Genomic DNA, 115,343 nt, shown 5'->3' with positions numbered 1-115,343 from the left:
AACAGACGCGGCAGGCTGGCGTTATCCACCAGCTTGCCGGCCTTTTCCAGGGCTTTGCGCAGCGGGCCTTCGAATTTTCGGCAAAAGGTCGACAGTTCCTTGCCGTCGTTGGTGTCGACCACTTCCAGCCAGAGGCTGCCGCAGGTCGTGAATTCAGACATATGCTCGAGGATGACACTGATGCGGTCGCTCTCCGGCAGGTCGAGGAACACGCCCCGGGCCCACTGCCGTGGAAAAATCAGGTCGGTGAAGCGCACACCGTTCATCAAGCGCTCGGCACCGTCGGGCTCGGTGCAGACGAACTCGGCGCAGGCCGCGTTGGGCTTGGCCTTGGCATAGCCGGACACTGCCAGACGCGCGGCATGCTCGCTGATCTCCGAGCAGACTTCGCCTTCGAAACCGGGGCGGCAATGCATAAACAGGGTATTCACCGAATCTTCTCCACAGGACGCTCATCGACACCTCGACGCAAGGCATCGGCACGGCGCACCGGCCAGACTGCCAACGCACCCTATACTCGAGGATTAATCTCAATGACTCGAAAGCGGCGCATGATAGCCGAATCAGGAACCACTGGCTCAGCCAGAGGGTCCAGTACTACTCAACGAGCATTCAAGCCGCCGCAGAGCGCGCAGATTTCGGTCTTACCGTTTGCTGGTCAGTTGGGTTCACCGGTCCGTGCCGTGCGGACACGTCAAGGAGTTAGTTCATGCCCTCCCTCGATAGCCTGAAAAGCCTCAAGACACTCGTCGTCAACGACAAGACATACCACTATTTCAGCCTGCCGGACGCTGCCAGATCGCTGGGCGATCTGGACAAGTTGCCGATGTCGCTCAAAGTGCTGCTGGAAAACCTGCTGCGCTGGGAAGACAACAAGACCGTCACGGGCGAGGATCTCAAGTCCCTCGCCGCCTGGCTCGGCGAGCGCAAGTCCGACCGGGAAATCCAGTACCGGCCTGCTCGCGTATTGATGCAAGACTTCACCGGCGTTCCCGCCGTGGTCGATCTGGCCGCCATGCGTGCGGCAGTGGCCAAGGCCGGCGGCGATCCGCAGCGCATCAATCCCCTGTCGCCTGTCGATCTGGTCATCGACCACTCGGTCATGGTCGACAAGTTCGGCGACGACAAGGCATTCGGCGAGAACGTCGACATCGAAATGCAGCGCAACGGCGAGCGTTACGCGTTTCTGCGCTGGGGCCAGAGCGCCTTCGACAATTTCAGCGTGGTGCCGCCAGGCACTGGCATCTGCCACCAGGTCAACCTTGAATACCTGGGCCGCACCGTGTGGACCAAGGAAGAAGATGGCCGCACTTACGCCTTTCCTGACACGCTGGTGGGTACCGATTCCCACACCACCATGATCAACGGTCTCGGCGTGCTTGGCTGGGGCGTCGGCGGTATCGAAGCGGAAGCGGCCATGCTCGGTCAACCGGTGTCGATGCTGATTCCGGAAGTGATCGGCTTCAAGCTGACCGGCAAGCTCAAGGAAGGCATCACGGCCACCGATCTGGTGCTCACCGTCACGCAGATGCTGCGCAAGAAAGGCGTGGTAGGAAAATTCGTCGAATTCTACGGTGACGGCCTGGCCGATCTGCCGCTGGCCGACCGCGCGACCATCGCCAACATGGCCCCGGAATACGGCGCCACGTGCGGCTTCTTCCCGGTGGATGAGGTGACACTGGAATACCTGCGCCTGTCGGGCCGTCCGGACGACACCGTGCAGTTGGTCGAAGCTTATTGCAAGGCGCAGGGCCTGTGGCGTCTGCCCGGCCAGGAGCCGGTGTTCACTGATGCGCTGGAGCTGGACATGGGCTCGGTGGTGGCAAGCCTCGCCGGCCCGAAACGTCCGCAGGATCGCGTGGCCCTGCCGGATGTTTCGCAGGCGTTCAGCGATTTTCTGGGGCTGGCGCTCAAGCCGAGCAAACACGAAGAAGGCCGTCTGGAAAGCGAGGGCGGCGGTGGCGTTGCGGTCGGCAATGCCGAACAGGTCGGCGAAGCGGAATATGAATACGAAGGCAATCGCTACCGTCTGAAAAACGGCGCTGTGGTGATTGCTGCCATTACCTCGTGCACCAATACCTCGAACCCGAGCGTGATGATGGCGGCGGGCCTGCTGGCGAAAAAAGCCGTTGAAAAAGGCCTGCAACGCAAGCCTTGGGTCAAGAGTTCGCTGGCGCCGGGCTCAAAGGTTGTCACTGACTACTACAAAGCCGCGGGCCTCACCGAGTACCTCGACGCACTGGGCTTCGACCTGGTGGGTTACGGCTGCACCACGTGCATCGGTAACTCCGGGCCGCTGCGCGATCCCATCGAAAAAGCCATCCAGCAATCGGACCTGACCGTGGCGTCGGTGCTGTCCGGCAACCGCAACTTCGAAGGCCGCGTCCACCCGCTGGTGAAAACCAACTGGCTGGCGTCGCCGCCACTGGTGGTCGCCTATGCCCTGGCGGGCACAGTGCGTATCGACTTGAGCAGCGAGCCGTTGGGCGAAGGGTCCGACGGTCAGCCGGTCTACCTGCGTGACATCTGGCCGAGCCAGAAGGAAATCGCCGACGCGGTCATGAATGTCAGTACCGGCATGTTCCACAAGGAATACGCCGAAGTGTTCGCCGGCGACGCGCAATGGCAGGCCATCGAGGTGCCGCAAGCGGCCACTTACGTCTGGCAGGACGACTCCACCTACATTCAGCATCCGCCGTTTTTCGACGACATCGCCGGGCCTTTACCAGTGGTTGCCGACGTGCACAATGCGCGAGTGCTGGCGATCCTCGGCGATTCGGTGACCACCGACCACATTTCTCCCGCCGGCAACATCAAGGCCGACAGCCCCGCAGGCCGCTACCTTCGCAGCAAGGGCGTGGAACCCAAGGACTTCAACTCCTACGGTTCGCGACGCGGCAACCACGAGGTGATGATGCGCGGCACCTTCGCCAACATCCGCATCCGCAACGAAATGCTCGGCAATGAAGAAGGCGGCTACACCCTGCACGTGCCGACCGACGAGAAGCTGCCGATCTATGACGCGGCCATGCGCTATCAGCAGGCAGGCACGCCGCTGGTGGTGGTTGCCGGTCAGGAGTACGGCACAGGCTCCAGCCGTGACTGGGCAGCCAAAGGCACCAATCTGCTGGGGGTGAAAGCGGTCATCGCGGAGAGTTTCGAGCGTATCCACCGCTCGAATCTGGTCGGCATGGGCGTGCTGCCCCTGCAGTTCAAGAACGGCCAGAGCCGCAAGACGCTGGAACTGACCGGTAAGGAAGTCATCACCATCACCGGCCTCACCGGTGCCACGCTGCAGCCAGGCATGAGCCTGACACTGCAGATCGCCCGGGAGAATGGCAAGCAGGAAAATGTCGACGTGCTTTGTCGGATCGACACGCTGAATGAGGTGGAATACTTCAAATCCGGCGGCATCCTGCATTACGTCCTGCGACAGCTGATCGCGTCGTAAACACGGCAACTCGGGCGTTGAGCCCGATGCCGGACCTGACAGGACGCCTGTTCGCGACGGCTGGGTTTCGGCCGGTACATCTTTAGTGGATGGACCGGCCTCTTCGCGAGCAAGCTCGCTCCTACAGAATTCGTGTCTGGGAGGCGAGTCGGGAATGCCCGGAGATCCCTGTGGGAGTGAGCTTGCTCGCGATGAGGCCGATATGTTCGCCGGAGAGATATCGCCTGCTCGACACACACCTGGCAACCCCACAAATCCCTTGTAGGAGCGCGGCTTGTCCCGCGATCTGGCGCGCAGCGGCAGCAGAATCGGACGGGGTATGTCAGGCAGACTGCATGGCCGGTCTTTACGACGACTTCGTCGCCGATCGCGGGACAAGCCACGCTCCTACGGGCAGTGCATCAAGCTTTCGCGAGCAAGCTCGCACACAGGTTTTGTGCTTGACCCAAAACCAGGCGACGCCGCAGAAATGGTGTAGGAGTGAGCCTGCTCGCGAGACGTCTTGTTAGTCGATAATGCAGCAGCCGAGTCAGCGCAGTAGCCAGCAAACCCCATCCTCCCACTGCCATCTCTAACGCCCCCCCTGCGGCAGTCTGCGGCCTACCGGACTTCACCCGCCGTCATCCAGAACTTTCAGCCCATTCCCACAAGCGCGCCTGTTTAATCAACGTTAATATCGCCGCCTTCATTAAACGCTCAAGGACGGCAACATGCCGGCGCAACGCTGGATCTCCCTGACCCTGCTGGCACTCGGCTATTGCATTGCACTGGTCTACGGGCAACTGAGCCTGCCGGTCGTCATCACCCTCGGCCTGCTGGTGATGGCCGGGCTGTGCGTTACCCGCTTCAATCACCGGGCCGTGCATGCTGCGGGCCACGGGCTTTTCATCGCCTTGGCCCTCGGCCTCGCCATTCACTGGTTGCCAGGGTTCTTCAGCGCCCGGGTGATTGCTGGCGTGCGTTTCAGCCCTGAAGCGGCGCCCTTTTCGATGTACCTGAACCTCGACAAACCCTTGATCGGTTTCTGGATTGCGATCGCCTGCCCGTGGGTGTTTGCCGGCGTCCTCTGGCGGCGGTCGCTGAAAACGTCGGCGCTCGTGCTGCCGATCACGACGGCAGCGTGTCTGGCAACGGCCACCGCCCTTGGGGTCACCGGCTGGTCGCCCAAATGGCCAGAGCAGACCGGACTCTGGGCACTGAATAACCTGCTGCTGGTTTCACTCACCGAGGAACTGCTGTTTCGTGGCTACGTTCAGGGCGGGCTGACGCGTCTGCTGCGCAGATTCCCGTGCCACGAGGCACTGGCGATCGTGCTGGCGGCTTCGCTGTTTGGCGCGGCTCACCTCGGCGCGGGCTGGCAGTGGATGCTTCTGGCGGGGATGGCGGGCATTGGCTACGGTATTGCTTACCGTATCGGCGGATTGCCTGCGGCAGTGCTCACCCATTTCGGGCTGAACCTGGCGCATTTCGGGCTGTTCACCTACCCGATGTTCGACCGCTGAACCTTGACCTGCGGCAAACGGACCCATGACGCAGTTCACAAAACGCTTAATTTCCTGACCCATTGGCCGATAACTCGTCAAAGCCTTCCTGGATTGAACAGCTCATGCGAAATAACCAGCCCATCACTCAACGCGAACGGACATTTCCGGCGCAGCAACGGTTGATCTCGACAACCGATGCCCGTGGCGTGATCACCTACTGCAACGACGCGTTCGTTGAAATCAGCGGTTTTTCGCGGGATGAGCTGATCAAGGCCCCACACAACACCGTTCGCCATCCGGACGTGCCGTCTGCCGTTTTCGAGCACATGTGGGGCACCCTCAAACAGGGCCTGCCGTGGATGGGCATCGTCAAGAATCGCTGCAAAAACGGCGACCATTACTGGGTGAACGCGTACGTCACGCCGATCTTCGACCAGAAACAAGTCATCGGCTTCGAATCCGTGCGGATCAAGCCAACCGCCGAGCAGATCCGTCGCGCAGAAGCCCTGTATTCGCGCTTGAACAGCGGCAAGCCGGCTGTGCCGACCCGGGACAAATGGCTGCCGGTGCTTCAGGACTGGCTGCCCTTCATTCTGGTCAGCCAACTGAGCTTTTTGATCGGCGTCTGGCTGAATTCACATTGGGGTTTTGCTTTGGCAGCGGCGCTGTCCGTACCGCTGGGCCTGCTGGGCCTCAGCTGGCAGCAGCGCGGAATCAAACGCCTGCTGCGTCTGGCGGAGCAGACCACTTCCGACCCGCTGATCGCGCAGATGTACACCGACAGTCGCGGTCCGCAAGCCCGCCTCGAGATGTCTATTCTGAGCCAGGAAGCGCGCCTGAAAACCTGCCTGACGCGTCTGCAGGACACTGCCGAACACCTCAATTCCCAGGCGCGTCAGTCCGACAGCCTGGCCCAGTCCAGCTCCAGCGGTCTTGAGCGTCAGCGCGTAGAAACCGAACAGGTCGCCACGGCGGTCAATCAGATGGCAGCCACGACCCAGGAAGTCGCCAGCCACGTACAGCGCACTGCCGACGCCACGCAGCAGGCCAACGAACTGACCCGCCGCGGCCGTGACATCGCCAGCGAAACCCGTGAAGCGATCCAGCGTCTGTCGACATCGGTTGGCGAAACCGGCCTGACCGTCACACAACTGGCCAAGGACAGCGACGAAATCGGTGGCGTGGTGGATGTGATCAAGGGCATTGCCGATCAGACCAACCTGCTCGCGCTGAACGCCGCCATCGAAGCGGCTCGCGCCGGGGAAATGGGCCGAGGATTCGCGGTGGTCGCCGACGAGGTGCGTCAGCTGGCGCAGCGCACGACGGAGTCCACGGGGCAGATTCACGCGCTCATTGCCAAGTTGCAACAGACCGCCAACAACGCCGTGCAGACCATGAACACTGGCCGTCGTCAGGCGGAAGAAGGCGTCGAACAAGTCATGGAGGCTGACAAGGCGCTGGTCGGCATCAGCGACGCCGTGGCCAACATCACCGACATGACCACGCAAATCGCTGCCGCAACCGAGGAGCAAAGCTCGGTGGCCGAGGAAGTCAGCCGCAACATCAGCACCATCGCCCAGCTCGCCGACCAGACCTCCGACGAAGCGCGCCGGTCGGCCACCCTGAGCGCCGAACTGACCAACACCGCGCACACCCAATATTCGCTGGTGGAGCGCTTCAACCGCTGACCTGGACGCGTCACACCTCGAGCCCCGACAGCCTTGCTGCCGGGGCTTTCTGTTTTTCGGGGCTCAAAAAAGTAGGACGTTTCTGAAATTCCACGAATACCCCACCTCACCCGTCGAAATGCCAACCGAAGGCCAAATTCGGGATTGACAGCGATCCCACTCTCCTATTAGTTGAATTTTGTTAGCGATAAATAATTAATACCACAACGGTGTTATTCGCTGATCTGACTATTAATTAACGAGCACTCTTTCGCGCTACGAAAGCGCGTGACTGTGCTTAATGGAGAAGTTTAATGAGTGAAGTGATTGCTAGAACCCCTATCCCCTTGGAGCCTCCTATTGTGGAGATCGCAGACCCTGTGGATGGTCTGCTGCAAATCAGTGATTTGAACAACCCCATTGCCGTGGGCGTTAAGGTGTGGGATGCAGCTCAGCCAGGATTTTATTTTCAGCTCATTTTAGATGGGACTCCAGTCGGTGACGCTAGGATCATCACCCCGGCAGATAACATTGGAGACATCATCACAGTCTATCTGGATGAATATCTGCTTAATGCAGAAAAGACCTACTCTTTGAGTTTCAATACTACGAACCCAAATACAGAATTCTCAAATTCTTCTCCCGCGGTCCAGCTCAAAGTCGATCGCAGTCCCCCAGGCGCAGCCCTGCTCGCCCCACTCATCTTTCCCACCGCCAGTTTCGGCGATCGCCTCATTGGCCTGCTCCCCGGCTACGCCGGCATGGCCCGGGGCGACGTCATTCAGACGCTCTGCAATGACATCCCCGGCCCGGCACACACCGTGGCCGCCGATGAGCTGACCCTGCGCCCGATCGAAATCGGTTTTGACCGCGAACTCCTGCACAGTCTTGCGACCGATACAGTGCTGATCGAGTACATCGTGACCGACCGGGCGGGCAACGGGTCGACCACGTCACTGCCAACGCTGGTTTCCCTGCAAGTGTAACCAATCATTTTTGCCATTCGTCTGGATATTTCAGGCAGCAAACCCCACGTTTTTGAGTGGGGTTTCTGTCAACAAAATCACAGGAGCAAATTATTTTAATTTATTTTGTGCACACTCTTTCCTCAAAACCTACAGCTCCATCAGACATGTCCGAAGAGCTAGCAAATTTGAGTTCTCTGCAACATATAAATATATATTGATTTCCCAGTAAAAACGCGGAAAACCCTCGACCTACACAAAGACGAAATACATTCAAGAGGCAGTTTCTGAGCCGCGATGCTATGTAATCCCTTGCAGGGCTGTAATTTGACAGTCTTCTGCTGCGAACACACCATAGACACCTGTAGCGCAGAGTCCTACATAGACATTCATCGATCCAAATCTTTTAATCCTCGCAACCGCGATATGATCAAGGAGTTCCAATGGAAGACGAGAAGGATATCCAGTCACCAGGCGATCCGGATGGAACGCCATCCGGCATCAATAAGGAACCAGAACAACCGGCGATGAATGCCGATGCACCGAGCAGCGAACCGCCCGCGGACGCCTCAGTGCCGCTGTACGAAGAGTTTCACGCCGTGCCCGCGCCTAAAAAGACTGCGTCGGAAACCGCGCTTTGCTACGCGGAATATCTGCACAACGCGCCGGGCTTTCCCTGGAAGCAGGAGCAGGCGTTGCTTGATCCGACACCCAGCTTCGAAGCTCCGTACATCACAGGTGCCAGCGCCGACCGTCTAACGGACAGCGAGTTGATTTCGGGGATTTTTCTCAATATTCCCAGGTCGCCAAGGCTCTGGGTCGGGGATCAGCTGAAGCTGCGGTGGGGGCACAACACGTTCTATACCACCATCGGAGAATCCAAAGGCCGTAACGGCCCCCGGTTGATTCAGTACCTGAACAACGAATCCCTGGCCGATTACGACAACGGGCTCGTCGAGGTGCGGTATGAAGTGGTGCGACGTTCCCGGCTTGTCGGCATCTCTGAAACCCTGACCATCAATCTGCACCGGGAGGGCGCGCGACGTCGCCGATCCGCAAACCGTACCCGGGCCATACGCCGCCGCAGGGCGCCCCGATAACTCAACCACAGCGAGCACCACCGCAAGCTCGCATGAAAAAAGCCCCGGCTGCATGTCTGCAGCCGGGGCCATTACCGCCAGAGATCAATCGATGCTGCGATCAGAATGCCAGACGCAGGCCCACATTCGCGCCCCACGGCTGCTCGACGTGCTCACCCTTCATGTAGTCGAAATCGGCATGGACTTGCAGCCGCTCCGACAACGAAACCGACACCCCGGCGCCCAGTTCTGCCCGCGAGCCGAACAGGCCGTTATCGAAACGCTGACCGTTGACCTTCACCTCGTTGTTGCGAGAGAACTCATGAGCGAGCGCAGCGCGCACATAGGGCTGCACCACCCCGCCGTCCTCAAGCACAAAGCTGCGGCCGACCGTACTGCCGATCTTGCCAAGCACCGACTGCGTACGACCGGTGTCGGCCTGCAATCCGTTGTCGAGCGTGTAGCTGTCGCCGTCGATCCAGACGCTGGACATCTGCACGAAAGGCTCGACAAAGTATCCGTCGGCAAGCTTGACGTGCTTGCCCACTTCAATCGAGCCACCCAAGGCCGTGTTGCTGTAATCGCCTTTGGCCTTGGTGCCATCGCTCATCGCAACGTTCGATTCGTTGTGGAACTGGTTGAGCTTCAGCACCCCGTCAACGTAATACCCGTCGTCCGACAGCCAGGTGCCGTAAGCACCGACGTAATAGCTGTCGACCTGACCGGACGTCCCTCTGCCGATGTCCAGATCGGACTTGCTGTAACCGCCCATCACACCGACCATCAAATGCCCGTCGCTGACCGGCACAGGCGCGTCGGCACCGAACGACAAGCCCTGCTGCTTCTGTTCATAGCTGACGCCGGAGTCGAGCGATGCGTTGAACCGATTGCCGTAGCTGCGCATCCAGCCGCCGCCCTCCTCGCTGCCTCGCACCTCGCCGAGGCGACTGCGCAGCGTCGTCAACTCACTGTTCCAGACCGTCGGCGCGGCATTGAACAAAGCCAACGCACTCTGCGTGGAAGGACTGATCACCTTGCCGGAACCGACAATGAACCAGTCAGTACCTTGGCGCTGGAGCTCGTAGGAATACACCCCAAGGTCCGCGCGGCCACCCACCAGGCCAAACTCGGCGTTGCCACCTTCGGTATGAACCACCCGCAACGCCTCGAAACTCTCCGGCACCGCTTCGACACCGGTGTTTTGCACGCGCAACCGGTAACGACCCTCCGCTTTCCCGGCAACATCGAGCAGATCGCCTTCGCCGCTGTCCAGGTTGATGCGCATGTCGAACAACCCACGCCCCGACAACGACCCAAGCTTAAGAGAATGGAAACCTTCTCCGGAAAAACCAATGCTTCCGCCGTCCATTGCCAGCGTTTTCACGCTGTTATCCGCGCCCATTTGCCAGTGACCGCTGGAGTCGATGATCAATGAGTTTGCGTTGATAATGTTGCCGTCGAGGCGGCCATGATTACGCAGGATGACATTCAATGTACTGGTGTCATCGGCAACGAAATCGCCGGTGAGGCTGCTGTTGTTGACTTCTACTTCTACTTCACTGTCGTTAAAGATATCGAGCAGTCGACCATTACCAGCGTGCATATCAGAGTGATTTGCTACCCGTATTTTTGCCGTTGTATTCCATGGTTTTCCGGAAATACGATCAATTTTGATAGCTGAGCCGGTAAGAGCCGAGACTGTCGAACCATCGATTTCCAGACGGTTGATTACTGTTTCGTCTCCATGTTGACCTGTAATTATATATATGCCGTTTTCGCTGCCTGACACGTAACTCCCATCGAGAACGTGCGCTTCCCCGCCAGTCATTCTCAAACCACCATTCCCAGGTACTGAAGATAGATATCCATTACCTGAGACCGTCGAATTCGAAAATGTCAGAACACCTGATGGGCCAACCGATGCACCGTAGGCCGCTCCAGACACGCTACTGTTGATGACTGTCACTTGATTCAGTTTATCCAGGTCGGTCATTCGGGTCAGAAGTTGAATACCCAACCAGTTCTGGTTCTGAATGGTCGAATTTGTCACCCTCACCGAACTGGTATTTAGGGCCAGGCCCCCCGTCACAGTGCTGGAGTCAATATTTACCGAAGAGTCAATCGACGAGATTCTTTCCAGAATAGATCCACCACCTACAACAAGATGGCCGCTATTTGACACCTGATAGCTGTTTGATGCGGTGTCACCATCGATTATCAGCGTCTTACCATCCACAACGATTGCTGCATTTGGCATGCCGACGCTCGCGTCACCGTCGGCTTCTGCACTTTTTCCGCAAACAACACCGGTCGTGTCCAGCGATATACATTCGTCCGCAAACGCAGCTGACGCGAATACCCCTACTGCCAATCCCAACGCGCTTCGCCCGAGCCCCTTGAGCGAAATACCCCTATCAACCGACATGTCGCCTCCATCTGCAGATTCGAAAGATACACATTGCCAAAACCGCATACCGATTGAAAAAAAAATAAAAAAAATAAAAGTAGGAAACTTCCGCAGATGGTGAACGCTACAGCCTACATAATTTTTGCTCAGAATGAGCGGGCACGGGACTTATCCTGAAAAACGATGCATGACTTTCTTCCATCACATTCATCATTTTTCCTACAGCGCGTCGATCGGGACTACATTCCGGAGCATGCCGGCGTTTGACAACGTAAAGAAAATTCTATTAGTTAATTTACGTGCTGGTGAAAAGCTCTTCCCCTAATGCCAGCGCCTGGAAACGTAAAACAAAGGACCTTTTATGAACATTAATATTCAAGCACCTATCGTTATCCGCTCACGCACTATCAGAGAACCACTTCCACTCGAGGCGCCAGACATCGCCATTGCGTTCCACGACGAAGACAGCCTTGGGCTAATACCCGTCAACGAAACCTATGCGCCATTGACGGTCGACCTGAAAGTGTGGGAGGCCGCCGAGGAGGACTATACATATCAGTTGTACTGGAATGGGGAACGCCATGGGCCAGAGAAACTTATCGCGGCAACGGATCAACCCGGCGATCCACTGACTCTGGAAGTTCCAGTAGAGTTGCTTCTCGAGGGCCGACACTCGCTAAAATACCGCACATATAGTCCGGATGCGGATTCTGAGAATTTTTCTGATGAGTTCCCCGTTATTATCGACCGGACAGCACCCGGTAAACCACTCTTGGCCGCGTTGCAGTTTCCCGTCGAGGTCCAGAATGGACTGACCGCTGCTGAGCTCGAACGGTTGGGAGGTAAGCTCGAGGTGCAAGTGGCTGGCTACACCGGTATGGCAAAGCACGATGTGATTCATACTTTCTGGGGAGACGTCGCAGGTCCTACCGCCGTCGTCGATGAAGACGACATGGGGCTTAACAAAGTTGTCTTCGATTTTAGCAAGGAATTCCTCGAATCCATCGATACCGGTTCGCATGTCGTTAAATATAGGGTGATCGACAGAGCAGGAAACACCTCTGATGACTCGGTAGAAACCACAATAACTTTGCTACTTGAGGAAGTTCCTGACAACTACCCGGCACCCATTGTCGATGTCTCCGTTGGAGGCCTCATTGACTACGCGGAAGCCAAACTCGGTGTAATGATCGATATCCCTCAGTATCCAGGCGCTTCCGCGTTCGACGAGATTGTGCTTTATTGGGGTGACGATTCGCCAATGCTTCCTGTACAACTTCCTCCTGGCAACGAGGGCGAAGATGTAGTCCTGTCGCTACGTGTACCCTTTGAAACCATTGCTACCAAGCCGGTAGGCGAGGTCTCGATTACCTACACCGTTACTCGCAACAATCAATTAAGCGGCACGTCACTTCCAGCAGTTGTAGATATTTTCCTCACCCTGCCTGTTCCAGTTCCCACGACAGCGCCGATTGTGCAAGGTACCAGCTTGCAGAATCCGAACAAAGATGACAACTTCATCGATGAAGACGACTACGAATTCAACAGCAGGGCCATTGTAGCGTGGACATCAGAATTCAAGATTAACGATGATATTCATCTTTCTTGGGGCGACCAGCAACGCTTGCAGTGGTATCAAATTAAAGAGGAGGACGTTGCCGCGTCCAAAGATCTTATTATCCCAATCGCCAACAGCATTATGAAGGCCCAAGGAACAGGAAGTGAAATTCCTGTCCGCTATACGGTCACCAGAGAAGGCAATCCTAACCCCACGCTGTCGCCGATTCAAAAAGTGACCGTGCGATCCAAAGAGGATCTACCAGGCGGTCCTGGAGGTGTCGACGGACCAGTCTTTAAACTGAACCCTTCCGGCTTCATTTCGCAGAGCGTTGCGCCCAATGGCACCGACGGCTTGATTCTGCCCTATACCAACATCGCTCAGAACCAGAGACTGTCCTTTACATTCAAAGGCTTTGACGATGATGGCAACCCTATTGATGCTGCCACGGTAACGGCGAGTCGCGAGCTTGACGATCAAGACGTGATTAATGGGTACGCATTTCATGTCCCCTATATCACGCTGCGAACCATTTGCCGAGGATACTGCGAGGCTTATGTCCGAATTGATCCTGCGCCTGGCAGCAATCAAAGCGCCGTAACTTCGAAAGTCACTCGCGTGCCCGTTGAAATGCGCGAGTCTAGTGAGCCTTACTGCACAATTTAATTCCTAAACTGGCAGGGCGCTCGCCCTGCCTTCTTTGACAACGAGAGAAATCATGACAACTGTTGAAAGACCATCAGCCACCGCGCCACTTCCACTGGAACTGCCGACGATTCCCGCCGCATTGATGAGCGGCTTGATTCCTATTGATGAGTTAACGGCACCTATTACCGTAAACTTTCCTGTATGGCTTGCGGCGGAACCGAAGTATACCTACCAGCTAGTTTTCGACGGCGTCCGCGTTGGCCCTGAGAAAGAGATTCTGCCCGAGAACAAACCAGGTGACTTGTTAACTGTTGAGATTCCTGTAGATCTTCTGGTTGAAGGCGTTCATAAAGTTTCGTATCGAACCTATAGTCCTTTTGGCGATTCTATGAACTTCTCAGGTGAAGTCACCATCCTGATCGACAAAACCGCCCCAGGCGCCCCACAACTCGCCCCCATCATCTTCCCCGACGCCGTCCAGAATGGTCTGACGTCGTCGGAACTGGAAATGCTGAATAACGTTCTGCCCGGCAAGATCGCCAGTTACAGCGGGATGGCGGTGGGTGATGTGATTCGCACCTATTGGGGTCCGGTCGAGGGGCCGATGGCGTTCGTGGATGCGAACGACATGGGTTTGAACCGCGTGATGGTGGATTTCACCCGTAGCTTCCTGGAGCAGGCGGACGGCCTGAACGCCGCGGTGTTTTATACCGTGACGGATCAGGCAGGCAATGTGTCGATGCCGTCGGATTCGATTTCGATCCAGTTGCAGCTTTCGATGCTCAAACCGCTGCCGGCACCTGTTATCGCCGAGGCGAAAGGCGACACGCTGGATCCGGCGGATACCCTCAATGGCGCGACGCTGATCGTCGCGGCCAGCGCGAACCTGCGTGAAGGTGAGACGGTGATTGCGCGATTCGAAGGCCCAAAAGGCAGCGAACAGAAAGAGAAGCGCATTCTGCCGGACGAGGCCGGAATGGCGGTGTCGCTGGTATTCAGCAGCACGCTGGTGACCGCCAACGACGGGCAGCAGGTCGAGGCGTCTTACAGCGTCACGCGCACCAGCGGCATTGTGCAGGATTCGGAAACGCTGTCTCTGACAGTCATGAGTGCGGCGCTGGAACTGCCCGCGCCGACCATGGACACCGTAGGTCCCGACGGCATTTTGCGCCCTTCGCTGATCACCGGCTGGGATGCGATGGTGCGCGTCAGCTACCGCGACATGCAGGCATACGATGTCGTCAAGGCGCGTTGGGTGGGCAAGACCACGTTCGACACCGGCATGAAGAATGTGGGCGGCATGACTGAACTGGTGTTCGGCATTCCGAAGATGCTGATTCAGCAGAGCGAGGGTGGCAGCGCATCGGTGACGTATTTCGTCATCCGTAACGGCGTTGAAATGGAGTCGCAGACGCTGGCATTGACGGTCCGCGAAGGCACGATGTTCGACACTTCACCGGTGACGCTGGCTGGCAAGATCTACCTGCTGCCCGCCTATCCGGATCTGCTTCCTTCTTTCCCGAGTGGCACGACGATCAAACGTGTCCCGAGCGGCGGCGTTGCGCCGTACACCTTCACCACCAGTGATGCGAAGGTGGCGAAAGTGGACGCTGAAGGTCTGGTGTCGGTGCGCGGCAACGGCGTGGCAACCATCAGCGTGACCGACGCGTCGGGTGACTCGAAAAGTTACGTCGTCACGGTCACTGGCGTGATCGAATGCCACGGCGTGGGGTCTGGCAATTACACGCAGATGTCCAATGGCGCTGCACGCATTGGCGGCCGCATTCCCAGCATTCATCAGTTGATCGAGATCCATAACGCCTACGGCAACCGCTGGCCGATGGGCAATGCCAACTATTGGTCGTCCACCGTCGCCAAAAACGTGCTGGGCGCCAAGTGGTATTACGTGAAGCACCTGATTACCGGCAAGGACTATAAGTTGCTGCACATCAGTATCAGCCTGGGCGTGGCGATCCGCTGATACCGGCGGGTGATCAACCACCGCCCAACACCCTGATTCCATGACCCGGAGACGCGCGCCTGACGCAGCGTCTTCGGGTTGTTCGCGCAGACGAAGAACCCGCCACCATGACTGATCCGGTTCACCACCATGTTGCAAAGCCCCAGGCCAGCGTCGAGCGGGACCACTTCGAAGCGTTGGTCAATGGCAGACCGTTCGTGTGCAGTCGCGTAGACGGCAGGTTTTGCCTGCGCGCCGAACTGGATTCCGCCCGACGTCGACGGATCTGGAAGATCAACGCGACGGGGCGGGTCGGCAACGACGGCACGACGTTCGGCGTGTTCATCGACCACTCACTCGCACCGGGCATCCATGACCTGAAAGGCAATGCGCTGCTGACCGTGATCTATCACCTCACGCCCAAGCGAATGTCGCGCATTTATCACTCCGCGTATTTCCAACAAGGCAGCATGAGGTTGCTGGAATGCGCCGCCGGAGGACGCCTGCGGGGCACGTTTCACTTTGCCATTCCGGCAGTGGGCTTCTGGGTCAGTGAAGGCGTTTTCGACGTTGCCTGCCCGGACGACAGAGGCAACTGACCGTCAACCCAGCAGGCGCGCCGCGATGCGATCCGCCGTGTCCTGCAGACAGTCGGCGTAGCTGACGCTTGCCGATTTCAGGGGTTTGAGGTCATGATTGGCCGTCGGCAGCCAGTGCACTTCGATGCTGGATGACAGCTTATAGCCTTCGACCGCCTCGCGATTGCCCAGCGCATCGCGCTCGCCTTGGACGATCAGGGTCGGCGTGCGTAGATCGGCCAGATGAGCCACCCTCGGCTTTTCCGGTTTACCCGCCGCATAGAACGGATAGCCAAGGCAAATCAGCGCCTGCGCCTGAAGCTCATCGGCGACCAGGCTGGCCATGCGCCCACCCATGGATTTGCCCCCGATCGCCAGTCGTCCGCTGACCACCGGACGCACTGCAGCGTAGACCTGATGCCAGCATTCCAGCAGTTTCGCCTGCGGGTTCGGCGGACGTCTTCCGCCATCCGCACGGCGTTGTGCCATGTAGGGAAATTCGAATCGCAACACGCCAACACCTGAAGCGGCAAGGCGCGCGGCGATGTCATTCATGAACTCGCTGTCCATCGGCGCGCCGGCGCCGTGAGCGAGAATCAAGGTGGCCGATTTTACAGCCTGGCTGTTCGTCGGTGCCGTCCACAGCCATCCATGCTGCCGGGCCAGTTGCGCACATTGATCGGCGTCAGTGCTCGCCGGTTGACCTTTGCTCATGCTTGCCTCTTCGATTACGCCTTGTCGGCGGCAACGGTTGTATGCCGTGCATTATGCCGGGCAAAGAGGCTGCCGCGCGCGGGGAAACGTGCAGGCCGGCCTTTGGCGCCTGAGCCATTGTCAAGCACGTCACGCTGACAGATGCCCGACTGACGCTCATGAAGATTGCCGGCGGAGACAGCCTGGGTTCAGCTCGGCGGTTCTACCCTGCCAGAGCACTTCGGACGAAAGCACCGGAAGGATGAGCGCCCCAACCCGCACGCAACCGGGCGGTTTCATTCTCGGAAACAGGCTTCGCTCCGGCATGGGTCGATCAACCGCGACGATCGCCGATGCCATCTGCCAGCTCGGGCCAAATTTTTTTGGGCGATGAAACGTGCAACCGTCGACGGCATTTTTGTATACAACTTGAGGTGCAGAAACACTCCTGCAGCGCACGGAAAGACTGCAAGAGGAACGTTTCAGCACTGTGTCGAATCATCGAGCGCCGCGTCTGCCGAAGGACGCGGCGGTTCGATGCGATTGCGCGACCAAGTGTCGCACTCATCAATCGCGAGGCTTCCCACGCCAGCGTTTCGCGTCTAAGCTTGCGTCGCAGAGTGGTTCGGCAACAGCCGGCCACAGGCTTGGTAGAAGGATTGTGCACGGTACTCCAACCCGCTTGCAGACAGACAGCGCCGATCTGTTCGTCACCCGCCGGGTTGTATCCAATTCCCCACTCACGCGCGCTGTCCCCATCGACCTGTCCCCCGCACTTTCGGCCCACGTGGGCAGAACCTCATTGACCCAGTGCGTGGGCGTCTGTCTGAAAACCGCATCAGGCGTTTTCCGTTGACCTGACCCGCCGCTTGCGGCGCGGCAAAAGGTCTACGCTTACACGATGTTGCGGCCGTTACCACACTAATAAAATACCCAAACCGTGGAACCCTATAATGAGCACAGCAATCAGTCCGACTGCTTATAACTATAAGGTGGTCCGCCAGTTCGCCATCATGACGGTGGTCTGGGGGATCGTTGGCATGGGGCTCGGCGTCTTCATTGCCTCGCAACTGGTCTGGCCTGACCTCAACTTCGGCCTGCCGTGGACCACATTCGGACGCCTGCGCCCGCTGCACACTAACCTTGTGATCTTCGCCTTCGGTGGCTGCGCCCTGTTCGCCACTTCCTATTACGTCGTGCAACGCACGTGTCAGACGCGGCTGATTTCCGACGGCATGGCGGCGTTTCACTTCTGGGGCTGGCAGGCGGTGATCGTCGGCGCCATCGTCACCTTGCCGATGGGCTACACGACCACCAAGGAGTACGCCGAACTGGAATGGCCGATCGCGATCCTCCTGGCAATCGTCTGGATCACCTACGCGGCGGTGTTCTTCGGCACCATCGTCAAGCGCAAAACCAAGCACATCTACGTCGGCAACTGGTTCTACGGCGCGTTCATTGTGGTGACCGCCATGCTGCACATCGTCAACCACATCTCGCTGCCGGTGAGCCTGTTCAAGTCGTATTCGGCCTACTCAGGCGCGACTGACGCGATGATTCAATGGTGGTACGGGCACAACGCTGTAGGCTTTTTCCTCACGACCGGCTTTCTCGGGATGATGTACTACTTCGTTCCGAAACAGGCCGAACGTCCGATCTATTCGTATCGCCTGTCCATCGTGCACTTCTGGGCGCTGATCACCCTGTATATCTGGGCCGGCCCGCACCATTTGCACTACACCGCCCTGCCCGACTGGGCGCAGTCGCTGGGAATGGTGATGTCGATCATCCTGCTGGCGCCCAGCTGGGGCGGCATGATCAACGGCATGATGACCCTTTCCGGCGCCTGGCATAAATTGCGCACCGACCCGATCCTGCGTTTTCTGGTGGTGTCCTTGGCGTTCTACGGGATGTCGACGTTCGAGGGGCCGATGATGGCCATCAAGACCGTCAACTCGCTTTCTCACTACACCGACTGGACCATTGGCCACGTTCACGCTGGCGCCTTGGGTTGGGTGGCGATGATCTCCATCGGCGCGGTGTACCACATGATTCCGAGAATTTTCGGACGCCCGCAGATGCACAGCATCGGCCTGATCAACACGCATTTCTGGCTCGCCACCATCGGCACCGTGCTGTACATCGCCTCGATGTGGGTCAACGGCATCACCCAGGGCCTGATGTGGCGCGCCATCAACGATGACGGCACGCTGACGTACTCGTTCGTCGAAGCGCTGCAGGCCAGTCATCCGGGTTACATCGTGCGCGCCCTGGGCGGAGCGTTTTTCGCCAGCGGCATGCTGTTCATGGCCTATAACGTGTACCGGACGGTCCGTGCGTCGAACGCCGAAGAAGCCGAAGCGGCTGCCCAAATCGCCGTCGTGGGAGCGCACTGATGATCAGACACGAAACCCTCGAAAAGAACATCGGCCTGCTGTCGATCTTCATGGTCATCGCGGTGGCCGTGGGTGGCCTGACGCAGATCGTGCCGCTATTTTTCCAAGACGTTACCAACAAGCCCGTCGAAGGCATGAAGCCGCGTCCGGCCCTTGAACTGGAAGGCCGCGACGTGTTCATCGCCAATGGCTGCGTAGGCTGTCACTCCCAGATGATCCGGCCGTTCCGGGCCGAAACCGAGCGCTACGGCCACTATTCGGTGGCGGGCGAAAGCGTCTGGGATCACCCGTTCCTGTGGGGCTCAAAACGTACCGGGCCCGACCTGGCTCGCGTCGGCGGACGTTACTCGGATGACTGGCATCGTGCGCACCTGTACAACCCGCGCAACGTGGTGCCCGAGTCGATCATGCCGGCATACCCGTTCCTGGTGGAAAACCGGCTCGACGGCAAGAACACCGGCAAGAAAATGGAGGTGATGCGCAGCCTCGGCGTGCCGTACACCGACGAGGACATCGCCGGTGCCGGCGATGCCGTTCGCGGCAAGACCGAGATGGACGCACTGGTGGCCTACTTGCAAGGCCTGGGCACCCTCATCAAAAGCAAACGGTGATCACGATGGATATCGGAATGATTCGAGGTCTTGGCACGATCGTGGTGATGGTTGCGTTCATCGGCCTTTCGCTGTGGGTGTTCAGCCCCCGCCGCAAGGCTGAGTTCGACGATGCGACCCTGCTGCCCTTTGCCGACGATCCCGAGGCGATCAAACAGCTCGAGCAGGCGAAAACCTCCAGGAGCCGCGCACAATGACTACGTTCTGGAGCCTATACGTCACCGTGCTGACGCTGGGCACGATCTTCTCGCTGAGCTGGTTGCTGCTGGCGACCCGCAAAGGTCAGCGCGCCGACACCACCGACGAAACCGTCGGCCACTCCTTCGACGGCATCGAGGAATACGACAACCCGCTGCCCAAGTGGTGGTTCATGCTGTTCGTCGGCACCATCATTTTTGCCCTCGGCTACCTGGCGCTGTACCCGGGCCTTGGCAACTGGACGGGATTGCTGCCGGGTTACGAATACGCCGACAACGACAAGCAGGTGACGTTCTCCGACGGCAAGGCGGGCTGGACCGGCGTGCACGAGTGGGAGAAAGAGATGGCCCGGTCGGACGCCCGTTTCGGGCCAATTTTCGCCCGATTCGCCGCCATGCCGATCGAAGACGTCGCCAAAGATCCACAAGCGCTGAAAATGGGTGGGCGCCTGTTCGCCTCCAACTGCTCGGTCTGCCACGGGTCGGACGCCAAAGGTGCCTACGGCTTCCCGAACCTGACCGACGCCGACTGGCGCTGGGGCGGTGATCCGCAGACCATCAAGACCACCATCATGGGCGGGCGCCATGCCGTGATGCCCGCGTGGGGCGAAGTGGTCGGCGATCAAGGCGTCCGTGATGTCGCCGCCTTTGTCCTGACCCGTCTTGATGGCCGCAAATTGCCGGACGATGCCAAGGCCGATGCGGCGGCGGGGCAGAAGATATTTGCTGCCAACTGCGTGGCCTGCCACGGCCCCGAAGGCAAAGGCACGCCGGCAATGGGCGCTCCGGATCTGACCCACCCGACGGCCTTTATTTATGGCTCAAGCTTCGCGCAACTCCAGCAGACGATTCGCTACGGTCGTCAGGGCCAGATGCCGGCGCAGGAGTTACTGCAGGGAAACGACAAGGTGCATTTGCTGGCAGCGTATGTGTACAGCCTTTCCCATGGCGAGAAGAGCCAGGCGGATGAGCAGGAGTAGTAGAAACGGCGCCTCGCTGGCGGAAAATGGCGAGGCCCTCCTTTCGTTACATATTGACTGTTGTGGAAGTGCTGCAGCGGGCATAGGATGCGCAACAACCGAGTAGCAACGTAACTACATTCATATGCCAAGGAGTTGCCCATCCCATGATCACGACGATAACCAGCCGGGAATTCAATCAAGACACCAGCGGAGCCAAAAAAGCCACCAAGGAGGGGCCCGTATTCATTACCGACCGAGGACGCCCGGCTCACGTGCTTCTGACTATCGAGGACTATCAAAAGCTGGCCGGCGGATCCGCCAGCATTATTGACATGCTGGCGATGCCTGGCACTGAAGACATTGATTTCGAGCCGCAACGTGCCGTTGTCACTCAACGCGCGGTGGACTTTTCCTGATGTACCTGCTCGACACCAATGTCGTCTCTGAACTGCGAAAGAATCACAGGGCAGCACCCAGCGTGATGAGATGGGCACGGCCAATCCCGGCCTCCAGCCTGTATTTGTCGTCCATCACAGTGCTTGAGCTTGAGACTGGCATCCTGCGGCTCGAACGTCACGATGCTGCGCAATCGAAGCTGCTCAGAACGTGGCTGGAGCACCATGTTTTACCTGCATTTGCGGGCCGAATCCTGCCCATCGACACCGCTGTAGCGAGCAAATGTGCCCGATTGCACGTACCGGATCCTCGCAGCGAGTACGACGCATTGATCGCTGCCACGGCATTGGTACATGGCATGACGGTGGTCACACGCAATACCGCTGATTTTGCAGGCAGCGGGGTAGCACTTATCAACCCGTGGATCAGCCAGCTTAACGAGGATCGCGCGCCATACCGGGTATAGCCCTGAGCGAGTATCCCGTAAGCCACGCAGACCGCCCCATAGACTAAAATCAGAGGGGCGACAGGCGTGGCAAAACCATGAATAACGACCCCGACCGGCACGCACTGGCCGGGGCAGATTCCCCTTCCGTGGGACGTTGCGATGAGCGAACAAATACCGGTACACAACGTCACGCCGCCGACCAGAAAAGACGGCGACACCGTCGATCTCTACGCTTCGCGGGAGAAGATCTACACCCGGGCCTTTTCCGGTCTGTTCCGCAACCTGCGAATCAGCGGCGGCATCGTCCTGTTCCTGCTTTATTTCGGCACCGTCTGGCTCGACTGGGGCGGCCATCAGGCGGTCTGGTGGAACCTGCCGGAACGCAAGTTCTACATCTTCGGCGCCACCTTCTGGCCGCAGGATTTCATCCTGTTGTCCGGCATTCTGATCGTCAGCGCATTCGGGCTGTTTTTCATCACCGTATTCGCGGGGCGCGTCTGGTGCGGCTACACCTGCCCGCAGAGCGTCTGGACATGGATTTTCATGTGGTGCGAGAAGGTCACCGAAGGCGATCGCAATCAGCGGATGAAGCTGGACAAGTCGCCGATGAGCGCCGGCAAATTCACCCGCAAGCTGGCCAAGCACAGCCTGTGGCTGCTGATCGGGCTGCTCACCGGGCTGACCTTCGTCGGCTACTTCTCGCCGATCCGCGAACTGGTCGTCGACTTCATCACTGGTCGGGCCGATGGCTGGTCTTACTTCTGGGTCGGCTTCTTCACCCTTGCCACTTACGGCAACGCCGGCTGGCTGCGCGAGCAGGTGTGCATCTACATGTGCCCTTATGCGCGCTTCCAGAGCGTGATGTTCGACAAGGACACGCTGATCGTTTCTTACGACCCCCGTCGCGGCGAGAAACGAGGCCCGCGAAAAAAAGAGCTGGATTACAAAGCGCAGGGCCTGGGCGATTGCATCGACTGCACCATGTGCGTACAAGTCTGCCCCACCGGCATCGACATCCGTGACGGCCTGCAGATCGAGTGCATCGGCTGCGCAGCCTGCATCGATGCCTGCGACACGATCATGGACAAGATGAACTACCCACGCGGGCTGATCAGTTACACCACCGAACACAACCTGTCCGGCCAGACTACGCACACCCTGCGGCCGCGTCTGATTGGCTACGCGGTGGTGCTGCTGGTGATGATCGGCGTGCTGACGGGCGCGTTCTTCATGCGCTCGCTGGTGGGTTTCGACGTCAGCAAGGACCGCGTTCTGTACCGTGAGAATGCCGAAGGGCGCATTGAAAACGTGTACAGCCTCAAGGTCATGAACAAGGATCAGGTCGATCACGTCTACGTGCTGGACGCCACGGGCCTTGCGGACCTGAAGCTGCAAGGGCGGCGCGAGATCAAGGTGCCGGCGGGTGAAATCGTCACCTTGCCGGTCGAGCTGTCGGTGGCGCCAGAACAACTGCCGTCGAGCACCAACGAGGTGAAATTCATCCTGCGGGACGTCGAAGACAGTGGCAGCGAAACTCAGGCAAAAAGCCGTTTCATTGGCCCACAGGTGCGTTGAGAGAAGTCATCAATGAGCGTCGCAACCGCTGCAAGTCCCTGGTACCGGCATCTGTGGCCATGGATCATCATCGCCATCCTCGCCTGCTCGGTCACGCTGACCCTGTCCATGGTGACGATTGCCGTCAATCACCCGGACAACCTGGTGACCGACAACTATTACGAGGCCGGCAAAGGCATCAACCGTTCGCTGGATCGCGAATGGCTCGCGCAGACGCTGAAGCTGCGCGCCACGATCCAGCTGGACGCGCTGACCGGTGAGGTCGATGTGCGGCTCAACGGCGACAGTCAGCCGGAAACCATGGTGCTCAACCTGATTTCGCCGACGCAGCCGGAGAAGGATCGCAAGGTCGTTCTGGCGCGTAATCCTGCGCAACCCGGACGTTACGTCGGGCAACTGAGCGACCGGGTTGAAGGCCGGCGTTTCGTCGAATTGCTGGGCGTGGACAACGCCCGGACCTGGCGCCTGTTCGAAGAGGAGCTCATTGCCCGCGACAAAGCGCTGGTGCTGGGCGACGAGCCGCTTCAGGGCGCGGAAAAGAAGTGACGACGTGAACACTCCCCGCCCCTGCTATCACTGCGCACTGCCCGTTCCATCGGGCAACCGCTACCTCGCCACGGTGCTCGGCGAGCCTCGGGATTTCTGCTGCCCGGGCTGCCAGGCCATCGCCCAGGCCATCGTCGAAGGCGGCCTGGAAAGCTATTATCAGCACCGCAGCGAGGCCTCGACCAACCCGCAAACCCTGGCGCTGCCACTGCCTGACGAGCAGACGCTGTACGACCGCCCCGATGTGCAGGCGTCATTCGTGCGCCACGACGAGTCCCTCGCCGAAGCCACCCTGATGATCGACGGCATCAGTTGCGCGGCCTGCGGCTGGCTGATCGAGCGCCATCTGCGCACCTTGCCGGCCGTGGCCGAAGCGCGCCTGAACCTGTCCAGCCATCGTCTGCACCTGCGCTGGGACGATGCGCAACTGGCGCTGAGCGAGGTGATGAGTCAGCTGCGCAGCATTGGCTACGCGGCTCATCCTTACCAGACCGATCAGGCGACCGAGCATCTGGCCTCGGAGAATCGCCGCAGCCTGCGGCAACTGGGCGTGGCTGGTCTGCTCTGGTTCCAGGCGATGATGGCGACGATGGCCACATGGCCGGAGTTCAGCCTCGATCTCAGCCCGGACATGCACACGATCCTGCGCTGGGTGGCGATGTTTCTGACAACGCCGATTGTCTTTTACAGCTGTGCGCCCTTCTTCAAGGGTGCAGTGCGCGACCTGAGAACCCGACGTCTGACGATGGATGTTTCGGTGTCGCTGGCCATCGGCGCGGCTTATCTGGCAGGCATCTGGACGGCGATCACCGGTGTGGGTGAGCTGTATTTCGACGCGGTCGGCATGTTCGCCCTGTTCTTGCTGACCGGGCGCTATCTGGAGCGCCGCGCGCGGGAACGCACCGCCGCTGCCACCTCGCAACTGGTGAATCTGCTGCCGGCGTCCTGTCTGCGCGTGAAAGAAGACGGCCAGACCGAGCGCATCCTGCTCAGCGAACTGCGTCTGCACGATCGGGTGCTGGTCCATCCTGGCGCGGTTTTGCCCGCGGACGGCAGGATCGTCGCCGGACAATCCAGCCTCGATGAGTCGCTGCTCAGCGGTGAATACTTGCCCCAGCCGCGGCGCACGGGTGATGCCGTCACGGCGGGCACGGCCAACGTCGAAAGCGCCTTGACCGTCGAAGTGCTCGCGCTGGGCCATGACACCCGCCTGTCCGCCATCGTCCGGCTGCTGGAGCGGGCGCAGACGGAAAAGCCGCCGCTGGCCCGCATTGCCGACCGGGCCGCGCACTGGTTTCTGATGATCTCGCTGGTGCTGGCCGCCGCCATCGGCCTGTTGTGGTGGCAACTGGACCCCGCACGCGCCTTCTGGATCGTGCTGGCGATGCTGGTTGCGACCTGCCCCTGCGCGCTGTCGCTGGCGACGCCTACCGCATTGACCGCCGCCACCGGCACGCTGCACGCCCTGGGCCTGCTGCTCACGCGCGGCCATGTGCTGGAGGGGCTGAATCAGGTCGACACGGTCATCTTCGACAAGACCGGCACGCTCACCGAAGGCCGGCTGACCCTGCGCGCCATTCACAGCCTTGGCGCGTTGAGCAGTGACGAGTGCCTGTGCCTGGCGGCTGCGCTGGAAAATCACTCGGAGCACCCGGTCGCCAGGGCATTCGGCAGCACGCCGCTGACCGCACAGGATGTGATTGCAACGCCAGGGCTTGGTCTTGAGGGTCGCGTGGACGGTCGGGTTCTGCGCATCGGTCAGCCTGCGTTCGTCTGCGCGTTGAGTGACAGCCAGGTTCCGTCGCTGCCCGAGCAGGTGGGTCAATGCCTGCTGCTGGGCGACGCGCACCAGGCGCTGGCCTGGCTGGTGCTGGATGATCGTGTACGTGACGACGCCGCGGACTTGATCGACGCGTGCCGCCAGCGCGGCTGGAAGACGCTGCTGTTGTCCGGCGACAGTTCGCCGATGGTTGCCAGCGTCGCCGCGCAGCTGCGCATCGACGAAGCGCGCGGCAGCCTGCAGGCGCAGGACAAACTGGCAATTCTTGGGCAGTTACGGGCGCAGGGACACACCGTGCTGGTGGTCGGCGACGGAGTCAATGACGTGCCGGTGCTGGGCGCGGCGGACATCAGCGTGGCGATGGGCTCGGCGACCGACCTGGCGAAGACCAGCGCCGACGCGGTCCTGCTGTCCAATCGCCTGGAAGCGCTGGTGCAGGCATTCAGCCTGGCGCGCCGAACTCGCCGGATAATCATCGAAAACCTGCTGTGGGCCGGTCTGTACAATGGCCTCATGCTGCCGTTTGCCGCGCTGGGCCTGATCACGCCGTTGTGGGCGGCGGCCGGCATGTCGATCAGCTCGCTGGTGGTGGTGCTCAACGCCCTGCGACTGACCCGCATGAAGCAACGCCCACCCGCGCCCGCCCTCAGCGCCGACCGCCGTGCGCTGCCAGCATGACCGCACAACTGCTTCAGGAGGCCCGATGCCTGCGCTGTACGTCATGATTCCCGTCGCGCTGCTGATAGTGGCGGTGGCGATCTACATCTTTTTCTGGGCGGTGGACAGCGGTCAGTATGACGATCTGGACAGCCCGGCGCACAGCATCCTGTTCGACGATCAAGACCCCGCGCACAAGGCTGGCGTCGATGAAGCATCAGGAAAAAACGTACCGCCTGCGCGCGAGAAACCCGCGGATGATTGATCCGGATTCCAGCCCCTCGCGGTTGCGAGCAAGCGTGCGCCTACAAGGCGAACAGCTCGTTTCCCACGTCGAACGCTATGCAGGCCGGGCCCATGGCTGACCTCCTCCCCCAACTCGTCAGCGCGCTGATTCTCGGCCTGCTTGGCGGCGGCCACTGCCTGGGCATGTGCGGCGGGCTGATGGGCGCGCTGACCCTGGCGATCCCCAGGGAACAACGCAGTCGGCGCTTGCGCCTGCTTGCGGCCTACAACCTGGGGCGGATTTTCAGCTATGCCTGCGCCGGGTTATTGATCGGGCTGCTGGGTTGGGCGGTGATCAACAGTCCGGGCGCGATGTTGCTGCGGGTCGTTGCCGCGCTGTTGCTGATCAGCATGGGCTTGTACCTGGCCGGCTGGTGGAGCGGCCTGACGCGCATCGAAGGCCTGGGCCGCTGGCTGTGGCGCTTCATCCAACCAATCGCCAGCCGCCTGCTGCCAGTATCGAGCACACCGCGTGCCCTGTTGCTCGGCGCGTTGTGGGGCTGGTTGCCGTGCGGACTGGTTTACAGCACGTTGCTGTGGGCCGCCAGCCAGGGCAACGCCTGGTACAGCGGCCTGCTGATGCTCGCCTTTGGCGTCGGCACCTGGCCCGTGCTGCTCGCCACCGGCCTTGCCGCCGAACGCACCCACGCGCTGCTGCGCCGCCGCAGCGTGCGGGTGGCGGGCGGTCTGCTGGTCATCGTGTTCGGCCTGTGGACGCTGCCCGGCCCGCATCAGCACTGGCTGATGGGGCATTGACGGCACCGCTCGTCCGGCACGCGAAGGTCTCTCGCCGAGGGATCTGCCTGTATTGATCCAGATCAACGTTTCCCTGCTGCTCACTCCCTAAACTGCTTCCACCGCCAGTCTTTTCGGGAATGCCCGCATGCTCGACGACCTTCGTTGGGATTCAGAACTCATCCGCCGCTACGATCTGGCGGGACCCCGTTACACGTCCTACCCCACTGCCGTGCAGTTTCATACGCAGACAGGCGCCTTCGACCTGCTCCACGCCCTGCGCGAAAGCCGCAAGGCGCTCAGGCCGCTGTCGCTTTACGTGCACATCCCGTTCTGCGCCAACATTTGCTACTACTGCGCCTGCAACAAGGTGATCACCAAGGATCGCGGCCGCGCCCAGGCGTACCTGCAACGGCTGGAACACGAGATCGAGATGATCGCCTGTCACGTCGACGCTCGGCAGGTGGTCGAGCAACTGCACCTGGGCGGGGGCACGCCCACCTTCCTCAGTCACGTGGAACTGCGGCAGCTCATGGCGCACCTGCGCCAGCATTTCCATCTGCTGGACGATCATTCCGCCGACTACGGCATCGAAATCGACCCCCGCGAAGCCGACTGGTCGACCATGGGCCTGTTGCGCGAACTGGGCTTCAACCGCGTCAGCCTCGGCGTGCAGGATCTTGATCCGCTGGTGCAGCGCGCAATCAACCGCCTGCAAAGCCTGGAAGAGACCCGCGCCATCGTCGAGGCTGCGCGCACGCTGCAATTTCGGTCGGTGAACGTCGACCTGATCTACGGCTTGCCGTTGCAGACGCCCGACGGCTTCGCCCGCACGGTCGACGAAGTGATCGCGCTGCAGCCCGATCGGCTTTCGGTGTTCAACTACGCGCACCTGCCGGAACGCTTCATGCCGCAGCGGCGCATCGACACCGCGCAACTGCCGGGCCCCGAGCACAAGCTGCAGATGCTGCAGCGCACCATCGAACAATTGACCCGCGCAGGCTATCGCTACATCGGGATGGACCATTTCGCCCTGCCCGACGACGACCTGGCGATCGCGCAGGAAGAAGGCACCCTGCAACGCAATTTTCAGGGCTACACCACCCACGGTCACTGCGATCTGATCGGCCTGGGCGTCTCGGCCATCAGCCAGGTCGGCGATCTGTACGCGCAAAACAGCAATGACCTGACCGAATACCAGAGCCTGCTCGCCAGCGATCAACTGGCCACCAAACGCGGCCTGCTGCGCAACGCCGACGACCGTTTGCGACGCGCAGTCATCGGCCAACTGATCTGTCATTTCCAGCTGGATTTCGTCAGCATCGAGGCCACCTTCGCCATCGACTTTCGCAATTACTTCGCTGATGAGTGGCCGCAGTTACTGGACATGGCCACAGACGGACTCATCGAACTGGATGCCAGAGGGCTGACCGTCACGCCATCGGGACGGCTGCTGGTGCGGTCGATCTGCATGGTGTTCGACGCGTATCTCAGCATGCAAAACCGTCAGAGATTTTCCCGCGTCATATAGGAGTTTTCCTTTGCATGGGCAGGAATGTTTGTCACGCCATGGAAGGCACGTGCTAGTCGGGGCTTTGACCGTGGGTTACCCTTTCGACTTATGTGTGTATTTTCACAAGGAATTACCCGATGTCTGAGCCAGTAAAACTGCGCGCTCATACCCAGGCTCACTGCAAGGATTGCAGCCTGGCCCCGTTGTGCCTCCCGCTTTCGCTGAACCTGGAAGACATGGATGCACTGGACGAAATCGTCAAACGCGGCCGTCCACTGAAAAAAGGTGAATTCCTGTTTCGCCAGGGCGACACTTTCGATTCGGTCTACGCCGTGCGCTCTGGCGCGCTGAAAACCTTCAGCCTCAGCGATGGCGGCGAAGAGCAACTCACCGGCTTCCACCTGCCGAGCGAACTGGTCGGCTTGTCGGGCATGGACGCCGAGGCCTATCCGGTGTCGGCGCAGGCGATGGAGACCACCTCGGTCTGCGAAATTCCCTTCGAGCGGCTCGACGAGCTGTCCGTGCAACTGCCTCAATTGCGTCGGCAGCTGATGCGGGTGATGAGCCGGGAAATCCGCGACGATCAGCAGATGATGTTGCTGCTCTCGAAAAAAACCGCCGACGAGCGTATCGCGACCTTTCTGGTCAACCTGTCGGCGCGTTTTCAGGCCAGGGGGTTCTCGGCCAATCAGTTCCGCCTGAGCATGTCGCGCAATGAAATCGGCAATTATCTGGGGCTTGCGGTGGAAACCGTATCGCGAGTATTCACCCGATTCCAGCAGAACGCGCTGATCGCCGCCGAAGGCAAGGAAATCCACATTCTGGACCCGATCCAGCTGTGCGCACTGGCCGGTGGTTCGCTGGAAACCTGATGCATCGAGGCTTGGGCAGGCTTAGACTAGCGCCTTTGTTTCAGTCTCCTGCCCAGGATCCTTCGATGATTTTCGACGAGTTCAGCTTCAAATCCCTGATCCGCCCGGTGGTGGATTTCCCCAAGCCCGGCGTGATCTTCCGCGACATCACCCCGCTGTTTCAGTCGCCCAAGGCGCTGCGCGTAGTGATCGACAGCTTCATCCAGCGTTACATCGATGCGGAATTCACCCACGTCGGCGCGATGGACGCGAGGGGTTTTCTGATCGGCTCGATCATCGCCTACGAACTCAACAAACCACTGGTGCTGTTCCGCAAACAAGGCAAATTGCCGGCTGACGTCCTGGCCGAGGGCTACCAGACCGAGTACGGCGAAGCGTTCCTGGAAGTTCACGCCGACAGCCTGTGTGATGGCGATTCGGTAGTGATGTTCGATGACCTGATCGCGACCGGTGGCACGCTGATCGCCGCGGCCAACCTGATCCGCCGCATGGGCGCGAAGGTTTACGAAGCAGCGGCGATCATCGACTTGCCGGAACTGGGCGGTTCCCAGCGCCTGGAAGACATGGAAATCCCGACGTTTTGCCTGACGCAGTTCGCGTTGACCGATAAATAACGGCGCAGTAATTTTCCACTGTGAGCGCGCGTTTGCCCGCGATTGCGATGTGTCGGCCAAGACGGTGTATCTGACCCACCCTGATCGCGGGCAAGCGCGCTCCTACAGCGATTGGTGTGATTTCAGAGCTGGATCGGCTTGCGTCCCGCGAACGAGTGCGCCAGCGTTCCGCCATCCACCAGTTCAAGCTCGCCACCCAGCGGCACGCCGTGGGCGATCCGGGAAGTCACCAGACCTTTGTTGTTGAGCAACTGAGCGATGTAATGCGCCGTCGCCTCGCCCTCGACCGTGGGGTTGGTCGCCAGGATCACCTCGGTGAACGTGCCCTGCTCCTCGATGCGCGCCGTCAATTGAGGAATGCCGATCGCTTCAGGACCCAGCCCGTCCAGCGGCGACAGATGGCCTTTGAGCACGAAGTAACGTCCGCGATAACCGGTCTGCTCGACGGCGTAGACATCCATCGGCCCCTCCACGACGCACAACAATGTGTCGTCACGGCGGTTATCGGCGCATTGCGGGCACAGCTCATCCTCGGTCAGCGTGCGGCATTGCTTGCAGTGTCCAACGCCTTCCATGGCCTGACTCAGCGCTTGAGCCAGTCGCGAGCCGCCACTGCGATCACGCTCGAGCAACTGCAACGCCATGCGTTGAGCGGTTTTCTGACCCACGCCCGGCAAAATGCGCAGGGAGTCGATCAACTGGCGAATCAGAGGGCTGAAGCTCATTAAAGAAACGTCCGACAAAAACACGAGACGCGGTTTATACCCGCGCCCCCGATTAGCGTCAAATAACGCTTACGACACCTTCACCACCAGCTTGCCAAAGTTCTTCCCTTCGAGCATGCCAATGAAGGCGTCCGGCGCGTGCTCAAGGCCTTCCACCACGTCCTCGCGGAATTTGACTTTGCCGTCCTTCACCAGCGGCACCATCTCCTGCATGAATTCGTCCAGGCGATGGTAATACTCTTCGTAAACGATAAAGCCCTGAATTTTCGCGCGCTTGGTCAGCAGCGTGCGCATCAGCAGCGGCAGGTAGTTCGGGCCATCGGGCAGCCGCTGAGCGTTGTATTGCGCAATCAGGCCGCACAGCGGAACCCGCGCATGCTGGTTGAGCAGCGGCAGGACGGCCTCGAACACCTCACCGCCGACGAGTTCGAAATAGATGTCGATCCCGCTCGGACAGGCTTCGCTCAGTTGCTCGGCAAAGTGCTCGCTGTGGTGATCGATGCATGCGTCAAAACCCAGTTCGTCCATCACGTAGCGGCATTTGTCGATGCCGCCCGCGATGCCCACCACGCGCAGACCGTGCAGCTTGGCAACCTGGCCGACGACCGAGCCGACGGCACCGGACGCTGCGGCAACCACCAGCGTCTCACCGGCTTTGGGCTGACCGATGTGCATCAGGCCCATGTAGCCAGTGATACCGGGCATGCCCAATACGCCGACGGCCATGGACGGAGTCGGAATATCCTTCGGCACGGGCAGGAGGTTCTTGCCGTCCGAAATGCTGTGGGTCTGCCAGCCGGTCTGCCCCACTACCAGGTCACCTTCCCTGAACGCAGGATTGCGCGACTGCTCGACGACACTGACGGCGCCGCCTTCCATCACCGCGTCAATTTCCACCGGCGGCGCGTAGGATGGCGCGTCGCTCATGCGGCCACGCATGTAGGGATCGAGGGAAAGGTACAGCGTGCGAAGCTGAAGCTGCCCTTCCTGCAGGTCAGGCAAAGCTTCACGTTCCAGACGAAAGTTCTCCGGCGTCGGTGCGCCCTGCGGACGGGAGGCCAGGACGATACGCTGGTTGAGGATCAGATCTTGCGACATCGGGAGCGGCTCCTTGATAGATCAATGAAGGACTATAGAAAGCAGACCGTTCAGCCCGGACGGGGTTCGGTTGAATGCAGCAGGCAATATGAGGGACATCATTTTTCATCGCAACGTCGAACCTCAGTTTGCGCGCCAGCAGCCGGTGCATGCGCTGAACATGCAGCGGTCGCAGAAGCGTCTCAGCGAGCAAGCTCACGCCTACAGGTCACGAGCTCGGCTCCGGCATCGCAGTGAGGCGGAATACTGATCATCGGCCCATAAAAAATGCCAGGCACTCGGCCTGGCATTTTCGGTGCAACGCAACCAACGCTGGATCAGAACGGCAGTTTCATGCCTGGCGGCAGTTGCATGCCGGCGGTCATGCTGGCGGTCTTCTCCTGGCTGGCGGCCTCGATCTTGCGCACGGCGTCGTTGACGGCGGCGGCGATGAGGTCTTCCAGGATTTCCTTGTCTTCCTGCATCAGGCTGTCGTCCAGACTGACGCGCTTGACGTCGTGGCGTCCGGTCATCACCACGCTCACAAGGCCTGCGCCGGACTGGCCGGTCACTTCGGCATTGGCCAGTTCTTCCTGCATCTTGGCCATTTTTTCCTGCATCTGCTGGGCCTGCTTCATCAGGCCAGCCATGCCACCTTTCATCATGGGAGTTCTCCTCGAAAGTCGTTGGGGTCGTAACGCGGCGCCAAGTGAGCTTAGCGCCTCGTGGTGATTAATGGGCCTGTGCCGGGGCGTCCACCGGCACAATCGTGTCTTCGCGAATGAACGCGCCAAACTGCTCCAGCATCTGCTTGATGAACGGATCGCCATGAATGGCGGCTTCGGCCTGACGCTGGCGATCGGCCCTGCGACGTGCCGCGGCCTGCGCTGGCGTCTCCTGCTCTGGCTTGATCAGCTCGATACTCAGATGGATAGTGCGTTCATGGTATTGGTTCAGCGCATCGTTCAAACGGCGCTGTTGCGTCGAGTTGAACAGCGCGCTGTGCGCCGGATCCAGGTGCAGCAGCCAGTTGTCGCCCTCGACCGAAATCAACGTGCAGTTGGCAGCGATGCTGCCGGTCATGCCAGACACCGGCAGTTTCGGGAATATGTCCAGCCAGTCTGCGGCAAGACCGGTGGCCGGCCTGGCGGCGGGCAGCAACTCCGGCTCCTTTTCCACCGCTTCGGCGGTGTCGTGGGCGAGGTCGTCAAGGTACGCAAACGAGGCAGGATCGATGTCGACATCCGGCTCGTAGTAATCGTCATCCGGTGGCGGCTCGTCGTCGCGCTCCATCGGCGCCGGCACATAAGCGACCGCATCCGGCACATGCTCGAGCATCGCGGGAGTCACTGCATCGGCGGCGGCCTGCAGCTGTTCCTGCGACTCGACTTCCGGCGCGTCCGGCACCGGACTTGCAGGCGCGGGCGTCGGCATCGGGGTCAGATCAGGCTGCTCGGCCACAGTGTCCAGCACAGGCTCGGGAATCTCTTCGGCCACCGGCTCGGGCTCGATCACAGCGGCCAACGGCGCCGCCTTCGGCTCGTTCCAGGGCAGATCGATCTCTTGCGCCGCAGTGGCCGGCTCAGGCACCGGGGCAACCGGCACAGCGGGCGTTTCGACAGCAGGCGCTGGCGCACTGACTGCCGGGCTGCGGTCCGGCGTAGGCGCGATGGCCGCCGGACTTGCCACCGCTGTCCGGGAATCAACCGTGGCCGGGCTGATCCCCACTGACTTTAACGGTTGCCTGGGTGCCGCTTCACTGTCCGCGGGACGGAACGCGAGCATGCGCAGCAGGACCATCTCGAACCCGCCTCGCGGATCGGGAGCCAGCGGCAGATCGCGGCGCCCGATGAGGCCCATCTGATAGTAGAACTGAACGTCTTCGGCCGGTAAGGCCTGAGCCAGCGCCAACACGCGATCGCGGTCGCCATGGCCGTTGTCGACACCTTCGGGCAGCGCCTGCGCGATGGCGACGCGGTGCAGCACATTGAGGATTTCCGACAGCACGCCGCTCCAGTCCGGCCCCTGCTCGGCCAGATGGCGAACGGCCTCGAGCAGCGAGCGAGCGTCGCCGTCGATCAACGCGGTCAGCACGTCGTAAACCTGGCCGTGATCCAGTGTGCCGAGCATCGCCCGGACATCCGCGGCCAGCACTTTGCCTTCGCCGAACGCGATGGCCTGATCGGTCAGGCTCATGGCGTCGCGCATCGAACCGTCGGCGGCGCGGCCCAGCAGCCACAGCGCGTCGTCTTCGAACGGAATGTTTTCAGCGCCCAGCACGTGGGTCAGGTGCTCGACCACGCGCTCGGGCGTCATGTTTTTCAGCGAGAACTGCAGGCAACGCGACAGGATGGTCGCGGGCAGTTTCTGCGGGTCAGTGGTCGCGAGGATGAATTTGACGTAGGGCGGCGGCTCTTCCAGCGTCTTGAGCAAGGCGTTGAACGAGTGGCTGGAGAGCATGTGCACTTCGTCGATCAGGTAGACCTTGAAGCGTCCGCGGCTCGGGGCGTACTGCACGTTGTCGAGCAGTTCGCGGGTGTCTTCGACCTTGGTGCGGCTCGCGGCATCGATCTCGATCAGGTCGACGAAACGGCCCTCGTCGATCTCCCGGCAGACCGAACATTCGCCACAGGGCGAAGACGTGATGCCGGTTTCGCAGTTCAGGCACTTGGCGATGATCCGCGCGATGGTGGTCTTGCCGACGCCACGGGTGCCGGTGAACAGATAGGCGTGGTGCAGGCGCTGGCTGTCCAGCGCGTTGATCAAGGCCTTGAGCACATGGGTCTGGCCGACCATTTCGCGGAACGAGCGCGGACGCCATTTACGTGCAAGAACCTGATAACTCATTGAAAACCGTCGCGACTGGGATGCGGAAGACCGCTAATGCTAGCGGAGCGGGGGCAAAAATGCATCCGGGCAATATGAGTGCGCGCATATAAACAATCTGCGACTAGACTGCCACGACAGCGGAAACGCCGAATGAATGCCCACTGATAGCGCCGTTATGCTCATATAGAGGGACCACATGCGTCTGCTGGCACTGAGCGCTTTGTTGCTGATAAGTGGGACGGGACATGCCGAGCACGCGCCGCTGAGGTTTTCCATTGCCGACGCGTGGGCCATGCCGCTGGTGCAGATCGATGATCATCAGGCCACCGGCGGCATACTGTTTGACATCATGCAAAGCATGGCGGCCCAGGCCGACCGGGCGGCCGAATATCGCGTGGTGCCCATCCAGCGCGTGCAGCGCACGCTGGAGCGCGGCGCCATCGACGTGCGCTGTTACGCCGCGCAGTCGTGGATGCCGAACCTTTCGGGCGATTACACCTGGAGCCTGCCACTGCTGATCCAGCGCGACCTGCTGATCAGCACGCCCGACAACGCCGCGCCGGTCGAACCCGGGCAGCTCGACAACGAGGCCATCGGCACGGTGCTGGGTTACGTTTACCCCACGCTGCAGCACAGTTTCGACAGCCAGCGGCTGAGACGCGACGATGCCCGCAGTGAGGTTCAGGTCCTGCAGAAACTGCAGATCCATCGCTATCGCTATGCCATTGGCAACCAATGGTCGCTGGACTGGTTCAACCGCAACCTTCCCGAAAATCAGAAACTGCGCCGCGTGGCTGTCATCGACGAGCAACCGGTGGGCTGTATTGTGCGCAACGACACGCAGATTCCCGCGCAGCAACTGATGCGAATCCTGCTGCGCATGCGCATGTCCGGGGAGATCGACCGGATCATGAGCCGCTACAACACGGTGTCGGGATTGCCGGCAGATCGTCCTTCAACGCCTTGAACAGCCTGGGACAGCGCGCTCGGCGAGCCGATCGAAGCAGCGCGAGGCGTCAAGACCGGACGCTTCAAGCTGTAGCAATAACGTCACATTGCGGGATTAGGCTCCCTCGACATAATTAGTTACACCTTGAATCCAGCGAGCAGGAGCCGTGATGAGCGACAAACCCCAAGACCCCGCCACGCCGTCCGCCAGCACGACGTCCACCGATTCCCCCATCGACACCAGCCGTCGTCGCTTTCTGGGTGGCGTGGCCGTATTAGGTGCCGGGGCGACGTTAAGCAGCGTTGTCGCCGCGAGCGACGCCGGCAGCGACGGCAAGTCTGCCGCCCTTGAAACCACCTTAAGCGGTGCTGAACTGGACAAGGCGCTGGCCGACAACGTCAAGACCATCGTGGTCATCTACGGCGAGAACCGCAGCTTCAATAACCTGTTCGCCAATTTCCCCGGCGTCGAGAAACCATTGTCGGCGGTGAAAGCCGATGACTATCGGCAGCGCGATCGCGACGGCAAGCTGCTGGAAACGCTGCCGCCGGCCTGGGGCGGTGTCTGCCAGATCGGCCCGCAAAGCATCGACGGCGTGACCTATCCGACCGGCGTGCAGTATCAGGAAAACCTGCCGAACGCGCCTTACGCACTTAAAGGCCCGAACGCGGAGGACTTGCCGCTGGGCCTGGTCACGCGGGATCTGTGGCATGTGTTTTATCAGAACCAGATGCAGATCAATGGCGGCAAGAACGACGGCTTCGTCGCCTGGGCCGACTCCGGCGGCCTGCCCTTGGGTTATTACAGCCAGAGCCAATACTCCTTGCGCCTGTGGGATGTGGCCAAAGAGTTCGTGCTCTGCGACAACTTCTTCCAGGGCGCCTTCGGCGGCTCGTTTCTCAATCACCAATACCTGATCAGCGCAAAAGTGCCGTTTTATCCGGACGCTGCGAGCTCGGCCGCCAAGTCGCAGATCGCCGTTCTGGAAAGCAGCGACCCGCTGGACTATCGCCTCAAGCCGCTGGAAAAATCCCCCGCCAGCGCCATGTCCGGCCCTCCTCAGTTCGGCCCCAGCGCCCTGACGCCTGATGGTTACGCGGTCAACACGATGGCCCCGCCCTACTGGCCGACCTGGCTGCGCGACAAGGAAAAACCCGATTACTCCCAGCCCAACCTGGCCAACGTTTTGGTGCCGCAGAGCCACGACCACATCGGCGACAAGCTGTCGAAGAAGAACATCGACTGGGCCTGGTACGCCGGCGCCTGGCAGTTGACGCTGGACGAGTACAAGGACTCGACCGGCATCCCGAAAATCCCGAACTTTCAGTATCACCATCAGCCGTTCAACTACTTCAAGCAGCAGGGCCCGGAAAACGCCGCCGAGCGTAAGAAACGTCTGCGCGACGGCGGCCTGGGCGATGAGTCGGCCACCAACCGGTTCCTCGCCGACGCCGAAGCCGGGAAGCTGCCTGCGGTGACGTTCTACAAGCCGCAGGGCAATCTGAACATGCACGCCGGTTACGCCGACGTGGCAGCGGGTGACCGGCATATCGATCGCGCCGTGAAGACCCTGCGCAACAGCCCTCAATGGAGCAACATGGTGATTGTCGTCACCGTCGACGAGAACGGCGGCTGGTGGGACCATGTCGCGCCGCCCAAAGGCGACCGCTGGGGCCCGGGCACACGGATTCCGGCCATCGTCATTTCGCCGTTCGCGCGCAAGGGCTCGGTCGATCACACGATTTACGACACGGCCTCGATCCTGCGCCTGATCACCCGCGTTCATGGCCTGGAAAAACTCGATGGCATCGTCGAACGCGACAACGCGATGACCGCACGCGGCCAGGCACCGATGGGCGACCTGACCAACGCCCTGCACTTCCCGAACTGACCGGTCGATCCGCGATCTGGCCTGAGCGCCGGATTGCGGACACCGCCGATGCCGGCCGTTTGCTCAGCCGGTGCCTCGGCCGTTTGTCCCGGTGACCACCATTCAGTTGCTCGCAGAATCCGGCCGGATCTGTCTATGTACAGCGTTTTCATGCCTGCCTAGAGTGGCCAGCTCCCCTAACCGACATCGGAGCGTCCATGCCACACTCATTCAAATTCCAGCAGGTCGATGTGTTCTCCAGCGCACCGACACAAGGCAACCCGCTGGCCGTCGTCAGCGCCGCCGATGATCTGACTGACGCGCAAATGGCCGCTTTCGCACGCTGGACCAACCTCAGCGAAACCACCTTCCTGCTGCGTCCGACGCATCCGGAGGCGGACTATCGCGTGCGCATTTTCACGACTACGCGTGAACTGCCATTTGCCGGGCACCCCACCTTGGGCAGCTGCTTCGTTTGGCTGGACAACGGGGGCGTCGCCCAGGCTGAGGAAGTCGTTCAGGAATGCGGCGCGGGGCTGGTGCGCATCCGCCGTGACGGTTCGCGTCTGGCCCTGTGCGCGCCGCCGTTGTTGCGCAGTGGTCCGGTTGAAGACGACGTGTTGCAGCGCATCATTGCAGGCCTTGGATTACGCCGTGAGCAAGTCACCGGGAGCCAATGGGCAGACAACGGCCCGGGCTGGGTCGCGGTCATGCTCGCCAGCCGCGATGACGTGCTCGGCGTACGTCCCGACTACGCCGCACTGCGCGGTCTGAACGTCGGCCTCGTCGCGCCGTGGACCGGGCCGGACGCCGAAGCCGATTTCGAAGTCCGCGCTTTCACGGGCGATCTGGGCGCCGAAGATCCGGTGACCGGCAGCCTCAACGCCAGCATCGCCCAATGGCTGATTCCGGCCGGTCTCGCGCCACGGCAGTACACCGCCCGCCAAGGCACGGCGATGGGCCACCGCGGTCAAGTCCACGTGGAGCAGCTCGGTGAGCAGATCTGGGTGAGCGGCGAGGTGCAAAAGTGCATCGCCGGTCAGGTGACGCTCTAAAGCAGGTCGGTTGCGGCGAGTCGAATCCGCCGCAAACCGGATCACCGACAGGGAAAGGCGTTTTTCAGCGCGGCGACCACCAGCACTGATTCGTTCAGATGCAGGCTCTGCGGGTGTTCTTCGAGCGACTGCACGACGATCCGCATTGACTGGACCATGGGAATTCCGCCCTCGGGCACGCACACCAGCCGGGGTGTATTACCGGCTTCATGAAACAGGTCCAGCGTGTCCATGGTCGCCTGCAGCACGCCCACGCAGTGACCGATGCCGACCGGGTTTTTCGCGGCGCCGCCACTCATGCTGTTGATGCCGTCCTGACATTCGAGCAGCAGCTTATTGCCGTCCGCCATGGCGTACGTACTCAAACTCAGCAGTAGCGCCGCGAACATCCATGTGATCGCTCGGGTCATCGGGTCCCTTCCGGTTTTATCGTCGATTGCCGCTAGCGCAGCCACAATTCCTTCACCGAATGATCCGCCGCCTTACGTACCACAAGGCTTGCGCGCTCACGGGTCGGCAAGATGTTTTCCAGCAGATTGGGACGGTTGATGTCACGCCAGATCTTGCGCGCGGCGTCGGGGGACTTTTCCGGCGGCAGGTCGGCGAGCTCGCGGAAATAGGCCCCGCGAGCGCGGAATGCAGTGCGTTGCAGCATCAGGAAGCGCTCGACGTACCAGCGTTCGATGTCACCTTCGTCGGCATCCAGGTAAATGGAGAAATCGAAGAAGTCCGAGACGATGCTGCCTGGTTTCTGCCCGTCATTGCCCTCGGTCTGCAGGACGTTCAGGCCTTCGAAAATGAGGATGTCCGGCTGACTCACCTTCAGGAATTTGTCCGGCACGATGTCGTAGCTGATGTGCGAGTAGACCGGCGCGCTGATCTCGGCGGCGCCGGCCTTGAGGTCCGAGAGAAACTTGACCATGCGCTTGCGATCGTAGCTTTCCGGAAAACCCTTGCGGTGCATGATGCCTTCGGCGTCGAGCTTGGCGTTGGGGTGCAGAAATCCGTCGGTGGTGACCAGATCGACCCGAGGGTGATCGGGCCAGCGCGCCATCAACGCCTGCAGCACACGCGCGAACGTGCTCTTGCCCACGGCAACGCTGCCGGCGACGGCGACGACATAGGTCTGTTTTTTCGCAGGACGGCCCAGAAAGGTGTCCTTGATGCTTGCCAGATTGCGTGCCGCGCTGACATGCAGGTTGATCAGTCGCGACAGCGGGAGGTAGATATTGGCGACATCTTCAAGGGAAATATCTTCGTTCACGCCTCGCAATGCAGCCAGATCTTCTTCGGACAAAGTCAGTGGCGTGCTGGCGCGCAGCCCCGCCCACTCTGCGCTGCTCATTACGAGATAGTCATCAGGCGCCATCTATAGCCTTCCAATCCAGGTGTCCATTTCGACAATGGTGCGAAGACTATCGTATTGACCCAAAAACGGGGCAGATTTCTTTGATCTGGCAGGTATTTGCCCGCTCGCAGGCCTGCCGGTCAGCCGGCAGGCCTGCGTATTCAAGCGATCAACGTCACCCTCAAGCCGATTCGTAAGGCGGGTAATCCACGTAACCCTCGGCGCCGCCGCCGTAGTAGGTGTCGCGGTTCGGGGTTGCCAGCGGCCAGCCGTTTTTCAGGCGGGCAACCAGATCGGGGTTGCCGATGAAGGGCTGGCCGAAGCCTGCCAGATCAATCAGCCCGGCGTCGACCAGATCCTGAGCGCGCTCAAGGGTCATGTCTCCGGCCAGAATCAGCGCCGTGCCAGCTAACTGCGCCTTGCACTGCGTGAGCAGGTCACGCAGCGCCTGTTCCTGCGCCTGCGCGCCTTCGCTGGCGAGGAAGAAGTGCGTCTGGTCCATCACGTGGACGTAGGCAATACCACGCTCGCCCATGCCCGCGCAAAGCGCTGCATAGGTTTCATCTATCTGCGGATAGAGCGGCATATCGAACAGCTGGCCGTAAGGCGAGATGCGGATGCCGACACGGTCGGCGCCGATTCTGGCGCAGACTGCATCCACCACTTCGAACACGAAACGCAGGCGATCCTGCAGGTTCTCGGCCGAATAACGGTCGCTGCGATCGTTCACCCGCGGATTGAGGAACTGCTCGATCAGATAGCCGTTGGCGCCATGGATTTCAACGCCGTCGAACCCGGCGGCAATGGCGTTTTCCGCGGCTTGCGCGAAGTCCTCGACGACCCGACCCACCTCATCGGTCGCCAGGGCGCGTGGCACCGAAGTCGGTACGAAACCGGGCTCGCCATCGTCCGTATAACCGAACGCAATGGCGCCTTGAGCAGGCTTGTTCGTCGAACTGACCGGCGCTTTGCCGCCTTCCTGAATCGAGGTGTGAGAGACACGGCCCACGTGCCAAAGCTGAGCAAACATTTTGCCGCCCACGCTGTGCACCGAGTCGGTGGTCAGCTTCCAGCCCTTGATCTGCTCGGGGGTGAAAATGCCCGGGTTGAACAGATAGCCCTGCCCTTCGCGGGAAATCGGCGTGCCTTCCGACACGATCAGGCCTGCGGTGCCACGCTGGGTGTAATGCAGCGCGATCTGCTCGGTCGCGATGTCTTCGGGTGCGCGCGAGCGAGTCATCGGCGCCATGACGAAGCGGTTGTTGAGGTTCAGGCCGTTCAGCGAATAGGGGGCAAACAGGTCAATCATCGAGTGATCTCCAAGGTGGGTGGCGAGCGACTCATCGAGTCGCCCAGACATTGCCCATAGGTTATTGGAGAATTTTGGTAACATTTAAGCCATTCACTACGAAGTGATATGAATCCTGGTCACCAATGAGGTCACGATGAACGCTTCCGACAGCCTCAAGGGCATCGACGTCTTTGTCAGCGTCGCGATGCTGGGCAGTTTTTCTGCCGCCGCCAAACGCCTGGGACTGACCAACTCGGCAATCAGCAAAAGCATCGCCCGACTCGAACAGCGGCTCGACACACGCCTGTTCAATCGCACCACGCGACGGTTGTCGCTGACCGACGCCGGGGCGCAGTACTACAGGACCTGCTCCGAAGTGCTGGGTTGTCTGGAAGAGGCCGAACAGGTGTTGAAGACCGAAAATGCCGAGCCCCACGGCAAGGTCCGGCTGGACCTGCCCGCCTCGTTCGGGCGCCTGCACGTACTGCCGCTGATGCTCGACTTCCTGCAAGAGCATCCACTGCTGTTGCCGCACATCACCTTCTCCGACCGCTTCATCGATCTGGTGGATCAGGGCATCGACATCGTCGTCCGAATCGGTGCGCCGGACGCTTGGCCCGCATTGCTGGGGCACAAGTTTCTCGGCGCGCAGCGGCTGGTATTTTGCGCATCGCCCGGCTACCTCGCGGCGCATGGCACGCCCCGTCAGGCCCACGAACTGGCGGATCACGCCTGCGTGCTTTACGGCCATGAGAATGGCAGCGTCACGGCGTGGTCGATGGCGGGCGAGCAAGGGAACGTCGACCGCCACGTCATGCACGGCCGAATTGCCATCGGCGACGGCGAAGGTCAACTCATGGCCGCCCTGACCGGCCTGGGCATCACCCAGTTGCCGACGTGGCTGGTGGACAAGCACCTGCAGAGCGGCGCGCTGGTCGAGGTGCTTCCGGAACTCGCGGTGCACAGCCTGCCGATCAACCTCATCTGGCTGAAAAGCCGGCAAAGCCTGCCGAAAGTCAAAGCGCTGCTCAGCGTGTTAGGCGCCTGCCTGACGCCTGCGGGAAGGACGCATGTCGAGGCCGAAAAGGACACTTGAATGTCGGACACGACGAATGATCGCGAGAAGCCGCATGGGGCGTGCGTGACGTAAAGATCGAAGATGATTGAAGCAGGAGGGGTTCGTTATGGAGGCAACCCCACCAGCCACACCCCGGCACACAATGTTCCCGCTGTGGCTGCTCCCTTCCGGGCCTGACCAGGTTAACGGGTAATCGTTGCGGGGGGACCGATGGGGTCACCATAACGACACTCGCCAGTTGGCGAGCCGCGCCATTGTACCGGTCTGGCGCGAAGTTACAACCTCTTGTTTCAGATTGAGAATTTTATCGGGTCCAACCCGTTTCGATGACGCCAGCAGGCGCGGCGCAAGGCAGAAATGCGGCACAATCAGTGCCTGATTTTCCACCTTCGTACACAGCGTGGCAGCTTCTTCCTGAACCCTGCCCGTCCCGGACGCCCCATGCACAGCACGTTGATGAAATACCAGGCGTTGTCGGCATCGCAGCACGCCCGGTTGCTGGAAATCGAACTGCCGAGGCAGCAAGTGAGTTACGTCGGCGACATCCATGGCGGCCTGCATTCGTTGACGGCACGGCCGGCATGCGACATTCAGGGTTACGCGCTACTGGTGGATGACATCCCTCGAGGATTTTTCCTACTCAAACGCAGGACGCTGCTGCCGCCTTGGGCCAGTGGCAATACCGCAACCCTTCACGCGCTGATGATCGATCATCGGCATCAAGGGTTGGGACTCGGCCGCGAATGCCTGGTCAGGCTGCCGGCTGTTGTGCGCGAAGGCTGGCCGGAGGTGGAGCGACTGATGTTGGCGGTGGAAACCGACAATGAAGGCGCCCGCCGCCTCTATCTGAACGCGGGCTGGCAGGACGTCCCTGCGCCGACGGGCATCGCGCTGGGGCGCGAAAGGCTGATGCTGTTGAAACTGCGCTGAGGGCCGTCAGCCTCCCAGCGCCCGCAACTGCCTGACTTTGTGAGTGCGCTCGCCGTTCATCCAGTGTTCCAGTCCGCCAACCGTCATCGGCCGGGCGATGAGATAACCCTGGACTTCGTGGCAACCCAGCTGACAGAGGATTTCGTAAACGGCCTCGGTTTCTGCGCCTTCGGCCACCACTCGGTAGCCCAGCCGCCGGGCCAGATCGACGATGGCCTCGACCAGACGACGATCCTTCTCATTGACGTCGAGGTGATCGACCAGCGACTTGTCGAGTTTGACGGTGGTCGCGGGTATCTGCCGCAGGTAACTCCAATTGCTGTAGCCGGTGCCGAAATCATCGATGGCAATGTCGATGTCCAGCGCCCGCAGACGCTCGAGTTGCAGACGCGTGAGGTCCGGATTCTCACACAGCGCGCTTTCGGTGAACTCAAGTTCGAAGCGACCGGGGTCCAGTCCGCTGATGGCCAGCTGCTCGAACAATGCATCGCTGAACAGCGAGTTCGCCAGATCGATGGCCGACACGTTCATGGCCACCTTGAACGCATAACCCTGCGCCTGCCAGCGCACGGCCTGTTCGACAGCGTGGCGCAGCACCCACAGGCTGAGCGAGCGGATCAGCGCAGTCTTTTCCGCCAGCGGAATGAACTCGGCCGGGCTGATCGGCCCCAGCACGGGATGCTGCCAGCGCAGCAGCGCCTCGACGGTGACGACCCTCCCGCTCGACACCTCCAGACGCGGCTGAAACACCAGAGACAACTGATCCGGGCTGCGCACCGCATCGGCCAGAGAAGCGAGCAGCAGAAAGGCGCGCTGTTGGGCGAAATCCAGATGCGGCTCGTACCAGCGCCATCCGGTCGCCTTGCCGCGCGCCTCATCGGCGGCGCTGACCACCAGTCGAATCCAGTCCTTTTCATCACAGCGATCCAGCCCCAACGGCAATACACCGATGCCCACGTCCATCTGGATAGGGATGTTGCGGCAGATCAAGGGTTCGCGAAAATGCTTGAGCAGATGCCGGAACAATTGTTCAGCCTGCTCCGGCCCGGTATGACGGGTGATCAAGGCAATCCGCGTCGGACTGACCTTGTACAGCGCCGTGTCTTCGGGCAACAGCCGGCGACAGCTGTCGATCATGCCGCGCACCAGTTCCTGCGCGAAGCTGTATCCCAGCGCCTTGACGATGCTGTCCAGAAACGCCGGATCGACCATATCGAGGGCAACCAGCGCGTGTTCATGCCGATCGGCCAGCGCAACGATGTCCTCCTCAAGCCGCCGCCGGTTGAACAGGCCGGTGGGCTGATCGACATAGCTGGCCTTGCGCAGATTGTTCAGCCGCTTCATGACCAGCTGACCGTACATTTCCAGCATCTTCACCTCGCGCGGGCCAAGCGCGGCGCGGGGTCGGTTATCGATAATGCACAGCGTGCCCAGCGCAAGCCCGTCGGCCGTCACCAGTGGCACGCCGGCGTAGAAACGGATGTGCGGCTCACCGGTGACCATGGGGTTGTCGCGAAAACGCGAATCCAGTGTTGCGTCCGGAATCTGCAACACGTCGTGTCCGAGGATGGAGTAGGCACAGAAGGAAATTTCGCGCGGGGTTTCCCGCTCTTCGAGGCCGGTGCCGGCGCGAAACCACTGTTGGTGTTCGCTGACGATGGACACCAGCGCGATGGGCACCTCAAACACCAGCGCGACCATGTCGACGATATGATCCAGCACATCGTCGGCGGTCGAGTCGAGAAGCCCCATGTGAGTGATGCGGGACAGCCGCGAAGCCTCGTTAAGAGGCATCGGAGCACTATTGGCCATATCTGAAATCCCTGTTCAACTGCTCAGCGCCAGTAGTATCAAAACGATATTGTTAGGCAAAGTAGCACTAGATTCAGACGCTTGCAGGTGCTCGCAGACCGGCGGTGCTGACACAGCTGGCGCTGCAAAGTTGCAGCGATTGCGGGGCATCGAGCACCCGCGTGCTTCATTGCACCTGGAGCACCTCGTCCGCTTTGCCGCCTGCGCCTTGAATCACCAGATGAATGAAATGCAGCTTGGTGATCACGGCGGGCGGCAGCACAAACGGATAAAAGTCTGGCTGGCCCATGGCGCGCGACAACTCGTTAAGCATGCCGGCAAGCTCGATCCACGCGTTGACGAACGCCAGGAACGCGGGCCCGCCCGGATGCTGCGGGTCGTAAAGCGTTTCCAGTTCGAACGGCTGGTAATCGAGGTCCATGTCCCGGGCGCTCATGCCCAGGCTCAGCGCCGTGTCGACGGCATCCATCATGTGCAGGTAATGCGCCCAGGTTTCAGCCCAGTCTTCCCACGGATGCATGGTGGCGTAGGCGCTGACGTAGTGCTGCTGCCAGTCCGCCGGGGCGCCGTGCTGATAGTGATGATCCAGCGCATCGGCGTAGCTGGCGCGGTCATCGCCGAACAGATTGCGGAAACCGTCCTGCCAATAGGTGTCAGCGATCAGGCGATCCCAGTAGTAGTGTCCGACTTCGTGGCGGAAATGCCCGAGGAGCGTGCGGTAAGGTTCGTGCATCTGGACACGAACTTTCTCACGAATAGCGTCGTCAGCTTCTTCAACGTTGAGGGTGATCAGGCCGTTGGCGTGCCCGGTGGTCGGCAGATTGCCTTCCAGGTCGACGCCAAGGAATTCGAACGCCAGACCGCGCTGCTCGTCCACGCTCTTGGGGATGACCTGCAGCCCCAGCGTGATCAGCTGCGCCACCAAGCGCCGCTTGGCGGTCTCGATCTTGCGCCAGCGCTCCGGGTTTTCCGGCACGGACAAGTCGGGAATGGTCTTGTTGAGGCTACAGGCCACGCAGAATTCGCCGGCATTGAGCGCCGGAAACAGCCAGTTGCACGCAGCGGGGGTGTCCAGATTCGCACAGCGGCGATACAGCCCGGCCTGAGGCTCGTCGCTCAAACGCCAGGTGTTGAGGTCGGGCCCGGGCTCCAGGGCCGCGATCCTGCCCTGCTCCGGCAGATATCCCAGTGCTGCCGAACACGCCAGGCACTGGCTGTTACGGAAGAATACCGACTGCCCACAACGGCACTGCCAGACCTTGTTGTTGCGCTTGCTTTCACCGGCAAATGGCGCCGCGATCCGGGTGCTGAGTTGTTCGAAGAACTGGAACATGGCCATCTCCTGAGTGGGCTGCAAGCACTAGATCATCGGGGGTTGCGGCGGTTCCGTGGATTTTGTCCGCGAGGGGCATGGGCAGTGGGTGCCTCGGAAAGGCGTTCCCCCAGTTAAAGCGCCTTCCCGGCTGAAGCCGGTTCTACCGGGACAGACCGCCTTCCCGGCTGAAGCGGGTCCTACTGGGGGAGACCGCCTTCCCGGCTGAAGCCGGTCCTACTGGGGAAGAGGTCGGCATTAGCGCTGTGCTTACGCGCCCAACAACAAACGGCTCACTCCACCGCAACGTTGTGCTTCTTGAGAAACGCAACAAACGCCTCTTCGTCCAGCACCTTGAGCCCCAGTTCGTTGGCCTTGGTCAGCTTCGAGCCGGCGCCCGGCCCGGCGACCACGGTGTGGGTCTTGGCCGAGACAGAACCGGACACCTTGGCGCCGAGGCTTTCGAGCTTGTCCTTGGCGACGTCGCGACTCATCAGCTCCAGCGAGCCGGTCAGCACCCAGGTCTGCCCTGCCAGCGGCAAACCTTCGACGACTTTCTTTTCGCTCTGCCAGTGCATGCCGAATTCTTTGAGCTGTTGCTCGATGGCGATCGCGCGGTCGGCATTTGCCTTGATATCAAAGAAGGCTCTGACCGATTGCGCCTGTTTCTCCGGCAGGGTCTGGCGCATGTCCAGCCAGTCAGCCTTGACCACGCCTTCCAGCGTGGTGAATTTGTCCGCCAGTTTTTGCGCGGCGCCGGGGCCGACCGATGGAATGTTGAGTTTGTCGAGCATGCCGCCCAAGGTGGCGCTGGCCGCAAACTCGGCGCCCAGATCGCCGGTGTCCTGCAACACCATGTTGCATTCGCCAAGCAATGCGCCAATGACGTTCTGGTTGTGTTCGTCCTCGAAGAAGCTGTGAATTTCGTGTGCCACTTCCAGGCCGATGTCTGGCAGGTACGTCAGCACTTCAGGCAGCGCGGCCTTCACCCGCTCCAGCGAACCCAGCGAGCGTGCGAGTACTTTCGCGGTTTCCTCGCCGACATCGGGAATCCCCAGCGCATAGATGAAACGCGCCAGCGTCGGCTGCTTGCTGTCGTCGATGGCCTTGAGCAGTTTCTTGCTGGAGATTTCGGCGAAGCCTTCCAGATCGATGATTTGCTCGTATTCCAGCTTGTACAGGTCAGCGGGCGAGCCAATCAGCTTTTCGTCCACCAACTGCTCGATGGTCTTGTCGCCCAGGCCTTCGATGTCCATCGCGCGTCGGGACACGTAATGGATGATCGCCTGTTTGAGCTGCGCACCGCAGGCCAGGCGACCGACGCAGCGGTAAACCGCGCCTTCGCTGACCGTTTCCTTGCCCTTGCTGCGCTTGATCAGCTGCGTGCGCTCGACCTGCGAGCCACACACCGGGCAGGTCTGCGGAATCTCGACTTTGCGGGCGTTGTCGGGCCGCCGCTCCAGCACGACCTGCACCACCTGCGGGATCACGTCGCCTGCACGACGAATAATGACGGTGTCACCGATCATCAGGCCCAGGCGCGCGACTTCGTCCATGTTGTGCAGCGTGGCGTTGGCCACAGTGACGCCGGCCACCTTGACCGGCTTGAGGCGCGCGACCGGCGTCACGGCTCCGGTGCGGCCGACCTGGAATTCCACATCGAGCAGTTCGGTGAGTTCTTCCATGGCCGGGAATTTATGTGCAATGGCCCAGCGAGGCTCACGTGCGCGAAATCCCAGTTCGCGCTGGGAAGCAATGCTGTTGACCTTGAACACCACGCCGTCGATCTCATACGGCAGGGACAGCCGACGCTCGCCGATATCGTGGTAATACTTGAGGCAATCTTCGATGCCCTCGGCCACCTTCAGCTCTCGGCTGATCGGCATGCCCCACTCTTTGAGTTGCTTGAGATTGCCGATGTGGGTGTCGGCAATGTCGTGGGACACCTGACCGATGCCGTAACAGCAGAATTCCAGCGGGCGATTGGCGGTGATCTTCGAGTCCAGCTGGCGCAAGCTGCCCGCCGCGGCGTTGCGCGGGTTGGCGAAGGTCTTGCCGCCAATCTCCAGTTGACTGGCGTTGAGACGCTCGAACCCGGCCTTGGACATGAACACCTCGCCGCGCACTTCGAGGGTTTCCGGCCAGCCTTTGCCGTGCAGCTTGAGCGGGATATTGCGCACTGTGCGCACGTTGACGCTGATGTCCTCGCCCGTGGTGCCATCGCCGCGAGTGGCGCCGCGCACCAGAGCACCGTTCTGATACAGCAGGCTGACCGCCAGACCGTCGAGCTTGGGCTCGCAGCTGTACTCGACCTTGGCGGCGCTGCCGAATAGATCACCGGTGGGCAGATCGAGGCCTTCGTTGACCCGTCGATCGAACTCGCGCATGTCGGTTTCTTCGAAGGCGTTGCCCAGGCTGAGCATGGGGATTTCATGCCTGACCTGGGTGAACGCCGACAGTGCCGCGCTGCCGACACGCTGGGTCGGCGAATCGGGGGTGACCAGATGCGGGTTGTCCGCTTCCAGCGCTTTCAACTCGTGGAACAGGCGATCGTACTCGACGTCCGGAATGCTCGGCTCGTCGAGGACGTGATACCGGTAGTTGTGCAGGTCCAGCTCTGCGCGCAGTTCCAGGATTCGGGTTTCGGCAGCTTTCATAAATGTGTACTCGAAAAAGCAAAAGAGCAGCCGGGGCTGCTCATTCGTGGTCGTGCTAAACCTGTAGGAGCGTGGCTTGTCCCGCGATCGACGGGGAACCCGTCGCAATCTCGGCGAACGCGGTATTTCTGGACGAACGCGTTTGCGGGATTTGCTGCCGCTTCGCGACAGATCGCGGGACAAGCCACGCTCCTACAGGGTTGCGTCGCTCAATCAACGACGCTGAGTCAGTGCGCGGCGTTCGAACTCGACGATGCGCTGGCGGTAATGCTCGATGGTCTGCGCGGTCATGACGCTGCGCTGATCATCCTTGAGCTCGCCGTTGAGTTCATGGGCCAGTTTACGCGCCGCGGCCACCATCACATCAAACGCCTGCTTGGGATGGCGCGGACCCGGCAAGCCGAGGAAGAAGCTCACCGCACGGGTGCTGAAATGGTCGATGTCGTCCAGATCGAACACGCCCGGCTTGACGGCGTTGGCCATGGAGAACAGCACTTCGCCGTTGCCTGCCATGCTTTCGTGGCGATGGAAAATGTCCATTTCACCGAAGCGCAGGCCGCTTTCCAGAATGTTTTGTAACAAAGCAGGCCCTTTGAAACCGCTTTCGTCGCGGGAAATGACGCTGATCACCAGCACCTCTTCCACCGGCGCCAAGTCCTTGTCTTCGGTAATACGCTGGGTCGGCTTGTCGTCCGGGAAGTCATCGTCACGGGCCGAGAACAGGTTCGGACCGTCGAGATCCAGGTTCAAGTCGCCTTGCTGCGGTTCGTCCTTGCGCTTGCCGCGCTTGCTTTCGCGCTCAGGGCGCTCCGCCCGCTCAGGCCGCTCGCGAGCCGCGCTCATGGCCGGCAGATCCTGCTCGTCCAGTTGCGGCTCTTTATGGGTTTCCAGAACACGCGCAGGGCCCAGCACCTCGGCGGACGAGCCTTCGTCGTCGTCCGGCAGGTTGGAAAAGCTGCGGTCCAGCCTGAATTTCAGTTTGCCTTTGCCGCCGCGCATCCGGCGCCAGCCGTCAAAAAGAATACCGGCAATGACAATTATGCCGATGACGATCAGCCACTCTCGCAGACCGATTTCCATGTAATCCCGTGCCTCTAATGAAAATTCTGAAAAGTAAGGGCGTAAACCCCTTTAAAACGTGGAGCCAACTCTATGTTCTGAATGGCCTTTTACCCACGCGAAATGAAAAAGTGGACATTAAGCTAGCACGACCAAAGGTAACTTTACACCGTCTGTTACATCTGGCATGCCGCGAGGATCTGTACCTCTGCGGCGGTTGATCCTGTACTGAGCCATCGAGCGCCACTTTTCCCTCATCAATCCGTTCGGCTGCGCCGCAGCCCGTTACGCATCCACCAGCGCCATGGCCTCCTCTACGTCCACCGCCACGAGGCGCGAACACCCGGGCTCATGCATGGTCACGCCCATCAGTTGATCGGCCATTTCCATGGCGATCTTGTTGTGGGTGATGTAGATGAACTGCACCGTTTGCGACATCTCCTTGACCAGTCGGGCATAGCGGCCCACGTTGGCGTCGTCCAGCGGTGCGTCGACCTCGTCGAGCATGCAGAACGGTGCCGGGTTGAGTTTGAAAATGGCAAAAACCAGCGCCAGCGCGGTCAGGGCTTTTTCGCCACCGGACAGCAGATGGATCGTGCTGTTCTTCTTGCCCGGGGGACGCGCCATGATCGTCACCCCTGTATCGAGTAAATCTTCGCCCGTCAGTTCCAAGTAAGCGCTGCCACCACCGAAAACTTTTGGAAAAAGTGCCTGAATTCCGCTGTTTATCTGATCAAAGGTCTCTTTGAAGCGATTGCGCGTTTCTTTGTCGATCTTGCGAATGACGTTTTCCAGCGTGTCCAGCGCTTCGACCAGGTCGGCATCCTGAGCGTCGAGGTAACGCTTGCGCTCGGACTGCTGCTGGTATTCATCGATGGCGGCCAGGTTGATGGCGCCCAGACGCTGAATCCGCGCGGCGATGCGCTCCAGTTCCTCTTCGGCTTCCTTCTCGTTGGCCTCGGGCGTCAAGGTCGCCAGCACGCCATTCAGATCGTAGCCGTCTTCGTGCAGTTGCTCCTGGAGCGTCTTGCGTCGCACCGTGAGTGACTGCCATTCCAGCCGCTGCTGCTCCAGTTGCCCACGCAGCAACTGCGATTGCTGCTCGGCCTGGGTACGACGTTTCTCGGCTTCACGCAGGTCGCGGTCGGCGTCTTCCAGAGCGTTTTTCGCGGTGCGCATTTCGTCGTCGACGACCATGCGCCGTTCCAGCAACTCTTCGAGTTTCAGGCGCAGCTCTTCGAGTGGCGCCTCGCCCTCTTCCAGGCCCAGATTCAACTGCTCACGCTTCTCGGTCAGGCGCTCGGACTGCATCTCCAGACGCTCCAGGGCCTGACGCGTCGAGTCGTGCTGAGCGCGCAACGAGCTCAGCCTGACGGCCAACTGGTTGCCGTGATCCTTGTGCTGCCGCGCTTCCTGACGCACCCGATCGAGCCGTTCACGCAGGCTGTCACGTTGGGCCAGCAGCAGTTCGCGCTGCTCGGTGTCCAGCGCCATGCTGTCAAGCGCGTCCTGCAATTGCAGGCGCGACTCGCCCAGGCTTTCCTGCTCGATGGCGCGCTGCTCGCCGAGCTCGGTCAATTCTTCATCCAGCCGCGTGCGGCGCAGGGTCAATTGCTCGACCTTGGCTTTGGCTGCCGACAGCTGAGCCTTGAGCTCACTCTGCTGACGGGCTTCGTCCTGCAGGCGTCGGCGCAGTTGCTCACGACCGTCTTCCTGCACGCGCTGCTGCTCGCGCTGGGTGAGCAACAGTTCTTCAAGCGCAGCCAATGTGGCCTCACGCTCCTCGCGTTCGGCCTCCAGACGCTGCAACTCCTGGCCGCGGGCCAGGACGCCGCTTTCGGCCTCGCTGGCGCGACGCACCCGCAAGAAATCACGGCCGACCCAGTAGCCGTCGCGACTGATCAGGCTTTGCCCGGCGCTCAACTGCGAACGCAGTGCCAGGGCATCGTCGAGGGTTTCGACCGGCTTGACTTGACCGAGCCAGTGGCTCAGGTCGACGCCGGTTTCGACTTTGTCGAGCAGACTGCCCGGAATGCGGGTCTTGTCGGCTGCGGGGCTGACCAGACGCAGATCACCCTGATTGAAACCGGCCAGATCAAGGCCCGAGAAAGTGTCGACCAGCACCGCATGCAGATCGGCGCCCAGCACGGTTTCCACGGCCAGCTCCCAGCCCGATTCGACGCGCAAGCCTTCAGCCAGACGAGGACGCTCGCTCAACTGATGCTCGCGCAGCCATTCGGCGGTGCCGGTGCCGGGATCCAGCGCCGCCTGTTGCAACGCTTCCAGCGAAGCGATGCGGCCGTTCAGACGCTGCAGATCGCCCTGCGCCTGCTGTTGCGACTGAGTCGTCTGCTGCAGTTCGAGGCGCAATTGCTCGAGGCGCTCGACCAGCTGTTCTTCTTCGGCGGTCAGGTCTTCGAACGCCATTTCCCGCGCTGCAAGGTCTTCGCTGAGTGCCAGAATCGCCGCATCTTCCGGGTCGGCGGCGAGCAACTGGCGCTCTTCGCCCAACCTGCGCTGACGTTCGGCCAGGCGCTCCATACTGGTTTCCAGCTGCTGGATGCGCGATTGCTGAACCTCGGCCTGGCGTCGCGGTTCGGCAGACGTCAGGTTGAAGGCGTCCCATTTCTCCTGCCAGCCGTGCATCGCACTTTCCGCCTCTTCCAAGGCGGCGGCGGATTCCTCGGCGGCGGCGAGGGTCATTTCCTGCTCGGGCTCAAGCATTTCCAGCTCTTCGCCCAGCGTCGCCAGCAGCGTGCGGTCGTGGCCCAGATGGGATTCGGTTTCCTGCCGGGCGCGCTCGGCTTCGCGCAGATCGTCCTGCAACTGACGCAGCCGCTGCTGGCCGTGCTGAATGCTTTGCTCGACACGGGCAATGTCGCCGCCGACCGAATAAAAGCGGCCCTGCACCTGATTGAAGCGTTCGGAAAGATCGTGATGGCCGTCGCGCAGGCGTTCGATGGACGCATCGGCGCTGCGCTGATCGGCCACCAGCGCCTCGAAACTGACTTCCTGAGTGCCGATGATCGCCTCACGCTGCGCGACCTGATCGTTCAGCGCCTGCCAGCGCAAGGCTGACAACTGCGCCTTGAGCTGGCGCTCCTCGGCTTTATATTCCTGATACTTCTCGGCGGCCTGGGCCTGACGGTGCAGACGCTCGAGCTGGCGCTCGAGTTCTTCGCGCAGGTCAGTCAGGCGCGCCAGGTTTTCGTGGGTACGGCGGATGCGGTTTTCGGTTTCCCGGCGGCGTTCCTTGTACTTGGAAATACCGGCGGCTTCTTCGATGAAGTTGCGCAGATCCTCAGGCTTGGCTTCGATCAGCTTGGAAATCATGCCCTGTTCGATGATCGAATAGCTGCGCGGGCCCAGGCCGGTGCCGAGGAAAATGTCGGTGATGTCGCGACGACGGCACTTGGTGCCGTTCAGGTAATAGCTGTTCTGGCTGTCGCGGGTGACCTTGCGGCGAATGGAGATCTCCGCGTAGGCGGCGTATTCGCCCACCAGTGTGTTGTCCGAGTTGTCGAAGACCAGCTCGATGCTCGCCTGACTGACCGGTTTACGGCTGGTGGAGCCGTTGAAAATGACATCGGTCATCGACTCGCCGCGCAGGTTTTTCGCCGAGCTTTCGCCCATGACCCAGCGCACCGCGTCGATGATGTTGGACTTGCCGCATCCATTGGGGCCGACCACGGCCGCCATGTTGCTGGGGAAGTTCACCGTCGTCGGATCGACGAACGACTTGAACCCGGCCAGCCTGATGCATTTAAGGCGCATGGATCAGCTGGCCGCCAGGGCAGACAGGACCGACTGGCAGCTGCGCTCGGCGTAACAGGTCAGCACCTCGCGGATGCGCGACAGGTCACGGGCGATCACCGCTTCGAGCAATTGGCCGAACAGCGTCAGGTATTCGCTCATCTCGGCTTTGCGTTGCTCCAGCGCCAGGTAGTAGAAACGGCTCATGGAAGGCTGCAGGTTCTCGACGGTTTCTTCCAGATACGGATTGTCGGCGAACGGATAGGCCGCGCGCATGACGTTGAAACTGTCTTCGACGAACCCCTTCACATCCTTGCGCTCGCAGCTGGCGATCAGACGTTGCTGGATTTGCAGGAAGGGCGCCAGATCGGTCTGTTCTTGCCAGCTTCTGGCCACGGCCAGGCCGAGCAGAATGTACAGCTCACTCATCAGCGCGCAGAGGCTGGTGATGTTGTGCGGGGTCAGGACCGACACTTGAGCGCCGCGACGCGGCAGGATGACGATCAGGTGGCGTCGCTCGAGAACCAACAGCGCCTCGCGCACCGATCCCCGACTCACGTTGAGTGCCGCAGTGACCTTCTGCTCCTGAATCCGCTCTCCTGGCTTGAGCTCGCCGCGAATGATCCGCTCCGCGAGGTGATGAGCGATCTGCTCAGCGAGGCTGTCCGGTGCCTTGAACGTCATTTCTTTCCTTTAAATCCAATAGCTGCACACAAGCGGCGCAGTGTATCGCACTGCACACCTGTGGCGCAGGGCCATATGTATGGAAACTGGCACGAAATAAGCAAAACTTTGAGCGTGGTCCCACCCTTTCATTGCACAGCCAGCCCGCCGTTAATCGGCAAGTCGACGGAAATCCACATTTCCTGACTTAAAGGTCAGAAAATTATTGACCCGATAGTCAGAACTGATAGATTCATCGACATGTTCGATTACAAACTTTCTATTACAAGAAAATGAGGCACAACCGGTGATCCAGTTTCTACTGAACCAAGAGCTAAAAACCGAGCATGCTCTGGACCCGAACCTGACGGTGCTCAACTATTTGCGTGAGCACGTGCACAAGTCCGGCACCAAAGAGGGCTGCGCCAGCGGCGACTGTGGCGCGTGCACCGTGGTGGTGGGCGAGCTGTCGACCGATGAGCAGGGCCAGGATCACCTGAGTTATCGCAGTCTCAATTCGTGCCTGACGTTCGTTGCCGCGTTGCACGGCAAGCAGCTGATCAGTGTCGAAGATCTCAAGCACCAGGGTCAGTTGCACAGCGTGCAGCAGGCCATGGTCGACTGCCACGGATCGCAATGCGGGTTCTGCACACCGGGCTTCGTGATGTCGCTGTTCGCGCTGCAGAAGAACAGCTCGCAAGCGGACTCCGACCAGGAAAAGCAGGCTCAGGCCCATGAAGCGCTGGCCGGCAATCTGTGCCGTTGCACCGGTTATCGCCCTATTCTCGCCGCCGCCGGGCAGGCTTGTGGCGGACAGCACAAACCCGACCAGTTCGACGCCCGCCAGGCGCAGACCATCGCCCGCCTCAAGGCCATCAGACCGCAGCAGACGGCCGAGCTGAACAGCGGCGACAAGCGCTGTCTGGTGCCGTTGACCGTCGCCGACCTGGCCGATCTTTACGACGCCTACCCGCAGGCCAGGCTACTGGCGGGCGGCACCGATCTGGCGCTTGAAGTCACCCAGTTTCATCGCACGCTGCCGGTCATGATCTACGTGGGCAACGTGGCCGACATGAAGAAGATCGAGCACTTCGAGGACCGTATCGAGATCGGCGCTGCCACTGCGCTGACCGACTGCTACGAAGCGTTGAGCAGCGAGTACCCGGATTTCGGCGAACTGCTGCACCGTTTCGCGTCGCTGCAGATCCGCAATCAGGGCACGCTGGGCGGTAACATCGGCAACGCGTCGCCTATCGGGGACTCGCCTCCCCTACTGATCGCGCTGGGCGCCAACATCGTCCTGCGCAAAGGCGAGACGACTCGTACGCTGGCGCTGGAGGATTACTTCATCGATTACCGCGTAACCGCGCGTCAGGAAAGCGAGTTCATCGAGAAGATCATCGTACCCAGGGCCAGCGCAAGGCAGGCGTTTCGTGCCTATAAGGTTTCCAAGCGGCTGGACGATGACATCTCCGCCGTCTGCGCGGCCTTCCGTCTACAGGTCGAGAACGGCGCGATCGTCGATGCCCGTGCGGCCTTCGGCGGCATGGCGGCGATCCCCAAACGCGCTGCCCACTGCGAACAGGCCCTGATCGGACAGCCCTGGACATCGGCCACGATCGAACGAGCCTGTCATGCGCTGGAACAGGATTTCACGCCGCTGACGGATTTCCGTGCCAGCAAGGAATACCGCTTGCTGAGCGCGCAGAACCTGCTGCGCAAATACTTCATCGAGCTGCAAACGCCACACATCCAGACGCGGGTGACTGCATATGTCTAACCACCATCCAGCCAAAACCCAGGAAGAACTGGTCGCCCTGTTCCAGCAGGACCTGACCACTGGCGTCGGCCGCAGCGTCAAGCATGACAGCGCCGACAAACATGTGTCCGGCGAAGCGGTTTACATCGATGACCGCCTGGAATTCCCCAATCAGTTGCACGTATACGCGCGCCTCTCCGATCGCGCCCACGCCCGCATCGTCAGCGTCGATGTCTCGCCCTGCTACGACTTTGAAGGCGTGCGCATCGCGATCACCCATGAAGACATTCCGGGCCTCAAAGACATCGGCCCGCTGCTGCCCGGCGATCCGCTGCTGGCCATCGACAAGGTCGAATTCGTCGGCCAGCCCGTGATCGCCGTCGCGGCCCGCGATCTGGAGACCGCGCGCAAGGCAGCGATGGCAGCGATCATCGAGTACGAAGACCTCGAGCCGGTGCTGGATGTCGTCCAGGCCTACCGCGACCGGCATTTCGTGCTCGACAGCCACACTCATCAGCGCGGCGATTCGGCCGTAGCGCTGGAGACTGCACCGAACCGCATTCAGGGCACCTTGCACATCGGCGGCCAGGAACATTTCTATCTGGAAACGCAGATCTCCTCGGTGATGCCCACCGAGGACGGCGGAATGATCGTCTACTGCTCCACGCAAAACCCGACCGAAGTGCAAAAGCTCGTCGCCGAGGTGCTCGACGTGTCGATGAACAAGGTCGTGGTGGACATGCGGCGCATGGGCGGCGGGTTCGGCGGCAAGGAGACTCAGGCCGCGAGCCCGGCCTGCCTGTGTGCGGTGGTCGCGCGGCTGACCGGCCAGCCGACCAAAATGCGCCTGCCGCGCATGGAAGACATGATCATGACCGGCAAGCGCCATCCGTTTTATGTCGAGTACGACGTCGGCTTCGACAATGACGGCCGGTTGCAGGGCATTCAGCTGGAACTGGCCGGCAACTGCGGCTATTCCCCCGACCTTTCAGCCTCTATCGTCGATCGCGCCATGTTCCATGCCGACAATGCTTACTACTTGGGCGACGCGACGATCAACGGTCATCGCTGCAAGACCAACACGGCGTCGAACACGGCCTATCGGGGCTTTGGCGGCCCGCAGGGCATGGTCGCGATCGAGGAAGTGATGGATGCGATCGCCCGGCACCTAGGCAAGGATCCGCTGGCCGTGCGCAAGGCCAATTACTACGGCAAGACCGAGCGCAACGTCACCCACTACTACCAGACCGTCGAGCACAACATGCTCGAAGAGATGACCGCCGAACTCGAAGAAAGCAGCCAGTACGCCGAGCGTCGCAAGGCCGTCATGGCCTACAACGCCAACAGCCCGATCCTGAAGAAGGGTCTGGCGCTGACGCCGGTGAAATTCGGGATTTCCTTCACGGCCAGCTTCCTCAACCAAGCGGGCGCGCTGATCCACATTTACACCGATGGCAGCATTCACCTGAACCACGGCGGCACGGAGATGGGCCAGGGATTGAACACCAAGGTCGCTCAAGTGGTGGCCGAAGTGTTCCAGGTCGACATCGACCGCGTGCAGATCACCGCCACCAACACCGACAAGGTGCCGAACACGTCGCCGACGGCCGCCTCCAGCGGTGCGGACCTGAACGGCAAGGCTGCGCAGAACGCCGCTGAAACGCTCAAACAGCGCCTGATCGAATTCGCGGCGAAGCATTACGCTTGCGACGCAGCGCAGGTCGAATTTCGCAACGGCCATGTGCGGGTGGGCGAGCAGGTCATCAGTTTCGACACCCTCGCGCAACAGGCCTGGATGGGCCAGGTGTCGTTGTCCAGCACCGGCTATTACAAGACACCGAAAATCTTCTATGACCGCAGCCAGGCGCGCGGCCGGCCCTTCTATTACTTCGCTTTCGGTGCGGCGTGCACCGAGGTGATCGTCGACACGCTGACCGGTGAGTACAAAATGCTGCGCACCGACATCCTTCACGACGTCGGCGCCTCGCTGAATCCGGCCATCGACATCGGCCAGGTCGAAGGCGGCTACATTCAAGGCATGGGCTGGCTGACCACCGAAGAACTGGTGTGGAACGCCAAAGGCAAGCTGATGACCAACGGCCCGGCCGGCTACAAGATTCCGGCGGTGGCGGACATGCCGGCGGATTTACGGGTGAAGCTGGTGGAAAACCGCAAGAACCCGGAAGACACGGTGTTTCACTCCAAAGCCGTCGGCGAACCGCCATTCATGCTCGGCATCGCCGCGTGGTGTGCGATCAAGGATGCGGTGGCGAGTCTGGGCGATTACAGGCATCAGCCAAAGATCGACGCGCCCGCGACGCCGGAACGGGTGCTGTGGGGCTGCGAACAGATGCGCAAGCTCAAGGCCGCAGCGCCGGAAGCAGAAGGCGTGGCCCATGAACTGACGGTTTCACCTATTTGATCAGTGGCGTTCGAGCTGACGCCTTCGCGAGCAAGCTCGCTCCCACCGGGAACGATGCAACAGGACCCATCGCATTTCAGCTGGAGGAATGCGCTCCCTGTGGGAGTGAGCTTGCTCACGAATGGGCCGGGAAGGACAAAGAAGATTTGATCGTCTGACGCGATCAGGAGAAACCCATGAACAACTGGATCAGCGCCCTCGCCGAGTTGCAAACCCAGGGCACGCCGTGCGTCCTGGTGACGATCATCGAGGAGCGCGGCTCGACGCCGCGCAATGCCGGCTCGAAAATGGTGGTCAGCGCCGAGCGGATTTTCGACACCATCGGCGGCGGCCATCTGGAATACAAAGCCATGGAAATCGCCCGCGAGCTTCTCGCCAGCGGCAACCAGCAGACGCGTCTGGAGCGGTTCAGCCTCGGCGCCAGTCTCGGCCAGTGCTGCGGCGGCGTGAACGTATTGCTGTTCGAACCGATGGGCCGCCCCCAAGCGCAGATTGCCGTGTTCGGCGCCGGGCATGTGGGCCGCGCGCTGGTGCCGCTGCTCGCCAGCCTGCCCTGCCGGGTGCGCTGGATCGATTCGCGAGAGGCCGAATTCCCGCCACACGTGCCCGATGGCGTCACTCGCATCGTCAGTGAAGAAGTGGTCGACGAAGTGGATAACCTGCCCGCTGGCAGCTACTGCATCGTCATGACCCACAATCATCAACTGGACCTGGAACTGACCGCCGCCATCCTCACGCGCGGCGACTTCGCCTGGTTTGGCCTGATCGGCTCCCGGACCAAGCGCGCAAAATTCGAACACCGCTTGCGTGACCGCGGCTTCGACCCGGCACTGGTGCAGCGGATGCGCTGCCCCATGGGTCTGGCGGAAGTGAAAGGCAAGCTGCCGATGGAGATTGCCGTGTCCGTGGCCGCCGAGGTGATTGCAACGTATAACGCCCGTTTCGGGCTCGAGGGCGAGGAGCGGCGTGCTACGTCAGAACCCGTTGCCAAGCTCATGCCTGTCTCGCGACGCAGCCAGGTTTCCTGAATAAAAGTGAATCTTGAAATGACCATTGAAAAGAAAGCCTACCGCGCCGCCATCGTTCATAGCCTGGACGACCCTGCTCAGGTCGCTGTCGACGCGTCCTACGAGTATTTCGAAGACGGTCTGATGATCGTCGAGGACGGCCGGATCATTGCGGTAGGAAATGCCGCAGACCTGCTGGGCAGTCTGCCGCGCGAGGTCGAAGTGCTGACCTACACCGACGCCCTGATCACTGCCGGTTTCATCGACACCCACATCCATCTGCCACAGACCGGAATGGTCGGGTCCTACGGCGAACAGTTGCTGGACTGGCTGAACACGTACGTTTTCCCGTGCGAAAAACAGTTTGCCGACCCCGCGCATTCGGCCGAAGTGGCGGACATCTTTCTCAAGGAATTGCTGCGTAACGGCACCACCACGGCGCTGGTGTTCGGCAGCCGGCACAAAGAGTCGGTGGACGCGCTGTTCAGCGCCGCGCAGAAGCTCAACCTGCGGATGATCGCCGGCAAGGTGATGATGGACCGCAATGCCCCGGATTACCTGGTCGACACGGCTGAATCCAGCTACCTGGACAGCAAGGCGCTGATCGAGCGCTGGCATGGCAAGGGGCGTCTGCATTACGCGGTTACGCCGCGCTTCGCCCCGACCAGCACGCCGGAGCAGCTGACGCTGGCCGGGCAACTGCTGACCGAATACCCGGACTTGTACATGCAGACCCACATCAGCGAAAACCTGAAAGAGGTCGAGTGGGTCAAGGCGCTGTTCCCGGAGCGCAAGAATTACCTGGATGTCTACGACCATTTCAACCTGCTGGGCGAGCGTTCGGTGTTCGCCCACGGCGTGCATCTTTGCGATCAGGAATGTCAGCGCCTGGCTGAAACCGGGTCAGCCGTCGCCTTCTGCCCTACTTCCAACCTCTTTCTGGGCAGTGGCCTATTCAACCTGCCGATGGCAGAAAGGCACAAGCTCAACGTAGGACTGGGCACCGACGTGGGCGCCGGTACCAGCTTCTCGATCCTGCAGACGCTGAACGAAGCCTACAAAGTGATGCAATTGCAGGACGCCAGGCTGAGCCCGTTCAAATCCCTGTACCTGGCCACGCTGGGCGGTGCGCGAGCGCTTCGGCTGGACGACCGGATAGGCAACCTGCAAGAAGGCACCGAAGCCGACTTCGTGGTGCTGGACTTCAACGCGACACCGCTGCTGTCGTACCGGATGAAACAGGCGACCAGTATCGAGGAGAAGCTATTCGTATTAATGACACTGGGCGATGACAGGACGGTCAGCGAGACCTACTCGGCGGGGGTACGGGTGCATAAGCGCTGAGGCATCCGTGGGGCGTCCTGGAGATGATGATCGTTCCCACGCTCTGCGTGGGAACGCCCGTCTCGACGCTCTGCGTCTGTTTTGGACGCGGAGCGTCTAGGGATGCATTCCCACGCGGAGCGTGGGAACGATCAAACTGAACTTAGTGCGAGCTGATCCACTGAGTAGCGCGCTCAAACAGCTGTACTGCGCCCCGATTTCTTCTTCGGCAGCATCAGGTGCGAGAACACGGCGTGGAGGTCATCCGAGGCGCTGTCTTCGTCCAGGTTGAGCTTGCTGTCGATGTGATCCATGTGGTGCATCATCAGGTTCACCGCCAGCGCCGCGTCGCGCGCTTCGATGGCATCGATCAATTGCGTGTGTTCGTCGTACGAACAGTGCGAGCGGTTGCCGCTTTCGTACTGCGCGATGATCAACGAGGTCTGGGAAACCAGGCTGCGCTGGAAGCTGATCAAGGGCGCGTTCTTCGCCGCTTCGGCAAGCTTGAGGTGGAACTCGCCTGACAGCCGGATGCCCGCCCCACGGTCGCCCCTGGAAAAACTGTCGCGCTCATCGCTGACCATCTTGCGCAGCTCGTTGAGCTGTTCAACGGTGGCGTGCTCGACTGCCAGCTCGGTGATGGCCTTCTCGACCATACGGCGGGCGAAGAACACCTGCCGCGCTTCCTCGACGCTTGGACTGGCGACCACCGCCCCACGGTTCGGACGCAGCAAGACCACGCCTTCGTGAGCCAGACGCGAGAGCGCGCGGCGGATGATGGTGCGACTGACGCCGAAAATCTCGCCCAGCGCTTCTTCGCTCAGCTTGGTGCCGGGCGCAAGGCGCTGCTCGAGAATGGCTTCGAAAATATGGGCGTAGACGATGTCGTCCTGGGTCCCGCTGCGACCTGCCTTGGCCGTGCGCGGTTGTTTCTTGAGGGGTTGCAACTGATCGTTCATGGGCACTCGTGAGAACTGAATCCGGCACCTGGGCCGTGACCGTGATCGCTGATGGGCAAATCAATAGCAGATATCGCCGCAAAGTCACAGTAAAAGTAATGGCGCATTGTACACAGTGTGCAAAGTCTGCACAGGCCCCGCCCCGATGGGCCGTTATGCACACAATCGGCAAAATCCCCGAAACAAAACAGAAAACATTATTTGCATTATTTGTATACAAACGCATAATTCGCCCGTGCACGTTTCTGACCTTTCAGTCAACAAATCAGCCTGGCGGGTCGTCACACACCACGGAGCAGTTACCGGCTCTGAAAAAAACAACAAAGACGCCCGAGGAATTTCACTGTGGAAACTCGCAAACCCGAAGCCACGTCGCTGGACCTCACACCCGCGCGCACCGGTCTGCTTGAACGCATCTTCAAGTTGAGCCTGCACCGGACCACCGTCAAAACCGAGCTGCTGGCGGGCCTGACAACCTTCATCACCATGGCCTACATCATCTTCGTCAACCCCAACATCATGGCCGACGCCGGGATCGACCATGGTGCCGCCTTCGTCGCCACCTGCATCGCCGCCGCGATGGGTTGCCTGTTGATGGGCCTGTACGCCAACTGGCCGGTAGGCCTTGCGCCAGGCATGGGCCTGAACGCGTTCTTCACCTACACCGTGGTCGGCACCATGGGGTACAGCTGGGAAACGGCGCTGGGTGCGGTATTCGTGTCCGGCGTGATCTTCATGTTCCTCACGCTCTCGCGCATTCGCGAATGGCTGCTCAACAGCATTCCGGTGAGTCTGCGCTTTGCCATGGGCGCGGGTGTGGGCCTGTTCCTCGGCCTGATCGGCCTGAAGACCGCCGGCATCGTCGTCGACAGCCCGGCCACGCTGATCCGGCTCGGCTCGCTGCGTGAGCCCGGCCCACTGCTGGCGGCGGTGTGTTTTCTGATGATTGCAGTGCTCAGTTATCACCGTGTGTTCGGCGCGATCCTGATCAGCATCATCACCGTGACGCTCGCCGGCTGGGGTCTGGGCCTGGTGCATTACAACGGGATATTTTCGACCCCGCCCAGCCTGGCGCCCACCTGGATGGCGATGGACCTGGCGGGTGTGCTCAACGTCAGCATGATCAGCGTCGTACTGGCATTTCTGTTCGTGCACATGTTCGACACCGCCGGCACGCTCATGGGTGTCGCACAGCGCGCCGGTTTGGTGCGTGAAGATGGCCGGATCGAGAACCTGTCCCGGGCCTTGAAGGCTGACAGTGCGTCGAGCGTGTTCGGCGCGATGGTCGGCGTGCCGCCTGTCACCAGTTACGTGGAAAGCGCCTCGGGCGTGGCGGCCGGGGGTCGGACTGGTCTGACCGCCGTGACGGTCGGCGTGCTCTTCGTGGCAGCGATGTTCTTCGCCCCGCTGGCTGGCATGATTCCCGCTTATGCGACGGCGGGTGCCTTGATTTACGTGGCCATGCTGATGATGGGCGGTATGGCGCATATCGATTGGGAAGAAGCGACTGAAAGCATCCCGGCCATTGTGACCGCGATCATGATGCCGCTGACCTTCTCGGTGGCCGACGGGATTGCGCTGGGTTTCATCACCTATGTGGTGTTGAAGGCCGGAACCGGGCGGCACCGGGAAATCTCGGTCAGCCTGTGGGTGCTGTGCGCGATTTTCATTGCCAAGTTTGTGTTTTTGTAAACCCGCGAATACCCAACTGCAGGAGCGTGCTTGCCCGCGATACGTCATCTCAGCCAAGGATCTGGTGACTGGAAGAACGCAATCGCGGGCAAGCGCGCTCCTACAAGGGTTCTGCAATAACGCCGGAAGGCGTTTTTGCTTTTCTGACGTTCGACAAGGAGAAACCTGCATGCCTCTGGAAACCTGGCTGCTGTTCAGCGGCGCTGCGCTGGTGGTGATTCTGATTCCCGGCCCGCTGTCACTGCTGATGATCGGCAACAGTCTGAATTACGGCCTGCTGCGCTCGTATCCGGCGTTCCTCGGCGGGGTTTGCGCATCGATCTGCCTGCTCAGCGCGTCGGCACTGGGGCTTGGCGCGCTATTGATGGCCTCGGAGCAGCTGTTCAGCGCGCTGAAAATCGTCGGCGGTCTGTACCTGTTCTATCTCGCCTGGCAGAGCTGGAAGCAATCGCGCCTGCCGGAGCGTGGCGCGCAGGTGCCGGACGCGGTGGTTCATCCGGGTTTTGCCGCGCTGTTCGGGCGGGCTTTTGTACTGGGCGCCAGCAATCCCAAGGACATCCTGTTCTTCGCCGCGTTTCTGCCGCAGTTTCTCAAGGCGGATCAGCCGTTTCTGGGTCAGTTGATCACCGTGATCGTGACCTGGACGGTGCTCGATCTGGCCTGCAAGTTGTTCTACGGCCTTGGCGCCCAGGGTGCCGCGCGCTACCTGCGTACCGGCAAAGGGCAAAGCTGGTTCAACCGCATCAGCGCAGGGTTGTTCGGCACGGCCGGAACGGCGGCGTTGATCAGTCACTGATGAACGGTGGAGCGCGGCGGGCAGGAAGCGTCGTCGCGGTTTTCGCCAGGCGAAAAAAAGCCCGCAGTGTGGGGCGGGCAAGAGCAACAGGGGCAAACGTGCAGCGGTTTGAAGTGGATGTTAACTGCCGCGATATGTGGAGTAGCTGTAAGGCGAGATCAGCAGCGGGACGTGGTAGTGATCCTGCCGGGCGTCGATGCCGAAGCGCAGCACCACTTCATCGAGAAACGCCTGATCACCCAGGGTCACGCCCTTGCCACGGTAGTAATCACCGGCGAGAAACTGCAGCTGGTAGACGCCTGAGCGGTACGCCTCACCTTGCAGCAACGGTGCATCGCATCGACCGTCGCTATTGGTTGTCGCCTCGGCGATTTTCTCCAGGCGTTCGCCTTCGACCCGATAAAGGGCGATGCGGATGCCGCTGCCCGGGCAGCCGTGCGCGGCGTCCAGCACGTGTGTGGTCAGTCGTCCCATGGCTTGTCAGTGCCTCGCTTGATGGTTGGAGTCAGGAATCGCACCCTTTCAGTGCCTGACGGGTGCGAGCGATGAGCAATTAAGACACTTTAGATTTAAATTGTACACAATAAAAATGACTTTTCACTCGGGCTGGAACCGTCAGACAGTGAACCCCCTGAAATCCCTGCTGTTGCTGACGCCATTGAAGTTTCCGCAGAGATCCTGACCACTCAGGCAAGTTTATTGCAGTGACATACGGCAGTCGAAAAGCGAAAAAACAGGCTTACAAACCGCAAATAAAGTTGTATACAATCTATCCATCGCAGCGGCGGCCATCGTCAAGCACTGACGGCCACTGCAACAGACAACACGTAGATAAGGAAGATTGCAGTGAGCGCCGACTATCCACGCGACCTGATCGGTTACGGCAGTAACCCGCCCCATCCTCAATGGCCAGGCAACGCCCGTATCGCGTTGTCGTTCGTGCTCAACTACGAGGAAGGCGGCGAGCGCAACATTCTGCACGGCGACAAGGAATCCGAAGCGTTCCTGTCCGAGATGGTCGCGGCGCAGCCCCTGCAGGGCCAGCGCAACATGAGCATGGAATCGCTCTACGAATACGGCAGCCGCGCCGGCGTCTGGCGCATCCTCAGATTGTTCAGGCAATTCGATATCCCGCTGACCATCTTCGCCGTGGCCATGGCCGCGCAGCGTCACCCGGACGTGATCCGCGCGATGGTCGACGCCGGTCACGAAATCTGCAGCCACGGCTATCGCTGGATCGACTACCAGAACATGGACGAGGCGCAGGAAAAAGAGCACATGCTCGAAGCGATCCGCATCCTGACCGAACTCACCGGTGAACGCCCGCTGGGCTGGTACACCGGCCGCACCGGCCCGAACACTCGCCGGCTGGTGATGGAAGAAGGCGGCTTTCTGTACGACTGCGACACTTACGACGACGACCTGCCCTACTGGGAGCCGAACAACCCGACTGGCAAGCCGCATCTGGTGATCCCGTACACGCTGGACACCAACGACATGCGCTTCACCCAGGTGCAGGGTTTCAACAAGGGCGACGACTTTTTCGAGTACCTCAAAGACGCGTTCGACGTGCTGTACGCCGAAGGTGCCGAGGCGCCGAAGATGCTCTCCATCGGCCTGCATTGCCGCCTGATCGGCCGCCCTGCCCGTCTGGCGTCGCTGCAGCGCTTCATCGAATACGTCAAAGGTCACGAGCAGGTCTGGTTCGCCCGTCGCGTCGAAATCGCCCGCCACTGGCAGGCCGTTCATCCTTTCCAGTCGCAGGTGAGCCAATGAGCCGTTTCCAGAGCCTGACGCCTTCGGCCTTGAGCCGCGAAGCGTTCATCGAGGCGTTTGCCGACATCTACGAGCATTCGCCCTGGGTCGCGGAACGCGCCTGGGACCTGGGGCAAGGCGCGGACCTTGACGATGTCCAGACGCTGCATGCCCGAATGAGCGACATCCTGTCGAGCGCCGATCACGCCACGCAACTGGCGCTGATCAACGCTCACCCGGACCTTGCCGGCAAGGCTGCCGTGCAGGGCCAACTGACCCAGGCAAGCACCGATGAGCAGGCTGGCGCCGGTATTCACCAGTGCACGCCCGATGAGTTTGCACGCTTCACCGAACTGAACGAAGCCTACAAAGCCAAGTTCGCGTTCCCCTTCATCATGGCGGTGAAAGGCAGCAACCGGCATCAGATTCTCGCAGCCTTCGAGACGCGCATTCACAACTCGGCAGACGTCGAGTTCGCCTGTGCGCTGGCCGAGATCAACAAGATCGCCCTGTTTCGCCTGCAAGCCCTCTGACCGCCCTCTCCCACGCCACTGACCAAAAAGGCAGACAAAAAGAATGAAAGCTTACGCCGTACCCTTCGAAAAATTCGTCAACCTGGCCGACGCGCGCCTGGGCACCAAAATCCTTTCCGTCACCGACGACTGGTTCGCCGACGCCAACCGCCTGTTCCAGCCCACCCCGGCGGTGTGGAAAGAAGGCGTGTTCGACGACAACGGCAAGTGGATGGACGGCTGGGAATCGCGCCGCAAGCGTTTCGAAGGCTATGACAGCGCCGTGATTCGTCTGGGCGTGGCGGGCTCGATCAAGGGCGTGGACATCGACACCTCGTATTTCACCGGCAACTACCCGCCATCGGCCTCGCTGGAAGCCTGTTTCCTGGCTTCGGGCGAGCCGGACGACAACACCGTATGGACAGAAGTGTTGCCCGCTGTCGAGCTCAAGGGCGACAGCCATCATTACCACGAAATTTCCGACACTCAGGCGTACAGCCACCTGCGTTTCAACATTTATCCGGACGGTGGCGTGGCGCGCCTGCGCGTGTATGGCGTGCCGCACCGCGACTGGTCGGCGGTGGGCGACAACGAACAGATCGACCTGGCCGCCGCCTTGAATGGCGGCCGTGCGCTGGCCTGTTCCGATGAACACTTCGGCCGCATGAGCAACATTCTCAACCCGGGCCGTGGCGTGAACATGGGCGACGGCTGGGAAACCGCACGTCGCCGCACGCCAGGCAACGACTGGGTGATCGTGGCGCTGGGTCATGCCGGCGAAGTGGAGCAGATCGTCGTCGACACCTTGCACTTCAAGGGCAACTACCCGGACAGCTGCTCGATCCAGGCGGCGTTCGTCAAGGGCGGCACCGACAGCCAGATCGAAACCCAGAGCCTGTTCTGGCGCGAACTTCTGCCGAGCCAGAAGCTGGAAATGCACGCCGAGCACACGTTCGTCGAACAGATCAAGGCGCTGGGCCCGATCACCCACATCCGCCTGAACGTATTCCCCGACGGCGGCGTGAGCCGCTTGCGGGTGTTGGGCAAGGTGGCGAAGTAATGCTGAGTCTGTAGGAGCGTGGCTTGTCCCGCGATCTGTCGCGAAGCGACAGTAATATCGGCAAATTCGGTGTATCAGACCGACCGCATTTCTCGGATTTACAACGACTGCGTCGCCGATCGCGGGACAAGCCGCGCTCCTACAGAAGATCGCGTAAAGACAAAAACTGCTGTGTTTTCATTTACGAATTTCGAGAAAGAAGAACCCGCATGCGCACACTGATTATCGAGCCGTTGACCAAAGAAGCCTTCGCCCCTTTCGGTGATGTGATCGAAACCGATGGCAGCGATCATTTCATGATCAACAACGGCTCGACCATGCGCTTCCATCGTCTGGCGACCGTTGAGACGGCAACGCCGGACGACAAGGCGATCATCAGCATTTTCCGCGCCGACGCGCTGGACATGCCGCTGACCGTGAGCATGCTGGAGCGCCATCCGCTGGGCAGTCAGGCCTTCATTCCGCTGCTCGGCAACCCTTTTCTGGTCGTGGTCGCGCCCTGTGGCGATGCACCTGAACCAGAGTTGACCCGCGCCTTCATCACCAATGGCAGGCAGGGTGTTAATTACCATCGCGGCGTCTGGCACCACCCGGTGCTGACGATCGAAAAGCGGGATGACTTCCTGGTGGTTGATCGCAGTGGCAGTGGCAATAACTGCGATGAGCATTTCTTCGAAGAGAGTCAGAAGATGATTCTCGATCCCCACTTATAAGAAAGGGCCTTAGCGTCCGTAAGTGACGACAGGCAAACGGTAAAGACTGTGGCTGCACATCTGATGGAATGGCTGAATCTGGGCGTGCGCTGGATTCACATGATCGTCGGGATCGCCTGGATCGGCGCATCCTTTTACTTCGTCTGGCTGGAGAACAACCTCAATCGCGCCAACCCGCGCGACGGTCTCTCGGGTGATCTGTGGGCGATCCACGGTGGCGGCATCTACCACCTGGAAAAATACAAGCTGGCGCCTCCGACCATGCCGGACAACCTGCACTGGTTCAAATGGGAAGCCTACTGGACCTGGATGTCGGGCATCGTGCTGCTGTGCATCGTGTTCTACTCCAACCCCACCCTTTACCTGCTCGCCCCCGGCAGTACGCTGAGCGGCGGCGAAGGCATCGCCATCGGCGTCGGCGCGCTGATCGCCAGCTGGTTCATCTATGACCTGCTCTGCGATTCGCCGCTGGGCAAAAGGCCTGGCCTGCTGGGCCTGGTGCTGTTCGTGCTGGTCATCGGCGCCTGTTACGGGTTCAGTCAGGTGTTCAGCGGGCGCGGCGCTTATCTGCACACTGGCGCAATCATCGGCACGATCATGGTCGGCAACGTGTTCCGCATCATCATGCCGGCACAACGCGCGCTGGTCGCGGCAATTGCCGAGAACCGCACGCCGGATCCGACGCTGCCTGCCAAAGGCCTGCTGCGTTCACGGCACAATAACTACTTCACCCTGCCGGTGCTGTTCATCATGATCAGCAACCATTTCCCAAGCACCTACGGCAGTCAGTACAACTGGCTGATCCTGGCCGGTATCGCGGTGGTGGCGGTGGTCGTGCGTCACTATTTCAACACGCGCCACAACAGCCACAAGTTCGCCTGGGCGTTGCCGGTCGGCGCGCTGGGGATGATTTGCCTGGCTTATGTCACCGGTCCTGCGCAAATGCCTCGTGGTCCGGAAGTGGCGAAGATCGAATACCAGCCATTGCCTGCGACGGCCATTGGCGGCCATCGCGCCGATGAGCCGAAACCGGAAGTGGCGCCTGCCCCTGCCGCTACGGCCGCCGAGCCCGCACAAGCCAGCGCCGGTGGAGTGGACTTCGAGAAGGTCCACAGCGTCATTCAGGAACGCTGCGCGGTCTGCCATTCGGCCAAACCGACCAGCCCGCTGTTCAGCAGCGCGCCGGGCGGCATCATGTTCGACACCCCGCAACAGATCCAGCAACTGGCCCCGCGCATCCAGGCCCAGGCCGTGACTGCGCAGATCATGCCGCTGGGCAACATCACCCAGATGACCCAGCAGGAACGTGATCTGCTGGGGCAATGGATCGACAAGGGGGCGCAGACGAATTAAACAGCCGAGCCACGCGCTCAGTGTAGGAGCGTGGCTTGCCCCGCGATCGGCGACGCAGTCGTCGTAAAGTCAGCATCCCGGTTCTGCCTGACACACCGCGCTTGCCGATTTTACGGCTGCTGCGCAGCCGGTTGCGGGACAAGCCTCGCTCCTACCGTAAATGTGCTCAACGAAGGCCCCACCGCCCAGCCGCAACGGGCGTACTCAAAAAACAAGAACAAAATCCGAGGTGTTGCATGTCCGAGTCAACTCACGCGCGCATCCCTGCTGCGCCACCACGACAGCCCCTGCCACTGATGCAACTGATGCTGGTGGGCCTGCAACACGTCCTGTTGATGTACGGCGGCGCCGTTGCGGTGCCGCTGATCATTGGCCAGGCCGCTGGCCTCTCACGGGAAGAAATCGCCTTTCTGATCAACGCCGATTTGCTCGTCGCCGGCATTGCCACGGTCGTGCAGTCGCTGGGCATCGGCCCACTGGGCATCCGAATGCCGATCATGATGGGCGCAAGCTTTGCCGCTGTTGGCAGCATGGTGGCGATGGCCGGGATGCCCGGCGTGGGCTTGCCGGGTATTTTCGGGGCGACCATCGCCGCCGGCTTCTTCGGCATGCTGATCGCGCCGTTCATGTCGAAAATCGTGCGCTTCTTTCCACCGCTGGTGACCGGCACAGTCATCACCTCCATCGGCCTGTCGCTGTTTCCGGTGGCGGTGAACTGGGCGGGCGGCGGCAACAAGGCGGTGAGTTTCGGCGATCCGCTTTACCTGGCCGTCGCCGCGCTGGTGCTGCTGACCATCCTGCTCATCAACCGCTTCATGCGCGGGTTCTGGGTCAACATCTCGGTGCTGATCGGCATGGGCCTGGGCTATGTGCTTTCCGGCCTGATCGGCATGGTCGACCTCAGCGGACTGGCGCAGGCCGAGTGGGTGAAAGTGGTCACGCCGCTGCACTTCGGCATGCCGCAATTCAGCCTCGCGCCGATTCTTTCGATGTGTCTGGTGGTGGTGATCATCTTCGTCGAGTCCACCGGCATGTTTCTCGCGCTGGGCAAGATCACCGACCGGGAAGTGACACCCGGCATGCTCCGCCGCGGCCTGCTCTGCGATGCCGCAGCGTCGTTCCTGGCGGGTTTCCTTAACACCTTCACACACTCTTCCTTCGCCCAGAACATCGGGCTGGTACAGATGACCGGCGTGCGCTGCCGTTCGGTGACCATTGTCGCGGGTGGTTTTCTGGTGGTCCTCAGCCTGCTGCCCAAGGCGGCGTATCTGGTGGCCTCGATTCCTCCGGCGGTGCTGGGTGGCGCGGCAATCGCCATGTTCGGCATGGTCGCTGCCACCGGGATCAAGATTCTTCAGGAAGCCGATATCTCCGACCGGCGCAATCAGTTGCTGGTGGCCGTGAGCATCGGCATGGGCCTGATCCCGGTGGTGCGACCTGAATTCTTCAGCCAGTTACCCGGCTGGATGGGCCCGATCACCCACAGCGGCATCGCCATGGCGACTTTGAGCGCGGTTCTGTTGAACCTGCTGTTCAACGTCCTGGGCGGCGCCGAGCGCGCGGCCATGGCAGGACCCTTGCACTCGCACTGATCGGCAACGCATGCGTGCCCTGTTTTCGAACCCGGTGCTCTGTCGCAGAGCACTTGAGGGTTGTCGCGCGAGTCAGTATCCTCCGCCGCCGCTCAAACGCCGCTCGAAAACAAAGGTCCCGCGACCTACAACAATATTCTGACTGAACGGACAAGTTACCGCTCAGCCGCTGCGCCCTCGAAATGGCAACGAAACACCCTGGAATCGACTGTTTTCCAAACAGACGACGAGACTTTTTTGTCTTTTTTCAGGGCCTTGGCTCAGCTCTTGCTAACTTTATGAAGCTGACCAAACAGACAACTTATTCAGCCGCAATCAAGGCGCCGGAACAGAGCGCCGTTTATTAGAAAACAACGACTTTTCATTCAAGGGAGTAATTGCATGAACCGTACGCTTTCCAGCCTGATGGCCGCCGGTAGCCTGCTGGCCGCCGCTCCGGCGATGTCTGGCGATCTGCTGCAGTGGCAGAGCAACAGCCTGACTTACCTTTATGGCAAGAACTTCGCCGTGAACCCGGACGTTCAACAGACGTTCACGTTCGAGCACGCAGACAGCTGGAAGTACGGCGACAACTTTATCTTCCTGGACTACATCAATTACAACGGCAAAAAAGATTCGGGCTTGGGCAACGCCTCGACCTACGGCGAAATATCGCCGCGCCTGTCTTTGGGCAAAATCTTCGACCAGAAGTTAGAACTCGGCCCGATCAAAGATGTGCTGCTGGCGACCACGTACGAGTTTGGTGAAGGCGATGTGGAGTCCTACCTGATCGGCCCTGGCTTTGACTTGAACCTGCCTGGCTTCGATTACTTCCAGCTCAACTTCTACAAGCGTTACACCGACGGCCACCGCGCAGGCTACGGCGCCTGGCAGATCACGCCGGTCTGGTCCTACACCATTCCGGTGGGCAAGTCGGACATCCTGATCGACGGTTTCATGGACTGGGTGGTGGACAACAAACAGTCCAACACGCACGGCGACTACCATTCCAACCTGCACTTCAACCCGCAGATCAAGTACGACCTGGGCAAGGCGATGAACCTGGCCGACAGGCAACTTTACGTGGGGATTGAATACGATTACTGGAGCAACAAGTACGGGATCAACGACACCCGTTACTTCGATACCGATCAGAACACGGCAAGCTTTCTGTTGAAGGTGTTTTTCTGATGATTCGCTGTATTGATGGCGACTGACGCCATCGCCATCGCGGGCAACTCACGCCCGCGAGAGCGAAGGCTCAGGTCAGGGATGACCTTCCCACGGCATGGGTTTGCCCGCGCGGACCTTGGCATTGAGCGAGCGCAGCAGGTCCAGAGGATCACGGTCTTTCATCGCATGGCTCTGCTCATCGACCCAGGACATCACCTGTTGCCGATCGAGCGTCGGTCGGCGATGGAGGATTTCGACGAGTTGCCGCTCACAGTGCTGGGCGTAGGCAACCACGCTGGAAAACAAAGGGCTGTTCATACGGTCGACACCTCGCCACCGAAAATACCGTTCAGGCCTTGAAAAGGCGCCAGATTCTTTTTGCTCCCAGTACCACCGCCAACACAATACCACCGGCGATGATTCCCGCTACCGCATTGAGCAAGGTGGGGACGACAAAGGCCAGCGCACCCGCAGCCGAGGCCAGGCTTTCGATGCCATGGTGCAACACCGGCAAGCCATGGGTGAGAATGCCGCCGCCCACCAGAAACATCGCCGCCGTGCCGATCACCGACAGGCTTTTCATCATGTAAGGCGCCGCACTCAAGACCCCGCGTCCCAGTGCCCGTTGCATCCGCCGCCCGCCGCCCTCGCCTTTGAGCTCGCTCAGGTACAGCCCGCCGTCATCAAGCTTGACGATCGCACCCACCAGGCCGTAGACGCCGATGGTCATGACAATGGCAATGCCCGACAACACGATGACTTGTTGCGTCAGCGACGCATCGGCGACCGTGCCGAGGGTGATGGCAATGATCTCTGCCGACAGAATGAAGTCGGTGCGCACCGCGCCCTTGATCTTGTCCTTCTCGAATGCCACCAGGTCGGTCGCCGGGTCGGCCACGGCGTCCGTCAGTTTCGCGTGTTCGCCCTCATCGTCTTCGGCGCTGTGCAGAAAGGAGTGCGCCAGCTTCTCGAAGCCCTCGAAACACAGGTAAGCGCCGCCGATCATCAGCAGCGGCGTGACCGCCCACGGGATGAACGCACTGATCGCCAACGCCGCCGGCACCAGAATCAGCTTGTTGAGGAACGATCCCTTGGCCACCGCCCAGACCACCGGCAACTCGCGCTCGGCGCGCACGCCCGACACCTGCTGCGCATTGAGTGCAAGGTCGTCGCCCAGGACCCCGGCGGTTTTCTTGGCGGCCATCTTGGTCATCAGGGCCACGTCGTCGAGCACCGTTGCGATGTCGTCGATCAGTACCAGCAAGCTGCTTCCTGCCATGAGCGTCATTCCGTCCGATGTGTTCAGAGTAGGCGCCGAGCATAAACTGCCAGACCGGCGCGGGTCTCGCCTTGCACCATGTTGAGCCTGTCGCAAGGCCGGTGCTACCATTCGCCACCGCCGAGCAGGCAAGGAAATACCGGTTTATGAGCAGCATCCGCGAGCGCAACAAAGAACTGATACTGCGCGCAGCCAGTGAAGAATTCGCCGATAAAGGGTTCGCCGCCAGCAAAACCAGCGACATCGCAGCCAAGGCCGGTGTGCCCAAGCCTAACGTCTATTACTACTTCAAATCGAAGGAAAACCTCTACCGCGAGGTGCTCGAAAGCATCATCGAGCCCATCCTGCAGGCGTCGACGCCGTTCAATCGCGAGGGGGTTCCCGCCGAGGTGCTCAGCGGCTACATCCGCTCGAAGATCCGCATCTCCCGGGAATTACCGTTCGCCTCCAAAGTATTCGCCAGCGAGATCATGCACGGCGCACCGCACCTGACGCCGGAGCAAGTCGAGCAGCTCAACGGCCAGGCGCGGCACAACATCGATTGCATTCAAGGTTGGATCGATGACGGTCTGATCGCCCCGCTCGATCCTCATCACCTGATGTTCAGCATCTGGGCCGCCACTCAGACCTACGCCGATTTCGACTGGCAGATCTCGACGGTGACCGGCAAGGCCAGGCTGGACGACGCCGATTACGAGGCGGCTGCGCAGACGATCATTCGTCTGGTGCTCAAAGGCTGCGAGCCGGATCGCTGAGCTCAGGCAACGCTTCCAGTCTGCAGCGCCGTGTCGACGCCATCGAGCAACTGACCAAAACTCCAGGGTTTGCGAATAAACGTGACTTTGTGCGTGACGCCCGAACTTTCCGGCGTCTCGTGACCCGACATGATCAGGATCGGAATCTGCGGCCACTTGTCGCCCGACAGGTTGGCCAGGTCGGCACCGTTGAGCGTGCCAGGCATCAGGATGTCGGTCAGCAGCAGAGACACTCTGTCTGCATGATCGTCGAGGAATTTCGCGGCCTCATCGGCGCTTTCCAGCGCATGGGTCGAAAAGCCCTCGTCACCCAGAATCTCGCAAACGAAATCGCGAATGATCGACTCATCTTCGACCACTAGAATGAGTCCTTTATGTTGTCCGTCTACTGCCATTTTCGCCACATCCACAGTAATTTTTCCCATTGCCTGCCCGGCCGGCCCTGTCCTGGACTCGGGTATTGTCCGTACTGTGAACTGCGCGAGCGCCGGAAATTCCATCCAGTGATGACATTTGGTCGAAACGGTTGTAACAGAGGCGTCAGGACAAGACGGACGGGCTTTTCCTGCGGGCATAAAAAAACCCGCCGAAGCGGGTTTTGCAACACCGTCCAACTTCCTGTTGGCCGCCAATGCCTGGCAACGGTCGATCGTCCCTGATCCTGCAGCCTTCCGTTGCTGCAGTTGATGGATCCAATGTACCGCTGTGACGGGATCCAACCTAGAGCAAAAATCTCCTCTTCGTGTAAGCCTTTGGCTATGCGTGATATTAATCTGACGTCATTTTTACAACACGCCTGTGCTGGATAGGACCAGGCCTACAGACGCACGTATAAATCCCTGCGTCGCTCTCAGGTTTATCCCGCTCAAGCCGAGATCATTTAAGACAGCCCCACTTCGTTGCATGGATTCACTGTGCAGATCCGCTGTGGCAGATTCGCTGTGTGCAGCCGTTCCGCCGAACGGCCAGCCGACATAACAAGAACAAAAGAACGGAGTGACGGGTATGAATATGCGCAATCTCTCGATCAGCCGGCGTCTGTGGCTGATCCTCATCGTCGCTGTGTTGATGCTGTTCACGCTGGCCGCGGCCATGCTCAAGCAAATCCATGACGATCTCTATGACGCCAAGGCGCAAAAAACCATGCACGTGGTGCAGACCGCCGCCGGTCTGCTCGACTACTACCATGGGCTGGAAAGCGCCGGGTCCCTCACCCGCGAGCAAGCGCAACAACAGGCGATGGATGCCATCCGCGGGCTGCGCTACAACCAGACCGACTATTTCTGGATCAACGATTTGCGTCCGGTGATGATCATGCACCCGGCCAACCCCAAGCTGGTCGGTCAGGACCTTTCCGGCGTGAAGGACCCCGACGGTTTCCAGGTTTTCAATGAGATGGTCACGCTGGCCAAAGCCAAAGGCGCCGGCATGGTCAACTACCGTTGGCCAAAGCCGGGCGCCAGCGATGCCGTGCAGAAGACGTCTTACATTACCCTCTTCACGCCCTGGGGCTGGATCATTGGTTCCGGCGTCTATGTCGATGACGTGCAGGCCGAGTTTCGCCAGCAGGTGATCAAGGCGCTGTCAATCAGCGCCGGCATCATTCTGGTGATGGCGCTGCTGCTGATCCTGATCGGTCGCAGCATTGCCGGGCCGCTGAAAACCACGGTCGAGGCCATGGCCAGTATCGCCAGCGGCGAGAGCGATCTGACGCGCAGCCTTGAAACCCACGGCAACGATGAAGTCACCCAGCTTGCCCGCCATTTCAACGCCTTCACCGCCAAGCTGCGCCGGGTCGTCAGCGAGCTGCAACGGTCTGCCGTCGGGCTGGGTGAAGCGAGCAGTGAGCTGGGCAGCAATGCCGTGCAGGCGCAGGAACGCAGTCAGCAGCAGTCTTTGCAGATGGAACAGGTGGCGACCGCCGTCAATGAAGTGACCTATGGCGTGCAGGATGTGGCGAAGAACGCCGAGCATGCTGCCAGCGAAATGCGCAATGCCGAATCTCAGGCGCAGCAAGGCCAGGCCAACATCGACAGCAGCCTGAAGCAGATTGATCATCTGTCCGGGACGATCGATCAGGCCGTGGAGGTGATCCGCACGCTGGCCAGCGAAAGCACGCAGATCGGCGGTGTGCTCGATGTCATCAGTTCGATTGCCGAGCAGACCAACCTGCTCGCCCTCAACGCGGCCATCGAAGCGGCCAGGGCGGGCGATCAGGGCCGGGGCTTCGCCGTGGTGGCCGATGAGGTGCGCATGCTGGCCCAGCGCACGCAAAAATCCACTGCCGAAATCCAGGCCATGATCGAGCGCCTGCAACGCCACTCGGACGCCGCCGTGAAAGTGATCGGCGACAGCAGTCGCTCGTCACAACTGACGATCGAACAAGCCCACCTGGCCGGACAGAGCCTGACTTCGATCAGTCAGGCCCTGCGCAACCTCAACGGCCTGAACGCCTCGATCGCCAGCGCTACGCTGCAGCAGTCCCATGTGGTCGAAGACATCAACCAGAACGTCACCCAGGCGGCGCAACTCTCGCAGAGCACGGCAATCGCCGCCGAGCAGTCGAGCGCCGCCAGCAGTCAGCTCAAAGGGTTGAGCGAACAGTTGAACGGCCTGCTGCGACAGTTCAGGGTCTGACGCACGCTGCAATTGTGGGCGCCGAAACATCGGCTCCCACGAATGGCTCGGCTCGACATGGCGGTTAGCCTCGGCATGTCTTGAAAGTCCATCGACATGAAGTCAATATGTATACAATAAATACAATTATTGAATACATATATGCCAGCCAACCACTCTCTGCCTTCTTCATCCCACTGCCACGACTGGGCCGAAGCGCTGCTCAATGGCTTCAGTCAGGTACTGCTGCAACGTCATCCGGTGTGCGGTTTGTTGTGCCTGCTGGCGATCCTGATCAGTGCGCCCTCCTCTCTGGGCGGCGCGCTGTTGGGGGCGGTCGCGGGCTTGCTGACGGCGCAGCGACGTGGCTACGCAAAGCTTGAGCGCCAGTCGGGCGTGTACAGCTACAACGGCGTGCTGATCGGCCTGCTGATCTGCTATCGCTTCGAGTGGTCGCCCCTGTTGCCGCTGCTGATCATGGCCAGCGGCGGAGCCAGCGCGATGCTCATGCATGCCTGGCTGAAGCGTACACCGCGGCCCTCGTGCCTGAAGGCATACACCGCGCCCTTCGTGCTGTTCAGCTGGGGGCTGCTGTGGTTTGCCGACCCGGTGCCGACGACCCGCCCTGTGGACACGGACCTCATCCAGGCGTTGCCACTGGGCTTGGGGCAAGTTTTTCTGTTGGATCATCCCTTGGCGGGCGTGCTGATCGGTCTGGGTCTGCTGCTCGCCAACCGGACCGCAGCGCTGTGGGCACTGCTCGGTTGCGCCAGCGGCATCGCCTTCGCGCTCTGGCAGCACGAGACCGATTCAGCACTGCTGGGTCTCTCTGGCTACAACCCCGCGCTGGCGGCCCTGGCGCTCAGTCACCAACGGCATAAACCGTGGATGCCGGGCATCGCGGCAGGCCTGGCCATCCTGCTGCAACCCGGATTTACCGGACTGGGGCTTGCCGCCCTGACAGCGCCGTTCATTCTTGCCTGCTGGCTGGTGCAGGCGAGCGCGCGGATGCTGCAACCATCGACCCTCGATCAGCGGTTGCGCTCCTGAGCGGTTTGTCCCAGGCTCAGCCGACCTTGCAAGCGGAACCCTCTCATGGACAGCCATACTGACCTGCGCGAACAATTGCGCATCATCGTCTTTCAGAGCGACACGAAGCCCGGCCGACGCTTCGATAAAATCCTGTTGGTGATCATCCTCTGCAGCCTGCTGGTGGCGATCATCGACAGCATCGAAAGGGTTCATCGCGATTACGGCGATATCCTGGCGTGGGTCGAATGGGGTTTCACGGCGATTTTCGCCCTCGAATACCTGGTGCGCCTGTACTGTTCGCCACAACCGTTGAAGTACGCCTTCAGCTTTTACGGCCTGATCGACCTGCTGGCGATTGTGCCGGGCATCCTGGCGATCTATTACAGCGACGCACAGTATCTGCTGATCGTGCGCGTGGTGCGGATGCTGCGGATCTTCCGCGTGCTCAAGCTCAGTCCGTATCTGAAGCAGGCCAATTACCTGCTCGCCGCCCTGCGCGGCAGCAAACAGAAGATCATCGTGTTCCTGGTGACGGTGTCGACGCTGGTGATTGTCTTCGGCACGCTGATGTATGTCATCGAAGGTCCGCAGCACGGCTTCACCAGCATTCCCAAAGGCATCTACTGGGCTATCGTCACGCTGACCACGGTCGGCTTTGGCGACATCGTCCCGAAGACGCCCGTGGGGCAGATTCTGTCGTCGCTGGTGATGATCACCGGTTATTCGATCATCGCCGTGCCAACGGGTATTTTTACCGCCGAACTGGCCAACGCCATGCGCGGTGACGCGTTGCAGCACGATTGCCCGGTCTGCGCCAAAAGCAACCACGAACAGAGCGCCGCGTTCTGCTCCCGCTGCGGCAATGCGCTGTTCCCAAAAGTCGACTCCATTGCAGCCACCGCCCCAGGCGCAATCCCAAGCCCAACCGGTGGCAAGCCGGACATAAGCACATGAGTTTTTAATCTATAAGCGCTTAAAGGTTTTCGTTATAGTCGCGGCCATTAGCCATCGCTTTCATCATAAGAATAACTCTACTCACGACAAAGGAATTCGCAGTGAACAGACTCTTCGCCGCCTCTCTGCTGGCCGCTGGCATGGCCTTCGGCAGCGCCGCTCATGCCGCGCCCGAATTGCTCAACGTCTCGTATGACGTGATGCGCGACTTCTACAAGGATTACAACGCCGCCTTCCAGAAACACTGGCAGGCCGAGCACAAGGAAGACGTAGCGTTGAAGATGTCGTTCGGCGGCTCGAGCAAGCAGGCGCGCTCGGTCATCGACGGCCTCCAGGCAGACGTCATCACCATGAACATGGCGACGGACATCAACGCGCTGGCCGACAACGGCAAGCTGGTGCCTGACAACTGGGTGACCCGCCTGCCGAACAACAGCGCCCCGTTCACGTCCGCCACGGTGTTCATCGTGCGCAAGGGCAACCCGAAGGCTCTTAAGGACTGGCCGGACTTGATCAAAGACGGCGTCGAGGTAGTGGTGCCAAACCCGAAAACGTCCGGCAACGGCCGTTACACCTATCTGTCGGCGTGGGGCTATACGCTGAAGAACGGTGGCGATGAAGCGGCTGCCAAGAAGTTCGTCGGCGCGCTGTTCAGCCACGTGCCAGTGCTGGACACCGGTGGCCGTGGCGCGACCACGACGTTCATGACCAACCACATCGGCGACGTGCTGGTGACCTTTGAGAACGAAGCGGAAATGATTGCCCGCGAGTTCGGCCGCGATCAGTTCGAAGTGGTTTACCCAAGCGTCTCCGCCGAAGCCGAGCCGCCGGTGAGCGTGGTCGACAAGGTGGTCGACAAGAAAGGCACTCGCGCCCTGGCCGAAGACTACCTGAAATACCTGTGGTCGCCGGAAGGTCAGGAGATCGCGGCGGCCAACTACCTGCGTCCGAGAGACCCGGCAGTGCTGGCCAAGTACACCGACCGCTTCCCGAAAGTCGATTTCCTGTCGGTGGAGAAAACCTTCGGCGACTGGCGCACCGTGCAGAAGACCCATTTCATCGATGGCGGCGTGTTCGACCAGATCTACCCGGCCAAATAAGCCAGGGCAGAGACCAGAACGGCGACCTGAAGAGGTCGCCGTTTTTCGTTGTGGCTCAATTACCGAATTGTCTGCTCAAGCCTGGCGGAACGCCGCTCGAATCGGTTTCCTGCCACGGGCCGCTGGGCGATGTGGACCAGGTCCAGCCGTTGTTCCAGCGATAGTACGTGCGCTGGCGGTAGAAGGTGTTCGGCACATTATCCAGCACGTGCACGCCAAGTCTGGCATCCCAGTGGCTGTTGCCGCCGGGCGGCGGGGCAAAGTTGGCGGAGGTTTTCGGAGCCGACGGAATCGGCGCCGAGGGCGGCGTCTGCGGCGTGGTGCGCGGGGTTCCTGGCTGTGGCGTCGGCGACGGTCCGGGAATGGTCGGGATCGGTTCCGAGCTCTGTGGCCCCGGATGCTGCACCGCACAGGCTGCGGTCAATCCCACCACCAGACTCAACAGGGCAAAACGTGCGACGCGATACATAAGGCTCTCTACTCGCTGCTTGATCGGCTATTGATCGGGGCTGTCGATGGTCAAGGCCTGGCGCGCGGTCACGTTGCTGGGCAGCGGCTGACTGCGGCCGATCCACTCGCCGGAAGTGGGCTGACCTGCGCGGGATACCCGAGCAACGAGTTGGACTTCCGGAAAGTTCGACAGTTTCAGCTGCGGCATCATCGCATCGGCATCGGTGAGCTCCACGTCCACCGGCAGGTCGGCGACCGTCACGCGCTTGACCGCCAGGGGTGCTGGCGGCCCGGATACCGCACGGGCGAAAATGAACACCGTGTCACTCGGCTGGACGTTGCCACTCAGCGCCGCAGACAGGCTGACGCGCACGCGCAGGCGCGCCTGTTGAGCCGTCGCCAGCGGCGCCTCCGCAGGCGTGCCGCCGCTCTGCACCAGCTTGTCGCTGGCCCGGGCGATGCCGCCTTCCAGGGCCGACCGCGAGGGATCGTTCGCCGGCAAGACCGCCAGCAGACGCTTCCAGTAATCCATCGCCGCCTGATAGTGCTGCCCTTCGAACGCGTTGATGCCCATCAGGCCCAGACTGGTGACCTCCTTGGCATCGAGTTTCAGCGCCTCATCCGCCAGCGCCTGAATCTGCGGCGTCCAGGCCTTATTGCCGGCAAAGTACAGCGCCTGCGCCCATTGACCGAGCAACTCGGGCTGACGTCCGGCCAGCGCCACTGCGCGCTCGAACATCGCCGCCGCGTCGGCAGGACGGTCCTGCGCCATATAAGTACGGGCAAGGAAATAAATGCTCTCGGCCGAATCCGGCTGAGCCTTGACCGCACGCTCCAGGCGATTGGTCATCTGCGCCAGTGAGCCCGGCGGTTGCGCAAACTCGCGCGTCAACTCGACCTTGTCGGCGGCCCCAAAATGCAGGTACAGCGCCAGCGCCAACACGGGAACCAGTACCGCGGCCAGCACCGGCAACGGCTTGCCCAGCTTTGAAACGCGTTCAGCGTCGCCACCTTCCGTGTCAGCCAACAACTCGCGCGCCGCTTCGGCACGGCCGCTGTCCATCTGAGCGGCAGACAGCACGCCCTCTTGCTGCTGCGTCTGCAGCTCGGCCAGGCGTTCCTGGTACAGCGCGACATTGAGGGCGGTGCGGTCTTCTTCGCTTTGCGCGCGGCGTCCACGCACGACAGGAATCAGCAGGAAACTCAGGGCAACCAGCAACAGCAGGCCGGCCGCTAGCCAGAAATCGATCATTCGCGGTTTTTATCCAACAGGTGGGCGAGGCGCTGACGCTCCTCGTCGGAAAGCACATCGTCACTGTCGTCGCGCTGACGACGACGGCGGGCAACGATCACGCCGATTAACAGCACGCCGCCCAGCAACAGCCCGGCCGGACCGAACCAGAGCAGCCAGGTGTGTGCGTTGAGCTCGGGTTTGTAACGCACGAACTCGCCATAACGATCGACCATGAAGTCGATGATCTGCTGATTGCTCTGACCTTCACCGAGCATGCGATAGATCTCTTTACGCAGATCGGCGGCGATGGGCGCGTTAGAGTCGGCGATGTCCTGGTTCTGGCATTTCGGGCAGCGCAATTCGCGGGTGAGCTCAGCGTATCGCGCGCGCTCGGCTTCGTCCTTGAAGGTGTAGGCGTCGATGGCGGCGTGAGCGATGCCCAGGCTGCCCAACGACAGCAGCGTCGCCGCGAATAAGCGACGACTCACTCGAGCCACCCGCCCCACGAACCACCGCGCAATCGGCACAGCCGAGCTCGCCCGCGATGAGGTGTGCACAACCTTTCGCGCTGCAGCGTCAGTGCCTGCGTCTTCGCGAGCAAGCTCGCTCCCACAGGTCTCGGGCTGAACAGGTCGAACATTGCCGCAAGTTCCGGGCTGGAGAGAGGTCCCTGTAGGAGCCGAGCTTGCTCGCGATGAAGTCTGTACAGCCTTTCGCGCTGCAGCGTCAGTGCCTGCGTCTTCGCGAGCAAGCTCGCTCCCACAGGTCTCGGGCTGAACAGGTCGAACATTGCCGCAAGTTCCGGACTGGACAGAGGTCCCTGTAGGAGCCGAGCTTGCTCGCGATGAGGCCAGTGATGTCACCGCCGCGCGTGGGCCATTCATTGTTTGCCCTCGTCGACCAGTCCTTGATACAGGCCTGCCAGTTTTTCGCGCCAGACCGTGTCGTCGATCACCCCGACGTGCTTGTAACGAATGATGCCCTTGCTGTCGATCAGGAAGGTTTCCGGGGCGCCGTACACCCCCAGGTTCAGACCCAGACTGCCGGCTTCATCATTGATGTTGAGCTGGTACGGGTCATGAAAATCCTGCAGCCACTTCAATGCATCGGCGTTGACGTCCTTGTAGTTGACGCCGTAGATGACCACGCCTTGCCCGGCAAGTCGGGTCAACACCGGATGCTCGACGCGGCAGGCGACGCACCAGGTGCCCCAGACGTTGACCAGTGCCGGCTTGCCCAACAGGTCGGCGCGGGTCAGCGGCTTGCCCCCTTGCACGGCAGGCAAGGCGAACTCGGGGAACGGCTTGTCGATCAGCGCCGAGGGCAGTAAATCAGGCTGAAGAAACAGGCCCTTGTACAGAATGCCCGCCATGCCCAGGAACAGCACCAGCGGGATCAGCAACACCCAACGCTTCATACCGCGGCCCCCGACAGGCCCAAGGCGTCACGCACTCGGGTTCTGACCTTGACCCTGTAACGCTTGTCCAGCGCCGCCAACAGGCCGCCCAACGCGGTGATCAAGCCACCGAACCAGATCCAGCGCACGAACGGTTTGACGTGAACACGCACCGCCCACGCGCCGTTTTCCAGCGGCTCGCCCATCGCGACGTACAGATCACGGGTAAAACCGGCGTCGATGCCGGCCTCGGTCATCATCGAGCGCTGCACGGTGTACAGGCGTTTTTCCGGATGCAGCACAGTGATTTCCTTACCGTCTTCGAGCACACGAATGGTGCCTTCGTCAGAGGTGAAATTGGGGCCCTGAATGTGTCGGGCACCTTCGAAGACGAATTGATAGCCACCCAGTTCGACGGATTCACCGGGCGCCAGTCGCAAGTCGCGCTCGGCACTGTTCTGGCTCGACAGCACCACGCCCAAGGCCACGACGGCGATGCCGATGTGCGCCAGTTGCATGCCCCAGTAGCTGCGGGTCAGCGAGCGCATGCCTTTGAGCAGACCTTTGTGGCGGGTCTTGTCGAGCAAGTCGCGCACACCGGCCAGCAGCACCCACGCCGCCAGCAGGAACGTCGCGACGACGGCCCAGTGGAAATCGGCCATGGCAAAGCCTGCGACGACCGCCAGCACTGCGCTGCCAACCAGTACCGGCGCAAGCATGCTCATCAGCCACTTCACCGGCGTGTCTTTCCAGCGCACCAGTACACCCACCGCCATCACCGCCATGAGCAGGCCCATCAGCGGCACGAACAACGCGTTGAAATACGGCGGGCCCACCGACATTTTCGCCCCGCTCAGGGCGTCCAGAACCAGCGGATAAAGCGTGCCGAGCAGAATCATCGAGGCAGCGACCACCAGCACCAGATTGTTGCCCAGCAGCAGGGTTTCCCGAGACCACAGGCTGAAACCGACGTGGCTCTTCACCACTGGCGCGCGAATCGCGAACAGAGTGAGTGAGCCGCCCACGACCATTAACAGAAACACCAGAATGAACACGCCGCGTGCCGGATCCGACGCAAACGCATGCACCGACGTCAGCACGCCGGAGCGCACCAGGAACGTGCCAAGCAGGCTCAAGGAAAACGCCGCGATGGCCAACAGCACTGTCCAGCTTTTGAACACGCCGCGCTTTTCGGTGACCGCCAGCGAGTGAATCAGCGCGGTGCCGACCAGCCAGGGCATGAACGAGGCGTTTTCCACCGGGTCCCAGAACCACCAGCCGCCCCAGCCCAATTCGTAATACGCCCACCAGGATCCCAGGGTGATGCCAAAACCCAGAAATGCCCACGCGATGATCGTCCAGGGACGCGACCAGCGCGCCCATGCCGCATCCAGACGCCCACCGAGCAAGGCGGCAATCGCGAAAGCGAAGGCCACCGAGAAGCCCACGTAACCCATGTACAGCATCGGCGGGTGAATGATCAGCCCCGGGTCCTGAAGCAACGGGTTGAGGTCGCGCCCGTCCTGCGGCACCTGCGGCAGGATGCGGCTGAAGGGGTTGGAGGTCAGGATCAGGAACAGCAGGAAGCCGATGCTGATCATGCCCATGACCGCCAGCACGCGGGCCAGCATGATTTGCGGCAGTTGTCGCGAGAACACCGACACCGCAAAGGTCCAGCCGCCGAGGATCAGCGCCCACAGCAGCAAGGAGCCCTCATGCGCACCCCAGACGGCGCTGAATTTGTAGTACCACGGCAGGGCGCTGTTGGAGTTTTCGGCGATGTAGGTCACCGAGAAATCATCGACCATGAACGAGTACGCCAGGCTGCCGAAGGCGAACAGCAAAAAGGCGAACTGCCCCCACGCTGCCGGCTGAGCCAGGCTCATCCACAGACGATCGCCGCGCCAGGCGCCGAGCAACGGCACCACGGCCTGCACAAGGGCAAAGCACAGCGCCAGGATCATGGCCAGATGGCCGAGTTCGGGAATCATGGCTTACCCCTGCTTTTCTGGCTGCGCCGCGGGCGAGGCGGATGCGCCCGGCGCCGGCTGGCCGCTGTCTTTGAGCGCCTTGGTCACTTCAGGCGGCATGTATTTCTCGTCGTGTTTGGCCAGCACTTCATCGGCCACCACCACGCCATCGGCATTGAGTTTGCCCAGCGCGACGATGCCCTGCCCTTCGCGGAACAGGTCCGGCAGAATGCCGCGATAGGTGATGGTCACCGACTTGTTGAAATCGGTGACGACGAACGTCACGTCCAGCGAGTCCGCCGAGCGTTGCAGCGAGCCCTTCTCGACCATGCCGCCGGCGCGGATGCGGGTGTCATGAGGTGCCTCGCCGCCCGCGATCTGGGTCGGCGTATAAAACAGGTTGATGTTCTCTTGCAAAGCGCTGAGCGCCAGAGTGACCGCAATGCCGACCCCGGCGAGTATCGCCACGATGATCAACAGGCGCTTTTTCCGCAGCGGATTCACGTATTGCTCTCCCGGCGCAAACGACGCGCCTCTTGTTGCAGGTAACGCCGACGCGCCAGCAGCGGTGACAGAACGTTGATGACCAGCACCGCCATGCAGATGCCGTAAGCGGTCCAGACGAACAGCCCATGTTTGCCCATGGCCAGAAAGTCGCCAAAAGACGCAAAGCTCATCGCACGCCTCCACGGCCGGGCGCATGCCCCAGGCTCTTCAAGACTTCGTCCTTGACCCAACTGGCGCGGGACTCGCGCTTGAGAACCTCCAGGCGCATCCGCAGCAGCAGGACGGCGCCGAAGAAGCAATAAAAGCCCAGCGCGGTGAACAGCAACGGCAGCCACATTTCAGCGGGCATGGCCGGTTTTTCGGTCAGGCTGAACGTTGCGCCCTGATGCAGCGTGTTCCACCACTGGACCGAGTATTTGATGATCGGGATGTTGATGACGCCGACAATCGCCAACACCGCGCATGCCTTGGCGGCGCTGTCGCGATTGGTGATGGCGTTACCCAGGGCGATCAGGCCGAAGTACAGGAACAGCAGGATCAGCATGGAAGTCAGCCTTGCGTCCCACACCCACCATGAACCCCATGTGGGTTTGCCCCAGATCGCGCCCGTGACCAGCGCCACGGCAGTCATCCACGCGCCGATGGGCGCTGCGCACTGCAGGGCGACATCGGCCATCTTCATCTTCCAGACCAGCCCGACGACGCCGCAGACGGCCAGCATCACGTAGCAGGACTGAGCCAGCATCGCCGACGGAACATGGATGTAGATGATGCGGAAACTGTTGCCTTGCTGGTAATCCGGCGGGGCGAAGGCCAGGCCCCAGACCACGCCGATGCCGATCAGCACCGCGGCGGCGATACTCAACCATGGCAACAGACGACCGCTGATGCCGTAGAACCATTTCGGCGATCCAAGTTTGTGGAACCAGGCCCAACTCATGCCGCTTTTAGCCTTGGCGCTTGTGTTCATCACGCTGCCTTTTCATCACGGTGTGCTTTATGACCAGGCGCTTCTTATCACTGAAGCGTCCAGGGCCGACCTCGAAAAACTGTCCGAACGGTCAAGCCCGATTATTCGCCAACACTGATTTTCAGGCCAGCAGCTATTGCAAAAGGTGTAAGGGTTACCGCCAGAGCCGTCAGGCTGCCAAGCCAAAGCAGATAGCCGGTCGCAGGCATGCCCTCAAGTGCAGCCTGAAGGGCGCCGCTGCCCAGAATCAGCACCGGGATGTACAGCGGCAGAATCAACAACGCCAGCAGCAGACCGCCGCGTTTGAGTCCCACTGTCAGCGCTGCGCCGACGGCGCCCAGCAGACTGAGCACCGGCGTGCCCAGCAGCAGTGACAGCAACAGCACCGGCAGACACGCGCTCGGCAGACCCAGCATCAACGCGAGCACCGGTGCCAGCAACACCAGTGCAAGCCCGGAGAACGCCCAGTGCGCCAGCACTTTGGCCAGCACCAGCAAGGACAAAGGGTGCGACGAAAGCACCCACTGTTCAAGTGAACCGTCTTCAAAATCACTGCGAAACAGCCCGTCCAGTGACAACAGGACCGACAACAGCGCGGCGACCCACACCAGACCCGGCGACAGGCGTTGCAGCAGTTGCGTTTCAGGGCCCACTGCCAAAGGGAACAGCGCGATGACGATGGCGAAGAATACCAGTGGATTGAGCAGCTCGGCCGGGCGCCGGAACAGCAAGCGGGCCTCGCGGGCGATCAGCAGCGTGAACACATGACTCATACGGCCCATTGCCCCAGGTCCAGATCCCGATAACCGGCCGGTTTGCGGGTCAGCGTGTGGTGAGTGGTCAGCACCACGGCCCCGCCCTTCTCGCAGTGCCCGGCCAGATGCTCTTCAAGCTGGGCGACCCCTTGCTTGTCCAGCGCGGTGAACGGCTCGTCGAGCATCCACAATCCGGGGCCCGGCAGATAGAGCCGCGCCAGCGCCACGCGGCGACGCTGGCCGGCTGACAGCGTGTGGCACGGCACGTCTTCGAATCCGCGCAGTCCAACCGCTTCGAGGGCCCGCCAGATGTCGTCGGTGTCGACCGCGCGGTGCAGGGCGCAGAGCCATAGAAGGTTCTCGACCGGTGTCAGCAGGTCTTTGATGCCCGCGGCGTGACCGATCCACAGCAGGTTGCGCGTCAGTTCGCCGCGTTGCTCGCCAAGGGGCCTGCCATCGAGCAGAACCTCGCCGGCGGTGGGCGGCATCAGGCCGCACAGCAGGCGCAACAGGCTGGTCTTGCCGCTGCCGTTCGGGCCGCTGACCTGCACCATGTCACCCGCCGTCAAGCGCAGCTCGAGATGCTCGAACAGCAGCCGCCAGTCTCGCTCGCACGCAAGCGCCACGGCTTCTAAAACGGGGATCGACATGTGGACCTTCTTTTCGGATAGCAGGTGTGCACGGCGGTTCAAGTCAGGGTCGCGGCGGCCGTTATACTGATGCAGCTTAACGGTAGCCCGCCGATGACGTCGGCGCGGGATTATACATGTCAGGAACGCTGACGCCGCCCGACCAGGCCGCCAGAGCGCAAATTTATCGAGTCAGGATCCGATGACAGGCGACATACCCCATCTCTCTCCAGTAGCAGCCGCCACGGCCTTGTTGCGCGCGGGCGTTCCGGCCGGCGAAGTGCTCAAGCTGATGGAGCCGCGCGAAGGCCTGCTGAATTCGGGACAGGTCGCCAACGCCGAGGTGGTGAGCCTCAAGCAGCAGGGTCAGGACTTCCAGTTGCTGCTCAAGCTGACGATGGACAACGGACGGCAGACCACCCTCCCGGTCAGCAGCTCATTACCGTTGACGCCGGGCACCAACGTCAACGTCGCCCAAGGCTCGGCCGACACGCTGACCATCAGCGTGCAGGACCTGCAGAAAGCCGTCACCAACAGCCTGACGAGCATCGACACCCGTCAGCTGCCGGCCGGCACGTTGCTGCAAGGCAAGGTGCTGACCACGCAAGTGGCTGCGCAGAACGTCGCACAACTGACCGGCCAGACATCTGCTGGCGGCGCTGCGCAGCCAGCCGGTTATCGTTCCATCGTCATGCTGCTCAACACCGCGCTGGCTGGCAGCAGCCTGACCATCGACAGCCCGCAGCCATTGCGCGTGGGCAGCCTGCTCAGCGCGCAGGTGCAGAGCAGTCAGGCGCTCAATTTCGTAGCGCTGCCCAACCGCCTCGATGAACTGGCGCTGGCGCAGCAACTGTCGACACAGCAAAGCCGTCAGGGGTCGCTGCAAAGCCTGCTGACCGCGCTGCAAAATCTGCCGTCGCCGGCCAGTGGCGGAGCCGACAACCTCACACCGGCGCTGCGTGCGAGCATCGAGCAACTGCTGGCTGACTTGCCCGATCTGACGCAGATGACCAGCGCCAAGGGCGTCGCCCAGGCCTTGAGCGCCAGCGGGCTTTTCATGGAGTCGCGGTTGCTCGCGGGGATGAACCCGACGCTGGTGCCGGACATGAAGGCCAACCTGCTGAGGCTGATCACCCAGATCCTCCCCGGCCTGCCGAACAACGCCAGCTATGACGCCGCTGCCGCGGCGAATACCCTGGCGCGCGCCATGCCCAGCGTCATCCGCAATGCGCTGGGGACCCTTGGCCTGGTCGCCGCGCCGAGTCAGCCGACCAATTTCCCGCTACCGGCGCGTACGCTGGGCAGCCCGCAGGACAAGGACGATCTGGAAACGCTGTTGAAACTGGCGGCCGGCGCCATTTCGCGTCTGCAGAGCCATCAACTGGGCGGGCTTGAGCAGACGCGCACCCATGCCGACGGCACGCAGGTGACGACCTGGCAGCTGGAAATCCCGATGCGCAATGCCCATGACATCGTGCCGCTGCAAATGAAGGTCCAGCGCGAGGAAAAAACTGAAACCGACGACCACGCACAGGGCGCCCATGCTGAGCAGCGCGAGAAGGAAAAACTGTGGCGGGTCGAACTGGCATTCGATCTCGAACCGCTCGGCCCGCTGCAAGTGCAGGCCCAACTGATCGCAGGGAACATCGCCAGTCAGTTGTGGGCCGAGCGCGAAGGCAGCGCCGAGCTGATCGCCGGCGAGCTGGACAACCTGCGCGCGCGCCTGGTTGCGTGCGGCCTGAACGTCAAGGAACTGGAATGCAACCGCGGCACCCCGCCACAAGGGCCGCGAACGGTGCTGGAACAACGCTGGATCGACGAGAACGCCTGATGAGCACACCCGAACACACCCCGCGTCAGGCCATCGCGCTCAGTTACGACGGTCAGCAAGCACCAACCCTGACCGCCAAGGGCGATGACACGCTGGCGGAAGCGATTCTGGCCATTGCGCGGGAGTACAAAGTCCCGATCTACGAAAACGCCGAACTGGTGAAAATGCTCGCGCGCCTTGAGCTGGGCGACAGCATTCCGCAAGAGCTGTACCTGACGATTGCCGAAATCATCGCGTTCGCCTGGCACCTGAAGGGCAAATTCCCCACAGGCTTCGACCCGAATCCGCCGCCAGTGGAAAGAGACATCACCCCCGGGCGAAACTGACCGCCATCGCGTGCAAGTGCGCTCAGCTTGCTCGCGAGCGCTATATTCCGGCCACCGAAAGTGCAGCGGATGTACGGGCCCCATCGTGAGCAAGCTCACTCCCACATGGGCATTGCGGCAGGCCGTGGTCTCGCGCCAGGCACCTGACCGGGCGAGCTTGCTCGCGAAAGCTTGATGCACTACCCGTAGGAGCGTGGCTTGTCCCGCGATCGGGGACGCAGTCGTCGTAAAACCCGGCCATGCAGTCTGCCCGACATACCGCGTCATCCGATTCCGCTGCCGCTGCCGCTGCGCGCCAGATCGCGGGCAAGCGCGCTCCTACAAGGGATTCGTGGCGTTGCCAGGACTGTGTCGAGCACAAAACTCGAGTGCCGACTGTCAGGCGTCTCTCCGGCGAACATATCGGCCCCATCGTGAGCAAGCTCACTCCCACGGGAACCTCCGGGCATTCCCGAATTTTCCTCCCAGACACGGAACCTGTAGGAGCGCGCTTGCCCGCGAACGCTGTATTCCGGCCACTGCAAAGTGCAAGCGGATGCACCGCCCTCTTCCCGGCTGAAGCCAGTCCTACAGACTCTGCAAGCTTTTCGTAGGACCGGCTTTAGCCGGGAAGGCGTCCGGTGTAAAGCCATTAATCGGAAGGGCTTTAACGGCAGTTGACTGACTCCCACCGCGAGGCAGGATTCGAGGGCGGCAGGTGATGCCGCCCTCTTCAGTTATGCCCGTGCAACTTGCTCATCAACTGTGCTTCGGCCTGGGTCAGGCCGCAGGACTGCGTGAGTTCGTCGACGCTGGCGCCCATGCTGACCAGGCGTGCGGCCTGGGCGAAGGACAGTGTGGAGGGGTCGCGCTGCTCCAGCGCGGTGATCTTGTCCGGCAGCGGCGAGACGATGGAGCGCAGTTCATGCAGGTCTTCGCCCATTTTCACCGTGCCGCCCTGATAATGCTCAAGGCGACGGGCAAGTTCGCGAATGCGCTGGTCACGCAGCGAATCAGCTTCAAGCTGCTGCGTGGCCAGTGTGCGCTGGCGTTTGGTGTGGGCCATGAACACCGCGACGCTCGCGACCCACAACACCGCCAGAAAAATTACCGCAACCTCAAGGATCAATCAGATGTTCTCCAGCTCGGACCACTCTTCCTCGGACATCATTTTGTCCAGTTCCACGAGGATCAGCAGCTCGCCGTTCTTGTTGCAGACGCCCTGGATGAACTTGGCGGACTCGTCGTTGCCGACGTTTGGCGCCGTTTCCACTTCCGACTGACGCAGATAAACCACTTCAGCCACGCTGTCGACCAGGATCCCGACCACTTGCTTATCGGCCTCGATGATCACGATACGCGTGTTGTCGCTGACTTCAACCGGTGGCAGACCAAAGCGCTGACGGGTGTCGATGACCGTGACGACATTACCGCGCAGGTTGATGATGCCCAGCACGTAGCTTGGCGCGCCCGGGACCGGAGCGATCTCGGTGTAGCGCAGCACTTCCTGAACCTGCATCACGTTGATGCCATACGACTCGTTGTCCAGGCGGAAGGTGACCCATTGCAGAATCGGATCTTCGGAACCCTGTGCTGACGACTTCTTCATACCCCTAACCCCTTGCGTGTTGTGCTGTAAGGACGACGCGATCAGCGCCGGCCTGTGTTTAGTTGAAGCTGTTTATTTGCGTGATTGCATCTGCTTGACCGCGCCGCTGGCAATCAGCTCGGCCAGTTCGGAAACGTCCAGCAGCGCACACATGTGCTCGATCACCGTCCCGGCAAGCCAGGGCCGCTGACCGCGTTGAGTGCGCCATTTGATTTCGTTCGGGTCCAGGCGCAGCGAACGGCTGACCTGATGCACCGCCAGTCCCCACTCATAGCCCTGCACCGAAATCACGTATTGCAGGCCCTGGCGGAAGTCGTCGCGATAGCGGTCCGGCATGATCCAGCGCGCGGTGTCCAGCACCTTGAGGTTGCCGGCCTGGCTGGGCAGGATCCCGAGAAACCAGTCCGGCTGACCGAAGAGCGGCGTCAGGTCATGCCCGGCCAGAGGGTAGATCGAACCCAGGCACACCAGCGGCACCGCAAGCGTCAGACCGGCGACATCGAACAGCAGGCATTCGAACGGCTCATCCGCCCAAGCCGGACGCTCGTCCGAGGTCGGCGGCGGGGTCGGCGTGCGCTGTGCAGGCAGGTGCACATCGGCCACGGGCTCCACCAGCGCCACCACAGATTCGGCAACCAGAGCTTCCGGCAACGGCGCCTCAACCACGGGCGCTTCAATCACAGGCGGCGCGATCACCGGCGGCAACAAGACCGGTTTTTCCAGCACGCGAGCGGCCACCGGTTCAGCCACGACCGCAGGACGACTCACAGGCGCCGCAACAGCCGGTGCTTCCTGGGGCGTAAACGCCAGCGACACCGGCGCCGGACGCGACATCGGCGGCTGAACCACCGGCGCAGCAGCCTTCACCGCCTCGGCGACAGCCGTGCGCATGCGTTTATCGTGGGCCTGCTCTTCGAGCACGGCCGCTTGAAACTCATCAATGCTCTCGACGACCTGCAATTCCTCGGTCGCGTCCTGCAGCAACGCGTCGAGGTAATTCTGCAGCGCCAGTTGTGGTCGTGATGCGATGTCCAGAGGGCGGTTCATACGGGAGCCCGAAAATAAGTGATGCGATTACCGCCTGAACCAGATATCGGCTGCAGGGTCAGCCGACTTGAGCGCGCAGGCGCTTTGCTCGGGAATATACGATCAGCGGACACCTCAGGCCACCTGCCCGACGAGTTGCTCGGTGAGCATGTGCTTGAGCAACGTCCGGTAGGCCAGCACTCCACGACTCTTGTTGTCGTACTGCGACGGGGTGACCCCGGCACGGCTGGCGTCGCGCAGCCGGGTATCGACCGGAATGAACGCCTTCCAGACATGCTCCGGATAGCTGTCGCGCAGCAACTTGAGGGTGCTCATCGAGGCCTGAGTGCGGCGGTCGAACAGCGTCGGCACGATGGTGTACGGCAACGGCACCTTGCGCGAGCGGTTGATCATCGCCAGCGTGTTGACCATTCGCTCCAGGCCTTTCACCGCCAGGAATTCGGTCTGCACCGGGATCGCCAACTGCTGACTCGCCGCCAGCGCATTGACCATCAGCACGCCCAGCAACGGCGGGCTGTCGATGATCGCGTAATCGAAGTCCTGCCACAGTTGCGCCAGGCTCTTGGCAATCACCAGGCCAAGGCCACTCTGCCCCGGCGACTGGCGCTCGAGCGTGGCCAGCGCGGTGCTGGACGGCAACAGAGAAATACGTTGATCGCTGGTCGGCAGTAACAGTTGACCCGGCAGCCCGTCGGGCACCGAGCCCTTGTGCAGGAACAGGTCGAAACAGCTGTGCTCCAGCGCATCGGGATCATGGCCAAAATAGCTGGTCATCGAACCATGCGGGTCGAGGTCAACGACGACCACGCGCTTGCCCGCCTCGGCCAGCAGACCGGCTAGGGCGATTGAGGTGGTGGTCTTGCCGACCCCGCCTTTCTGATTGGCTACTGCCCAGACTCTCATGTGTTCGTATTCCCCCCGACCATGATGATGACCGAGACCGATTTAAGGGGCAGGTGACGAAGATTTGACGCCTTGCGGCGGTTTGGCTGGGACAGGTGCAGTTTGTGTGCCAGCACGGCGCAACGCCGCATCGGGTTTTGCATTGGCCGCAGTGCCGGACCCGGTCAGGCTGCGGCGCACGTCCAGATTGCGCGAGATCACCAGCACGACACGACGATTGCGCGCGCGGCCATCGGCGGTCGCGTTGGAGGTCAGCGGCTGGAATTCGCCATAACCAACCGAAGCCATGCGCACCGGGTTGATCCCGTCCATGGCCAGCATGCGCACAATGCTCGATGCCCGCGCCGACGACAGTTCCCAGTTGCTCGGATACTGCGCCGAGTTGATCGGCTGGTCGTCGGTGAAGCCCTCGACATGGATCGGGTTGTCGAACGGCTTGATGATTTTGGACACCTTGTCGATCAGGTCGAACGCCTGATTGCTCGGCATGGCATCGCCGCTGCCGAACAGCAGGCTGGAATTGAGCTCGATCTCGATCCACAGCTCATTGCCGCGCACGGTCATCTGCTTTGAAGCGATCAGATCACCGAACGCTGCATTGACGTCGTCGGCGATGGATTTCAGCGGGTCTTGAGCGCCCTGCCCCAGCGCCGCGTCGGTCTGTTCGCTGTCTTGCACCAGCGGGTCGGCAGGACGCACGGTCTGCGGTTTCTGCTCGCCGATCGGGATGGGCTTCACGCTGCGCTCGGCTTCGTTGAACACGCCGACCAGCGCTTCGGACAGCACTTTGTACTTGCCTTCGTTCAGCGAGGAGATGGAGTACATGACCACGAAAAACGCGAACAGCAAAGTGATGAAGTCCGCATAGGACACCAGCCAGCGCTCGTGATTTTCGTGTTCTTCGTGGCGACGTCGACGGGCCATCAGTCCATCACTCCATGAAGCCTTGCAGCTTCAGTTCGATCGAACGCGGGTTCTCACCCTCGGCGATGGACAGCAGACCCTCGAGCAGCATTTCGCGATAGCGCGACTGGCGCAGGGCAACGGCCTTGAGCTTGTTGGCGACCGGCAGCAGGATGAGGTTGGCCGAAGCCACGCCGTAGATGGTCGCAACGAACGCCACGGCGATGCCGCTGCCCAGCTGATTCGGGTCAGCCAGGTTGCCCATGACATGAATCAGGCCCATCACCGCACCGATGATGCCCACGGTCGGCGCATAGCCGCCCATGCTTTCGTAGACTTTCGCGGCCTGAATGTCGCGGCTTTCCTGGGTCATGAAATCCACCTCCAGAATGCTGCGAATGGCCTCAGGCTCAGCACCGTCGACCAACAATTGCAGGCCTTTGCGCGAGTAGGCATCAGGCTCACTGTCAGCGACCGACTCAAGGCCCAGCAGGCCTTCCTTGCGTGCGGTCAGGCTCCACGACACGACGCGGTCGATGCCGCCGGCCAGATCGATGCGTGGCGGAAACAGAATCCAGATGAAGATCTGGATCGCCCGTTTGAACGCGCTCATCGGCGTCTGCAGCAGACACGCCGCCAGCGTTCCGCCGAGCACGATCAGTGCAGCAGGCCCGTTCAGCAAGGCGCCGAGATGACCGCCTTCCAGAAAGTTGCCGCCGATGATGGCGACGAAGGCCAGAATGATCCCTATAAGCGTCAAAACATCCATCAGACACAGGCCTCGACCAGATGGCGCCCGATATCGTCCAGGCTGTAGACGGCGTCAGCCAGGTCGGCCTTGACGATGGCCATCGGCATGCCATAGATGACGCAACTGGCTTCGTCCTGCGCCCAGATGTGACTGCCACCCTGCTTGAGCAGACGCGCGCCTTCGCGACCGTCCGCGCCCATGCCGGTGAGGACCACGGCGAGCACTTTATCGCCGTAGGACTTGGCCGCCGATCCGAAGGTGATGTCCACGCAGGGTTTGTAGTTCAGGCGTTCGTCACCTGGCAGAATTTTCACCGCCCCGCGACCATCGACCATCATCTGCTTGCCACCGGGGGCGAGCAACGCAAGGCCCGGACGCAGAATGTCGCCGTCTTCCGCTTCTTTGACGCTGATCCGGCAGAGCTTGTCCAGACGCTCGGCGAACGCCTTGGTGAACGCTGCGGGCATGTGCTGAATGAGCACAATCGGAGCCGGGAAATTGGCGGGCAATTGAGTGAGCACGCGTTGCAGCGCGACCGGGCCACCGGTTGAGGTGCCGATTGCGACCAGTTTGTAGGCCTTGCGCTTGGGCGCAGGCGACGCCGGGGCATGATGCCCGGCTGAATGGCCAGTGGAAGACGTGCGCGCCGGCGCAGGGGCCGGGCGTGCGGCAGGCGTCGGCGCGGCGTGAGTCGTGCGCGGTGCCGTGGAGGTCGGCGCGGGCGTCGGCGCTGGCGCCGCTGCGCTGCTGCCCAATCCGCTGAAACGACGGTTGCTGCGGGAGATGCTGTGCACCTTTTCGCACAGCATCTGCTTGACCTTCTCGGGATTGCGCGAGATGTCTTCGAAGTTTTTCGGCAGGAAATCCACGGCGCCGGCGTCGAGCGCATCGAGGGTGACACGGGCGCCTTCGTGGGTCAGCGATGAGAACATCAGAACCGGTGTCGGGCAGCGCTGCATGATGTGACGAACCGCGGTAATGCCATCCATCATCGGCATTTCGTAGTCCATGGTGATCACGTCAGGCTTGAGCGCCAGGGCCTGGTCAATGGCTTCCCTGCCATTGGTGGCCGTGCCGACCACTTGAATCGTGGAATCTGAAGAGAGAATTTCCGAGACGCGACGACGGAAAAAACCCGAATCGTCCACGACGAGAACCTTGACTGCCATAAACACTCCATTGGGCCCGCGCTACCCCGAGGGCTGGCGCGGCCTGAATCACATCGCTTGGGCCACAATTGGCGAGCGGCACCGACTTGCGGGACCCGGTCGGCATCGACTTGCAGGACCGGCCCTTCCCGGCGGAAGCCGACCCTGCAACGTCACCCAACCGAATCGGTCCCGCCAGGTACCGCCACCAACGCCGGCCCCATCGATCAGATACGCCGTGCGGCGTAACGCTTGAGCATGCTCGGAACATCGAGAATCAGCGCGATGCGACCGTCGCCGGTAATGGTGGCGCCTGACATGCCCGGCGTCCCCTGCAGCATCTTGCCCAACGGCTTGATGACCACTTCTTCCTGGCCGACCAGTTGATCGACGACAAAGCCGATCCGCTGCGTGCCCACCGAAAGGATCACCACGTGGCCTTCTCGCTGCTCTTCGTGAACGGCAGAGCTGACCAGCCAGCGCTTGAGGTAGAACAGCGGCAGTGCCTTGTCGCGCACGATGACCACTTCCTGACCGTCGACGACATTGGTGGTCGACAAGTCCAGATGGAAGATCTCGTTGACGTTGACCAGCGGGAACGCGAACGCCTGGTTGCCCAGCATCACCATCAGGGTCGGCATGATCGCCAGGGTCAACGGCACCTTGATGACGATCTTCGAGCCCTGGCCCTTGGTCGAGTAGATGTTGATCGAACCGTTGAGCTGGGCAATCTTGGTTTTCACCACGTCCATGCCCACGCCACGGCCGGACACGTCGGAAATCTCGGTTTTGGTCGAGAAGCCCGGCGCGAAGATCAGGTTGTAGCAATCGGTGTCGCTCAGACGATCTGCGGCATCCTTGTCCATGACCCCGCGCTTGACTGCGATGGCACGCAGCACTGCCGGGTCCATGCCTTTGCCGTCATCGGAAATCGACAGCAGGATGTGGTCGCCTTCCTGTTCCGCCGAGAGCACCACGCGACCGCCCCGGGCCTTGCCCGATGCTTCACGCTCTTCCGGCGACTCGATGCCGTGGTCAACCGCGTTGCGCACCAAGTGCACCAGCGGGTCGGCCAGCGCCTCGACCAGGTTCTTGTCCAGGTCGGTTTCTTCACCCACCAGTTCAAGGTTGATTTCTTTCTTGAGCTGACGCGCCAGATCGCGGACCAGTCGCGGGAAGCGACCGAAGACTTTCTTGATCGGCTGCATGCGGGTTTTCATCACCGCGGTCTGCAGGTCAGCGGTGACCACGTCCAGATTGGACACGGCCTTGGACATGGCTTCGTCCGAGCTGTTGGCACCCAGGCGTACCAGACGGTTACGCACCAGCACCAGCTCGCCGACCATGTTCATGATTTCGTCCAGCCGCGCGGTGTCGACGCGCACGGTGGTTTCCGCTTCGGCCGGCGGCTTCTCGCCAGCGGCAGGTGCCGGGGCTCGAGCGGCGGCAGGTGCGGCGGCTGGAGCGGCCCTGGCCGGGGCAGCGGCAGCCGGGGCAGGCGCTGCTTTGGCAGGCTCGACTTTCGGCGCTTCGACCTTGGCGGGCTCGGCCTTCTTCACCGGCGCGACGGCGGTGGCGGCCACGCCCGGTTCGAATTTACCTTTACCGTGAAGCTGATCGAGCAAGTCTTCGAATTCGTTTTCAGTGATTTCGTCGCCCGAGCCTTTCGCCTCGGTGGCGGCCGGCGCTGCAGCGGCAGCAGCCACTGGGGCAGCGGCACCGGCTTCGGGCGAGAACGAGCCCTTGCCATGCAGTTGATCGAGCAATGCTTCGAATTCGTCGTCGGTGATTTCGTCGCTGGCGGCTTCGGAAGCCGGCGCCGCGGCGGCAGCCGGTGCGACCGCATCGACGGCGAACTGGCCCTTGCCGTGCAACTGATCCAGCAGCGATTCGAATTCGGCGTCAGTGATCTCGTCGCTTGGCGCGTCGCCAGACGACTGTGCAGGCGTCGCCGGGGCCGGGGTCGAAGCAACGGCACCCGCCGCTTCGGCCTTGACCGCATTCAGCGAGTCCAGCAGTTGTTCGAATTCCTGATCGGTGATGTCTTCGGACGGCGCTTCGGCCACCGGCTCCGGCGCCACAGGAGCGGGCGCGGCAGCGACTTCGTCAGCCGACGCAGGCTCTGCCAGGCGGGAAAGCGCAGCAAGCAGTTCAGGCGTGGCCGGCGTGATGTCCGAACGCTCGCGCACCTGACCGAACATGCTGTTGACGGTGTCCAGGGCTTCGAGCACAACGTCCATGAGTTCCGCGTCGACCCGGCGCTCACCTTTGCGCAGGATGTCGAACACGTTTTCGGCGATGTGACAGCATTCAACCAGCTCGTTGAGCTGGAGGAAGCCGGCGCCCCCTTTTACAGTGTGAAAACCGCGAAAAATTGCATTGAGCAGGTCCGCATCGTCCGGCCGGCTTTCCAGCTCGACCAACTGCTCGGACAACTGCTCCAGAATCTCGCCGGCCTCTACCAGAAAATCCTGAAGGATTTCTTCATCGGCGCCGAAGCTCATTGGGGGTGCTCCTAAAATTAACCGTCAAACCGATCCGGAAGCTGTTCGGCGATCTGCGCGCATTGCCTTCGTCGAAGCATTGGCGCGCAGCTCAACAGCCACTTTCACATAGAACCCTGAATCGCAGACCCGCAAGCGGGGATCTAGAAGCCAAGGCTGGATAGCAGATCGTCTACATCATCCTGACCGGATACGACGTCTTCACGTTTATCGGCATGAATCTGCGGACCTTCACCCTTGGAATGAAGTTTTTCCTGTTCTTTTTGCTGACGGAACACTTCCTGGTCGTGTTCGATCCCTGCAAAGCGATCGACCTGACTGGCCATCAGCACCAGCTTGAGCAGATTGCTCTCCACTTCGGTGACCAGCGTGGTCACACGCTTGATGACCTGGCCGGTGAGGTCCTGGTAATCCTGAGCCAGCAGAATGTCGTTCAGGTGGCTGGCGACCTCGGCGGCCTCCTTCTCGCTGCGCGTCAGAAAACCATCGACGCGGCGGGCCAGATCACGAAACTCATCGGCACCGATCTCGCGACGCATGAAGCGTCCCCAATCGGCGCTCAAGGCCTTGGCATCGGCACTGAGGCCATTCATCAACGGCGTGCTCTGCTCGACCAGGTCCATGGTGCGGTTGGCCGCGCCTTCCGTCAGCCTGACAACATACGACAGGCGTTCGGTGGCATCGGTGATCTGGGACACTTCTTCGGCTTGCGGCATGTGCGGGTCAATCTGGAAATTGACGATCGCACTGTGCAGCTCGCGCGTCAGTTTGCCGACTTCCTGATACAGGCCGCGATCCCGGGTCTGATTAAGCTCATGGATGAGTTGCACGGCATCGCCGAACTTGCCTTTTTCAAGGCTCGCGACGAGTTCTTGTGCATGTTTCTTCAGGGTCGACTCGAAGTCACCCATTGTCGAATCTTTGGAATCCATAGCGCCCTCGCAGCGGACATCAGCTATTGACGCGCTCGAATATCTTCTCGATCTTTTCTTTGAGCACTTGCGCAGTGAATGGCTTGACCACGTAGCCGTTCACACCGGCCTGAGCGGCTTCGATGATCTGCTCGCGCTTGGCTTCGGCGGTGACCATCAATACCGGCAAGTGACGCAGACGCTCGTCGGCGCGGACCTGACGCAACAGGTCGATGCCGGACATGCCGGGCATGTTCCAGTCAGTCACCAGAAAGTCAAAAGCCCCGCTCTGCAGCATCGGCAATGCGGTGGTACCGTCATCTGCTTCGGCCGTGTTGGTGAACCCAAGGTCACGCAACAGGTTTTTTATGATCCGCCGCATCGTTGAGAAGTCATCAACGATGAGGATTTTCATGTTCTTGTCCAATTCGACCTCCAAGCAGTCTTTAACGCGCCCAGCACCTGGACGCGCGTTCAATCAATACCGGCACAACCCAGTGATCGGCTCTACGAAAATAATAAGGGATGGTGCACATCGAGGGGTCACGAACACGGCGCAACAGGCCGTTCAAAGACCTGATCCGACCGGCTCCTGCCTTGTCTCTCCTGCTTCCCACACCACATTCAGCACAGCCGGTCTTACTTGCAACACGCGAACACCCTGTTCACGTGCGATGAATCAGCGCGCGCGCCACTCTCCCAACCGTCCACGCAACCGCGCGGCGCACTGGCTATGCAGCTGGCTGACCCGAGATTCGCTGACTCCCAGGACCTCACCGATTTCCTTGAGGTTCAGCTCTTCGTCGTAATACAGCGCCAGCACCAGGCGTTCACGCTCCGGCAGATTGGCGATGGCATCCGCCAGCGCAGCCTGGAAGCGTTCGTCTTCCAGATCGCGCGACGGCTCCAGCGACTGGCTCGCGCCGTCCTCGTGCAGCCCTTCATGCTCGCCGTCCTGCAACAGGTCGTCGAAGCTGAACAGGCGACTGCCCAGGGTATCGTTCAAAATCCCGTAGTAATCGTCGAGACTCAATTGAAGTTCGGCAGCAACCTCGTGATCTTTAGCGTCACGGCCGGTTTTTGCTTCAATTGCACGAATCGCGTCGCTGACCATGCGCGTATTCCGGTGAACCGAGCGTGGCGCCCAGTCGCCCTTGCGCACTTCGTCGAGCATCGCGCCGCGAATACGAATACCCGCGTAAGTCTCGAAACTCGCACCTTTGGTAGAGTCGTACTTGGTCGACACCTCGAGCAGACCGATCATGCCGGCCTGGATCAGGTCCTCGACCTGAACACTGGCCGGCAGTCGCGCCAGCAGGTGGTAAGCGATGCGCTTGACCAGCGGGGCATAACGCTCGATCAGTTCGTACTGGGAATCTTTGGATGATTTGCTGTACATGCGATAGCCACTTGCGGTCATGACACGGGCCCTGCGCTGGTCTGATGCACCAGGCGTTCAACGAAAAACTCAAGGTGACCGCGCGGGTTCGCCGGCAGCGGCCAGGTATCGACCTTCTGCGCGATGGCCTTGAACGCCAGCGCACATTTGGAACGCGGGAACGCTTCGTACACCGCACGCTGCTTCTGGACCGCCTTGCGCACGCACTCGTCGTACGGAACGGCGCCAACGTATTGCAGCGCAACATCGAGGAAACGGTCAGTCACTTTGGTCAGCTTGGCGAACAGGTTGCGCCCTTCCTGCGGGCTCTGCGCCATGTTGGCCAGCACGCGGAAGCGGTTCATGCCGTAGTCGCGGTTGAGCAGCTTGATCAGCGCGTAAGCGTCAGTGATCGAAGTGGGCTCATCGCACACCACCAGCAGGACTTCCTGAGCGGCGCGCACGAAGCTGACCACCGACTCGCCGATCCCGGCAGCGGTATCGATCACCAGCACATCCAGGTTGTCGCCGATGTCGCTGAACGCCTGAATCAGACCGGCATGCTGCGCCGGAGTCAGGTGCACCATGCTCTGCGTGCCCGAAGCGGCCGGCACGATGCGTACGCCGCCCGGCCCCTGCAGCAGCACGTCGCGCAGCTCGCAGCGGCCCTCGATGACATCCGCAAGCGTGCGTTTGGGCGTCAGCCCCAGCAATACGTCGACGTTGGCCAGACCCAGATCGGCGTCCAGCAACATGACGCGACGCCCGAGCTCGGCCAGCGCCAGTGAAAGATTCACTGAAACGTTGGTCTTGCCGACGCCACCTTTGCCACCGGTCACCGCGATAACCTGTACGGGATGCATGCTGCCCATGTTAATTTTTTACCTTGTCTTGCTTAGACCTAAGCCACATGTAGGGCTGCACGTTCAGAGTGTGAACAATGCCTGGCAGACCATCGATGCAGGTATATTCCAGTGTCATTTTCCCTACCTAGCCCGCACGCTTGCCGGGACTGTGATAAAGATCCGCAAACATATCCGCCATCGCTTCCTCGCTAGGCTCCTCCTGCATCTGCACACTGACAGCCCGGCTTACCAACTGGTGCCGGCGTGGCAAATGCAGATCATCCGGTATCCGTGGACCATCGGTGAGATAGGCCACAGGCAGTTCGTGAGTGACCGCCAGGCTGAGGACTTCGCCCAGGCTGGCCGTCTCGTCGAGTTTGGTCAGGATGCACCCGGCCAGACCGCAACGCTTGTAACTGTGATACGCCGCCGTCAGCACCTGCTTCTGGCTGGTGGTGGCCAGTACCAGATAGTTGCGGGCACGGATGCCACGACCGGCGAGGCTTTCCAACTGCAGGCGCAAGGCCGGATCGCTGGCTTGCAGGCCCGCGGTGTCGATCAACACCACGCGCTTGCGCAGCAGCGGCTCCAGCGCCTGCGCCAGAGACTGGCCCGGATCGACGTGCGTCACTGGCACGTTGAGGATCCGGCCCAGGGTTTTAAGCTGTTCCTGAGCACCGATACGGAAACTGTCCATGCTCACCAGCGCAATGTTCTGCGCGCCGTATTTCAACACATAACGGGCGGCCAGTTTGGCCAGCGTGGTGGTCTTGCCCATACCGGCAGGACCGACCATGGCGATCACACCGCCCTCTTCCAGCGGCTCCACGTCCGGCGTTGCGATCATGCGCGCCAGATGGGCCAGCAACATGCGCCAGGTGTGCGCCTGATCGCCACCTTCCGGCACCATCGCCAGCAGATCACGGGACAGCGGACCTGACAGGCCGATGCGTTGCAGACGACGCCACAGATTAGCCTGTTGCGGGCGGCTGCCTTGCAGCTGGTTCCAGGCCAGCGAACCCAGCTGGACTTCCAGCAGTTCGCGCAGCCCGTTCAATTCGGAGCGCATCGAATCGTAGGCGCGCTGGCTGACCGCAGGCTCCACGGGACGCTCGGCGCGTTCGGCACGATCGGCCGCCATGGCGGCGTGGATCGATGGGCGAAACGGTTCTTCGAGCGTCGGCTCGATCTGCTTGCTGTCATCCATCGCCAGCCCTGCGAACAACTGACGATTGGCGACAGTGTCCAGCTCGCTGCGGTGGGTCAGCTCAGCCTGAGCGGTGACGATGCGCGACTGAGTCTTGCGCAACTCGTCTTCGAGCTCGATGTTCGGCACACGCGGCGCCAGCGCAGACAATTTGTAGTCCAGCGCGGCAGTCAGTTCCACGCCGCCGGCGATGCGCCGGTTGCCGATGATGGCCGCTTCGGCGCCCAGCTCATCACGAACCAGCTTCATGGCTTGTCGCATATCGGCGGCGAAAAAACGCTTAACTTGCATGACTCACTACCTCAGCCGTTCGGCCCGACAGTCGCTACGATGGTGACTTGCTTATTGTCAGGAATTTCCTGGTAAGCCAAAACATGCATATTCGGAACAGCCAGGCGTCCAAAGCGGGACAACATGGCGCGAACCGGACCTGCGACCAACAAAATGACCGGCTGACCCTGCATCTCCTGACGCTGCGCTGCTTCGATCAACGAGCGCTGAAGTTTCTCAGCCATGCTCGGTTCGAGCAGAACGCCTTCTTCCTGACCCTGTCCAGCCTTCTGCAGACTATTGAGCAATATCTGTTCCAACCTTGGCTCAAGCGTGATAACAGGCAGCTCCGGCTCAATGCCGACAATGCTTTGCACGATTGCGCGGGACAAACCGACCCGTACGGCAGCGACCAATGCGGCGGTATCTTGACTCCGCGCAGCGTTGTTGGCGATAGCCTCGGCAATGCTGCGAATATCGCGCACCGGCACCTGCTCGGCCAGCAACGCCTGAAGCACCTTGAGCAGCGCCGACAGCGACAACACGCCCGGCACCAGTTCCTCGGCAAGTTTTGGCGATCCCTTGGCCAGTAAAGCCATCAATTGCTGGACTTCCTCATGGCCAATCAACTCATGAGAGTGCTTGTACAGAATCTGGTTCAGGTGGGTTGCCACAACGGTACTGGCGTCCACCACGGTGTAACCCAGCGATTGTGCCTGCGCCCGCTGGCTGATTTCGATCCAGACAGCCTCCAGACCGAACGCCGGGTCTTTGGCATTGATGCCGTTCAGACTGCCAAATACCTGACCTGGGTTGATCGCCAGCTCCCGATCCGGGTAAATCTCGGCTTCGGCCAGCGTCACGCCCATCAGCGTCAGGCGGTAGGCGCTGGGCGCCAGGTCAAGGTTGTCACGGATGTGAACGGTCGGCATCAGGAAGCCCAGCTCCTGGGAAAGCTTCTTGCGCACGCCCTTGATCCGCGCCAGCAACTGACCACCTTGATTACGGTCCACCAGCGGGATCAGACGATAGCCCACTTCCAGGCCGATCATGTCGATCGGGGTCACGTCATCCCAGCCCAGCTCTTTGGACTCCTGCGCACGACTCGGCGCAGGCAGCAACTCTTGCTGACGCTTGACCTCTTGAATCGCGGCCAGCTTGACCAAGTTCTGTTTTTTCCACAGCAGGTACGCGCCCCCGGCAGCCAGCAGCCCCAGGCTGATGAACGAGAAGTGCGGCATGCCCGGCACCAGCCCCATGACCACCATGATGCCCGCCGAGACGGCCAGCGCCTTGTGCGACGAAAACATCTGGCGCCCGACCAGCTTGCCCATCTCTTCGGAACCGGAAGCACGGGTCACCATGATCGCTGCAGCGGTGGACAGCAGCAGCGAAGGCAGCTGCGCCACCAAACCGTCACCGATGGTCAGCAGCGCGTAAACCTTGCCGGCGTCGGCGAAAGTCATGTTGTGCTGGAGGATGCCCACCAGCATGCCGCCGATGAGGTTGATGAACAGGATCAACAGACCGGCGATGGCGTCACCGCGCACGAACTTGCTGGCACCGTCCATGGAGCCGTAGAACTCGGCTTCCTGGGCGACTTCCAGACGACGACGCTTGGCTTCCGGCTGATCGATGAGGCCGGCGTTGAGGTCGGCGTCGATCGCCATCTGCTTGCCGGGCATCGCGTCGAGGGTGAAACGCGCGCTCACCTCGGAAATACGGCCGGCACCTTTGGTCACCACGACGAAGTTGATGATCATCAGGATCGCGAACACCACGATACCGACGACGTAGTTACCGCCGATCACCACTTCACCGAAGGCCTGGATCACCTTACCGGCGGCGGCGTGGCCGTCCTGACCGTGGAGCATCACGACGCGGGTGGAAGCGACGTTCAGCGCCAGGCGCAACAGCGTGGCGATCAGCAGGATGGTCGGGAAAACCGAAAAATCCAGCGGGCGCAGTGCGTAAACGCAGACCAGCAACACGACGATGGACAGGGCGATGTTGAACGTGAAGAACACGTCCAGCAAAAAGGGTGGCATCGGCAACATCATCATTGCCAGCATGACCAGCAACAGCAACGGCACGCCCAACTGACCACGGCCGAGGCCGACCAGTCCGATGCGTGCGTTAGAGATTAACTGAGAGCGATCCACCGATTTTTTACCTGCGCGTTAACCAAAACTTTGACGCCAGAGGCGTTGTAATGCAGGTATTGCAAAAACCTGTCCAACATTGGCAGCGGGCTAAAAATATCAGAATGCCAGTATTTGGATCCCGTGGGACGTAGAACGTCCAGGGCGGCATTACCACGCGGAGCGTGGGAACGATCGTAAAAGCAGGAGCTCTTCCCGGCTGAAGCCGGTCCTACGGGGTGCGCGGTGTGTCAGTTGATCGTTCCTACGCTCCGCGTGGGAATGCATCCCTTGACGCTCCGCGTCACTTAGCCCGTGGGACGCAGAGCGTCCAGGGCGGCATTACCACGCGGAGCGTGGGAACGATCGGAAGAAGGGCATCAGATCAGCGGAGATAAATACTAAGAATCCCGCCTCAAGTCCGGCGGAATCGGCAAATCTTCACGCAGCGGATCAGGCCGCTTGCCGCGCCCCTGACGGAACTGGCGAATCTGATACACGTAGGCCAGCACCTGCGCCACCGCCAGATACAACCCTGCCGGAATTTCTTGTTCCAGCTCGGTGCTGTAGTAGATCGAACGCGCCAGCGCCGGCGACTCCAGCAGCAGAATCTGATGCTGAGCTGCGATCTCGCGGATCTTCAGCGCCAGGAAATCGCTGCCCTTGGCCAACAGCACCGGCGCCCCGCCCTTGTCTGCGTCGTATTTGAGCGCAACGGCATAGTGAGTCGGGTTGGTGATGATCACGTCGGCTTCCGGAATCGCCGACATCATCCGCCGCTGGGACATCTCGCGCTGCAACTGGCGAATCCGCTGCTTGACCTCCGGCCGGCCTTCGTTGTCCTTGTGCTCGTCGCGCACTTCCTGCTTGGTCATCATCAGCTTGTTGCGCGCTTCCCACAGCTGCACCGGGACATCCACCGCGGCGATGATCAGCAGCCCGAACGACATCCACAATGTGTTCCAGCCCACCAGTTGCAGGCTGTGGATGACCGCCATTTCCATGGGTTCGTGCGCGATGGCGAGCAGGTCGTTCTTGTCCTTCATCAACACCACGACCGCGACGATCAGCACGATGAAGAACTTGGCGAACGACTTGACCAGCTCGATCAGCGCCTTGGGCGAGAACATGCGCTTCAGACCGGCCGCCGGGTTCAGGCGACTGAACTTGGGCGCCAGCGAGCCCGCCGCGAACAACCAGCCGCCCAGCGACACAGGCCCGACCAGTGCGGCGATGGTCAACGCCACCAGCAGCGGCTGGATCGACCACAGCGCCGCCTTGCCCGAGACCATCAGCATCAGCGTCATGCTGCGCTCGTCCATCAAGGTCTCGCGGGTGATGGTCAGGTTGTCGCGCATCAGCTGCATCATCATCTCGGCCATCGAACCGCCGAATGCCAACAACCCGGCGGCGCCGACCAGCATCACGACGACGGTGTTCAGCTCCTTTGAGCGGGCGATCTCGCCCTTCTCCCTGGCCTCACGTTTGCGTTTGTCCGTGGGGTCTTCTGTTTTGTCCTGACCGCTCTCGCTTTCAGCCATGTCAGCGCGCCTTGACCATGTCCCTGAGCAACTGCAAGGCGTCGACCGCCAGCGGTTGGTATTGAGTGAGAATGTCGCCGAGCGAGACCCACAGGACCCACATGCCCAGCACCAGCGTCAACGGAAAACCGATGGTGAAGATGTTCAGCTGCGGCGCCGCCCGGGTCATCACGCCCATCGCGATGTTGAGCACCAGCAACGCGGTGATCGCCGGCAGCACCAGAATCAGCGCCGCGCCGAGCACCCAGCCCAAGCGCAGCACCAGCTCCCAGAAATTGGCGAGCATCAGCCCCTCACCGACCGGCAGCGTGGTAAAGCTTTCGATCAGCACTTCGAACACCACCAGATGCCCATTGGTGGAAAGAAACAGCAAGGTCACCAGCATGGTGAAGAACTGGCCGATCACCGCCACCGACACCCCGTTGATCGGGTCGATCATGGAGGCGAAGCTCATGCCCATCTGCACGGCGATGACTTGGCCGGCAATGACGAAGGCCTGAAAAAACAGCTGCAGCGACAGCCCGAACGCCGCGCCGATGATGATTTGCTCGGCGATCAGCAGCAACGCACTCAAGTCCAGCGCGTGAACCGGTGGCATCGGCGGCAGGCTGGGGGCGATCACGACGGTGATCGCCAGCGCCAGATAAAGACGCACACGGTTGGGGACCAGCGTGGTGCCGAAGATCGGCATGGTCATCAGCACCGCAGCGATCCGGAACAGCGGCAACATGAACGCCGCCACCCACGTGCTGATCTGCGTGTCGGTCAGCGCCAGCACAGGTTCCATTCGTGACTCAGCCGATGACTTGCGGGATGCTGGTGTACAGCGAAATGATGTATTCCATGAACGTGCGCACCAGCCACGGACCGATGACGATCAGGGTCACCAGCATCACCAGCAGACGCGGCAGGAAGCTCAAGGTCTGCTCGTTGATCTGCGTGGCCGCCTGGAACATCGACACGATCAGGCCCACGATTAGGCTGGGCACCACCAGAATGGCCACCATGGTGGTCGTCAACCACAACGCGCTGCGAAACAGATCGATTGCCACTTCCGGGGTCATGCTGCGCACTCCTCGTCAAACAGGTTCATACGCCGCCGAAACTGCCGGCCAGCGTGCCGATGACCAACGCCCAGCCATCCACCAGCACGAACAGCATCAGTTTGAACGGCAGGGAAATGATCAGCGGCGAGAGCATCATCATACCCATGGCCATCAACACGCTGGCGACGATCAGGTCGATGATCAGGAACGGGATGAAAATCATGAAGCCGATCTGAAACGCGGTCTTGAGTTCGGATGTCACGAACGCCGGAACGATGATGGTCAGCGGCGCGGCATCGGGCGAAGCGATGTCGGTGCGCTTGGACAGGCGCATGAACAGCTCGAGGTCGCTGGACCGGGTCTGCGCCAGCATGAAGTCCTTGACCGGCACTTCCGCCTTGGCGACTGCATCCTGGGCCGTCAGCTTTTCGGCCAGATACGGTTGCAACGCGTCGGTGTTCACACGATCGAACACTGGCGCCATGATGAACAGCGTCAGAAACAGCGCCATGCCGGTCAGGATCTGGTTGGACGGCGTCTGTTGCAGGCCCAGCGCCTGACGCAGGATCGAAAACACGATGATGATGCGGGTGAAGCTGGTCATCAACATGACGAACGCCGGAATGAAGCTCAGCGCCGTCATGATCAGCAGGATCTGCAGGCTGACCGAATACTCCTGCTGGCCGTTCGCGCCGGTACCCAACGTGATCGCCGGGATCGACAGCGGGTCGGCGCCGAACGCCAGCGGCGCTGCCAGCAACAACAGCAGCGTCAAAACAATGCGCATCAGTTCTTATCCTTCCGATCCGGGTTGCCGAAGCTGTCTTTACCCACGCGCTGCCCGCTCAGGCCTTTGCTGCCGAGCGCTTCCATCAACCGCCTGGCGAATTCCGGTGTGGCGTTCTGGCTCTCGGGCACTTCGACCGGCTCGTTCATCACGTGCAACGCCGTGACGCTGCCGGGCGACACACCCAGCAGCACTTGCTCGTTGCCGACCTGAACCAGCACCAGCCGGTCGCGCGGACCCAGCGCCCGCGAGCCGACCAGCTCGATCACCTGATTACCCGCAGGACCCGCGCGCTGAACCCGGCGCATGAGCCAGGCCAGCACGAAAATGAGGCCGATGACCAGCAGCAGACCCAGCACCAGTTGCAGCAACTGACCGCCAATGCCGCTGGTCAGCGCGCCGGCCACTTGCGGCGCGGCAGGAGCCGGAGCCGACGATGCAGCAGCAGGCGTCGCAGCGGGCGCTGCCGGATCGGCCGCCATCACCACCCAGGACATCGCCAGCAGCGGCAAGCCCGACAGCGTTCTCAGAAAACCGCTCATTCAGCGCAGCTTCTTGATGCGTTCACTCGGGCTGATCACGTCGGTCAGGCGGATGCCGAACTTCTCGTTCACCACAACCACTTCGCCGTGGGCGATCAGCGTGCCGTTGACCAGCACGTCCAGCGGCTCGCCCGCCAGACGGTCCAGCTCGATCACCGAGCCCTGGTTCAACTGCAGCAGGTTGCGAATGTTGATGTCGGTACTGCCCACTTCCATGGAGATCGACACCGGAATGTCGAGAATCACATCCAGGTTCGGGCCATCCAGCGAAACGGGAGCATTGTTTTTCGGCACGCTGCCGAACTCTTCCATCGCCATGCGGTTGGTAGAGGAATGACCGGCATCGGCAGCCAGCAGTGCGTCGATGTCCGACTGACCACCCTCTCCGGCTTCGCCCAGCGCAGCCGCCCACTCATCGGCCAGGGCCTGATCGTCAGCGGAGTTCATATCGTTTTCATCAGCCATGGTTGTCCTCGGCGAGCATTGATTCGTTTACACAGCACATTCATTTGCTGACGACAAAGTGTCAGCGACGTTCTACCGGTTCGACCACTTGCAGGGCCAGATTGCCCTTGTGCGAACCGAGCTTGACCTTGAAGGACGGCACACCGTTGGCGCGCATGATCAGGTTTTCCGGCAGTTCCACCGGGATCACGTCACCGGGCTGCATGTGCAGGATGTCGCGCAGCTTGAGCTGACGACTGGCGACCGTGGCCCGCAAGGGCACCGAGACATCCAGTACGTCTTGCTTGAGCGCGTTGACCCAGCGTTCGTCCTGATCGTCGAGATCGGACTGGAAGCCGGCGTCGAGCATTTCGCGGACCGGTTCGATCATCGAGTACGGCATGGTCACGTGCAGGTCACCGCCACCGCCGTCCAGCTCGATGTGGAACGTCGACACGACGATGGCCTCGCTCGGACCGACGATGTTGGCCATGGCCGGGTTCACTTCCGAGTTGATGTACTCGAAGTTCACTTCCATGATCGCCTGCCAGGCTTCTTTCAGGTCAATGAAGGCCTGATCGAGCACGATCCGCACCACGCGCAGTTCGGTCGGGGTGAATTCACGCCCTTCGATCTTGGCGTGACGGCCGTCGCCACCGAAGAAGTTGTCCACCAGTTTGAACACCAGCTTGGCGTCCAGAATGAACAACGCGGTGCCGCGCAGCGGTTTGATCTTGACCAGGTTCAGACTGGTCGGCACGTAGAGCGAGTGCACGTATTCGCCGAACTTCATCACCTGCACGCCACCCACCGCCACGTCGGCAGAACGACGCAGCAGGTTGAACATGCTGATGCGGGTATAACGGGCGAAACGCTCGTTGATCATTTCCAGGGTCGGCATGCGTCCGCGGACGATGCGGTCCTGGCTGGTCAGGTCATAACTTTTGACGCTGCCCGGTTCGATGACGCTTTCGGTCTGCACCAGACCATCGTCCACGCCATGCAACAGCGCGTCGATTTCATCCTGGGACAGCAGGTCTTGCACGGCCATGTCGTGGTCCTACTGCAGTACGTAGTTAGTGAAGAGTACTTGTTCGATGACGCTCTTGTTCAGCTCTTTCTGGCCCACTTCCTGGACCACGGCAGCGGCTTTCTGGCGCAGCATCTCCATGCCCACCGGTGTGGCGATGGTATCGAACGGCTGACCGGAGAACATCATCACCAGGTTGTTGCGGATAACCGGCATGTGCACCTTCAGCGCTTCGAGATCAGCGTGATCGCGGGCCAGCAGCGTAATGCTGACCTGCATGTAGCGCTGACGACCATTGACGTTGTAGTTAACGACAAAGGGTGGCGTGAGAGGTTCGAAAATCGCTTCCTTCTTGACGTTGGCAGCCTCGGCGGCAACGGCAGGATCGGGCTTGCTCTCAGACTTGTGCATGATGAACCAGGTGGCACCGACCGACAGACCGATGGCCAGCAGCAAACCCACCACAACCAGAATGATGATCTTGAGCTTGCCTTTCTTTGCGGGGTCTTTAACTGCGTCGTCGCTCTTCGCCATGCCAATAATCCGTCACTATCCAAGGGGTTCAGTGTTGCGTGACAGAGCAGGAGCAAGGGTTGTGCCACAACTGCAGCTGCAAGCTATAAGCTTCAAGCGACAAGTAAAAGCAGAAGCGGCGAGGCTGAAGAAATTGACATTCCCCAGACACCCGCCGCTTTTGATTTTGCCTTTACTTGCCGCTTACAGCTTGCAGCTTAAAGCTGCTCTTAAGCGTAATAATCGACCGCGCTGGAACCCACCACCGTCAACGGCGCATTCGCGGCTGCAGTCGCCGCATCGACCGGCGCGCCGTCAGCGATCAGGTCGCTGCCGCCATTTGTCCTGCCGGTGCCATTGCCGCGCTGATTGTCACCGCCCGATTGCTGTTGCGCCTGCTGCTGCATGTTGCGCGACTGATCGGACACATTGACGTCAACCTGACCCATGCCCTGCTGAACGAACGAATCACGCAGGCGCGACATCTGGCTTTCCAGCGCTTCGCGCACGCCGACATGGGCGCTCATGAACGTCACCTGAGTCTGCTGATCCGCCGCCATATTGACACGGATGTCCAGCCGTCCCAGCTCAGCCGGTTCGAGCTGGATATCAGCCTGCTTGAGGTTCTGGCTGGACAGGTACATCACGCGGTTGACGACGCCTTCAGTCCAGCCGCCCTGGTTCATCGCCAGCGGCTGATTGAGCAAAGGCGTGGCCGGTGCTGCACCGGTCTTCGCCTGCGCGGCTTGCGACAAGGCAGCCAGACGCTCAGCGAAATTGTCCACCCACGTATCGGCGCTCGCGCCCTTCACGTCTTTCAGTCCGTCAGCCAGCAAACCACTGAACGCCTTGTCGCCACCGCCTTCAGTGGTGCTGTCGTCCACCGGTTTTTCGCCGAGGGCTGCCAGGTTATTGGCGAGCAGCTGCGAAGGATCGACATTGGGGTCTTGCTTGCCGGAGGTTTTGCCGGCATCCGCCGTCGCGCCTGTGGTTTTCGCCGCCTGCTGGGCTTTGTTTTCCAGCGCGACCTGAACGGCGGTAAGGCCTTCGAGCGGATCGGCCGAGGGGTCGAACTTCTCGTCGGTCGCGTCAGTGGATGCCTGCACCACCGGCGCCGCAATTACCGGCGCGGCGTTGGCCAGCAGCGCCGGATCGACCACCGGTTGCTGCTCGGGCTGCTGCGCGACAGGCAGCTCGGGCTGAACAGGCGGCGTGATGACCAGACTCGGATCGAGCGTCGGGTCTGGCACGGCGGCGGCCAGTGTGGAAGCAGCAGCGCCGTCGGCCGTGCTCGAGGTGTCATCCTCGTCGCTGTCGTCGCGGGTGTCTTTGTCGCTTCCGTTGTCGTTCTTGCCAGTGACTGCTTTGGCAGGCAAGCCTTTGCCGTTATCGGCAACGGTCTTGTCGGGGGCGGCAGACGAATTGCTGGCGGCGTGCTTGTTGTCCGCTGCCGAACTCTTGGCGCTGGACGGCTTGGACGGGCTGTCATCGACGCTGTTCGCCTTGGGCGCAGCCTGCTTGGCAAACACGTCAGAGAAGCTGGAAGTGTTGTCCTTGACGGGGTCCGGCGCCTTCGCCGTGGTGGTGGCACTGGCTTTCTGGGCTTTGGCAGCCGTCAGAGCAGTCAGTAATGGATTGTTGGCGAGGGCCATGTTGATCTCCGCAAGAGCACGATTGCACAGAGACAAAGCAAATGGCGGGCCAGTTTTTGAAAATCGGGAAAAGCCGGCTCAGTGGCCGGAAAGGCAAGCGTGTAACTCTTGATCGAAAAACGCCCGCACGATGCGAAATTCTGCCTCGATGGCTGCCACCATCCGCTGGACGTCGTCGTCGCTGACCGGAGCGGAACCGCGACCGGCGTCTTCCAGCTCACGGCACAGTTCACAGAGTCGCGTTGCGCCCATGTTGCCGCTGCTGCCCTTGAAGCTGTGCGCCATCATGCCCAGTTGTCGAAGCGCGTCCAGCGACATCGGCCTGAAACCTGGCGCGAGCACCAGACGGTTCAATTCCCTGACGCGGTCGTCGGAATCCTTGATGAACACTTCCAGCAGCCTGGGGTACTCGCCGTCCATCACCTCGCGCAGGGTGCTCAGCGCGGTCACATCCACATGTTCAGTCAACTTGTTCACTCCTTGATCAAGAATCGCGGATTATGCCAGACCCTCCCAGGCAAATTCCACGCTGGCCGTACGGCCTCCGTCGGTCCATTGACAGCGATCACTGAGCTGCTTGACCAGAGACAATCCGCGGCCTGACAGCTGGTTCACCGCAGGCGGCAGTGACAACACGTGGCAGGCATCGAAACCGGCGCCACTGTCCTGCACGCTGATGGTCAGGCGCCCGCCGCTGCCCGCCGGAGTCACCTGAAAATCGATGCGAATGAAACCATCCTGCAGTGCATCCAGCCGCTCTGCCCGCAGGGTGTAATAGAGGCCGAACCCTTCGGCGTCGCGCTTGAGCGCCGAGTTCAGCCCCAGCACGCCATGTTCCAGCGCATTGCTGTACAGCTCGGAAAGCACGATATACAGCTCGCTGCTTTGCAAGCGCAGGCCATGAACCTCTTGCAGCAGTTGCAGCAGATACGGCAACGGGTTGAAGCGCTTGAGCGTCGAGGCACGAAACTCGAAGCTGGCGCCCCAGTCCAGCGGGCTGGAGTCGCCGCTGTCGGTGTAGATGACCGACGGCGGGCCGAGCAGATCCGGCTCGGTGTAGGCGACTTCGACCATGCTGACGTCGTCGCGGGCCTGTCCGCGAAAACGCGCCAGCGCCCATTGCACCTCCTCGATGAGCAACGCCGGATTGCGGTTGGTCACCAGCACGTTCTGCAGACGCCGGGCGCCGAAAAGCTCGCCGCTCTCATCGGTGCTGTCGACCACGCCATCGGAGAGCAGAAACACCCGGTCGCCGGCACCAAAGGGATAAACCTGGGTGTTGTCGTCGAAACTGCCCGCGCTCAGCACGCCCAGCGGCACGTGAGTCGACACCAGAGGCGTGTGCGGCCGGCCGTCGCCGTGCAGCAGATAAGCGTCCGGCAGCCCGCCATTCCAGACCTCCACCAACTGCTGTTTGAAGTTCACGCAGATCAGCGCGGCGCAACAGAACATGTCCACCGGCAGAATGCGCTTGAGCTTGGCATTCATCTCACGCAGCGTTTCCGGCAGGCCGTAGCCTTTGGCGGTCATGCCGTAGAACACTTCGGCCAGCGGCATGGCGCCCACCGCGGCCGGCAGACCGTGTCCGGTGAAGTCGCCCAACAGCAGGTGCATGTTGCCCGACGGCGCCCAGGCGGCGAGCAACAGGTCACCGTTGAACAACGCATAAGGCGATTGCAGGTAACGGATATTTGGCGCGCTCAGGCAACCCGAGTGCGCGACCTGGTCGAACACGGCCTTTGCAACGCGTTGCTCGTTGAGCAGGTATTTGTGGTGGCGCGTGATCATGTCGCGCTGCTGCAGGACGG

The 115,343-nt window shown here is 61.1% G+C and carries 103 protein-coding genes and 1 other RNA gene (2 of these 104 cut by a window edge); 47 read left to right on the top strand and 57 right to left on the bottom strand.

Annotated features, from left to right (window positions below; genetic code table 11):
• A protein-coding gene (gene rlmM, locus QRN36_RS21675) for a 23S rRNA (cytidine(2498)-2'-O)-methyltransferase RlmM (RefSeq protein ID WP_285425942.1) crosses the window boundary here: on the bottom strand, window positions 1–431 show its 5' portion. The gene continues 637 nt to the left of window position 1, outside the view; the window shows 431 of its 1,068 coding nt (coding positions 1–431); the start codon lies at window positions 429–431; the stop codon falls past the left edge of the window.
• A 278-nt stretch (window positions 432–709) separates the two neighbouring features.
• Between rlmM and acnA the strand changes: the two genes are divergently transcribed.
• The 5 genes from acnA (at window position 710) to QRN36_RS21650 (ending at window position 8,667) form a co-directional block, all read left to right on the top strand.
• The gene (acnA, locus tag QRN36_RS21670) at window positions 710–3,451 is read left to right on the top strand and encodes an aconitate hydratase AcnA (protein ID WP_285425941.1); all 2,742 of its coding nucleotides are present in this window, start codon (window positions 710–712) and stop codon (window positions 3,449–3,451) included.
• 710 nt (window positions 3,452–4,161) lie between these two features.
• A complete protein-coding gene (locus QRN36_RS21665) occupies window positions 4,162–4,953 on the top strand; it encodes a CPBP family intramembrane glutamic endopeptidase (protein ID WP_285425940.1) in 792 nt (263 codons plus the stop codon).
• A gap of 104 nt (window positions 4,954–5,057) precedes the next feature.
• Window positions 5,058–6,623 carry a PAS domain-containing methyl-accepting chemotaxis protein gene (locus QRN36_RS21660; RefSeq protein ID WP_285425939.1) on the top strand — a complete coding sequence of 522 codons (1,566 nt, stop codon included), beginning with the start codon at window positions 5,058–5,060 and terminating at the stop codon, window positions 6,621–6,623.
• Between the two features lie 293 nt (window positions 6,624–6,916).
• Entirely contained in the window at window positions 6,917–7,588 is a 672-nt protein-coding gene (locus tag QRN36_RS21655; protein WP_285425938.1) for a hypothetical protein, read from the top strand.
• A gap of 422 nt (window positions 7,589–8,010) precedes the next feature.
• A complete protein-coding gene (locus QRN36_RS21650; RefSeq protein ID WP_093459409.1) occupies window positions 8,011–8,667 on the top strand; it encodes a hypothetical protein in 657 nt (218 codons plus the stop codon).
• A gap of 100 nt (window positions 8,668–8,767) precedes the next feature.
• Here the strand turns inward: QRN36_RS21650 and QRN36_RS21645 are convergent, their stop codons facing one another.
• The gene (locus QRN36_RS21645; protein ID WP_285425992.1) at window positions 8,768–10,639 is read right to left on the bottom strand and encodes an autotransporter outer membrane beta-barrel domain-containing protein; all 1,872 of its coding nucleotides are present in this window, start codon (window positions 10,637–10,639) and stop codon (window positions 8,768–8,770) included.
• A gap of 775 nt (window positions 10,640–11,414) precedes the next feature.
• Between QRN36_RS21645 and QRN36_RS21640 the strand changes: the two genes are divergently transcribed.
• From QRN36_RS21640 to QRN36_RS21630, 3 genes are all read left to right on the top strand, one after another.
• Entirely contained in the window at window positions 11,415–13,277 is a 1,863-nt protein-coding gene (locus QRN36_RS21640; RefSeq protein ID WP_285425937.1) for a hypothetical protein, read from the top strand.
• 370 nt (window positions 13,278–13,647) lie between these two features.
• Entirely contained in the window at window positions 13,648–15,240 is a 1,593-nt protein-coding gene (locus tag QRN36_RS21635) for a hypothetical protein (protein ID WP_285425936.1), read from the top strand.
• Window positions 15,241–15,347: 107 nt separating this feature from the next.
• Window positions 15,348–15,818: a hypothetical protein gene (locus tag QRN36_RS21630; RefSeq protein ID WP_285425935.1), complete on the top strand. Its 471-nt coding sequence runs from the start codon at window positions 15,348–15,350 to the stop codon at window positions 15,816–15,818.
• A 3-nt stretch (window positions 15,819–15,821) separates the two neighbouring features.
• On the opposite strand, the gene QRN36_RS21625 is transcribed toward QRN36_RS21630, so the two are convergent.
• A complete protein-coding gene (locus QRN36_RS21625) occupies window positions 15,822–16,511 on the bottom strand; it encodes an alpha/beta family hydrolase (protein WP_285425934.1) in 690 nt (229 codons plus the stop codon).
• Between the two features lie 932 nt (window positions 16,512–17,443).
• Here QRN36_RS21625 and ccoN point away from each other — a divergent pair.
• The 14 genes from ccoN (at window position 17,444) to QRN36_RS21555 (ending at window position 30,077) form a co-directional block, all read left to right on the top strand.
• The gene (ccoN, locus tag QRN36_RS21620) at window positions 17,444–18,886 is read left to right on the top strand and encodes a cytochrome-c oxidase, cbb3-type subunit I (protein ID WP_285425933.1); all 1,443 of its coding nucleotides are present in this window, start codon (window positions 17,444–17,446) and stop codon (window positions 18,884–18,886) included.
• The gene (gene ccoO, locus QRN36_RS21615) at window positions 18,886–19,497 is read left to right on the top strand and encodes a cytochrome-c oxidase, cbb3-type subunit II (protein ID WP_285425932.1); all 612 of its coding nucleotides are present in this window, start codon (window positions 18,886–18,888) and stop codon (window positions 19,495–19,497) included. Before ccoN ends, ccoO begins: the two co-directional genes overlap by 1 nt.
• A 5-nt stretch (window positions 19,498–19,502) precedes the next feature.
• Window positions 19,503–19,694 carry a cbb3-type cytochrome c oxidase subunit 3 gene (locus QRN36_RS21610; RefSeq protein WP_093459415.1) on the top strand — a complete coding sequence of 64 codons (192 nt, stop codon included), beginning with the start codon at window positions 19,503–19,505 and terminating at the stop codon, window positions 19,692–19,694.
• A complete protein-coding gene (gene ccoP, locus QRN36_RS21605; RefSeq protein WP_285425931.1) occupies window positions 19,691–20,674 on the top strand; it encodes a cytochrome-c oxidase, cbb3-type subunit III in 984 nt (327 codons plus the stop codon). The genes QRN36_RS21610 and ccoP overlap by 4 nt, the downstream gene beginning before the upstream one ends.
• Window positions 20,675–20,820: 146 nt before the next feature.
• Window positions 20,821–21,072, top strand: a complete 252-nt coding sequence (locus tag QRN36_RS21600) for a type II toxin-antitoxin system Phd/YefM family antitoxin (protein WP_285425930.1) — start codon at window positions 20,821–20,823, stop codon at window positions 21,070–21,072.
• The gene (locus QRN36_RS21595) at window positions 21,072–21,518 is read left to right on the top strand and encodes a type II toxin-antitoxin system VapC family toxin (RefSeq protein WP_285425929.1); all 447 of its coding nucleotides are present in this window, start codon (window positions 21,072–21,074) and stop codon (window positions 21,516–21,518) included. The genes QRN36_RS21600 and QRN36_RS21595 overlap by 1 nt, the downstream gene beginning before the upstream one ends.
• A 141-nt stretch (window positions 21,519–21,659) precedes the next feature.
• Window positions 21,660–23,075 (top strand): cytochrome c oxidase accessory protein CcoG, encoded by a 1,416-nt coding sequence (gene ccoG / locus QRN36_RS21590; RefSeq protein WP_285425928.1) that lies wholly within the window; start codon window positions 21,660–21,662, stop codon window positions 23,073–23,075.
• Between the two features lie 12 nt (window positions 23,076–23,087).
• Window positions 23,088–23,621, top strand: coding sequence for a FixH family protein (locus QRN36_RS21585; protein ID WP_285425927.1), 534 nt, complete (start codon window positions 23,088–23,090; stop codon window positions 23,619–23,621).
• 4 nt (window positions 23,622–23,625) lie between these two features.
• Window positions 23,626–26,079, top strand: coding sequence for a heavy metal translocating P-type ATPase (locus QRN36_RS21580; protein ID WP_285425926.1), 2,454 nt, complete (start codon window positions 23,626–23,628; stop codon window positions 26,077–26,079).
• 25 nt (window positions 26,080–26,104) lie between these two features.
• Complete coding sequence (gene ccoS, locus QRN36_RS21575) at window positions 26,105–26,323, top strand: cbb3-type cytochrome oxidase assembly protein CcoS (RefSeq protein WP_285425925.1); 219 nt, start codon at window positions 26,105–26,107, stop codon at window positions 26,321–26,323.
• Window positions 26,324–26,415: 92 nt separating this feature from the next.
• Entirely contained in the window at window positions 26,416–27,099 is a 684-nt protein-coding gene (locus QRN36_RS21570) for a sulfite exporter TauE/SafE family protein (protein WP_285425924.1), read from the top strand.
• Between the two features lie 127 nt (window positions 27,100–27,226).
• Window positions 27,227–28,609: an oxygen-independent coproporphyrinogen III oxidase gene (hemN, locus tag QRN36_RS21565; RefSeq protein WP_285425923.1), complete on the top strand. Its 1,383-nt coding sequence runs from the start codon at window positions 27,227–27,229 to the stop codon at window positions 28,607–28,609.
• A gap of 119 nt (window positions 28,610–28,728) precedes the next feature.
• Window positions 28,729–29,463: a fumarate/nitrate reduction transcriptional regulator Fnr gene (fnr, locus tag QRN36_RS21560; protein WP_093459431.1), complete on the top strand. Its 735-nt coding sequence runs from the start codon at window positions 28,729–28,731 to the stop codon at window positions 29,461–29,463.
• A 65-nt stretch (window positions 29,464–29,528) separates the two neighbouring features.
• Window positions 29,529–30,077: an adenine phosphoribosyltransferase gene (locus QRN36_RS21555; protein ID WP_285425922.1), complete on the top strand. Its 549-nt coding sequence runs from the start codon at window positions 29,529–29,531 to the stop codon at window positions 30,075–30,077.
• 122 nt (window positions 30,078–30,199) lie between these two features.
• Here the strand turns inward: QRN36_RS21555 and recR are convergent, their stop codons facing one another.
• From recR to dnaX, 4 genes are all read right to left on the bottom strand, one after another.
• The gene (gene recR / locus QRN36_RS21550) at window positions 30,200–30,802 is read right to left on the bottom strand and encodes a recombination mediator RecR (protein WP_285425921.1); all 603 of its coding nucleotides are present in this window, start codon (window positions 30,800–30,802) and stop codon (window positions 30,200–30,202) included.
• A gap of 69 nt (window positions 30,803–30,871) precedes the next feature.
• The gene (locus QRN36_RS21545) at window positions 30,872–31,900 is read right to left on the bottom strand and encodes an NADP-dependent oxidoreductase (RefSeq protein WP_285425920.1); all 1,029 of its coding nucleotides are present in this window, start codon (window positions 31,898–31,900) and stop codon (window positions 30,872–30,874) included.
• Window positions 31,901–32,217: 317 nt separating this feature from the next.
• Window positions 32,218–32,544, bottom strand: coding sequence for a YbaB/EbfC family nucleoid-associated protein (locus QRN36_RS21540; RefSeq protein ID WP_062385680.1), 327 nt, complete (start codon window positions 32,542–32,544; stop codon window positions 32,218–32,220).
• A gap of 67 nt (window positions 32,545–32,611) precedes the next feature.
• The gene (gene dnaX, locus QRN36_RS21535) at window positions 32,612–34,726 is read right to left on the bottom strand and encodes a DNA polymerase III subunit gamma/tau (RefSeq protein ID WP_285425919.1); all 2,115 of its coding nucleotides are present in this window, start codon (window positions 34,724–34,726) and stop codon (window positions 32,612–32,614) included.
• Window positions 34,727–34,904: 178 nt separating this feature from the next.
• Here dnaX and QRN36_RS21530 point away from each other — a divergent pair, with 178 nt between their 5' ends.
• From QRN36_RS21530 to QRN36_RS21520, 3 genes are all read left to right on the top strand, one after another.
• Entirely contained in the window at window positions 34,905–35,675 is a 771-nt protein-coding gene (locus tag QRN36_RS21530) for an ABC transporter substrate-binding protein (protein ID WP_285425918.1), read from the top strand.
• Window positions 35,676–35,826: 151 nt separating this feature from the next.
• On the top strand, window positions 35,827–37,548 hold the full coding sequence (locus QRN36_RS21525; RefSeq protein WP_285425917.1) for an acid phosphatase: 1,722 nt from the start codon (window positions 35,827–35,829) through the stop codon (window positions 37,546–37,548).
• 197 nt (window positions 37,549–37,745) lie between these two features.
• Window positions 37,746–38,582: a PhzF family phenazine biosynthesis protein gene (locus tag QRN36_RS21520; protein ID WP_285425916.1), complete on the top strand. Its 837-nt coding sequence runs from the start codon at window positions 37,746–37,748 to the stop codon at window positions 38,580–38,582.
• 41 nt (window positions 38,583–38,623) lie between these two features.
• On the opposite strand, the gene QRN36_RS21515 is transcribed toward QRN36_RS21520, so the two are convergent.
• The 3 genes from QRN36_RS21515 to QRN36_RS21505 all read right to left on the bottom strand — a co-directional run bounded on the left by QRN36_RS21515 (window position 38,624) and on the right by QRN36_RS21505 (window position 41,239).
• Window positions 38,624–38,992, bottom strand: coding sequence for a Rap1a/Tai family immunity protein (locus QRN36_RS21515; protein WP_285425915.1), 369 nt, complete (start codon window positions 38,990–38,992; stop codon window positions 38,624–38,626).
• Between the two features lie 32 nt (window positions 38,993–39,024).
• The gene (gene coaA, locus QRN36_RS21510; RefSeq protein WP_306470515.1) at window positions 39,025–39,951 is read right to left on the bottom strand and encodes a type I pantothenate kinase; all 927 of its coding nucleotides are present in this window, start codon (window positions 39,949–39,951) and stop codon (window positions 39,025–39,027) included.
• Window positions 39,952–40,111: 160 nt separating this feature from the next.
• On the bottom strand, window positions 40,112–41,239 hold the full coding sequence (locus QRN36_RS21505; protein ID WP_285425913.1) for an alkene reductase: 1,128 nt from the start codon (window positions 41,237–41,239) through the stop codon (window positions 40,112–40,114).
• Between the two features lie 136 nt (window positions 41,240–41,375).
• Here QRN36_RS21505 and QRN36_RS21500 point away from each other — a divergent pair, with 136 nt between their 5' ends.
• Entirely contained in the window at window positions 41,376–42,317 is a 942-nt protein-coding gene (locus QRN36_RS21500) for a LysR family transcriptional regulator (protein WP_285425912.1), read from the top strand.
• Between the two features lie 98 nt (window positions 42,318–42,415).
• Here QRN36_RS21500 and ffs read toward each other — a convergent pair.
• An RNA gene (gene ffs, locus QRN36_RS21495) (signal recognition particle sRNA small type) lies at window positions 42,416–42,512 on the bottom strand.
• A gap of 228 nt (window positions 42,513–42,740) precedes the next feature.
• Between ffs and QRN36_RS21490 the strand changes: the two genes are divergently transcribed.
• A complete protein-coding gene (locus QRN36_RS21490; protein ID WP_285425911.1) occupies window positions 42,741–43,229 on the top strand; it encodes an N-acetyltransferase in 489 nt (162 codons plus the stop codon).
• Window positions 43,230–43,235: 6 nt separating this feature from the next.
• Here QRN36_RS21490 and QRN36_RS21485 read toward each other — a convergent pair whose 3' ends face one another.
• The 6 genes from QRN36_RS21485 to QRN36_RS21460 form a co-directional block, all read right to left on the bottom strand.
• Window positions 43,236–45,041 carry a bifunctional diguanylate cyclase/phosphodiesterase gene (locus tag QRN36_RS21485; RefSeq protein ID WP_285425910.1) on the bottom strand — a complete coding sequence of 602 codons (1,806 nt, stop codon included), beginning with the start codon at window positions 45,039–45,041 and terminating at the stop codon, window positions 43,236–43,238.
• Window positions 45,042–45,207: 166 nt separating this feature from the next.
• The gene (locus tag QRN36_RS21480; RefSeq protein ID WP_285425909.1) at window positions 45,208–46,374 is read right to left on the bottom strand and encodes a putative zinc-binding metallopeptidase; all 1,167 of its coding nucleotides are present in this window, start codon (window positions 46,372–46,374) and stop codon (window positions 45,208–45,210) included.
• 272 nt (window positions 46,375–46,646) lie between these two features.
• Entirely contained in the window at window positions 46,647–49,010 is a 2,364-nt protein-coding gene (ligA, locus tag QRN36_RS21475) for an NAD-dependent DNA ligase LigA (RefSeq protein ID WP_285425908.1), read from the bottom strand.
• 213 nt (window positions 49,011–49,223) lie between these two features.
• Entirely contained in the window at window positions 49,224–50,090 is an 867-nt protein-coding gene (gene zipA, locus QRN36_RS21470; protein WP_093459493.1) for a cell division protein ZipA, read from the bottom strand.
• Between the two features lie 264 nt (window positions 50,091–50,354).
• Window positions 50,355–53,843: a chromosome segregation protein SMC gene (gene smc / locus QRN36_RS21465; RefSeq protein ID WP_285425907.1), complete on the bottom strand. Its 3,489-nt coding sequence runs from the start codon at window positions 53,841–53,843 to the stop codon at window positions 50,355–50,357.
• Between the two features lie 3 nt (window positions 53,844–53,846).
• The gene (locus QRN36_RS21460) at window positions 53,847–54,506 is read right to left on the bottom strand and encodes a GntR family transcriptional regulator (protein ID WP_093459498.1); all 660 of its coding nucleotides are present in this window, start codon (window positions 54,504–54,506) and stop codon (window positions 53,847–53,849) included.
• A gap of 286 nt (window positions 54,507–54,792) precedes the next feature.
• Here QRN36_RS21460 and xdhA point away from each other — a divergent pair, with 286 nt between their 5' ends.
• From xdhA to guaD, 4 genes are all read left to right on the top strand, one after another.
• Window positions 54,793–56,265 carry a xanthine dehydrogenase small subunit gene (gene xdhA, locus QRN36_RS21455; protein WP_285425905.1) on the top strand — a complete coding sequence of 491 codons (1,473 nt, stop codon included), beginning with the start codon at window positions 54,793–54,795 and terminating at the stop codon, window positions 56,263–56,265.
• Window positions 56,258–58,666: a xanthine dehydrogenase molybdopterin binding subunit gene (gene xdhB, locus QRN36_RS21450; protein ID WP_285425904.1), complete on the top strand. Its 2,409-nt coding sequence runs from the start codon at window positions 56,258–56,260 to the stop codon at window positions 58,664–58,666. The genes xdhA and xdhB overlap by 8 nt, the downstream gene beginning before the upstream one ends.
• A 176-nt stretch (window positions 58,667–58,842) precedes the next feature.
• Window positions 58,843–59,694: a xanthine dehydrogenase accessory protein XdhC gene (gene xdhC, locus QRN36_RS21445; RefSeq protein WP_285425903.1), complete on the top strand. Its 852-nt coding sequence runs from the start codon at window positions 58,843–58,845 to the stop codon at window positions 59,692–59,694.
• An 18-nt stretch (window positions 59,695–59,712) separates the two neighbouring features.
• Window positions 59,713–61,017 (top strand): guanine deaminase, encoded by a 1,305-nt coding sequence (gene guaD, locus QRN36_RS21440; protein ID WP_285425902.1) that lies wholly within the window; start codon window positions 59,713–59,715, stop codon window positions 61,015–61,017.
• A gap of 173 nt (window positions 61,018–61,190) precedes the next feature.
• On the opposite strand, the gene QRN36_RS21435 is transcribed toward guaD, so the two are convergent.
• Window positions 61,191–61,955: a GntR family transcriptional regulator gene (locus QRN36_RS21435; RefSeq protein ID WP_285425901.1), complete on the bottom strand. Its 765-nt coding sequence runs from the start codon at window positions 61,953–61,955 to the stop codon at window positions 61,191–61,193.
• 345 nt (window positions 61,956–62,300) lie between these two features.
• On the opposite strand from QRN36_RS21435, the gene QRN36_RS21430 reads away from it, so the two are divergent.
• Together QRN36_RS21430 and QRN36_RS21425 are read left to right on the top strand one after the other, a co-directional pair.
• Entirely contained in the window at window positions 62,301–63,647 is a 1,347-nt protein-coding gene (locus QRN36_RS21430; protein ID WP_285425900.1) for an NCS2 family permease, read from the top strand.
• 169 nt (window positions 63,648–63,816) lie between these two features.
• Complete coding sequence (locus tag QRN36_RS21425) at window positions 63,817–64,443, top strand: LysE family translocator (RefSeq protein ID WP_285425899.1); 627 nt, start codon at window positions 63,817–63,819, stop codon at window positions 64,441–64,443.
• A gap of 120 nt (window positions 64,444–64,563) precedes the next feature.
• Here the strand turns inward: QRN36_RS21425 and uraH are convergent, their stop codons facing one another.
• Window positions 64,564–64,917, bottom strand: coding sequence for a hydroxyisourate hydrolase (gene uraH, locus QRN36_RS21420; RefSeq protein WP_285425898.1), 354 nt, complete (start codon window positions 64,915–64,917; stop codon window positions 64,564–64,566).
• A 372-nt stretch (window positions 64,918–65,289) separates the two neighbouring features.
• On the opposite strand from uraH, the gene puuE reads away from it, so the two are divergent.
• The 7 genes from puuE (at window position 65,290) to QRN36_RS21385 (ending at window position 72,598) form a co-directional block, all read left to right on the top strand.
• Window positions 65,290–66,219 (top strand): allantoinase PuuE, encoded by a 930-nt coding sequence (gene puuE, locus QRN36_RS21415; protein WP_285425897.1) that lies wholly within the window; start codon window positions 65,290–65,292, stop codon window positions 66,217–66,219.
• Window positions 66,216–66,731, top strand: a complete 516-nt coding sequence (uraD, locus tag QRN36_RS21410) for a 2-oxo-4-hydroxy-4-carboxy-5-ureidoimidazoline decarboxylase (RefSeq protein WP_285425896.1) — start codon at window positions 66,216–66,218, stop codon at window positions 66,729–66,731. Before puuE ends, uraD begins: the two co-directional genes overlap by 4 nt.
• A 43-nt stretch (window positions 66,732–66,774) precedes the next feature.
• Entirely contained in the window at window positions 66,775–67,770 is a 996-nt protein-coding gene (alc, locus tag QRN36_RS21405) for an allantoicase (protein WP_285425895.1), read from the top strand.
• A 209-nt stretch (window positions 67,771–67,979) separates the two neighbouring features.
• Window positions 67,980–68,483, top strand: coding sequence for an ureidoglycolate lyase (locus QRN36_RS21400; RefSeq protein ID WP_285425991.1), 504 nt, complete (start codon window positions 67,980–67,982; stop codon window positions 68,481–68,483).
• 48 nt (window positions 68,484–68,531) lie between these two features.
• Complete coding sequence (locus QRN36_RS21395; protein ID WP_285425894.1) at window positions 68,532–69,836, top strand: urate hydroxylase PuuD; 1,305 nt, start codon at window positions 68,532–68,534, stop codon at window positions 69,834–69,836.
• 236 nt (window positions 69,837–70,072) lie between these two features.
• Window positions 70,073–71,428, top strand: coding sequence for a nucleobase:cation symporter-2 family protein (locus tag QRN36_RS21390; protein WP_285425893.1), 1,356 nt, complete (start codon window positions 70,073–70,075; stop codon window positions 71,426–71,428).
• Window positions 71,429–71,809: 381 nt separating this feature from the next.
• On the top strand, window positions 71,810–72,598 hold the full coding sequence (locus QRN36_RS21385; protein WP_285425892.1) for an outer membrane protein OmpK: 789 nt from the start codon (window positions 71,810–71,812) through the stop codon (window positions 72,596–72,598).
• A 75-nt stretch (window positions 72,599–72,673) separates the two neighbouring features.
• On the opposite strand, the gene QRN36_RS21380 is transcribed toward QRN36_RS21385, so the two are convergent.
• Together QRN36_RS21380 and QRN36_RS21375 are read right to left on the bottom strand one after the other, a co-directional pair.
• Window positions 72,674–72,898, bottom strand: coding sequence for a hypothetical protein (locus QRN36_RS21380; RefSeq protein ID WP_256214402.1), 225 nt, complete (start codon window positions 72,896–72,898; stop codon window positions 72,674–72,676).
• A gap of 31 nt (window positions 72,899–72,929) precedes the next feature.
• Window positions 72,930–73,859, bottom strand: a complete 930-nt coding sequence (locus tag QRN36_RS21375) for a DUF808 domain-containing protein (RefSeq protein WP_285425890.1) — start codon at window positions 73,857–73,859, stop codon at window positions 72,930–72,932.
• Window positions 73,860–74,005: 146 nt separating this feature from the next.
• On the opposite strand from QRN36_RS21375, the gene QRN36_RS21370 reads away from it, so the two are divergent.
• A complete protein-coding gene (locus QRN36_RS21370; RefSeq protein ID WP_285425888.1) occupies window positions 74,006–74,614 on the top strand; it encodes a TetR/AcrR family transcriptional regulator in 609 nt (202 codons plus the stop codon).
• Between the two features lie 2 nt (window positions 74,615–74,616).
• Here QRN36_RS21370 and QRN36_RS21365 read toward each other — a convergent pair whose 3' ends face one another.
• A complete protein-coding gene (locus QRN36_RS21365) occupies window positions 74,617–75,009 on the bottom strand; it encodes a response regulator (protein ID WP_093459541.1) in 393 nt (130 codons plus the stop codon).
• Window positions 75,010–75,619: 610 nt separating this feature from the next.
• Between QRN36_RS21365 and QRN36_RS21360 the strand changes: the two genes are divergently transcribed.
• The 4 genes from QRN36_RS21360 (at window position 75,620) to QRN36_RS21345 (ending at window position 80,316) form a co-directional block, all read left to right on the top strand.
• Window positions 75,620–77,251 carry a methyl-accepting chemotaxis protein gene (locus tag QRN36_RS21360; protein WP_285425887.1) on the top strand — a complete coding sequence of 544 codons (1,632 nt, stop codon included), beginning with the start codon at window positions 75,620–75,622 and terminating at the stop codon, window positions 77,249–77,251.
• 141 nt (window positions 77,252–77,392) lie between these two features.
• On the top strand, window positions 77,393–78,280 hold the full coding sequence (locus tag QRN36_RS21355; RefSeq protein WP_285425886.1) for an urea transporter: 888 nt from the start codon (window positions 77,393–77,395) through the stop codon (window positions 78,278–78,280).
• Window positions 78,281–78,325: 45 nt separating this feature from the next.
• Window positions 78,326–79,216 carry an ion transporter gene (locus tag QRN36_RS21350; RefSeq protein WP_285425885.1) on the top strand — a complete coding sequence of 297 codons (891 nt, stop codon included), beginning with the start codon at window positions 78,326–78,328 and terminating at the stop codon, window positions 79,214–79,216.
• 101 nt (window positions 79,217–79,317) lie between these two features.
• The gene (locus QRN36_RS21345; RefSeq protein ID WP_093459552.1) at window positions 79,318–80,316 is read left to right on the top strand and encodes a sulfate ABC transporter substrate-binding protein; all 999 of its coding nucleotides are present in this window, start codon (window positions 79,318–79,320) and stop codon (window positions 80,314–80,316) included.
• Window positions 80,317–80,371: 55 nt separating this feature from the next.
• On the opposite strand, the gene QRN36_RS21340 is transcribed toward QRN36_RS21345, so the two are convergent.
• The 10 genes from QRN36_RS21340 to ccmA form a co-directional block, all read right to left on the bottom strand.
• Window positions 80,372–80,785 carry a hypothetical protein gene (locus QRN36_RS21340; RefSeq protein WP_285425884.1) on the bottom strand — a complete coding sequence of 138 codons (414 nt, stop codon included), beginning with the start codon at window positions 80,783–80,785 and terminating at the stop codon, window positions 80,372–80,374.
• Between the two features lie 27 nt (window positions 80,786–80,812).
• Window positions 80,813–82,018, bottom strand: a complete 1,206-nt coding sequence (gene ccmI / locus QRN36_RS21335; protein WP_285425883.1) for a c-type cytochrome biogenesis protein CcmI — start codon at window positions 82,016–82,018, stop codon at window positions 80,813–80,815.
• Window positions 82,015–82,488: a cytochrome c-type biogenesis protein gene (locus tag QRN36_RS21330; RefSeq protein WP_373568783.1), complete on the bottom strand. Its 474-nt coding sequence runs from the start codon at window positions 82,486–82,488 to the stop codon at window positions 82,015–82,017. Before QRN36_RS21330 ends, ccmI begins: the two co-directional genes overlap by 4 nt.
• Window positions 82,489–82,880: 392 nt before the next feature.
• Window positions 82,881–83,417 (bottom strand): DsbE family thiol:disulfide interchange protein, encoded by a 537-nt coding sequence (locus QRN36_RS21325; protein WP_285425882.1) that lies wholly within the window; start codon window positions 83,415–83,417, stop codon window positions 82,881–82,883.
• Complete coding sequence (locus QRN36_RS21320) at window positions 83,414–85,387, bottom strand: heme lyase CcmF/NrfE family subunit (RefSeq protein ID WP_285425881.1); 1,974 nt, start codon at window positions 85,385–85,387, stop codon at window positions 83,414–83,416. The genes QRN36_RS21325 and QRN36_RS21320 overlap by 4 nt, the downstream gene beginning before the upstream one ends.
• 3 nt (window positions 85,388–85,390) lie before the next feature.
• Window positions 85,391–85,870, bottom strand: a complete 480-nt coding sequence (ccmE, locus tag QRN36_RS21315; protein ID WP_093459566.1) for a cytochrome c maturation protein CcmE — start codon at window positions 85,868–85,870, stop codon at window positions 85,391–85,393.
• On the bottom strand, window positions 85,867–86,043 hold the full coding sequence (gene ccmD / locus QRN36_RS21310) for a heme exporter protein CcmD (protein WP_093459569.1): 177 nt from the start codon (window positions 86,041–86,043) through the stop codon (window positions 85,867–85,869). The genes ccmE and ccmD overlap by 4 nt, the downstream gene beginning before the upstream one ends.
• Window positions 86,040–86,813, bottom strand: coding sequence for a heme ABC transporter permease (locus QRN36_RS21305; protein ID WP_285425989.1), 774 nt, complete (start codon window positions 86,811–86,813; stop codon window positions 86,040–86,042). The genes ccmD and QRN36_RS21305 overlap by 4 nt, the downstream gene beginning before the upstream one ends.
• 131 nt (window positions 86,814–86,944) lie before the next feature.
• Entirely contained in the window at window positions 86,945–87,616 is a 672-nt protein-coding gene (ccmB, locus tag QRN36_RS21300; RefSeq protein ID WP_285425988.1) for a heme exporter protein CcmB, read from the bottom strand.
• Window positions 87,613–88,248: a cytochrome c biogenesis heme-transporting ATPase CcmA gene (gene ccmA / locus QRN36_RS21295; RefSeq protein WP_285425880.1), complete on the bottom strand. Its 636-nt coding sequence runs from the start codon at window positions 88,246–88,248 to the stop codon at window positions 87,613–87,615. The genes ccmB and ccmA overlap by 4 nt, the downstream gene beginning before the upstream one ends.
• 181 nt (window positions 88,249–88,429) lie before the next feature.
• Between ccmA and QRN36_RS21290 the strand changes: the two genes are divergently transcribed.
• Together QRN36_RS21290 and QRN36_RS21285 are read left to right on the top strand one after the other, a co-directional pair.
• The gene (locus QRN36_RS21290) at window positions 88,430–90,058 is read left to right on the top strand and encodes a flagellar hook-length control protein FliK (RefSeq protein WP_285425879.1); all 1,629 of its coding nucleotides are present in this window, start codon (window positions 88,430–88,432) and stop codon (window positions 90,056–90,058) included.
• Window positions 90,058–90,384: an EscU/YscU/HrcU family type III secretion system export apparatus switch protein gene (locus QRN36_RS21285; protein WP_093459578.1), complete on the top strand. Its 327-nt coding sequence runs from the start codon at window positions 90,058–90,060 to the stop codon at window positions 90,382–90,384. Before QRN36_RS21290 ends, QRN36_RS21285 begins: the two co-directional genes overlap by 1 nt.
• A 712-nt stretch (window positions 90,385–91,096) precedes the next feature.
• Here QRN36_RS21285 and QRN36_RS21280 read toward each other — a convergent pair.
• From QRN36_RS21280 to QRN36_RS21160, 25 genes are all read right to left on the bottom strand, one after another.
• Window positions 91,097–91,492 carry a DUF2802 domain-containing protein gene (locus tag QRN36_RS21280; RefSeq protein WP_285425878.1) on the bottom strand — a complete coding sequence of 132 codons (396 nt, stop codon included), beginning with the start codon at window positions 91,490–91,492 and terminating at the stop codon, window positions 91,097–91,099.
• Complete coding sequence (locus tag QRN36_RS21275) at window positions 91,493–91,972, bottom strand: chemotaxis protein CheW (protein WP_065987319.1); 480 nt, start codon at window positions 91,970–91,972, stop codon at window positions 91,493–91,495. It abuts the gene before it with no gap.
• Between the two features lie 72 nt (window positions 91,973–92,044).
• A complete protein-coding gene (locus QRN36_RS21270) occupies window positions 92,045–93,019 on the bottom strand; it encodes a CheW domain-containing protein (protein WP_285425877.1) in 975 nt (324 codons plus the stop codon).
• Between the two features lie 114 nt (window positions 93,020–93,133).
• Window positions 93,134–93,922: a ParA family protein gene (locus QRN36_RS21265; protein ID WP_093459587.1), complete on the bottom strand. Its 789-nt coding sequence runs from the start codon at window positions 93,920–93,922 to the stop codon at window positions 93,134–93,136.
• A 42-nt stretch (window positions 93,923–93,964) separates the two neighbouring features.
• The gene (gene motD / locus QRN36_RS21260; protein ID WP_093459590.1) at window positions 93,965–94,846 is read right to left on the bottom strand and encodes a flagellar motor protein MotD; all 882 of its coding nucleotides are present in this window, start codon (window positions 94,844–94,846) and stop codon (window positions 93,965–93,967) included.
• A 7-nt stretch (window positions 94,847–94,853) separates the two neighbouring features.
• Complete coding sequence (locus QRN36_RS21255) at window positions 94,854–95,594, bottom strand: flagellar motor protein (protein ID WP_093459593.1); 741 nt, start codon at window positions 95,592–95,594, stop codon at window positions 94,854–94,856.
• The gene (locus tag QRN36_RS21250; protein ID WP_285425875.1) at window positions 95,594–96,745 is read right to left on the bottom strand and encodes a chemotaxis response regulator protein-glutamate methylesterase; all 1,152 of its coding nucleotides are present in this window, start codon (window positions 96,743–96,745) and stop codon (window positions 95,594–95,596) included. The genes QRN36_RS21255 and QRN36_RS21250 overlap by 1 nt, the downstream gene beginning before the upstream one ends.
• A 206-nt stretch (window positions 96,746–96,951) precedes the next feature.
• Window positions 96,952–99,228 (bottom strand): chemotaxis protein CheA, encoded by a 2,277-nt coding sequence (locus QRN36_RS21245; protein WP_285425874.1) that lies wholly within the window; start codon window positions 99,226–99,228, stop codon window positions 96,952–96,954.
• 143 nt (window positions 99,229–99,371) lie between these two features.
• Window positions 99,372–100,160: a protein phosphatase CheZ gene (locus QRN36_RS21240; RefSeq protein WP_285425873.1), complete on the bottom strand. Its 789-nt coding sequence runs from the start codon at window positions 100,158–100,160 to the stop codon at window positions 99,372–99,374.
• Between the two features lie 19 nt (window positions 100,161–100,179).
• The gene (locus QRN36_RS21235; RefSeq protein WP_175500148.1) at window positions 100,180–100,554 is read right to left on the bottom strand and encodes a chemotaxis response regulator CheY; all 375 of its coding nucleotides are present in this window, start codon (window positions 100,552–100,554) and stop codon (window positions 100,180–100,182) included.
• A gap of 264 nt (window positions 100,555–100,818) precedes the next feature.
• Window positions 100,819–101,559, bottom strand: coding sequence for an RNA polymerase sigma factor FliA (gene fliA, locus QRN36_RS21230; protein ID WP_093459605.1), 741 nt, complete (start codon window positions 101,557–101,559; stop codon window positions 100,819–100,821).
• A complete protein-coding gene (gene fleN, locus QRN36_RS21225; RefSeq protein ID WP_062385964.1) occupies window positions 101,556–102,389 on the bottom strand; it encodes a flagellar synthesis regulator FleN in 834 nt (277 codons plus the stop codon). Before fleN ends, fliA begins: the two co-directional genes overlap by 4 nt.
• A 118-nt stretch (window positions 102,390–102,507) precedes the next feature.
• Complete coding sequence (gene flhF / locus QRN36_RS21220) at window positions 102,508–103,860, bottom strand: flagellar biosynthesis protein FlhF (protein WP_285425870.1); 1,353 nt, start codon at window positions 103,858–103,860, stop codon at window positions 102,508–102,510.
• A gap of 11 nt (window positions 103,861–103,871) precedes the next feature.
• Window positions 103,872–106,001 carry a flagellar biosynthesis protein FlhA gene (flhA, locus tag QRN36_RS21215; RefSeq protein ID WP_285425869.1) on the bottom strand — a complete coding sequence of 710 codons (2,130 nt, stop codon included), beginning with the start codon at window positions 105,999–106,001 and terminating at the stop codon, window positions 103,872–103,874.
• 380 nt (window positions 106,002–106,381) lie between these two features.
• The gene (gene flhB, locus QRN36_RS21210) at window positions 106,382–107,521 is read right to left on the bottom strand and encodes a flagellar biosynthesis protein FlhB (protein ID WP_093459614.1); all 1,140 of its coding nucleotides are present in this window, start codon (window positions 107,519–107,521) and stop codon (window positions 106,382–106,384) included.
• Between the two features lies 1 nt (window position 107,522).
• Window positions 107,523–108,308 carry a flagellar biosynthetic protein FliR gene (fliR, locus tag QRN36_RS21205; RefSeq protein WP_093459617.1) on the bottom strand — a complete coding sequence of 262 codons (786 nt, stop codon included), beginning with the start codon at window positions 108,306–108,308 and terminating at the stop codon, window positions 107,523–107,525.
• Between the two features lie 7 nt (window positions 108,309–108,315).
• Entirely contained in the window at window positions 108,316–108,585 is a 270-nt protein-coding gene (gene fliQ, locus QRN36_RS21200; RefSeq protein WP_093459619.1) for a flagellar biosynthesis protein FliQ, read from the bottom strand.
• A gap of 25 nt (window positions 108,586–108,610) precedes the next feature.
• Entirely contained in the window at window positions 108,611–109,354 is a 744-nt protein-coding gene (gene fliP / locus QRN36_RS21195; RefSeq protein ID WP_093459621.1) for a flagellar type III secretion system pore protein FliP, read from the bottom strand.
• Window positions 109,354–109,896: a flagellar biosynthetic protein FliO gene (gene fliO, locus QRN36_RS21190; RefSeq protein ID WP_285425867.1), complete on the bottom strand. Its 543-nt coding sequence runs from the start codon at window positions 109,894–109,896 to the stop codon at window positions 109,354–109,356. The genes fliP and fliO overlap by 1 nt, the downstream gene beginning before the upstream one ends.
• Window positions 109,897–110,361, bottom strand: coding sequence for a flagellar motor switch protein FliN (gene fliN, locus QRN36_RS21185; protein ID WP_093459627.1), 465 nt, complete (start codon window positions 110,359–110,361; stop codon window positions 109,897–109,899).
• Window positions 110,362–110,422: 61 nt separating this feature from the next.
• Window positions 110,423–111,391 (bottom strand): flagellar motor switch protein FliM, encoded by a 969-nt coding sequence (gene fliM, locus QRN36_RS21180; RefSeq protein ID WP_093459629.1) that lies wholly within the window; start codon window positions 111,389–111,391, stop codon window positions 110,423–110,425.
• A gap of 9 nt (window positions 111,392–111,400) precedes the next feature.
• Window positions 111,401–111,904: a flagellar basal body-associated protein FliL gene (gene fliL / locus QRN36_RS21175; protein ID WP_093459632.1), complete on the bottom strand. Its 504-nt coding sequence runs from the start codon at window positions 111,902–111,904 to the stop codon at window positions 111,401–111,403.
• 209 nt (window positions 111,905–112,113) lie between these two features.
• Window positions 112,114–113,535, bottom strand: a complete 1,422-nt coding sequence (locus QRN36_RS21170; RefSeq protein WP_285425865.1) for a flagellar hook-length control protein FliK — start codon at window positions 113,533–113,535, stop codon at window positions 112,114–112,116.
• Window positions 113,536–113,613: 78 nt separating this feature from the next.
• Window positions 113,614–114,012, bottom strand: coding sequence for an Hpt domain-containing protein (locus QRN36_RS21165; RefSeq protein WP_373568782.1), 399 nt, complete (start codon window positions 114,010–114,012; stop codon window positions 113,614–113,616).
• A gap of 21 nt (window positions 114,013–114,033) precedes the next feature.
• Window positions 114,034–115,343, bottom strand: partial view of a fused response regulator/phosphatase gene (locus tag QRN36_RS21160; protein ID WP_285425864.1) — the 3' portion only. 400 nt of this gene lie beyond the right edge of the window; 1,310 of the gene's 1,710 nt are visible here — the last part of the coding sequence; its start codon lies off the right edge, out of view; its stop codon occupies window positions 114,034–114,036.

The organism is Pseudomonas sp. efr-133-TYG-103a, from assembly GCF_030209235.1.
Taxonomy (GTDB): domain Bacteria; phylum Pseudomonadota; class Gammaproteobacteria; order Pseudomonadales; family Pseudomonadaceae; genus Aquipseudomonas.
Note: the sequence above shows the minus strand (reverse complement) of the source record. Positions and strands in the feature narration are given on the sequence as shown.

Bases quoted from the DNA above. Each gene is read 5' to 3' on its own strand.
- acnA (WP_285425941.1), top strand. From the start codon at position 710: ATGCCCTCCCTCGATAGCCTGAAAAGCCTCAAGACACTCGTCGTCAAC.
- QRN36_RS21665 (WP_285425940.1), top strand. From the start codon at position 4,162: ATGCCGGCGCAACGCTGGATCTCCCTGACCCTGCTGGCACTCGGCTAT.
- QRN36_RS21660 (WP_285425939.1), top strand. From the start codon at position 5,058: ATGCGAAATAACCAGCCCATCACTCAACGCGAACGGACATTTCCGGCG.
- QRN36_RS21655 (WP_285425938.1), top strand. From the start codon at position 6,917: ATGAGTGAAGTGATTGCTAGAACCCCTATCCCCTTGGAGCCTCCTATT.
- QRN36_RS21650 (WP_093459409.1), top strand. From the start codon at position 8,011: ATGGAAGACGAGAAGGATATCCAGTCACCAGGCGATCCGGATGGAACG.
- QRN36_RS21645 (WP_285425992.1), bottom strand. From the start codon at position 10,639: ATGACCGACCTGGATAAACTGAATCAAGTGACAGTCATCAACAGTAGC.
- QRN36_RS21640 (WP_285425937.1), top strand. From the start codon at position 11,415: ATGAACATTAATATTCAAGCACCTATCGTTATCCGCTCACGCACTATC.
- QRN36_RS21635 (WP_285425936.1), top strand. From the start codon at position 13,648: ATGAACTTCTCAGGTGAAGTCACCATCCTGATCGACAAAACCGCCCCA.
- QRN36_RS21630 (WP_285425935.1), top strand. From the start codon at position 15,348: ATGACTGATCCGGTTCACCACCATGTTGCAAAGCCCCAGGCCAGCGTC.
- QRN36_RS21625 (WP_285425934.1), bottom strand. From the start codon at position 16,511: ATGAGCAAAGGTCAACCGGCGAGCACTGACGCCGATCAATGTGCGCAA.
- ccoN (WP_285425933.1), top strand. From the start codon at position 17,444: ATGAGCACAGCAATCAGTCCGACTGCTTATAACTATAAGGTGGTCCGC.
- ccoO (WP_285425932.1), top strand. From the start codon at position 18,886: ATGATCAGACACGAAACCCTCGAAAAGAACATCGGCCTGCTGTCGATC.
- QRN36_RS21610 (WP_093459415.1), top strand. From the start codon at position 19,503: ATGGATATCGGAATGATTCGAGGTCTTGGCACGATCGTGGTGATGGTT.
- ccoP (WP_285425931.1), top strand. From the start codon at position 19,691: ATGACTACGTTCTGGAGCCTATACGTCACCGTGCTGACGCTGGGCACG.
- QRN36_RS21600 (WP_285425930.1), top strand. From the start codon at position 20,821: ATGATCACGACGATAACCAGCCGGGAATTCAATCAAGACACCAGCGGA.
- QRN36_RS21595 (WP_285425929.1), top strand. From the start codon at position 21,072: ATGTACCTGCTCGACACCAATGTCGTCTCTGAACTGCGAAAGAATCAC.
- ccoG (WP_285425928.1), top strand. From the start codon at position 21,660: ATGAGCGAACAAATACCGGTACACAACGTCACGCCGCCGACCAGAAAA.
- QRN36_RS21585 (WP_285425927.1), top strand. From the start codon at position 23,088: ATGAGCGTCGCAACCGCTGCAAGTCCCTGGTACCGGCATCTGTGGCCA.
- ccoS (WP_285425925.1), top strand. From the start codon at position 26,105: ATGCCTGCGCTGTACGTCATGATTCCCGTCGCGCTGCTGATAGTGGCG.
- QRN36_RS21570 (WP_285425924.1), top strand. From the start codon at position 26,416: ATGGCTGACCTCCTCCCCCAACTCGTCAGCGCGCTGATTCTCGGCCTG.
- hemN (WP_285425923.1), top strand. From the start codon at position 27,227: ATGCTCGACGACCTTCGTTGGGATTCAGAACTCATCCGCCGCTACGAT.
- fnr (WP_093459431.1), top strand. From the start codon at position 28,729: ATGTCTGAGCCAGTAAAACTGCGCGCTCATACCCAGGCTCACTGCAAG.
- QRN36_RS21555 (WP_285425922.1), top strand. From the start codon at position 29,529: ATGATTTTCGACGAGTTCAGCTTCAAATCCCTGATCCGCCCGGTGGTG.
- recR (WP_285425921.1), bottom strand. From the start codon at position 30,802: ATGAGCTTCAGCCCTCTGATTCGCCAGTTGATCGACTCCCTGCGCATT.
- QRN36_RS21545 (WP_285425920.1), bottom strand. From the start codon at position 31,900: ATGTCGCAAGATCTGATCCTCAACCAGCGTATCGTCCTGGCCTCCCGT.
- QRN36_RS21540 (WP_062385680.1), bottom strand. From the start codon at position 32,544: ATGATGAAAGGTGGCATGGCTGGCCTGATGAAGCAGGCCCAGCAGATG.
- dnaX (WP_285425919.1), bottom strand. From the start codon at position 34,726: ATGAGTTATCAGGTTCTTGCACGTAAATGGCGTCCGCGCTCGTTCCGC.
- QRN36_RS21530 (WP_285425918.1), top strand. From the start codon at position 34,905: ATGCGTCTGCTGGCACTGAGCGCTTTGTTGCTGATAAGTGGGACGGGA.
- QRN36_RS21525 (WP_285425917.1), top strand. From the start codon at position 35,827: ATGAGCGACAAACCCCAAGACCCCGCCACGCCGTCCGCCAGCACGACG.
- QRN36_RS21520 (WP_285425916.1), top strand. From the start codon at position 37,746: ATGCCACACTCATTCAAATTCCAGCAGGTCGATGTGTTCTCCAGCGCA.
- QRN36_RS21515 (WP_285425915.1), bottom strand. From the start codon at position 38,992: ATGACCCGAGCGATCACATGGATGTTCGCGGCGCTACTGCTGAGTTTG.
- coaA (WP_306470515.1), bottom strand. From the start codon at position 39,951: ATGGCGCCTGATGACTATCTCGTAATGAGCAGCGCAGAGTGGGCGGGG.
- QRN36_RS21505 (WP_285425913.1), bottom strand. From the start codon at position 41,239: ATGATTGACCTGTTTGCCCCCTATTCGCTGAACGGCCTGAACCTCAAC.
- QRN36_RS21500 (WP_285425912.1), top strand. From the start codon at position 41,376: ATGAACGCTTCCGACAGCCTCAAGGGCATCGACGTCTTTGTCAGCGTC.
- QRN36_RS21490 (WP_285425911.1), top strand. From the start codon at position 42,741: ATGCACAGCACGTTGATGAAATACCAGGCGTTGTCGGCATCGCAGCAC.
- QRN36_RS21485 (WP_285425910.1), bottom strand. From the start codon at position 45,041: ATGGCCAATAGTGCTCCGATGCCTCTTAACGAGGCTTCGCGGCTGTCC.
- QRN36_RS21480 (WP_285425909.1), bottom strand. From the start codon at position 46,374: ATGTTCCAGTTCTTCGAACAACTCAGCACCCGGATCGCGGCGCCATTT.
- ligA (WP_285425908.1), bottom strand. From the start codon at position 49,010: ATGAAAGCTGCCGAAACCCGAATCCTGGAACTGCGCGCAGAGCTGGAC.
- zipA (WP_093459493.1), bottom strand. From the start codon at position 50,090: ATGGAAATCGGTCTGCGAGAGTGGCTGATCGTCATCGGCATAATTGTC.
- smc (WP_285425907.1), bottom strand. From the start codon at position 53,843: ATGCGCCTTAAATGCATCAGGCTGGCCGGGTTCAAGTCGTTCGTCGAT.
- QRN36_RS21460 (WP_093459498.1), bottom strand. From the start codon at position 54,506: ATGACGTTCAAGGCACCGGACAGCCTCGCTGAGCAGATCGCTCATCAC.
- xdhB (WP_285425904.1), top strand. From the start codon at position 56,258: ATGTCTAACCACCATCCAGCCAAAACCCAGGAAGAACTGGTCGCCCTG.
- xdhC (WP_285425903.1), top strand. From the start codon at position 58,843: ATGAACAACTGGATCAGCGCCCTCGCCGAGTTGCAAACCCAGGGCACG.
- guaD (WP_285425902.1), top strand. From the start codon at position 59,713: ATGACCATTGAAAAGAAAGCCTACCGCGCCGCCATCGTTCATAGCCTG.
- QRN36_RS21435 (WP_285425901.1), bottom strand. From the start codon at position 61,955: ATGAACGATCAGTTGCAACCCCTCAAGAAACAACCGCGCACGGCCAAG.
- QRN36_RS21425 (WP_285425899.1), top strand. From the start codon at position 63,817: ATGCCTCTGGAAACCTGGCTGCTGTTCAGCGGCGCTGCGCTGGTGGTG.
- uraH (WP_285425898.1), bottom strand. From the start codon at position 64,917: ATGGGACGACTGACCACACACGTGCTGGACGCCGCGCACGGCTGCCCG.
- uraD (WP_285425896.1), top strand. From the start codon at position 66,216: ATGAGCCGTTTCCAGAGCCTGACGCCTTCGGCCTTGAGCCGCGAAGCG.
- alc (WP_285425895.1), top strand. From the start codon at position 66,775: ATGAAAGCTTACGCCGTACCCTTCGAAAAATTCGTCAACCTGGCCGAC.
- QRN36_RS21400 (WP_285425991.1), top strand. From the start codon at position 67,980: ATGCGCACACTGATTATCGAGCCGTTGACCAAAGAAGCCTTCGCCCCT.
- QRN36_RS21390 (WP_285425893.1), top strand. From the start codon at position 70,073: ATGTCCGAGTCAACTCACGCGCGCATCCCTGCTGCGCCACCACGACAG.
- QRN36_RS21385 (WP_285425892.1), top strand. From the start codon at position 71,810: ATGAACCGTACGCTTTCCAGCCTGATGGCCGCCGGTAGCCTGCTGGCC.
- QRN36_RS21380 (WP_256214402.1), bottom strand. From the start codon at position 72,898: ATGAACAGCCCTTTGTTTTCCAGCGTGGTTGCCTACGCCCAGCACTGT.
- QRN36_RS21375 (WP_285425890.1), bottom strand. From the start codon at position 73,859: ATGGCAGGAAGCAGCTTGCTGGTACTGATCGACGACATCGCAACGGTG.
- QRN36_RS21370 (WP_285425888.1), top strand. From the start codon at position 74,006: ATGAGCAGCATCCGCGAGCGCAACAAAGAACTGATACTGCGCGCAGCC.
- QRN36_RS21365 (WP_093459541.1), bottom strand. From the start codon at position 75,009: ATGGCAGTAGACGGACAACATAAAGGACTCATTCTAGTGGTCGAAGAT.
- QRN36_RS21360 (WP_285425887.1), top strand. From the start codon at position 75,620: ATGAATATGCGCAATCTCTCGATCAGCCGGCGTCTGTGGCTGATCCTC.
- QRN36_RS21355 (WP_285425886.1), top strand. From the start codon at position 77,393: ATGCCAGCCAACCACTCTCTGCCTTCTTCATCCCACTGCCACGACTGG.
- QRN36_RS21350 (WP_285425885.1), top strand. From the start codon at position 78,326: ATGGACAGCCATACTGACCTGCGCGAACAATTGCGCATCATCGTCTTT.
- QRN36_RS21340 (WP_285425884.1), bottom strand. From the start codon at position 80,785: ATGTATCGCGTCGCACGTTTTGCCCTGTTGAGTCTGGTGGTGGGATTG.
- ccmI (WP_285425883.1), bottom strand. From the start codon at position 82,018: ATGATCGATTTCTGGCTAGCGGCCGGCCTGCTGTTGCTGGTTGCCCTG.
- QRN36_RS21325 (WP_285425882.1), bottom strand. From the start codon at position 83,417: ATGAAGCGTTGGGTGTTGCTGATCCCGCTGGTGCTGTTCCTGGGCATG.
- QRN36_RS21320 (WP_285425881.1), bottom strand. From the start codon at position 85,387: ATGATTCCCGAACTCGGCCATCTGGCCATGATCCTGGCGCTGTGCTTT.
- ccmD (WP_093459569.1), bottom strand. From the start codon at position 86,043: ATGAGCTTTGCGTCTTTTGGCGACTTTCTGGCCATGGGCAAACATGGG.
- QRN36_RS21305 (WP_285425989.1), bottom strand. From the start codon at position 86,813: ATGAGTTGGGCCTGGTTCCACAAACTTGGATCGCCGAAATGGTTCTAC.
- ccmB (WP_285425988.1), bottom strand. From the start codon at position 87,616: ATGAGTCATGTGTTCACGCTGCTGATCGCCCGCGAGGCCCGCTTGCTG.
- ccmA (WP_285425880.1), bottom strand. From the start codon at position 88,248: ATGTCGATCCCCGTTTTAGAAGCCGTGGCGCTTGCGTGCGAGCGAGAC.
- QRN36_RS21290 (WP_285425879.1), top strand. From the start codon at position 88,430: ATGACAGGCGACATACCCCATCTCTCTCCAGTAGCAGCCGCCACGGCC.
- QRN36_RS21285 (WP_093459578.1), top strand. From the start codon at position 90,058: ATGAGCACACCCGAACACACCCCGCGTCAGGCCATCGCGCTCAGTTAC.
- QRN36_RS21275 (WP_065987319.1), bottom strand. From the start codon at position 91,972: ATGAAGAAGTCGTCAGCACAGGGTTCCGAAGATCCGATTCTGCAATGG.
- QRN36_RS21270 (WP_285425877.1), bottom strand. From the start codon at position 93,019: ATGAACCGCCCTCTGGACATCGCATCACGACCACAACTGGCGCTGCAG.
- QRN36_RS21265 (WP_093459587.1), bottom strand. From the start codon at position 93,922: ATGAGAGTCTGGGCAGTAGCCAATCAGAAAGGCGGGGTCGGCAAGACC.
- motD (WP_093459590.1), bottom strand. From the start codon at position 94,846: ATGGCCCGTCGACGTCGCCACGAAGAACACGAAAATCACGAGCGCTGG.
- QRN36_RS21255 (WP_093459593.1), bottom strand. From the start codon at position 95,594: ATGGATGTTTTGACGCTTATAGGGATCATTCTGGCCTTCGTCGCCATC.
- QRN36_RS21250 (WP_285425875.1), bottom strand. From the start codon at position 96,745: ATGGCAGTCAAGGTTCTCGTCGTGGACGATTCGGGTTTTTTCCGTCGT.
- QRN36_RS21245 (WP_285425874.1), bottom strand. From the start codon at position 99,228: ATGAGCTTCGGCGCCGATGAAGAAATCCTTCAGGATTTTCTGGTAGAG.
- QRN36_RS21240 (WP_285425873.1), bottom strand. From the start codon at position 100,160: ATGGATTCCAAAGATTCGACAATGGGTGACTTCGAGTCGACCCTGAAG.
- QRN36_RS21235 (WP_175500148.1), bottom strand. From the start codon at position 100,554: ATGAAAATCCTCATCGTTGATGACTTCTCAACGATGCGGCGGATCATA.
- fliA (WP_093459605.1), bottom strand. From the start codon at position 101,559: ATGACCGCAAGTGGCTATCGCATGTACAGCAAATCATCCAAAGATTCC.
- fleN (WP_062385964.1), bottom strand. From the start codon at position 102,389: ATGGGCAGCATGCATCCCGTACAGGTTATCGCGGTGACCGGTGGCAAA.
- flhF (WP_285425870.1), bottom strand. From the start codon at position 103,860: ATGCAAGTTAAGCGTTTTTTCGCCGCCGATATGCGACAAGCCATGAAG.
- flhB (WP_093459614.1), bottom strand. From the start codon at position 107,521: ATGGCTGAAAGCGAGAGCGGTCAGGACAAAACAGAAGACCCCACGGAC.
- fliR (WP_093459617.1), bottom strand. From the start codon at position 108,308: ATGGAACCTGTGCTGGCGCTGACCGACACGCAGATCAGCACGTGGGTG.
- fliQ (WP_093459619.1), bottom strand. From the start codon at position 108,585: ATGACCCCGGAAGTGGCAATCGATCTGTTTCGCAGCGCGTTGTGGTTG.
- fliP (WP_093459621.1), bottom strand. From the start codon at position 109,354: ATGCGCATTGTTTTGACGCTGCTGTTGTTGCTGGCAGCGCCGCTGGCG.
- fliO (WP_285425867.1), bottom strand. From the start codon at position 109,896: ATGAGCGGTTTTCTGAGAACGCTGTCGGGCTTGCCGCTGCTGGCGATG.
- fliN (WP_093459627.1), bottom strand. From the start codon at position 110,361: ATGGCTGATGAAAACGATATGAACTCCGCTGACGATCAGGCCCTGGCC.
- fliM (WP_093459629.1), bottom strand. From the start codon at position 111,391: ATGGCCGTGCAAGACCTGCTGTCCCAGGATGAAATCGACGCGCTGTTG.
- fliL (WP_093459632.1), bottom strand. From the start codon at position 111,904: ATGGCGAAGAGCGACGACGCAGTTAAAGACCCCGCAAAGAAAGGCAAG.
- QRN36_RS21170 (WP_285425865.1), bottom strand. From the start codon at position 113,535: ATGGCCCTCGCCAACAATCCATTACTGACTGCTCTGACGGCTGCCAAA.